69 protein-coding genes, 4 pseudogenes and 3 riboswitches are annotated in these 81,894 nt (G+C 67.7%); of the genes and pseudogenes, 40 read left to right on the top strand and 33 right to left on the bottom strand.

The features are described 5' to 3' along the window. The 3 genes and pseudogenes from P3L18_RS24405 to P3L18_RS24395 form a co-directional block, all read right to left on the bottom strand. Positions 1-358 (bottom strand): annotated as a pseudogene (locus P3L18_RS24405) (sugar ABC transporter permease); the annotation flags it as partial. Continuing rightward, positions 355-1,827 carry an extracellular solute-binding protein gene (locus P3L18_RS24400; RefSeq protein WP_276115523.1) on the bottom strand — a complete coding sequence of 491 codons (1,473 nt, stop codon included), beginning with the start codon at positions 1,825-1,827 and terminating at the stop codon, positions 355-357. The gene P3L18_RS24400 and the pseudogene P3L18_RS24405, both read right to left, overlap by 4 nt. A 205-nt stretch (positions 1,828-2,032) precedes the next feature. Continuing rightward, positions 2,033-2,521, bottom strand: coding sequence for a general stress protein (locus P3L18_RS24395; RefSeq protein WP_006368495.1), 489 nt, complete (start codon positions 2,519-2,521; stop codon positions 2,033-2,035). Positions 2,522-2,623: 102 nt separating this feature from the next. Here P3L18_RS24395 and P3L18_RS24390 point away from each other — a divergent pair, with 102 nt between their 5' ends. The 4 genes from P3L18_RS24390 to P3L18_RS24375 all read left to right on the top strand — a co-directional run bounded on the left by P3L18_RS24390 (position 2,624) and on the right by P3L18_RS24375 (position 7,048). Continuing rightward, a complete protein-coding gene (locus P3L18_RS24390; protein ID WP_079929308.1) occupies positions 2,624-3,913 on the top strand; it encodes a CBS domain-containing protein in 1,290 nt (429 codons plus the stop codon). Continuing rightward, complete coding sequence (locus P3L18_RS24385) at positions 3,910-4,443, top strand: DUF1003 domain-containing protein (protein WP_079929307.1); 534 nt, start codon at positions 3,910-3,912, stop codon at positions 4,441-4,443. Before P3L18_RS24390 ends, P3L18_RS24385 begins: the two co-directional genes overlap by 4 nt. 331 nt (positions 4,444-4,774) lie before the next feature. After that, the gene (locus P3L18_RS24380; protein ID WP_276115520.1) at positions 4,775-5,818 is read left to right on the top strand and encodes a lytic transglycosylase domain-containing protein; all 1,044 of its coding nucleotides are present in this window, start codon (positions 4,775-4,777) and stop codon (positions 5,816-5,818) included. Positions 5,819-5,905: 87 nt separating this feature from the next. Continuing rightward, positions 5,906-7,048 (top strand): Mrp/NBP35 family ATP-binding protein, encoded by a 1,143-nt coding sequence (locus tag P3L18_RS24375; RefSeq protein WP_026920206.1) that lies wholly within the window; start codon positions 5,906-5,908, stop codon positions 7,046-7,048. 33 nt (positions 7,049-7,081) lie between these two features. Here P3L18_RS24375 and tatB read toward each other — a convergent pair whose 3' ends face one another. The 4 genes from tatB to sigE form a co-directional block, all read right to left on the bottom strand. Continuing rightward, a complete protein-coding gene (tatB, locus tag P3L18_RS24370; protein ID WP_014359597.1) occupies positions 7,082-7,555 on the bottom strand; it encodes a Sec-independent protein translocase protein TatB in 474 nt (157 codons plus the stop codon). Positions 7,556-7,597: 42 nt separating this feature from the next. After that, complete coding sequence (locus tag P3L18_RS24365; RefSeq protein WP_276115519.1) at positions 7,598-9,223, bottom strand: trypsin-like peptidase domain-containing protein; 1,626 nt, start codon at positions 9,221-9,223, stop codon at positions 7,598-7,600. Positions 9,224-9,226: 3 nt separating this feature from the next. Next, entirely contained in the window at positions 9,227-9,802 is a 576-nt protein-coding gene (locus P3L18_RS24360) for a hypothetical protein (RefSeq protein WP_276115518.1), read from the bottom strand. Between the two features lie 157 nt (positions 9,803-9,959). Further along, a complete protein-coding gene (sigE, locus tag P3L18_RS24355) occupies positions 9,960-10,565 on the bottom strand; it encodes an RNA polymerase sigma factor SigE (RefSeq protein WP_006367420.1) in 606 nt (201 codons plus the stop codon). Positions 10,566-10,815: 250 nt separating this feature from the next. Between sigE and P3L18_RS24350 the strand changes: the two genes are divergently transcribed. Beyond that, positions 10,816-11,466, top strand: coding sequence for an O-methyltransferase (locus P3L18_RS24350; RefSeq protein WP_014359594.1), 651 nt, complete (start codon positions 10,816-10,818; stop codon positions 11,464-11,466). A gap of 68 nt (positions 11,467-11,534) precedes the next feature. On the opposite strand, the gene P3L18_RS24345 is transcribed toward P3L18_RS24350, so the two are convergent. From P3L18_RS24345 to rfbD, 3 genes are all read right to left on the bottom strand, one after another. Then, the gene (locus P3L18_RS24345) at positions 11,535-12,605 is read right to left on the bottom strand and encodes an NDP-sugar synthase (RefSeq protein ID WP_231387033.1); all 1,071 of its coding nucleotides are present in this window, start codon (positions 12,603-12,605) and stop codon (positions 11,535-11,537) included. A gap of 56 nt (positions 12,606-12,661) precedes the next feature. Then, positions 12,662-13,561: a glycosyltransferase family 2 protein gene (locus P3L18_RS24340; protein WP_172398767.1), complete on the bottom strand. Its 900-nt coding sequence runs from the start codon at positions 13,559-13,561 to the stop codon at positions 12,662-12,664. A 71-nt stretch (positions 13,562-13,632) separates the two neighbouring features. Then, the gene (gene rfbD / locus P3L18_RS24335; RefSeq protein WP_276115516.1) at positions 13,633-14,607 is read right to left on the bottom strand and encodes a dTDP-4-dehydrorhamnose reductase; all 975 of its coding nucleotides are present in this window, start codon (positions 14,605-14,607) and stop codon (positions 13,633-13,635) included. A 253-nt stretch (positions 14,608-14,860) separates the two neighbouring features. Here rfbD and P3L18_RS24330 point away from each other — a divergent pair, with 253 nt between their 5' ends. The 4 genes from P3L18_RS24330 (at position 14,861) to P3L18_RS24315 (ending at position 18,985) form a co-directional block, all read left to right on the top strand. Continuing rightward, on the top strand, positions 14,861-16,921 hold the full coding sequence (locus tag P3L18_RS24330) for an LCP family protein (RefSeq protein ID WP_276115515.1): 2,061 nt from the start codon (positions 14,861-14,863) through the stop codon (positions 16,919-16,921). A 56-nt stretch (positions 16,922-16,977) separates the two neighbouring features. Further along, positions 16,978-17,691 carry a TIGR03089 family protein gene (locus tag P3L18_RS24325; RefSeq protein ID WP_079929301.1) on the top strand — a complete coding sequence of 238 codons (714 nt, stop codon included), beginning with the start codon at positions 16,978-16,980 and terminating at the stop codon, positions 17,689-17,691. A gap of 80 nt (positions 17,692-17,771) precedes the next feature. Continuing rightward, on the top strand, positions 17,772-18,146 hold the full coding sequence (locus P3L18_RS24320) for a nitroreductase family deazaflavin-dependent oxidoreductase (protein ID WP_006367428.1): 375 nt from the start codon (positions 17,772-17,774) through the stop codon (positions 18,144-18,146). After that, entirely contained in the window at positions 18,143-18,985 is an 843-nt protein-coding gene (locus tag P3L18_RS24315) for a dienelactone hydrolase family protein (RefSeq protein ID WP_079929300.1), read from the top strand. Before P3L18_RS24320 ends, P3L18_RS24315 begins: the two co-directional genes overlap by 4 nt. Positions 18,986-19,017: 32 nt before the next feature. Here the strand turns inward: P3L18_RS24315 and purE are convergent, their stop codons facing one another. Both purE and P3L18_RS24305 read right to left on the bottom strand, forming a co-directional pair. After that, a complete protein-coding gene (purE, locus tag P3L18_RS24310; protein ID WP_006367430.1) occupies positions 19,018-19,587 on the bottom strand; it encodes a 5-(carboxyamino)imidazole ribonucleotide mutase in 570 nt (189 codons plus the stop codon). Beyond that, entirely contained in the window at positions 19,587-20,780 is a 1,194-nt protein-coding gene (locus P3L18_RS24305; protein WP_276115522.1) for a 5-(carboxyamino)imidazole ribonucleotide synthase, read from the bottom strand. Before P3L18_RS24305 ends, purE begins: the two co-directional genes overlap by 1 nt. Positions 20,781-20,963: 183 nt before the next feature. Between P3L18_RS24305 and P3L18_RS24300 the strand changes: the two genes are divergently transcribed. Beyond that, positions 20,964-21,524 carry a GtrA family protein gene (locus P3L18_RS24300; protein WP_014359588.1) on the top strand — a complete coding sequence of 187 codons (561 nt, stop codon included), beginning with the start codon at positions 20,964-20,966 and terminating at the stop codon, positions 21,522-21,524. Here P3L18_RS24300 and P3L18_RS24295 read toward each other — a convergent pair. From P3L18_RS24295 to P3L18_RS24285, 3 genes are read right to left on the bottom strand one after another with little or no spacing between them, the layout of a single operon-like run. Further along, the gene (locus P3L18_RS24295) at positions 21,496-22,836 is read right to left on the bottom strand and encodes a HAMP domain-containing sensor histidine kinase (protein ID WP_006367433.1); all 1,341 of its coding nucleotides are present in this window, start codon (positions 22,834-22,836) and stop codon (positions 21,496-21,498) included. The two genes, P3L18_RS24300 and P3L18_RS24295, sit on opposite strands and share 29 nt — an antisense overlap. A gap of 14 nt (positions 22,837-22,850) precedes the next feature. Then, entirely contained in the window at positions 22,851-23,528 is a 678-nt protein-coding gene (locus P3L18_RS24290; protein ID WP_026920209.1) for a response regulator transcription factor, read from the bottom strand. Then, positions 23,525-24,136, bottom strand: a complete 612-nt coding sequence (locus P3L18_RS24285) for a PH domain-containing protein (RefSeq protein WP_249154714.1) — start codon at positions 24,134-24,136, stop codon at positions 23,525-23,527. Before P3L18_RS24285 ends, P3L18_RS24290 begins: the two co-directional genes overlap by 4 nt. Before the next feature lie 158 nt (positions 24,137-24,294). Here P3L18_RS24285 and P3L18_RS24280 point away from each other — a divergent pair, with 158 nt between their 5' ends. Continuing rightward, entirely contained in the window at positions 24,295-24,921 is a 627-nt protein-coding gene (locus tag P3L18_RS24280) for a hypothetical protein (RefSeq protein ID WP_006367436.1), read from the top strand. A gap of 24 nt (positions 24,922-24,945) precedes the next feature. Here the strand turns inward: P3L18_RS24280 and P3L18_RS24275 are convergent, their stop codons facing one another. Next, positions 24,946-25,773, bottom strand: a complete 828-nt coding sequence (locus P3L18_RS24275) for a biotin--[acetyl-CoA-carboxylase] ligase (RefSeq protein ID WP_276115514.1) — start codon at positions 25,771-25,773, stop codon at positions 24,946-24,948. A gap of 121 nt (positions 25,774-25,894) precedes the next feature. Between P3L18_RS24275 and P3L18_RS24270 the strand changes: the two genes are divergently transcribed. The 3 genes from P3L18_RS24270 to P3L18_RS24260 are packed head-to-tail and all read left to right on the top strand — an operon-like array spanning position 25,895 to position 28,450. After that, complete coding sequence (locus P3L18_RS24270) at positions 25,895-27,523, top strand: acyl-CoA carboxylase subunit beta (RefSeq protein WP_276115513.1); 1,629 nt, start codon at positions 25,895-25,897, stop codon at positions 27,521-27,523. Next, entirely contained in the window at positions 27,520-27,765 is a 246-nt protein-coding gene (locus P3L18_RS24265; protein ID WP_006367439.1) for an acyl-CoA carboxylase subunit epsilon, read from the top strand. The genes P3L18_RS24270 and P3L18_RS24265 overlap by 4 nt, the downstream gene beginning before the upstream one ends. Positions 27,766-27,769: 4 nt before the next feature. Then, a complete protein-coding gene (locus P3L18_RS24260) occupies positions 27,770-28,450 on the top strand; it encodes a Maf family protein (protein ID WP_276115512.1) in 681 nt (226 codons plus the stop codon). A gap of 28 nt (positions 28,451-28,478) precedes the next feature. Here the strand turns inward: P3L18_RS24260 and P3L18_RS24255 are convergent, their stop codons facing one another. Beyond that, the gene (locus P3L18_RS24255) at positions 28,479-29,234 is read right to left on the bottom strand and encodes a neutral zinc metallopeptidase (protein ID WP_006367441.1); all 756 of its coding nucleotides are present in this window, start codon (positions 29,232-29,234) and stop codon (positions 28,479-28,481) included. Between P3L18_RS24255 and P3L18_RS24250 the strand changes: the two genes are divergently transcribed. From P3L18_RS24250 to P3L18_RS24225, 6 genes are all read left to right on the top strand, one after another. Then, positions 29,227-29,532 carry a hypothetical protein gene (locus P3L18_RS24250; RefSeq protein ID WP_211541825.1) on the top strand — a complete coding sequence of 102 codons (306 nt, stop codon included), beginning with the start codon at positions 29,227-29,229 and terminating at the stop codon, positions 29,530-29,532. The genes P3L18_RS24255 and P3L18_RS24250 overlap by 8 nt on opposite strands. A gap of 127 nt (positions 29,533-29,659) precedes the next feature. Further along, entirely contained in the window at positions 29,660-30,556 is an 897-nt protein-coding gene (locus P3L18_RS24245; RefSeq protein ID WP_006367443.1) for a sulfurtransferase, read from the top strand. Positions 30,557-30,584: 28 nt separating this feature from the next. Continuing rightward, positions 30,585-31,040: a SufE family protein gene (locus P3L18_RS24240; protein ID WP_276115511.1), complete on the top strand. Its 456-nt coding sequence runs from the start codon at positions 30,585-30,587 to the stop codon at positions 31,038-31,040. Then, the gene (locus P3L18_RS24235) at positions 31,037-32,530 is read left to right on the top strand and encodes a condensation domain-containing protein (RefSeq protein ID WP_079929294.1); all 1,494 of its coding nucleotides are present in this window, start codon (positions 31,037-31,039) and stop codon (positions 32,528-32,530) included. The genes P3L18_RS24240 and P3L18_RS24235 overlap by 4 nt, the downstream gene beginning before the upstream one ends. A gap of 211 nt (positions 32,531-32,741) precedes the next feature. Further along, positions 32,742-34,535 carry an acetyl/propionyl/methylcrotonyl-CoA carboxylase subunit alpha gene (locus P3L18_RS24230; RefSeq protein ID WP_276115510.1) on the top strand — a complete coding sequence of 598 codons (1,794 nt, stop codon included), beginning with the start codon at positions 32,742-32,744 and terminating at the stop codon, positions 34,533-34,535. Positions 34,536-34,548: 13 nt separating this feature from the next. After that, positions 34,549-34,950 carry a hypothetical protein gene (locus P3L18_RS24225; RefSeq protein WP_006367447.1) on the top strand — a complete coding sequence of 134 codons (402 nt, stop codon included), beginning with the start codon at positions 34,549-34,551 and terminating at the stop codon, positions 34,948-34,950. A gap of 5 nt (positions 34,951-34,955) precedes the next feature. Here P3L18_RS24225 and P3L18_RS24220 read toward each other — a convergent pair whose 3' ends face one another. Further along, positions 34,956-35,516, bottom strand: a complete 561-nt coding sequence (locus tag P3L18_RS24220; protein ID WP_014359577.1) for an NTP transferase domain-containing protein — start codon at positions 35,514-35,516, stop codon at positions 34,956-34,958. Positions 35,517-35,729: 213 nt separating this feature from the next. Here P3L18_RS24220 and P3L18_RS24215 point away from each other — a divergent pair, with 213 nt between their 5' ends. The 4 genes from P3L18_RS24215 to metE all read left to right on the top strand — a co-directional run bounded on the left by P3L18_RS24215 (position 35,730) and on the right by metE (position 41,341). Continuing rightward, positions 35,730-37,718, top strand: coding sequence for a solute carrier family 23 protein (locus P3L18_RS24215; RefSeq protein ID WP_079929295.1), 1,989 nt, complete (start codon positions 35,730-35,732; stop codon positions 37,716-37,718). A gap of 10 nt (positions 37,719-37,728) precedes the next feature. Beyond that, entirely contained in the window at positions 37,729-38,250 is a 522-nt protein-coding gene (gene uraD, locus P3L18_RS24210; RefSeq protein ID WP_014359575.1) for a 2-oxo-4-hydroxy-4-carboxy-5-ureidoimidazoline decarboxylase, read from the top strand. A gap of 36 nt (positions 38,251-38,286) precedes the next feature. Then, positions 38,287-38,613 (top strand): hydroxyisourate hydrolase, encoded by a 327-nt coding sequence (gene uraH, locus P3L18_RS24205; RefSeq protein WP_006367451.1) that lies wholly within the window; start codon positions 38,287-38,289, stop codon positions 38,611-38,613. 75 nt (positions 38,614-38,688) lie between these two features. Further along, a riboswitch (cobalamin riboswitch) is annotated at positions 38,689-38,900 on the top strand. A 152-nt stretch (positions 38,901-39,052) separates the two neighbouring features. Beyond that, the gene (gene metE, locus P3L18_RS24200) at positions 39,053-41,341 is read left to right on the top strand and encodes a 5-methyltetrahydropteroyltriglutamate--homocysteine S-methyltransferase (RefSeq protein ID WP_276115509.1); all 2,289 of its coding nucleotides are present in this window, start codon (positions 39,053-39,055) and stop codon (positions 41,339-41,341) included. A gap of 96 nt (positions 41,342-41,437) precedes the next feature. Here the strand turns inward: metE and P3L18_RS24195 are convergent. The 7 genes and pseudogenes from P3L18_RS24195 to P3L18_RS24165 all read right to left on the bottom strand — a co-directional run. Beyond that, positions 41,438-41,530 (bottom strand): annotated as a pseudogene (locus tag P3L18_RS24195) (DJ-1/PfpI family protein); the annotation flags it as partial. Positions 41,531-41,540: 10 nt separating this feature from the next. Next, entirely contained in the window at positions 41,541-42,569 is a 1,029-nt protein-coding gene (locus P3L18_RS24190; protein WP_276115508.1) for a methionine synthase, read from the bottom strand. 26 nt (positions 42,570-42,595) lie between these two features. Further along, the gene (locus P3L18_RS24185) at positions 42,596-43,567 is read right to left on the bottom strand and encodes a putative oxygenase MesX (RefSeq protein WP_026920212.1); all 972 of its coding nucleotides are present in this window, start codon (positions 43,565-43,567) and stop codon (positions 42,596-42,598) included. A gap of 228 nt (positions 43,568-43,795) precedes the next feature. Continuing rightward, a complete protein-coding gene (locus P3L18_RS24180) occupies positions 43,796-44,749 on the bottom strand; it encodes a LysR family transcriptional regulator (protein ID WP_079929289.1) in 954 nt (317 codons plus the stop codon). Between the two features lie 362 nt (positions 44,750-45,111). Further along, positions 45,112-46,626, bottom strand: coding sequence for a SulP family inorganic anion transporter (locus P3L18_RS24175; protein WP_079929292.1), 1,515 nt, complete (start codon positions 46,624-46,626; stop codon positions 45,112-45,114). A gap of 128 nt (positions 46,627-46,754) precedes the next feature. Next, positions 46,755-47,287: pseudogene (locus P3L18_RS24170) on the bottom strand (Uma2 family endonuclease). Between the two features lie 61 nt (positions 47,288-47,348). Continuing rightward, positions 47,349-48,299, bottom strand: a complete 951-nt coding sequence (locus P3L18_RS24165; protein WP_276115506.1) for an AraC family transcriptional regulator — start codon at positions 48,297-48,299, stop codon at positions 47,349-47,351. 122 nt (positions 48,300-48,421) lie between these two features. Here P3L18_RS24165 and P3L18_RS24160 point away from each other — a divergent pair, with 122 nt between their 5' ends. From P3L18_RS24160 to P3L18_RS24150, 3 genes are all read left to right on the top strand, one after another. Beyond that, entirely contained in the window at positions 48,422-49,009 is a 588-nt protein-coding gene (locus tag P3L18_RS24160) for a flavin reductase family protein (RefSeq protein ID WP_276115505.1), read from the top strand. A gap of 44 nt (positions 49,010-49,053) precedes the next feature. Beyond that, entirely contained in the window at positions 49,054-50,679 is a 1,626-nt protein-coding gene (locus P3L18_RS24155) for a 4-hydroxyphenylacetate 3-hydroxylase N-terminal domain-containing protein (RefSeq protein ID WP_276115504.1), read from the top strand. 72 nt (positions 50,680-50,751) lie between these two features. Then, positions 50,752-51,384 (top strand): nucleoside/nucleotide kinase family protein, encoded by a 633-nt coding sequence (locus P3L18_RS24150; protein WP_276115503.1) that lies wholly within the window; start codon positions 50,752-50,754, stop codon positions 51,382-51,384. 30 nt (positions 51,385-51,414) lie between these two features. Here the strand turns inward: P3L18_RS24150 and P3L18_RS24145 are convergent. Beyond that, positions 51,415-52,245 (bottom strand): annotated as a pseudogene (locus P3L18_RS24145) (DMT family transporter); the annotation flags it as partial. Between the two features lie 45 nt (positions 52,246-52,290). Here P3L18_RS24145 and P3L18_RS24140 point away from each other — a divergent pair. Then, positions 52,291-52,848 (top strand): XRE family transcriptional regulator, encoded by a 558-nt coding sequence (locus tag P3L18_RS24140; RefSeq protein WP_276115502.1) that lies wholly within the window; start codon positions 52,291-52,293, stop codon positions 52,846-52,848. 34 nt (positions 52,849-52,882) lie between these two features. Continuing rightward, positions 52,883-54,187 (top strand): threonine/serine exporter family protein, encoded by a 1,305-nt coding sequence (locus P3L18_RS24135; RefSeq protein ID WP_276115501.1) that lies wholly within the window; start codon positions 52,883-52,885, stop codon positions 54,185-54,187. Here P3L18_RS24135 and P3L18_RS24130 read toward each other — a convergent pair. The 4 genes from P3L18_RS24130 to prpD form a co-directional block, all read right to left on the bottom strand. Continuing rightward, a complete protein-coding gene (locus P3L18_RS24130; protein ID WP_276115500.1) occupies positions 54,184-57,573 on the bottom strand; it encodes a pyruvate carboxylase in 3,390 nt (1,129 codons plus the stop codon). The genes P3L18_RS24135 and P3L18_RS24130 overlap by 4 nt on opposite strands. Positions 57,574-57,675: 102 nt before the next feature. Beyond that, positions 57,676-58,902 carry a bifunctional 2-methylcitrate synthase/citrate synthase gene (locus tag P3L18_RS24125; RefSeq protein ID WP_276115499.1) on the bottom strand — a complete coding sequence of 409 codons (1,227 nt, stop codon included), beginning with the start codon at positions 58,900-58,902 and terminating at the stop codon, positions 57,676-57,678. Further along, complete coding sequence (prpB, locus tag P3L18_RS24120; RefSeq protein ID WP_006367467.1) at positions 58,899-59,828, bottom strand: methylisocitrate lyase; 930 nt, start codon at positions 59,826-59,828, stop codon at positions 58,899-58,901. The genes P3L18_RS24125 and prpB overlap by 4 nt, the downstream gene beginning before the upstream one ends. Further along, positions 59,828-61,339, bottom strand: coding sequence for a 2-methylcitrate dehydratase PrpD (prpD, locus tag P3L18_RS24115; protein ID WP_276115498.1), 1,512 nt, complete (start codon positions 61,337-61,339; stop codon positions 59,828-59,830). Before prpD ends, prpB begins: the two co-directional genes overlap by 1 nt. A gap of 119 nt (positions 61,340-61,458) precedes the next feature. On the opposite strand from prpD, the gene P3L18_RS24110 reads away from it, so the two are divergent. From P3L18_RS24110 to P3L18_RS24085, 6 genes are all read left to right on the top strand, one after another. Further along, positions 61,459-62,883: a short-chain fatty acyl-CoA regulator family protein gene (locus P3L18_RS24110; RefSeq protein ID WP_276115497.1), complete on the top strand. Its 1,425-nt coding sequence runs from the start codon at positions 61,459-61,461 to the stop codon at positions 62,881-62,883. 65 nt (positions 62,884-62,948) lie between these two features. Then, positions 62,949-64,586, top strand: a complete 1,638-nt coding sequence (locus P3L18_RS24105; RefSeq protein WP_276115496.1) for an MFS transporter — start codon at positions 62,949-62,951, stop codon at positions 64,584-64,586. A gap of 17 nt (positions 64,587-64,603) precedes the next feature. After that, on the top strand, positions 64,604-65,968 hold the full coding sequence (locus tag P3L18_RS24100; protein WP_276115495.1) for an 8-oxoguanine deaminase: 1,365 nt from the start codon (positions 64,604-64,606) through the stop codon (positions 65,966-65,968). 8 nt (positions 65,969-65,976) lie between these two features. Next, positions 65,977-66,801 (top strand): FAD binding domain-containing protein, encoded by an 825-nt coding sequence (locus tag P3L18_RS24095; RefSeq protein ID WP_276115494.1) that lies wholly within the window; start codon positions 65,977-65,979, stop codon positions 66,799-66,801. A gap of 2 nt (positions 66,802-66,803) precedes the next feature. Beyond that, positions 66,804-69,581 (top strand): molybdopterin cofactor-binding domain-containing protein, encoded by a 2,778-nt coding sequence (locus P3L18_RS24090; RefSeq protein ID WP_276115521.1) that lies wholly within the window; start codon positions 66,804-66,806, stop codon positions 69,579-69,581. A 70-nt stretch (positions 69,582-69,651) separates the two neighbouring features. After that, positions 69,652-70,935, top strand: a complete 1,284-nt coding sequence (locus P3L18_RS24085; RefSeq protein WP_276115493.1) for an Nramp family divalent metal transporter — start codon at positions 69,652-69,654, stop codon at positions 70,933-70,935. Between the two features lie 119 nt (positions 70,936-71,054). On the opposite strand, the gene P3L18_RS24080 is transcribed toward P3L18_RS24085, so the two are convergent. Further along, positions 71,055-72,275 (bottom strand): acyl-CoA dehydrogenase family protein, encoded by a 1,221-nt coding sequence (locus P3L18_RS24080; protein WP_006367475.1) that lies wholly within the window; start codon positions 72,273-72,275, stop codon positions 71,055-71,057. Positions 72,276-72,445: 170 nt separating this feature from the next. Continuing rightward, positions 72,446-72,578, top strand: a riboswitch (cobalamin riboswitch). A 31-nt stretch (positions 72,579-72,609) separates the two neighbouring features. On the opposite strand from P3L18_RS24080, the gene P3L18_RS24075 reads away from it, so the two are divergent. The 3 genes from P3L18_RS24075 to P3L18_RS24065 are packed head-to-tail and all read left to right on the top strand — an operon-like array spanning position 72,610 to position 74,417. Then, a complete protein-coding gene (locus tag P3L18_RS24075) occupies positions 72,610-72,834 on the top strand; it encodes a CbtB-domain containing protein (protein WP_014359555.1) in 225 nt (74 codons plus the stop codon). A gap of 9 nt (positions 72,835-72,843) precedes the next feature. Then, positions 72,844-73,755 carry a CbtA family protein gene (locus P3L18_RS24070; RefSeq protein ID WP_006367477.1) on the top strand — a complete coding sequence of 304 codons (912 nt, stop codon included), beginning with the start codon at positions 72,844-72,846 and terminating at the stop codon, positions 73,753-73,755. After that, positions 73,752-74,417, top strand: a complete 666-nt coding sequence (locus P3L18_RS24065) for a (2Fe-2S)-binding protein (protein ID WP_006367478.1) — start codon at positions 73,752-73,754, stop codon at positions 74,415-74,417. Before P3L18_RS24070 ends, P3L18_RS24065 begins: the two co-directional genes overlap by 4 nt. Before the next feature lie 78 nt (positions 74,418-74,495). Here P3L18_RS24065 and P3L18_RS24060 read toward each other — a convergent pair whose 3' ends face one another. Then, positions 74,496-75,323, bottom strand: coding sequence for a CbtA family protein (locus tag P3L18_RS24060; RefSeq protein ID WP_079929273.1), 828 nt, complete (start codon positions 75,321-75,323; stop codon positions 74,496-74,498). 27 nt (positions 75,324-75,350) lie between these two features. After that, positions 75,351-75,572: a CbtB-domain containing protein gene (locus P3L18_RS24055; RefSeq protein ID WP_014359551.1), complete on the bottom strand. Its 222-nt coding sequence runs from the start codon at positions 75,570-75,572 to the stop codon at positions 75,351-75,353. Between the two features lie 33 nt (positions 75,573-75,605). Then, positions 75,606-75,740, bottom strand: a riboswitch (cobalamin riboswitch). An 84-nt stretch (positions 75,741-75,824) separates the two neighbouring features. Between P3L18_RS24055 and P3L18_RS24050 the strand changes: the two genes are divergently transcribed. Both P3L18_RS24050 and P3L18_RS24045 read left to right on the top strand, forming a co-directional pair. Next, entirely contained in the window at positions 75,825-80,501 is a 4,677-nt protein-coding gene (locus P3L18_RS24050; RefSeq protein WP_276115492.1) for an ATP-dependent helicase, read from the top strand. After that, positions 80,488-81,273: a DNA-formamidopyrimidine glycosylase family protein gene (locus P3L18_RS24045; protein ID WP_079929271.1), complete on the top strand. Its 786-nt coding sequence runs from the start codon at positions 80,488-80,490 to the stop codon at positions 81,271-81,273. Before P3L18_RS24050 ends, P3L18_RS24045 begins: the two co-directional genes overlap by 14 nt. The last annotated feature ends 621 nt before the right edge of the window (positions 81,274-81,894 follow it).

Raw genomic sequence — 81,894 nt, 5'->3', positions numbered from 1 at the left:
TGATCGGATACCCCGTCACCACCGCCATCATCACCACCGCAGGCAACACCAACCAGAACGCCAACCGACGCTCCGCCCGCTTACCCTCACTCCGCTTCGGGGCGGCGGCCGCCGGCGCAGGGCGATCGATCACTGCGGTGGCCGGTGCGGCCCGCGTCGAGCCGGCTGCATCAGCATCCGGAACCCGGCCTACCGCCGGTGATTCCGCAGGCGCTTCCCACACCGGGGAATGCACGGTGGGCCCGAAGGTGTGCGGAGCGGTCACGTCGAGACCGGGTTCGGCTGGGGCCGTGGGCTGTTCGCCCTCCGGCATCGCGTGCCGGCCGCGGCGTGAGGCCTCGTTGTCGTCGTTGGTCATGGGATGATGCCCTCCCCGTTGATCGCCTTCTGTACCGCATCGGCGAGCTGATCGACCAGATTCTGTGGGTCCCACGCCCCGACCGGTGACAGCTTGGCCTGAACCAGCGTCGAGATGGACTGGTATTGCGGCGATTTCGGACGCAGCGCCGCGTGATCGGGTTCGAGCTGCAGCTTGATGTCGTCGGCCATGGGATAGGCCGCCCGGAACTCCGGGTCGGAGTAGAGCGACGAGATCACCGGCGGCGTACCCGCGTTGAGGCTGTAGTACTTCTGCGCGTCGGCGCTCGTCAGGCACATCGCCGCCTTGAACGCGAGATCCTTCTGCTGCGAGGTGCTGGCGACGGCGATGTTCAGTCCACCCAGCGTGCTCTTGGCGGGTAGATCACCCACCCCCGGATACGGCCGGAAGTCGAACTTCTGGCGCACGGCCTTGGTCACCGGCGCCAACTGCGCGTCGGTGGGCGAGTTGTTCGGGTCGGCGAACAGACTCTTGTACTTCTGCAGATCCGTCAGATACGGGACACTGCCCGCCGACGCGTTCTCTCGCATCGAGGCGAGCACGAACGGCCAATTCACCTCGTAGAGCGCCGATCCGTTCTCCATGCCGAGGCGCGAGCTGGTCTCATCACCGTTGGTCAGCGACGGATCGTGGCCCGGCGCGGTGGCAACCGCCTTGAGGATCTGCAGGGCCTTGACCGTCGCGGCACGGTGCGCCGGGGTGTCGTTCAGCGTCACCTTGCTGGGGTTGTCGGGATCGACGATCTGGCCACCGGCACTGGCCAACACGGAGTTGAACCACACCATCAGACCTTCATATTGCTTGCCCTGCACCATTATCTGGCCGGGACCGCCCTTGCCGAGACTGACCTGGGCCTGTTCGAGCATCCGCTCCCAGTTGGTCGCGGCGGACTGGCGGACCGTATCGGCGAGAACATCCTTGCGATACCAGAGCAACTGCGTATTGGTCCAGATCGGGATGGCGTAGAGGCGCTGGGCAACATCACCGGGGGTCTTCCACTGCGCTGTCTCCAGCGGACCCCCGAGCGTGCGCGCGGTGACCTGCGCGACGAGATCATCGGGCACCGGGACCAGCCAACCGGCGTCGGCGAACTCGGCGGTCCACACCACGTCCATGCCCATCAGGTCCAGGCTGTGATCGTTGCCCGACAGGCGTCGGGCCAGTTGTAGACGCTGATCGTCGGCCGCCTTGGGCAGCGCAGTGGTGACGATCCGGTATTCGCCCCCGGACTCCTTGGAGCACTTGTCCGCCTGGACCTTCACCGAATCCGCGCCATCGGCAGGCGGATACAGGTTCAGCACGCCTGCCTCGTACCCGGAGCCGCAGGCCGTCACGATCGGCGCCAGCGTGGCCAGCGCAGCCGCGGCGATGACCACCTTGCCGCGGATCCCCAAAGACGACTTCCGGTTTCGCGACCCGTCACCGGGGTCACGACTCGCACCGCCCATCCTGCGCCGCACGCGGCCTCCTCCATGTCGTGCACATGACGACGCCGACGCGTTGTGCGCGACGCGATCATGGCCGTCTCGGAGGTTACGCTATCCCGACATGTATGTGACGGGCAACACAATGTGTGCGGCCGTGCCAATTCGAGACCGTGTTGATCACGTGGATCACGGCGAGCCGATCAGGCCGGGGATCGCGTGAACCGTCTCAGGGGTTCAGTCGGGCCAGCATGTTCCGCGCCTTCTCCGCGCTCTTGGGATCACACAGCACGTCGTAACGTCCCGCCACCAATTGCATGGTCGAGGCGAAATCTCGCTGACCGCGGGTCGCCGCATAGGGAATGGTCGCCGAGATCAGACCGAAGATGACACCGCCGACGAGACCGAAGAGGATCGGCACCAGCGGATTTCCAGAGACGACGATCGAGACCAGCAAGCCGAAGAACAGACCCAGCCACGCTCCCGACACGATGCCGCCACCGATGACCTTGCCCCAGGTCAGCCGTCCGATGACGCGCTCGACCTGCATCAGGTCGACGCCGACGATGGTGACGTCCTCGACCGTGAAGTGCTCGTCGGACAGGTAGTCCACCGCACGCTGAGCCTCGGCGTAGGTCGAATACGAGCCGATCGGCCAACCCTTGGGCGGCGTCGGCAGTCCCGGCGTCTGCCGCGACGGCTGCATGGGATTGGTCATTCTCACTCCTTGCGGGTCAGTCGGGTCCGCGACCGGCCTCGGGTCCTCGACCCGCCGCCGGCATGCATTCGTCCCCGGTGCGATGCCACTACCCTTACTCCCATGTCGGCGGTGAGCAAGGTGTTCGTGGCCAGGTTAGTCGGATTGGCCGTCCTTGGCCCGGACGGTGAATCGATCGGGCGTGTGCGCGACGCGGTGATCTCGGTGCGGTTGCCCGGCCAACAGCCGCGCGCACTCGGACTCGCGGTGGAACTGACCACGCGGCGACGCATCTTCGTCCCGATGCTCCGGGTGACCTCGATCGAACCCAATGCGGTGACACTCAACACCGGAACGGTCAGCCTGCGCCGACTGCACCTGCGCCCCGGTGAGGCACTGGCGATCGGGCAGATCCTCGACACGCGGGTCCGCGTCGTCGACCCCGATCTGCCCGATCTCGCCGGAATCGATGTGCCCGTGGTCGACCTCGGCATCGAGCGCACCCGTACCCGCGACTGGGTGGTGGCCCGCGTCGCGGTGCGTTCCGGCCGACGGGGGCTGCGCCGCGGCGAGACCCACGTCGTGGAGTGGTCCAACGTGCACGGTATGACGCAGAGCAGCCTCGACCTGCCCGGACAGGGGGTGGCACAAGCCCTCCTGCAGTTCGAGGGCATGCGTGCCGCCGACGTCGCGAATGCGTTGCGCGAGTTGCCCGTCAAGCGTCGCGACGAGATCGCCTCGGCCCTCGACGACGAGCGCCTGGCCGACGTGCTGCAGGAGTTGCCGCCCGACGATCAGAAGGATTTGTTGTCGCATCTGGAACTCGATCGCGCCGTCGACGTGCTCGAGGCCATGGATCCCGACGATGCCGCCGACCTGCTCGGCGAGCTCTCCGACACCGAGGCCGAGTCGTTCCTGGCGCGCATGGACCCGGAGGATTCCGAGCCGGTTCGGCGACTGCTCACCCACTCCCCCGACACCGCCGGCGGACTGATGACCTCCGAGCCGATCATCGTTACCCCGGCGACCACGGTCGCCGAGGCGCTCGCGCGGATCCGCGACCCCGACATCAATCCCGCCGCTGCGAGTCTGGTCTTCGTCGTCCGCCCCCCGACCTCCACGCCCACCGGAAAATACCTCGGCTGCGTGCACGTGCAGGCGCTGCTGCGGGAGCCACCCGCCAACATCGTGGGTGGCATCCTCGACACCGATCTCGCCCACCTACGACCGGAGGACTCCCTGGAGACCGTGACCCGCTACTTTGCAACCTACAACCTGGTGTGCGGGCCGGTCGTCGACGATCAGCACCACCTGCTCGGCGCGGTCAGCGTCGACGACCTCCTCGATCAACTGCTGCCACGTGACTGGCGCGAGACCGAGCCGATCGATCAGCCCGACGAGGTGCGGTCGTGAGCGAACCCCGGGGCCGCAGGCTGGACACCCCCCGCGAGCGTCGACGTCCGGCCTTCAACCTCGACTCCGACGTCGTCGGCGTCTACAGCGAACGCATCGCCCGATTCCTCGGAACCGGCCGCTACCTCGCGATCCAGACCGTGATCGTGGTGGTGTGGATCGCCATCAACCTGTTCGCGGTCTCGCTTCGATGGGATCCCTACCCGTTCATCCTGCTCAATCTCGCCTTCTCCACCCAGGCCGCGTACGCGGCGCCGCTGATCCTGCTCGCGCAGAACCGTCAGGAGAACCGCGACAAGGTTGCGCTCGAGGAGGATCGCACCCGGGCCGCGCAGACCAAGTCCGACACCGAGTTCCTCGCCCGTGAGCTGGCGGCGGTGCGCCTGGCCGTCGGCGACACCGTCACCCGCGACTACCTGCGCAAGGAACTCGACGACCTGCTCGACGACCTCGTCGACCGGCTGGCCAACCGCGACCTCGACCAGCCGTCGGATCACGTCTCCCGACGAGGTGGCCCCGACCGGGCGTAACACCGCACCCGAGACCACCGACTACACGTTCGGGTCGGTCGTTCCCCGTGTCAGGGTGATCCCCGGGCTTCAATCCCTGAGTTCACCGACTGGGACATCCGACCCATATGTATGGTGGACCACAGTGCCGGTCGGCTGCCGCTCGTGTCACCCACGGGACCCGGCCCGACCGCATCCGCTCTCTCGGGGGGCGACGACGGGTGGACGTTGACAACGGAGTGAACGACGTGACAGGGCAGACAGCGCGTACGGGGAGCAGCAGCGCAGCGCGGCGCGGATCGATGGCGCGCACAGTGCGCACGGGACAAACCCACGACCACGGGGACCCGCGATGAGGGTGCCCCATCCCTTCCACCGGTCCCGCGGCCCGCATCGTGGTTCGACGCTGACCCGGCGAACGTTGTCGGTCGGCGCAGGCAGTCTCCTCGTCGGCGCGATGGTCTTGGGTGCGGCCACCTCGAGCGCCCACGACGGCGGTGGCATCCCACTCGCCGCGAACGCCCCGATCGATGTGGCGGGAATCGCTGCCGCACAACCTGTTTCATTGCTGGGCTTCGCCCCTCCGGCTGCCCGTCCGGCCTCTCCCGACGTGGCGCCGCAATTCCGGTTGTCGGCGGATCTGCCATCGGGGCCGCTCGGCATCCCGGGAATCGTGTTGCAGGCATACAAACTCGCCGCCGACCGAGAGGCCTCGGAGAACGCGGCGTGCAAGATCCCGTGGTTCCTGCTCGCCGGCATCGGACGCATCGAGTCCAATCACGCCGACAACGGCGATGTCGACCAGTACGGAACCACCCTCGTCCCCATCGAGGGGCCGGTGCTCGACGGTTCACTGGCGGGCAACGAGGTCATCCGCAACGCGGACGGATCGCATGCGCGGGCGATGGGACCGATGCAGTTCATCCCGAGCACCTGGGCCGCCTGGGGCAGCGACGGCAACGGAGACGGCAAGGCCGATCCCAACAACATCTTCGACGCCACCTACTCGGCGGCGCGCTATCTGTGCGCGGGCGTGTCCGACATCATGGCCGACAGCAACAAGGTCGCCGCGGTCATGCGATACAACCACTCCCTGGCGTACGCGCAGAACGTGCTGGCCTGGGCGGCGGCGTATGCCACCGGAGTGATGCCGACGACCCCGATCCCGGAGATGCGCCCGCCGTCGAGTTCGTCGTCGAGTTCCCCGTCCCGTCCGTCCTCCCCGTCGAGCGGTGCACCCTCATCGGGTCCCTCGGCCCCGACGACGACCACCCCGAGCCAGCAGTGCCTCGGCATGATCTGTCTGCCACCGGGGATCACGTTGCCCGGTCAGCCGCCCGCGCCGGCACCGGCACCGCCCCCGCGAGTGACCCCGCAGACCACCCCGGCTCGCTGATCGGACTGGCGGCGAGAGACTGACCGCGGGTGCGCCGAGGGGTCACTCCGACGGCCACGTCATCACCGGCGGTTAAGCTGGCAGGTGATGACTACAGCAGTGACGCCCAACGAATCCGCGGTCCGCGCCGCCTTGTCCAAGGTGCGGGACCCGGAGATCGGCAAACCCATCACCGATCTCGGCATGGTGAAATCGGTGGCCGTCAACGACGACGCCAGTGTCGACGTCGCGGTGTACCTGACGACCTCGGGCTGCCCGATGCGCGGCGAGATCAGCGGCCGGGTGCAGACCGCGGTCTCCGACGTGCCAGGGGTTGGCGAGGTACGCGTGACCCTCGACGTGATGGACGACGAGCAACGCTCCGAGCTCCGCAAGAAGCTGCGGGGTGACTCCGCCGAACCGGTGATCCCGTTCGCCCAACCGGGATCGCTGACCCGTGTCTATGCCGTCGCCTCGGGCAAGGGCGGCGTCGGCAAGTCGTCGGTCACCGTCAATCTCGCCTGCGCGCTCGCCGAGCGCGGATTGTCTGTCGGGGTGCTCGACGCCGATATCTACGGCCACTCGGTGCCCCGGATGCTCGGCAGCGACGCCAAGCCCACCCAGGTCGAGAAGATGATCATGCCGCCGATCTCCCACGACGTGCGGTTCATCTCGATCGGCCAGTTCACCAGCGGCAACACCCCGGTCACCTGGCGCGGACCGATGCTGCACCGGGCACTGCAGCAGTTCCTGGCCGACGTGTACTGGGGTGACCTCGATGTGCTGCTGCTCGATCTGCCGCCCGGCACCGGCGACGTCGCGATCTCGATCGCCCAGCTGATCCCCGGTGCGGAGATCCTGGTGGTCACCACCCCACAGCAGGCGGCCGCCGAGGTCGCCGAACGTGCCGGCGCGATCGCCCTACAGACCCGGCAGAAGATCCTCGGCGTCGTGGAGAACATGTCGTGGATGGAACTGCCCGACGGCACACGGATGGAGCCCTTCGGTTCCGGTGGCGGCCAGACGGTCGCCGACCGGCTGACCCGGATGGTCGGCGCGCAGGTCGATCTCCTCGGCCAGGTGCCACTCGAACCGGCGTTGCGGGAGGGCGGTGATGCGGGCACACCGGTCGTGCTCGCCGCGCCCGACTCCGCGTCCGGATCGGCACTGCGCGCGATCGCCGACAAACTCGCGGTCCGTCGTCGCGGCCTGGCCGGCATGAGCCTGGGCATCGACACCACTCGGCACTGACGTTCGCTCGCCGATACTTCGTCGATCAGCGAATCACGTTGCGTCCCAATCGGAGACGTCGTGATGACCGCGTGCGGGCCGGTGTTCGGACGAGTCCGCGGCACTCGGCTTCCTCAGCGACGGCCCGGGCTCACCGACGGGGCCGTCGGGCATGGGCTTGGACACCGGCTTGATCGGCGGGGTGTCGGTGGCCGACTTGAGTACCGAACCGGCATCGGTGAAGGTCTTGAAGACCGAGTCGTCGCCGTCGAGCAGATGCTTGGTGATCATCGATTTCGGTGTCATGCCGCGTAGCTCGTTGAGATCGGCGAGCGGTTTGCGGAGGTCGTCGAAGTCCGTACCGAAGTCGTTCTTGAGCTGATCGGTCGCGCCGGTCGCATACTCGCGAACCTTGCGCAGCGACTGCATCGTCCACGAAATCGCTCCGGGTAACCGTTCCGGTCCCAGGATGACGAGTCCGGCGACGATCAGGATGAAGATCTCTCCCCAACCCACACTGTCGAACATGGCACTTCCCCGCTCTCGCGCGTCCGCTGGTGGTGGACGTTCTCAGTCACTCGCGGGCGTCATCGTGCCCTCGAAGGTACGCCCGTCGCGCCAGTAGGTGAACTTGACCGGCTCCCCGATCTTCGCGGTGCGCACGGCGACGGTCAATTCGTCGGCACTTTCGATGGTGCGGCCGTTGAACGAGACGATCACGTCGTTCTCCCGCAGCCCGGCCTGGGCGGCCGGGCCGCCGGCCACCACGTTGCGGATCTGGGCGCCGAGCACCCGGTCGTTGCGGACGTCGCTGGCGTTCACGCCGATCTGCGGGTGGTTGACCTTGCCGTCGCGGATCAGGGCCTGCGCGATGGGCACCGCCTCACCGATCGGGATGGCGAACCCGAGTCCGATCGAGCCACCGCCCGGGACGAGCCCGGCAGTGTTGATACCCACCACCTTGGCCTGCGCGTCGACCAGCGGACCACCGGAGTTGCCGGGGTTGATCGCCGCGTCGGTCTGGATGGCGTCGATGACGGCGTCGGTGTCGGACTCCGAATCCGGGCGCAGCGGCACCGCGCGACGCAGGGCGCTGACGATGCCGCTGGTCACGGTGCGATCCAGGCCCAGCGGGGAGCCGAAGGCCACGACCTCCTCGCCGATCTGGAGGTCGTTGGAATCGCCGAGTTGGGCGACGGTGAGGTTGTCGACGTTGTCGACCTTGAGCACGGCCACATCGGTCTTCGGGTCACGTCCGACGATGCGGGCGGGTACCCGGTTGCGGTCGGAGAAGACGACCTCGAGTTTGGCGGTCCGGTCGGACGCGGCGAGTGAGATGACGTGGTTGTTGGTGAGGATGTAGCCGTTGCGATCGATGACGAAGCCCGACCCGGTGGCCGATCCATTGGACAGTCGCACGTCGACGGCGACGACCGACTTCTCCACGGCCTGCGCCACCCGGGCCACCGACGACCGCGGTGCGTCGCCGTTGTCGTCACCCTGGGTCGACAGTTCGACGGTATTGCTGTTGAGCGGGGCCGCGACCTCCGCGGTGAACCTGCCCATCAGTCCACCGACGACGCCGATCAGCAGCGCGATCACGGCCAGCGCCGCCAGCGCGTGCCACGCGATCCGACGGCCGAGCAGGACCTCGCGGATGCCCAGCTTGGGGCCGGGGGCGCTGGGATTCGCGGGTGCGGATTCGGCGACCGCAGGCCGGGCCAGCGTCGCCGGGCTCTCCGGATCGCGCCACGGGTCGGCCGGCGGTGCGGGTTCGTCGGGAGTGCCGTAGGTGGCCAGCGGGTCGCGCTGCAAGGTCTCGTCACTACCGTCAGGACGTCCGAAGGCCTCGGCGAGAACCGGATCCGGCGGACCGACGGCGGGTGCGGGACGGTCGGGTACCGCCGCGCCGGGCGCGAAGGAGCCTGCTACTCCGGAGGGGCGACCGAAGACCTGGGCCGTCGCCGGTGAGACCGGTGCATGCCGGACAACGCGCGAGACCTTGTCACTCCCGGGGCCGCTACCGGGCGCGCCACCGGCCTCGTCGGCCGCCGGCGCCGACCACTGTGTGGCGGGCGTGCTCGGACGTGCTTCGGTTCTCGGGGCTGCGGGTGTCGGGGATTCGGGTGTCGGGGAGGAGTCGGGCTGGGAGGACTTGGGCTGGGAGGCGTCTGGCTGAGAGGCGTCGGAATCCACGTGTCAGCGGCCCCGCCAGCGCTGCATGCGACCCCGGTTCGAGTCGTGACCGGGCGAGTTGTGGCCGGGCATGGGCGTCGGCTCACCGGTGGGCACGCGGCCGGGGTGAGTGCGGCGGGAAGCGCCGCGCTCGGCGCCGTCGATCGGTCGTGTCGGGTCGCGATGATCGGTCATGTCGAACTCGCGAGTCGGGATCTGACTGAGTTGGCCCAACAAACCGGTCGGGATGGGCATGGTGCCCGAGGAGCGCAAGCGGGTACGGGCTGCGGTCTGGGCCTCGACGGCGGCGACGCATTCCGGGCACAGGGCCAGGTGGTGGGTGGCACGCATGTGGGCGGTCATACCGAGTTCTTCGTCGACGTAGGCGGCGACCGCCTCGGGTGCGAGGTGCTCGGTGGGGGCGAATCGCCGGTCCCGCGGAGCGCTCGGCCGGCGGTTCGGGGTGAAGGAGGATCGCGCGGGCGTCCAGGCCGCCGGATTCCAGGCGCGGCGTCGGCGGAGATTGTCCGGGTGCTCGAGCCGATCGGTCGCGGCACTCGCGTCCGGCCGTCGTTGTGAGCCGTCCATCATCGTGTTCATCACCCCTTCTCCCCCGTCGTGACCCCGGCTTTCGGCGGGGACGACGCCCCAGCCTACCGAAAGTCCCAACGATTGCGCGGTCGGTGGGGTTCCCGGCGGACGTCACGTCGATGTGGGTCCTCGATGGTCCTCGGTGCGGCCGATGTCGACGTTGGACTCAGTGACCGACCGCGACCGAGCGGCGGTCGCTGTGGCCACGGGCGAGGAGGAAGTCGCGGATGGTCTGACGTCCGCGGTGGATGCGACTGCGCACGGTGCCGAGCTTGACCCCGAGGGTCGCGGCGATCTCCTCGTACGACAACCCTTCGATGTCACACAGGACGACGGCGGCACGGAACTCGGGACTCAACGAGTCCAGGGCGGCCTGCAGATCGCCGTCGAGGTTCGCATCGGCGTAGATCTGCTGCGGGTCGGGTGTGTCGGCGGGCACGCGGTCGTATTCCTCGGGCAGTGCCTCCATGCGGATCTTGTTGCGCCGGCGCACCATGTCGAGGAAGAGATTGGTGGTGATGCGGTGCAGCCAGCCCTCGAACGTTCCCGGGCGATAGTTCGACAGCGACCGGAAGACCCGGATGAAGGTCTCCTGGGTGAGGTCCTCGGCGTCGTGCTGATTACCGGACAGCCGGTAGGCGAGCCGGTAGACGCGGTCGGCATGCTCGCGGACCAACTCGTCCCAGGACGGCATGAGCATGTCGTTTCCGGTGGCATCGAATCCCGCGGTTCCGCCGGGGGCAATGTCTGCGGACGCCTCGTGGTCGCTCATCGTGGGTGGCCGGTTCCCTTCTCACAAACCATCATCGCGGTGACGCCGGATGGATTCACCATACTGAACCGGACACCGGGTGGTGGTATTCCCCCCTGTATCCGATTCGATGCCCTCACCCTCTCCCATCGTGGTGTGGTCGCCGTATGAGGGCCCTGAGTGTTGTCTGAGGAAGCAAACCCCGAGGTGCGATACGGCAATCCGGGCGTGCCGTCGGCTCTTTGCACCGGGCATGTCTAACCTTGCGAGCATGACCGATACCCAGCCGAGCGACCCGCGGGTGGCACTGATCGACTACGCCGAGTCGGCGATCGTGGAGGACGACGCTCTGGTCGCCGCGCGTGCCCGCGGGATCGAACTCGGCGCGATTCCGGTGAGTCCGTCGGTCGGCGCATTGCTTGCGGTACTCGCCCGAGCAGTCGATGCGCATGCGGTCGCCGAGATCGGCACCGGTACCGGGGTGAGCGGGCTGTGGTTGTTGGCCGGAATGGCCACCGACGGGGTGCTGACCACGATCGACCCCGAGCTCGAACACCATCAGGCCGCGCGGGCGTCGTTCGCCGGCGCCGACATCGCGCCGGGTCGGACGCGGCTGATCAACGGCACGCCGCGTGATGTGTTGCCGCGACTGTCGGACAGCTCTTACGACCTGGTGTTCATCGACGGACCGCGGCTGGACATGCCCCGGTTCGTGACCGAGTCGGTGCGGATGCTGCGGCCCGGCGGGATGCTGGTCATCCACGACGCGGCAGCCCAGGGTGCGGTCGCCGATCCGGCGCGCACCGACCCGATGACCGCTGCGGCCCGCGAGGCCGCGATGTTGGTGGCCGACGACGACCGGTTGTTGCCGGTGGTGATCCCGTTGGGCCCCGGGGTGCTCGCCGCGGCGAAGTCGCGATGACCTGACCGCGGCGAAGTCGCGATGACCTGACCGCGGCGAAGTCGCGATGAGATGACCGCGGCGGGTTGTCAGACGTCGGTCGAGAAGCGCAGACCGCCGTCGGGGATCTGGACGCCGGGCCATACCCGCGCTCCGCGCAGCAATTCGCAGCGGGCGCCGACCTCGGCGCCGTCGCCGATGACGGTGTCGCGGATGAGGGCGCGGGGGCCGATGCGGGCACCGAAGCCGACGATGCTGCGTTCGACGACCGCGCCGGCCTCGATGACGGCTCCGTCGAAGACGACGGCACCGTCGAGTCGGGCGCGGGGACCGATCTCGGCGCCGCGGCCGACGACCGTTCCGCCGATGAGCACTGCTCCCGGCGCGACGCCGGCACCCTCGTGGACCAGGGATTCGCCGTGGCGATCACCGAGGGCCGGTGACGGCGCGATGCCGCGGACGAGGTCGGCCGAGCCGCGGACGAAGTCCTCGGGGGTGCCCATGTCGCGCCAGTAGGCGTGGTCGACGTAGGCGTGGATGTGCCGGCCCTCGGCGAGCAGGCCGGGAAACACCTCGCGTTCGACCGACACCTCGCGACCGGCGGGGATGTCCTCGATGACCGAGCGGCGGAAAACGTAGGTGCCCGCGTTGATCTGGTCGGTCGGCGGGTCCTGGGTCTTCTCCAGGAAGGCGGTGACGCGGCCGGTCTCGTCGGTGGGCACGGACCCGAAGGCTCGGGGGTCGGAGACCCGCACGAGGTGCAGGGTGACGTCGGCGTCGGACTCGCGGTGGGTGGCCACGACGTGGCGGACGTCGGTGCCGCCGAGGACGTCACCGTTGAACACCACGATCGTCGACGCCGTCAGTTCGGGGAGCACGTTGCGGATACCGCCACCGGTGCCCAGCGGCTCCTCTTCGGTGACGTACCGCATGTTGAGGTCGAGTTTGGAGCCGTCACCGTAGTACTCGGAGAACACGTGGGCCTTGAACGACGTCCCGAGCACGACGTCGCGGATGCCGGCCTTGCGGATGCGCGAGAGGAGGTGGGTGAGGAACGGCAGTCCCGCCGTCGGCAGCATCGGCTTGGGCGCCGAGAGGGTCAGCGGACGGAGTCGGGTGCCCTTGCCGCCGACGAGTACGACAGCCTGCACATCGGACATGTCGATGTCGGGGACATCGTCGGCGCTGACCGCGGGGTTGTTCACCGAGAACTGCATCACGGGGTGTTCCTCTCCGAATGTGGATGATCGTGGGACGACGTGGTACGCGCCGCGGCGCGTACGGCCAGACGTGACCGCACCGCCAGCCCGGCCCGTAATGCCCATCGCAGCGGCGCCTGCAACACCCCTGGATGACGGTCGGCCTGGAAGCGGTAGGCACTGCGATGGTGGGCGGGCAGCATCGCCTCGGGACGTTTGTCGGCGCTGTGACCCTTGGTGTGGACGACCTCGGCCCCGGGCACGTAGACGTTGAGCCAGCCGGCGCGACCGAGTCGGTCGCCGAGGTCGACGTCTTCCATGTACATGAAGTAGCGCTCGTCGAATCCGGAGATCTCGTCGAAAGCGGTGCGGCGCACCAGCAGACACGATCCGGACAGCCAGCCGACCGGACGTTCACTGGGCTCGACGTCGTCGGCGCGGTAGGCCGCGGTCCACGGGTTGGACTTCCAGATGCCACCGAGGAGTGCATGCCCGGTGCCCGAGACGAGGTCGGGGACACGCCGTGCCGACGGGTAGACCGAGCCGTCGGGCTCACGGATGAGGGGACCGAGCGCGCCGGCCCGCGGCCACCGCGCCGCCGCGGCGACGAGCTCGTCGATCGATCCCGGTGACCATTCGACGTCGGGGTTGGCGATCATGACGAATTCGACGTCGTCGTCGAGTTCGGCGACCGCTCGGTTGATGCCGCCCCCGTACCCGACATTGCCGCCGCTGTGGACCAGGGTGACGTTGGCGTGCTCGCGCTCGGCGGCTTCGGGTGCGCCGTCGCCGGACCCGTTGTCGGCGATCACCACGCGCGGCGAGGAGGAGGTGGCGTGCGCCAGACTCCGCAGGAAGGTCTGCAGGTGGTCGCCCGACCAATAGGTCACCGTCACCACGGCCAGCTTCGAGGTCACCGGGTCAGCGTAGCCAACCGTCGGGGTCCGTCCCATTCGTCCGGGCTGTGCGGCGCCCGCTGTGGTCGAGGTCACCGCGCCTGCACAGTGCCGGTTCGAGCGGCGTCGACGTCCAGGGCATCGGCCAGGGCGACCGACCACTCGCGCAGCGGGGTGAGCCCGGCGTGGCGCCACGAGCGCGGTGAGAGCACCGAGTAGGCGGGGCGCGGTGCGGGCCGCGGGAATTCGGCGGTGGTGCACGGCCGGACCCGGTCCGGGTCGGCGCCGACACCTGCGAACACCGCGCGCGCCACCGCGTACCAGGTGACGGCGCCGGCATTGGTGGCGTGCAGGATCGCCCCGGCGACGGGCGTGCGGTGGCCGTGGCGTGTCAGCTCCCAGAGTCCGGCGGCGAGGTCGGGAGCGTAGGTGGGCGAGCCGACCTGATCGTCGACGACGGAGACCGTGTCGCGGCTCTGCTCAAGGCGACGCATCGTGCCGACGAAGTCCGGGCTGTCGGGGCCGCCGGTGTAGACCCACGCGGTCCGCACGATCGTCGACGACGGGTCGGCGGCGAGCGCGGCGCGTTCACCGGCGAGTTTGGTGGCGCCGTACACGCTCGGCGGCGTGGACTCGGGGCCGGTGTCGTCGGGCTCGGTGTCGTCGGGCTCGAGGGGTTGCGCACGCATGCCGGTGCCGGCGAACACGTAGTCGGTGGAGACGTGGATGAGCCACGCAGAGGAGGCCGCGGTGATCTCGGCGAGGATCCCGGGCGCGACGGCATTGACCGCCGCGGCCTTCTCGGGTTCGGATTCGGCCTGATCGACGGCGGTGTAGGCCGCGGTATTGAGGACGACGTCACCCTCGCGAACCCCGGCGAGTGCGGAGCGGATCGAGGGGGCGTCGGCGAGGTCGACGTCGGCGGAGGTGAGCGGCACAAGAGTGTTGTCCGGACCGGCCTGCGCGCGCAGGGCGGTGCCGAGTTGTCCCGCGGCGCCGAGCAGCCACACGGTACCGACGGGGCGGGGTTCGGCCGGCTGCGGATCGATGCCGGAATCGCTGCGCACGCGGTCAGTGTGCCCGGCCCGCGCTCATGCCACCACTCCGGCGCACGCACACCGGCGGTGAGTGTGGCGATCACCACCCGTTCGGTGTCCGGCGAGAACGCGCGACCGTCCGCGATCGCTCGGCGTGTGCGACGCCGAGTTCACCACCACCTTCAGTAGCCTTGGCGGACGTAAACCACATCAGAAACGCCTGACACTCAGGCAACTGCTGCCCCGCACGACGGCAGCCACGACCGTAAAGGACTGCCCACTCGTGGACTCCCGCCCCGATGGTGCGCGTAGACGACCTGCCGGTCACACGCGTGGCGACGAGGTCCGCGCGCGCCGCCCCCGGACCGACGAGTCGGCGTCCGAACGCCCCCGACCTCCGCGTGGCGAGCACGCCGAACGCGCACCACGCGCCGAGGGCACGCGACGCAGGCGCCCGGCGGATCCGGACCGCGTACGGGGCCCCCAACAACGGTCATCCGGCGAGATCCACACGCGCGCAAACGATTCGGTCGATGACGACCACAGCGAGTCCACCGAACGGCCGCGTCGGCGACGTCCGCCGGGACAGCGCCCGGCGCAGGGGCGCCCGGCGGCGAAGCCGAATGCGCAGGCGGCGAAGCCGAACGCGCAACGCGCGGCCGGTGATGCGTCGCCGGCTGCGGCACCCGGGAACCGCGCACCCAAGAAGGACTCCGCTCACAACAAGGGATCCGCACCCAAGCAACCGGTCCGACGCAAGCCCCGCCCGACCGGTGCCGACCGACCCGCCCCCAAGCCGGGCGCGAGGACAACCGCCGCTGCCGCACCCGACGCATTGGTCGAACCGGAGACACCCGGGCCGCCGCCGGCGCCTCCGCGCGGGGGCGGGGTGCTGTCGGGCTGGCGGGGTGGACGCGCGGCGGCCCGCGGGCTGATCGCGGTGCTCTCGGTGATCGTGCTGGTGTGCACCGGATACGCCTGGAGCAGCATCAACAACCTCGAGTCCGACATCACCCGACTCGGCGGCCTCGCGCTCGGTGGCGCCGACGACGGCGCCACCGACATCCTGCTGGTCGGCACCGACTCGCGCACCGACGCCAAGGGCAACCCGCTCTCGGCCCAGGAATTACGGTGGCTGCGCTCGGGCGACGACATCTCCACCAACACCGACACCATCCTGCTGATCCGGGTCCCCAACGACGGGTCGTCGGCAACGGCGATCTCCATTCCCCGCGACTCCTACGTCGACGTCCCGGGAATCGGGATGAGCAAGATCAACGCGGCCTACGGCACCACCCGAGAAGGCGTGCGGCGCAAGGCCGTCGAGGCCGGGCAGAGCGAGGCGCAGGCCGAACGGGAGGGCACCCAGGCCGGCCGTGAGGCACTGATCGACACCGTCGCGAACCTCACCGGCGTGCACGTCGATCACTACGCCGAGGTCGGCCTGCTCGGCTTCGTGCTGCTCACCAACGCCGTCGGCGGCGTGGACGTCTGCCTCAAGAACCCCGTGAACGAACCGTTCTCGGGTGCCCACTTCCCCGCCGGACGCCAAACCCTCAACGGCCCACAAGCATTGAGCTTCGTCCGGCAGCGCCACGACCTCCCGCGCGGCGACCTCGACCGGATCACCCGCCAGCAGGCGTACATGGCCTCGCTGACCCAGAAGATCTTGTCGGCCGGCACCCTGACCGACCCGACCAAGCTCAACCAGTTGCAGGCCGCGGTGTCGCGGTCGGTGGTCATCGACGACGACTGGGACGTCCTGACCTTCGCCGAGCAACTCAAGGATCTCAGCGGCGGCCGCGTGAAGTTCGCGACGATCCCCATCATCGACGACCACGGGTGGAGCGACGACGGGCAGCAGAGTGTGGTCACCGTCGACCCGGCAAAAGTCCGGGCCTACACCAGTTCCCTGCTCGATCCCTCCCGCAACACCGGACGTCCCGAGTACACCGTCGACGTCAACAATGCCGGCACGGTGGACGGACTGGCCAAGAACGTCTCGGGCATCCTGACCGCCAAGGGCTATCAGGCGGGCAAACTCCTCAGCAATCCGGGCAACGAGCGCGATTCGGTGGTCCTCGCGAAGACGGCCGACGATCCCGGTGCGCGCCTGCTCGCCAAGGACCTCGGCGGACTGACCGTCGCAGCCGATCCGACACTCGGCGACCACGAGTTGCGGGCCGTGCTCACCAACACCTACAGCGGTCCCGGCTCGGTCTCGGACATCGGCGGCGGCTCGAGCGGCGACGACTCCGGCGAATCCGCAGGTGGCGGGACCGCGACCCCGGCACTGAGTTCGGCGATCACCGCCGGCTCCGACGGGCCGATGTGTGTCAACTGACCGGCCGTCGGTGACCCGTCGATCTCGTCGTCCGCGCCCGACGAGACAATGAACCGATGACCGCCACCATCACCGCCGCCGTCTTCGGTGGTATCGACGACCACACGCGTCCCGCACTGACCTTCTACGACGACGCCACCGGCGAACGCACCGAGCTCAGCTGGGCGACCCTGGGTAACTGGGCGGCCAAGACCGCCAACCTCCTCGTCGACGAAGTGCTGCTCGAGCCCGGCGATCCCGTCATCGTCGACCTTCCCGAACATTGGCAGACCGCGGGCATCCTGCTCGGCTGCTGGTGGGCCGGCGCCGAGGTGCACACCCGCGCCGAGGCCGACCTGTTCTGCGATGCCACGGTCGGATTCACCGATCGAGACCACGTCGACGCCCATCCCGACATCGAGGACCTGATCGTCGCGCCACTCGACCCGTTCGCCATGCCGGTCCCCGGCCTCCCGCCCGGCGTGTCCGACTACGGCACCCGCGTACGCATCCACGGCGATCAGTTCGCCGGACCGGCTCATGCCGGTGGCGCCCTGGACGGCCGCACCACAACCGAGGTGCTCGACACCGCGCACGCGGCCGCCGCCGGCGCCGGCATCACGCCCGGTGGCCGGGTGCTCTCCACCCTCGAATGGGCAAGCGCCGCAGGCATCGTCGACCATTTCCTGGCACCGCTGTCGGTGGGCGCCGGGCTCGTGTGGGTGGCCAACCCGGACGGCGACCAGTCCGCGCGCGCCACCACCGAACGCGCCGGGGTCGTCCTGACCTGACACACGCGTGCCCGCCATACGGCACAGCGTTCTCACGCCATACGGCACAGCGTTCTCACGCCATACGGCACAGTGGTCTCATGGAGCTGCCCGCCACCCTGGCCCGTGTCAACAAACGCCTCACCAACCCGATCCAGCGCCTGTGGGCGCCGCACCTGGCGCCGTGGGCAATGGTCGAGCACACCGGACGGAGCTCCGGGCGTCGCTATCGAACGCCGGTGCTTGCCTGGGCCGGCGGCGACACCCTCGCCGTCGTGCTGGCCTACGGACGCGATACCGACTGGGTGCGTAACGTCCTCGCCGCCGGCGGCTGCGACATCACCCGGCGCGGGAAGCATTTCCATCTGGTGCGGCCCCGGATCATCCCGGCGGATTCCCCCGACGTCGTCCGTGGTGCGCGTCCGTTCGCGTCGGCGTTCGCGTGGGTCCTCATCGGCACCCTGGAGCCGGCATGACCGACGATTCGCTCGACGACTTCTCGGTAGCCGACGAGACCTACCTCGGCACGACGCGGCGGGTGTATCGCAAGGGCACCGGTCCGGCGGTGATCATCATCGCCGAGATCCCGGGCATCTCCCCGGATGTGGCAGATTTCGCGCGGCGCGTCGCCAACATCGGTGCGACCGCGGTGATGCCGTCGGTGTACGGCGTCGACGGTCGGGACCCCTCCCCCGACGCACGCGGAACCCTCAGGGCCGCAACGGAAATAGTCGGGACCATCGCCAAGGCGTGCATCTCCCGGGAGTTCTCGGTCCTCGCGACCGGAAAGACCTCACCGATCGTCGACTGGCTCCGCGCGCTCGCCGCCGACGAGCACCGGCGCTGCGGCGGCGTCGGGGTCGGCGCGATCGGGATGTGTTTCACCGGCGGCTTCGCCCTCGGCATGGCCACCGACGAGCGGCTGCTCGCCCCGGTGCTGGCCCAACCATCACTGCCGTTTGCGATCACGCCGCGCAGGGCTCGCTCGATCGACGTCTCCGACGCCGACCTCGCCACCGTCGCCACCCGATGCGCGGCCGGACTACAGGTGATGGGGGTGCGTTTCGAGGGCGATCGGATGTCCCCACCGTCGCGATTCGAGAACCTGCGACGCCTACTCGGCGACGCATTCATCTCGATCGAGTTACCGGACTCGGCGGCCAACCCTGATTCGCCGATGCCGACGCCGCACGCGGCACTGACCATCGATCTCGTCGACGAACCCGGAGCGCCGACCCGCGATGCCCTCGACCAGGTTCTCGACTTCCTCACCCGCCGACTGCAACTCGATCGCGGTCCGGAATCCCCGGGCTGAGCGGCCCGGCTGAGGCGCCCGGACCCCGCGTATCAGTCGCCCAGCAGCTTCTGACGCAGGGCGGCGTCCTTGTCGAGGACCATTTGCTCGAGACCGGACTGGAACGCCGACATCCGTGCGCGCAGGGCGGCATCGGCGGCCCCGAGGATGCGGACCGCGAGCAGCCCCGCATTACGGGCGCCGCCGATCGACACCGTCGCCACCGGCACACCCGCCGGCATCTGCACGATCGACAGCAACGAATCGAGTCCGTCGAGATGACGCAGCGGCACCGGCACACCGATCACCGGCAGCGGGGTCGCGGCGGCGACCATGCCCGGCAGGTGCGCGGCACCACCGGCGCCGGCGATGATCACCTCGATGCCGGCGTCGGCGGCACCGGTCGCATAGTCGAGCATCCGCTGCGGGGTGCGGTGCGCCGAGACCACGCCCACCTCGAACGGCACGTCGAACTCGGCGAGCGCTTCGGCAGCGAGTTGCATTGTCGGCCAATCGGAGTCGCTGCCCATGATCAGGCCCACCCGGGCGCGGTGCACATCCGCCCGGGCGTCGTCGGCCCGGGTGTCGTCGACCTGCGCCCCGCTCTCGGTCTGCTCGCTCATCAGTGCCCTTCCCATCCGTCGGTCCACACCGCGTGCGACATCCAGTGCGCCGCCCGCTCGGCACGCTCCCGAACCGTCGCGAGGTCGTCGTCGCGTGCCCCGACGATATTCACATGCCCGATCTTGCGATCCGCCCGCTCCCCCTTGCCGTACAGGTGCACCTTCGCGTCCGGCATCCGCGCCATCAGGTGATGAAGCCGCTCGTCCATCGACATCGACGGCGCATCCGGCGCGCCGAGAATGTTGGCCATCACGGTCAACGGCGCACTCGGGGCGGTGTCGCCGAGCGGATAGTCACACACCGCGCGCAGATGCTGTTCGAACTGCGAGGTGACCGCCCCGTCCATGGTCCAGTGGCCGCTGTTGTGCGGACGCATCGCGAGTTCGTTGACCAGCAGCGTGCCTTCGGTGGTCTCGAACAACTCCATCGCCATCACCCCGACCACCCCGAGTTCGCGTGCCAGCCGCAGCGCCATCTCCTGCGCCGCCGCGGCGAGGTCGGGGTCGAGATCTGGTGCGGGCGCCAGCACCACCGCGCACTGCCCCTTGCGCTGGATGGTCTCCACCACCGGCCACGCAGCGCCCTGGCCGAACGGCGATCGGGCGATCATCGCCGACAACTCGCGACGCATGGCCACCTTCTGCTCGGCGATCAGATCCACCCCGACATCGAACTGCTCGTCGAAGACCGCCAACGCGGCGTCCCGGTCGTCGAGAATCCACACCCCGCGACCGTCGTATCCACCACGGACCGCCTTGAGCACGATCGACCAGTCGTGCCGGTCACCGAAGTCGATGAGACGGCCACGCGCCAACCCGAGATCGCCTGCCAGATCCGCGAAGTCGGGTACCGGCAGTCCCAGCTCCGACAGCCGGACGCGCATCGCCTGCTTGTCCTGGGCGAAATGCAGCGCCTTCGACGGCGGCAGCACCGACACGCCATCGGCCTCGAGCGCCTGCAGGTGTGCCAGCGGGACGCCCTCGTGGTCGAAGGTCAACGCCACCGCACCCGCGGCGGCGCGGCGCAGATCGTCGAGGTCGTCGTGCGATCCCAGCACCACGTCGGCACTGACCTGCGCGGCCGGATCGTCGGGACCGGCCGCGAGGACACGCAGGCACTGACCGAGCGCGATGGCCGCCTGATGGGTCATCCGTGCCAGCTGTCCACCGCCGATCATGGTGACCGTCGGCATACAGGCGAAGGTGCCGCCGGCACGCGCGGAACCAGGAGCGGGAGGGGTCCTCGGCGCGCCGAGATCGTCGGCAGCGCCACCGTCGGATGAGCTCACGCGGTCCATCGTGGCACGCCTGCCATGTCCGATGCATGACCGACCGGGAGAAGTCACCGGCCGCCCCGAGTCCTACACTCGACTCTTGTGCCGTTCATCGATGACGTGGTGGCCCGCCTGCCCGAGCCCGTCCGGCACCAGCTCATGCGACACCACGAACTCATCAAGTTCGCGCTCGTCGGTGGCACCACCTTCGTGTTCGATGCGGCCATCTTCTACACCCTGACGCTCACCATCCTCGAGACCAAGCCCGTCATCGCCAAGATCATCTCGGGCGTACTCGCCACCATCCTCAGCTACATCCTCAACCGTGAATGGGCATTCAAGAACCGCGGCGGGCGTGAGCGCGCGCACGAGGCCTTCCTGTTCTTCGTCATCAGCGGCATCGGCGTCGTCCTGCAGGCCGCGCCACTGTGGGTGGCCAACAACCTCTTCGACATCCGGGCCAATCTGTCGACCACCGAACTCGTCGTCGTCGACTTCGTCCTCGGCTTCCTCATCGGCAACGTGCTGCAGATGGCGTTCCGCTTCTGGGCGCTGCGACGATTCGCCTTTCCCGAGGAGAACCTCCGCGGCGGCGACGCCGGATCCACCGACCTGCATCCGAGCGCCGAGGAACTCAACGATGAGGAACTCGGTCATGCCTGAGGTGACCGCCTGATCCGTCGGCGGTCTCCGACCCCTGTGCCGCCGAGGGCACCACGATCGAGAACACCGGCGGACGGCGATGCGCGAGTTCGAGGCGTCCGCCGTCGGCCTCGACCAACGCCCGCGCCAGCGACAGCCCCACGCCCGTTCCCGCCCGGCCGGTGCCGCTGCCCGCGGAGAAACCGCGTCGGAAGATCGACTGGGCGATGTCGTCGGCGACGCCCTTGCCCTCGTCGGCGACCGTGATGCGCACCATGTCGCCGGCGAGCTCTCCGACGTCGATCCGGCATTGCCCGGCGCCGTGCTGCAGGGCATTGTCGACCAGGACGCTGACCGCCTCACGCAGCCGCCCGGGCTGGGCGCTCAACGCGCACACCGGCCCGCTGAAGGCGACGGTCACCTCGCGGCCCTGGGCGGCGAAGGCATTCTCGAAGTCACCGACGAGCCGCGTCAGCAACTCGGTGACATCGATCGACTGCATCGGGGCCGGGTCGTCACGGGATGCCGCGACCATCTCGTCGAGCTCACCGGAGAGCCGCTCGACCTGATCGAGGGCGGCCTCGGCCTCCCCGACGACCGCCGGATCGTCGTGCAACGACAGCTCGTCGAGACGCAATTGGATCGCGGTGAGCCGGCTGCGCAGCTGATGGGACACGTCGCCGACGATCTCGCCCTCGCGTTCGAGACGCAACGCGATCTCGGTGTTCGCGTCGCCGAGCGCTCGCGAGACCCGGTCGAGTTCGACGATCCCGTACGTCCGCCATTCCGAGCGGAAATCGCCGCGCGCCATCGCCGTGGCCCGATGGGCGAGGTCGATGACCGGGTCGGCGATTCGTCCCGCGGTGACCGCCGCGACGACGGTGCCCGCGGCCAGCGACGAGGCCACCACGATCGTGACGATGCCGACCGCGGCGAGCTGATCACCGCGGACGTCGTTGCGGGGGATCTCCAGGATCAGCGATCCGGCATCACCGAGGCCGATGGAGTCCGAGATCGTCGCACCGTCGATCTCGGCGCCCACGGCGCGCGTGGCCGAGTGCCCGTCGGGAGCCACATAGGTCAGGATCAGACGGCCCTGATCGGGGATCAGCGACCGCAGCGGCGGCGAATCCAGCAGTGCCGGATCGAGCGTCGCATCGCGCCCGTCATCGGTCCGGATGAGTTGATCCGAGATCGACTTGAGCCGGCTGTCGAGGGTCTGGTGGGCGCTGTCGGCGACCCACCACCACGCGATCACCGACAGCGGAATGCCCAGTGCGGCACCGACCGCCAACAACATGGCGATCATCGTGTACAGGATGCGACGGCGCATGGATCGATCGCGGGCTACGGATCGAAACGGAAACCGACACCACGCACGGTGACGATGTGGCGCGGGCGGTCGTGCCGGTCGTCGCCGATCTTGCGACGCAGCCAGGAGATGTGCATGTCGAGGGTCTTCGACGACCGCAGATCCGCCGAACCCCATACCTCCGTGAGGATCTCGTCGCGGCCGACGACCTGACCGGCTCGTTCCATCAGGAACCGAAGCAGATCGAACTCGCGGTTCGCCAACACCAGGTCGGTGCCGTTGAGCGTCGCCCGACGCGCCCGGGCATCCAACCGTAGATCGCCACCCTCGAGGACGACGTCGTCGGGAGTCTGGCTGCGGCGCAACAGTGCTCGCACCCTCGCGAGCAACTCGGCGAGCCGGAAGGGTTTGCCGACGTAGTCGTCGGCGCCGGCGTCGAGCCCCACCACGAAGTCCACCTCGTCGGTCCGGGCGGTCAACATCAGTACCGCGAGTTCGGGCTGTTCGACCCGTACCCGCCGGCACACCTCGAGTCCGTCGATCTCGGGCAGACCGAGATCGAGGATGAGTAGTTCGAACCGGCCGTCGGCGACCCGTTCGAGGGCCTGCGTTCCGGTGCCCACGACCTCGCAGCCGTATCCCTCGCGCGCCAGCGCCCGGGCCAACGGTTCGGCGATGGCCGCATCGTCCTCGGCCAACAACACATCGGTCATCGCCGTCGCCCCCATCTGCCATGTCCGGCCTCGTTGCCGTGGGTCGCGCCCGCATCGGCGGCGCCCACCCGATCGTCGTGATCGAAGCGTTCGTCGTCGGGATCCGGATCGTCGGTCACCTCGAGCACCTCGTGGTAGAGCAGCGCGTGCACACGCTCGACCTGGGGGATGTCGTCGAACGCCAACGGCTCGTCGGAGGCCGATTCGATGAGCAATGTCCCGGTGCGCAACAACCGGTCGATCGGCCCGTGCCGGAACTCGACGGTGTTGACCCGTCGGATCGGGATGTCGATCCCCGATCGTGTGAGGATGCCGTGCCGGAAGATCACCCGGCGGTCGGTCAGCACGAAATGCGTGGTCTTCCAGGAGATCAAGGGCCGCAGGAAGAACCAGATCGTCGCGGCCGCCCAGAGCACCGCCACGGCGACGTAGGCGATCAGGGCACCGGTCCCGGTCAACGACGACGCACTCACCAGCCCGGCGAGCAGGCCGCCGATCGCGGTCGCGAGGATGAACAACAGGAACGGACCGAGCAGACACTTCCAGTGCGGATGTCGGTGCAGGACGATCCGCTCACCGGGTGCGAGGTTCTCCCGCGGATATGCCATGGCAGCAAGCATAGGCCGAGCGGCTGTTGACCCGGCCCGCTCGCCGGCGCTCCCGGCGCCGCCTGTTGACCCGGCCCGCTCGACGCGGTCATGCTCGAGCCCTGTCCGATCTCGGTAGAATGACGCAGACCACAGCGACGAGAGGTTCAGGAGCTTTCATGACCTATCGCGATCCCCGGGATCCCCGCACCGCGAAGTACGAACCCGGATACGCGCCGGAGTCGCGTGCCTACAGCCAACAGGATCCGACGTACTACCAGGACCCGGGCCATGCGGGGCCGGGCTATCAGAACAGCGGCTATCAGGACCCCGGCTACGCGCAGCAGCCCCCGGGCCGGCCCGCGCGTCCGCGCCGCACCATCGGCCCCGACATCAACGTCGGGATGTTCGTCGGCGGCATCGTGATGACCGGCGTCGTCACCGGCCTGGCCGCCTGGCTGGTCGCCTGGATCATTCGGGCGATCGTCGAGCGGGTGAATGCCGCGGGCAAGTTCGGGGTGTGGAATCCGGTCGCGCAGGACGAGTTCTGGTTCGCGATCGTCGGCTTCCTCACCGCTCTGGCCGCCGGCGCCCTGTGGTACGTGCTGCAGGTCATCACGCCGTCGCCGGACCAGTTCTTCCGGTGGGTGGTCGGCCTGCTGATCGCCGCCGCGGTGATCATTCCGCTCGTGCTCTCGGCACAGTTCTCGGTGGGCCTGGGAACCGCGGTGATGCACCTGGTGATCGGGTTGCCGATCTTCTCGCTCGTACCGGCGATGGGCCACAAATCCCGTAGTACCCGCTGACTGCGTGTACGCCGGCGACGCAGCTCAGTCCGCGATGGGCCGCAGATGCACCACGTCGCCCGCCGCCGCGGTGAAGCGTTCTCCCCCATCGCGTTCGATCACGATGCGCCCGTTGTCGTCGACGTCGACGGCCTGACCGACGATCTCGGTGTCGCCGGGTAGCAGAAGCCGCACCCGACGCCCCAGGGTGTCGCAGCGCTGCCGGTAGGTCTCGGCGATCGCGTCGAGTCGGTCGGGCCACCCCTGCTCGTCCAGGGCGCGCAGGTACTCGATGGCCAGACCGGCCAGGTCGTCGGCGGCGAGTTCGCGTCCGGTTTCGATCCGCAGGCTGGTCGCCGTCGGAACGGGCAGGTCATCGGAGGTCAGGTTGGTGTTGAGTCCGGTGCCCACGACGACCACCCCACCGTCGGTGGAGGTCACATACTCGGCGAGGATGCCCGCGATCTTGCGGTCGTCGATCAGGACGTCGTTGGGCCACTTGAGCACCGGTCGCAGACCGCTGTGCCGCTCGATCGCGGTTGCGGTCGCGATCCCGGTCGTCAGCGACAGCCAGCCCAACTGTTCGGTGTGCGCACCCACCGGCACCACCGCCGAGATCGCGAGCTGAGCACCGGCGGGCGCCGACCAGGTCCGCGCCCGACGTCCGCGCCCGGCGGTCTGGTCGGTGGTGATGCGCACCGTGCCCACGAGATCGGACTCGTCGGCGCGCGCGGCGAGGTCGGCATTGGTCGAACCGGTCGAATCGACCACCTCGACCCGTCGCCAGATGGTGTGGGCGAGATCGGGGGTCCGGGCGTCGATGGCCGACTGCAGACCGTGCACGGGAGACGTCGCTGGAGTGTTCATGACCACTGAGCCTACGACTGAGACGCACATCACCGCAGGTAGCCGACCGATCGCTCGGAAACATGAGGAATCTCTCACATTGGGGCAGTTGACGGGGCGCGCCACGATCTGGCTAGCATCGACGTTCATGACCACTGCTTCGTCCGATTCCGGCGCCGCGCCAGACATTCACACGACGGCCGGAAAGCTCGCCGATCTGCGTCAGCGACTCTCCGAGACCCAGCATCCGGTCGGCGAGGCCGCGGTCGAGAAGATCCACTCGCGGGGCAAGCTCACCGCCCGCGAGCGCATCACCCATCTGCTCGACGACGGCTCGTTCGTCGAACTCGACGCACTCGCCCGCCACCGCAGCACCAACTTCGGGCTCGCCGAACGCCGACCGCTCGGCGACGGCGTGGTCACCGGTTACGGCACCATCGACGGCCGCGAGGTCTGCGTGTTCTCCCAGGACGTCACCGTTTTCGGCGGGAGCCTCGGCGAGGTGTACGGCGAGAAGATCGTCAAGGTGATGGATCTCGCGATCAAGACCGGTCGTCCGCTGATCGGCATCAACGAGGGCGCGGGCGCCCGCATCCAGGAGGGCGTGGTCTCACTCGGTCTCTACGGCGAGATCTTCCACCGCAACGTGCGTGCCTCGGGGGTCATCCCGCAGATCTCACTGATCATGGGCGCCGCGGCGGGCGGCCACGTGTACTCCCCGGCGCTGACCGACTTCGTGGTGATGGTCCACCAGACCAGCCAGATGTTCGTCACCGGCCCCGACGTCATCAAGACCGTCACCGGCGAGGACGTCACCATGGAGGATCTCGGTGGCGCCAACACCCACATGACGAAATCCGGTGTGGCCCACTACGTCGCCTCCGACGAGGAGGACGCGCTCGATTACGTCAAGGAGTTGCTGGGCTACCTGCCGAGCAACAACCGGGCCGACGCACCCCGACTGCCGGTCGCCGCGCCGGCCGCCGGGTCCATCGAGGACACCCTCACCGACGAGGACCTCGAACTCGACACGCTGATCCCGGATTCGCCGAATCAGCCCTACGACATGCACGAGGTCATCCGCCGCATCCTCGACGACGACGAGTTCCTCGAGGTCCAGGCCGAGCGCGCGACGAACATCATCATCGGTTTCGGACGCGTCGACGGACGCAGCGTCGGCATCGTGGCCAACCAGCCGACCCAGTTCGCCGGCTGCCTCGACATCAATGCCTCGGAGAAGGCCGCCCGGTTCGTGCGGACCTGCGACGCCTTCAACATCCCGATCGTCACCCTCGTCGACGTTCCGGGCTTCCTGCCCGGCACCGATCAGGAATACAACGGCATCATCCGCCGCGGCGCCAAACTGCTCTACGCCTACGGTGAGGCCACCGTCGGCAAGATCACGATCATCACCCGCAAGGCCTACGGCGGCGCCTACGACGTGATGGGGTCCAAGCACATGGGCGCTGACGTCAATCTCGCCTGGCCCACCGCGCAGATCGCCGTGATGGGTGCCTCCGGCGCCGTCGGCTTCGTCTATCGCGGCCGCCTCAAGGAGGCCGAGGCCAACGGCGAGGACGTCGACGCGTTGCGCCTCGAACTCCAGCAGGAATACGAGGACACCCTGGTGAACCCGTACGTCGCGGCCGAACGCGGCTACGTCGACGCGGTGATCCCGCCGAGCCACACCCGCGGTCAGATCGCCACCGCACTGCGCCTGCTCGAGCGCAAGATGGTCACCCTGCCGCCCAAGAAGCACGGGAACATCCCGCTGTGAGCGGCGCAGAGCAGACCGGAGCACAGAACGCGGGAGCCCCGGCGAAGCCGTTCCTCACCGTCGTGCGCGGCAACCCGACCGACGAGGACGTGGCCGCGTTGGTCGCCGTTCTCGCCGCCGCGGCCTCCGGCAGTGGCGGCGGGGAGCAGACCCCCGCGATCCGCGACGACTGGGGCAGCGCGATCGATCGGCTCCGCCCGCAGTGGGGTGGGCCGGGCAGCTTCACCAACTTGCGATACTGATCGGGTGAACCCCGCCGGTAGCACTCGTCGATTCGACGTCGTCCTCGGTTCGGCCTCTCCTGCCCGCCTGGCGGTCCTGACCCGCGCCGGAGTGCATCCGCGCGTGCTGGTCTCCGACGTCGACGAGGACGCCGTACTCGAGGACCTGGCCGGGGTACCGCCGACCGACGTCGTCGCACGTCTGGCGATGGCCAAGTCCGACGCGGTCGTCGCCACCCTGATCGCCGAACGCGGCGGCCCGGAATCGGCTGCGGCACAGGATGGTTCAATACCCGACACGGTGGTGCTGACCTGCGACTCGATGCTGCTGTTCCGAGGTGCGCTCACCGGCAAACCGCATACGCCCGACGTGGCGATCGACCAGTGGAAGCGGGTCCGCGGCCAATCCGCGCAGTTGCTCACCGGACACCACCTCGCCGTGGTGAGCGGACTCGACGTCGTCGCATCGGCGTCGGAAACCGCCTCGACCACCATCGATTTCGCCGATGTCGACGACGCGGAGATCGACTCCTATGTGGCCACCGGCGAGCCGCTGGAGGTCGCCGGTGGTTTCACCCTCGACGGCCTCGGCGGCTGGTTTGTCGACGCCATCGACGGCGATCCGTCCTCGGTGATCGGAATCGGACTGCCCATGGTGCGCCGACTGTTACGACGGGTCGGGATCGGCGTCGCGGAACTCTGGTGAGTACCGGCGACCGGCTCTCGCCGAGGCCTCAGCCGAACTCCTCCGGCCAGTACTCGGTCAGGCACCCGATCGGTTGTCCCTGACCGCCACCGTTGACCGACCGACCGAAGAACCCTCGCGAGATCGCCGCGATCCGCTGCGTCGAGGTGCCGTGACCCTGTCCCGGTTCCGGATCGCCGATCTTCTGGATCAGGGTCACCGCCTGCACGATGTCGGTGACCGACAGCTCATCTCGCCGCAGTACCGTCGCCGCCCAGTTCCCGGCGAGACAGTCGGCGATGAGTTCGGAGTTCTCCCCCCGCGGCCCCCGCGAGTCCGGCAGGTGACCGGCGCGAACGATCCGATCGACGACCGTATGTCCGTACTCGTGTGCGACCACCGTCGCCGCGGTGAACTCACCCTGGAACCCACCGATCGAATCCAGCGGCCCCTGAACCAGGAACGTGCCGGTCCAGATCCCGACGAACGCCTCGACGGGCAGGATCACCGATCCCTCGACCCGCGTTCCGCCACCGTCACGGGCCTTGTCCACACCACAGAAGAATGCGTTGGGCGTATCGGAGGTCACGACGATCGCGCCGTCGGCGTCCTCGCAGCCGGACCGGTAGGTGTCACCGGCCTCGACCAGCACGCGCCCCGGTGCGGGGTCACCCCACCCGAGTTCGCGGAACCACGGTGTCCACGTGCTGTCGAGATCGTCGAGGACCGAGGTCAGGTAGCCGGAGACCTTCTGTGGCGCGTTGTCGCGGGTGATGGCACCGGTCATCAGCTCAGCCGTGGGCACCGGCAGACCCGGACACCGGCTCGGCGTGCAGCGCCCGGGGACGGCTCCGCTCGCCGACGGGGTACTCGCCGGCGACGAGGCCGTGGGACTGCCGGACCTCGACGACTCCGGGGTCGAGGTCGTCGTGCCCCGCGGACCCCGGTCCCCCGAGCAGGAAGCGAAGGCGACGATCGACGCGGCGACGAGCAACACGGTCACGATGGCGCGCAGCCGGCTCCGTGACACCCCAGGGCGGATCATGGCGACGAACGTAGCAATTCCGGCGTGGGACGCCACGTTCTTGTCACCAGACGAATGACACCCGGCTTGTGCGCACGCGTGTCGTCGCCACTGGGTAGGCTCTCCACGGAGACCGCGCAGGCCTCCGGGATGTGTCTGGTGTGGACACGCCCTGATCAGCCACCACCCTGGGAGGGGTTCTTCAGTTGAGCGTCGAGACCGACCCGAATCCCAAGTTCGCCGGCTACGCCCACCCCGAACGGCTCGTCAGCACGCAGTGGCTGTCGGCCCACCTGGGTACCAAGGGGCTCAAGATCATCGAGAGCGACGAGGACGTCCTGCTCTACGACATCGGCCACATCCCCACCGCGCAGAAGGTCGACTGGCACCTGCATCTCAACGATCCGGTGACCCGCGACTACATCAACGGCGAGCAGTTCGCAGAATTGATGCGCAGCAAGGGAATCGAACGCGATGACACGATCGTCATATACGGCGACAAGAGCAACTGGTGGGCCGCCTACGCGCTGTGGGTGTTCACCCTGTTCGGCCATGAGGACGTGCGGTTGCTCGACGGCGGCCGCGACGCGTGGATGTCGGAGGACCGCGACACCTCCTTCGATGTCCCGGAGTACCCGCGGTCGGACTATCCGGTCGTCGAGCGTGACGACACCCGCATCCGTGCCTTCGCCGACCAGGTGCGCGCGGCGCTGGGCACCGAGCCGCTCATCGACGTGCGGTCGCCGCAGGAGTACACCGGCGAGCGCACCCACATGCCCGACTATCCCGAAGAAGGGGCATTGCGCGGCGGTCACATCCCCACCGCGCGCTCCATTCCGTGGGCCAAGGCCGCCGCTTCGGACGGGCGGTTCCGCAGTCGCGCCGAACTCGACGAGATCTACGGCGGGCTCGACCCGCACACCCCGACGATCGCCTACTGCCGCATCGGCGAGCGCTCCAGCCACACCTGGTTCGTGCTGACCCATCTGCTCGGTTTCGATCACGTCCGCAATTACGACGGCTCGTGGACCGAGTGGGGCAACGCGGTGCGGGTCCCGATCTCTGTCGGCGAGGAACCCGGCGACCCGCCGGCGAGCGCATGACGACTCCCGGCGAGCGGCCCGAACTGTCATGAGCGTGCCCGCGTCCCTCGCCGAGATCGTCGATGACTTTGCCGCACTGGGTGATTCGGACAAAGTCACCTTGCTCCTGGAGTTCGCGGGAGAGTTGCCGGAGCTGCCTGCCGAACTGACGACCGAGGCGATGGAACCGGTACCGGAGTGCCAATCCCCGGTCTTCCTGTCGGTCGATGCCCACGATCCCGACGCCGTCCGACTGTATTTCAGTGCACCCCGCGAGGCGCCGACGACGCGCGGTTTCGCCTCGATCCTGCATCAGGGGCTCGACGGCGAGTCGGCGCAGACGATCCTCGACGTCCCGGGCGACTTCTACTACGACCTCGGCCTCGGTAAAGCGGTGAGTCCGTTGCGATTACGCGGCATGGCCGGAATGCTCGGACGTATCAAGGCCCAGGTCCGCCGCCAGACCGGAACGGGGCCGCAAGCCCGGGCCGGGCCGACGGGATGAAGTTCATCCAAATCCTCGAGGAGCCGATCGAACCAGGTGGCCTCGTGGAGTGGACCCCCTATGTGCCCGGCGGCCTGGGCAGTTGGAGTCGCGACCCACGGCTGACCTCGCACAATCACGAGCAACACCTGCGGGGGGCCTTCGAGTATCGCGTCCGCACCCGGCGGGAGGGCGGGCGTGAGTCGTGGCTGGGCCTGCAGATCCACTTCGACGAGCCCCTGTCGATTCCGGCCTTGCGAACGGCGTTGCGGCGCTGGATCGATCGTCATGAGGTGCTGCGTAGCCACGTGGTCATCAAGCACGACGGGCTGGCCCGCCTGTCGACGCCGCCGGGCACCGTCCAACTCAAGATGGGCCGCATCGGGTGGTACAACGAGTCCGGGCCACTCGTCGAACAGATCGCGGGCTCCTTCGACCGCGCCACCGCGCCACTGCACTGGCCGGCGTACATGTTCGCCACCGTCGGACGGGAGTCCTCGTTCACGCTGCTGTTCGCCGCCGACCATTCGCTCGTCGACGGCTATTCGCTGATCATGGCCCAGCACGAGTTGACCGCGTTCTACCGCTCGGCGCGCGATCACACCGAACTCGCGCTGCCCGAGGTCGGCAGTTACGTCGATTTCAGTGCCGCCGAGCGGCGACAGGCAGATCAGACCGGGGCCGATCATCCGGCGGTGGCCACCTGGCACGGCTTTCTCCAGGCCGGGCCCGGCGACATGCCGCGGGCGCTGCGCATGACCCCGTCGCCCACCCCAGAACCCGGGGAGACGGATGACCAGTCCCCGCTGCTTCCCCAGGAGTCGGTGTCGGGCGTGATCGCCGACGACGCCACCGCCAACAAGTTCACCGCGGTGTGTTCGGAGGCGGGCGGTTCGCTGACCGCAGGGGTGCTGGCGGCCTTCGCGATGGTCCATCACAGCCTGACCGACGATCCCGAGTTCCGGTGCGTCCTGCCGCGACACACCCGCGACGAGGCCCGCTGGCTGACCTCGCTGGGCTGGTATGTCGCGGTCGCCCCCTTCTGGCTCGACATGACGGGCTCACCGACCTTCGATCAGACCGTCGCCCGCGCGACCACCGAGCTCAAGCGCTCGCGGCAGGGCGCGTCGCTGCCCTTCCTTCGGGTGGCCGATCTGATCGGCTACCGTGGCGAACCGCGCTTCGTGATCTCCTTCATCGACACCCGGTACGCGCCGGGTGCCGCCGAGGCCGACGCGGGCCGGGCCACGGTGCTGCGCAGCCATTCCTACTCCGCGGAGGAAGTCCTCATCTGGATCAACCGGACGCCGTCGGGATTGCGGTATTCGGCCCGCTTCCCGGCCGATCCGGCCGATCCGGAACCGGCCGGGCCCGACGACACTCGATTCGACGGCGCCCATTCCGACCGGGACCCCCTCGACCGCAACGGGCCGGTGCCCGAGTTGCTCCGCGGTTTCGCCGGTATCGTGCACGCTCTTGCCGAAGAGAGCACATTCAACGCGCGGATGTGACAACCACCTCCACCGAACGATTGCTCGGTGCGTTAGTGTGAAGCCCGGAGCACGCCCCCTAACCTCCAGGGGGTGCGCGATGTCGCCCGCGGAACCACCGTCGCGAGCGGCAGTTCAATCCCACGGCGCCGCACACGGTCGCCGACGAACACCGTGTGTGCCGCTCCCCGGGGGCGCGGTGCACCTCGATGTATGGCCCAGGAGAACAACAGTGCCCACTATCAGCAAGGTCCTCATCGCCAATCGTGGCGAGATCGCGGTACGTGTCATTCGCGCAGCCCGTGACGCCGGCATCCCCAGTGTCGCCGTCTACGCCGAGCCCGACGCCGACGCGCTGTTCGTGAAGCTCGCCGATGAGGCCTTCGCCCTCGGTGGACAGACCTCCGCCGAGTCCTATCTGGTGTTCGACAAGATCCTCGACGCGGCCGCCAAGTCCGGCGCCAACGCCGTGCACCCCGGCTACGGCTTCCTCTCGGAGAACGCCGACTTCGCCCAGGCCGTCCTCGACGCCGGGCTGATCTGGATCGGCCCGTCGCCGCAGTCCATCCGCGATCTGGGCGACAAGGTCACCGCCCGCCACATCGCACTGAAGGCCGACGCGCCGATGGCACCGGGCACCAAGGACCCGGTCAAGGACGCCGACGAGGTCGTCGCCTTCGCGCAGGAGCACGGTGTGCCGGTCGCGATCAAAGCCGCCTTCGGCGGTGGCGGTCGCGGCATGAAGGTCGCCTACACCATCGAGGAGATCCCGCACCTGTTCGAGTCGGCGACCCGCGAGGCCGTCGCCGCCTTCGGCCGTGGCGAGTGCTTCGTGGAGCGTTACCTCGACAAGGCCCGCCACGTCGAGGCGCAGGTCATTGCCGACACCCATGGCAACGTCGTGGTCGCCGGTACGCGCGACTGCTCGTTGCAGCGCCGCTTCCAGAAGCTGGTCGAGGAGGCCCCCGCGCCGTTCCTGACCGACGAGCAGCGCGCCAAGATCCACGAATCGGCCAAGGCGATCTGCCGCGAGGCCGGCTACTACGGCGCGGGCACCGTGGAGTTCCTCGTCGGCGCCGACGGCCTCGTCTCCTTCCTCGAGGTCAACACCCGACTGCAGGTCGAGCACCCGGTTACCGAGGAGACCGCGGGGATCGATCTCGTGCGTCAGCAGTTCCGCATCGCCAACGGCGAGAAGCTGGAGTTCTCCGAGGACCCCACGCCGCGTGGACACGCCTTCGAGTTCCGGATCAATGGCGAGGATCCGGGCCGCAAGTTCCTGCCCGCACCCGGGCCGATCACCAAGTACCGTGAGCCCTCGGGCCCGGGCGTCCGCGTCGATTCCGGCGTCGTCGAGGGTGACGTGATCGGCGGCCAGTTCGACTCGATGCTCGCCAAGCTGATCGTCGTCGGCGAGAATCGCGAGCAGGCGCTCGAGCGTGCTCGCCGTGCACTCGCCGAATACGAGGTCGAGGGTCTGGCCACGGTGCTGCCGTTCCACCGGCACATCGTGAGCAATCCGGCGTTCATCGGGCACACCGACGACAACGGCGTGGAGACCTTCGATGTCTACACCAAGTGGATCGAAACCGATTGGGAGAACCCGATCGAGCCGTACACCGGTGGCGAGCCGATCGAGGACGACGAGGCCACTCCCCGCCAGAAGGTGGTCGTCGAGGTCGGCGGACGCCGTGTCGAGGTCGCGCTGCCCGGCGATCTGGCCCTCGGCGGCGGTGGTGGTTCGGCCAACGGCGTCATCCGCCGTAAGCCCAAGGCCCGCTCGCGCAAGAAGGGCGGCGGCGCCGCCGTCTCCGGTGACGCCGTGGCCGCGCCGATGCAGGGCACCGTGGTCAAGGTCGCCGTCGAGGAAGGTCAGACGGTCGCCGCGGGCGAACTCGTCGTCGTTCTCGAGGCGATGAAGATGGAGAACCCGGTCACCGCCCACAAGGACGGCGTGGTGACCGGTTTGAGCATCGAGCCGGGTGCCGCCGTCACCCAGGGCACCGTGCTGCTCGAACTGAAGTAGTCACCTCCTCCGAATGGAACCCGTCGAGATCAACGCCGGGGCGTGGTATCTGCGTGGGCTTCGTGCCGACGAGCGGATCACCGACGTCCCGGCGTTGTCCGATCTGGGGATCGCCGATCCCGCGGCCTATGTCGCCGCCACCGATGCCGCGTGGCGCGACGACACCGGTTTCGTGTGGGCGGTATGCGAACCGACCACCGGTGAACTCCTGGCCGTCATCGGCGTCCTCCCGACGGCGGGGTCGGCGTCGATCGTCGGCCGCTGCCGCACCGGTCATCGTGCGGTGTTGGGTGCCGCAGTCGGGCCGGTTGCCCGATTCGCGCGCGGCGCACTGGATCTCGTCGTCGATGATCTCGCCTCCGACGACGATCCGGTCGCCGACGGGGTGATCACCGACGCCATTCCGACCCCCTGAGCCCGCTACGGTTCGTCCCGGTCGACGCCGGAGGCCAGATCACCGCATTCGACCGATTCCACGATCTCGGGATGCGCGCGGAGATAGCGTGCGGCACCGACGTCCCCGTCGAGCGAGGCGAGGACGCCGTCGAGGTGACCGGCGTCGAGATGGACCGGGTGGCCCGGCCGGCCGTGGTAGACCGCGCGCACGATCTTCCCCGGTGCGCCCGCCGCGGTTTTCACGATCCGGGAAACCACTGCCGCGGTGACATCGGGCATGTCAACAACATGTAAAACCACACCGCCCGAATCCTCGCGAACCACCGGCGCGCACAGCACCGCGCGCACGCTTGCCGACAGACCGACGACCCAATCCTCGACGACAATCGCCTTCGCCCCACTCGGCGGCGTGACGATCGCCGCACCCATCGCGACGACCACCTCCCGGCACCCTCCCGCGCTCAGTGCATGCACAGCGTTGTCGAGCCAAAGACCTTGTTCGGCAAGTATTTTCGGCTTTCCGTACCGCCGGCCGGATCCGGCGGCGAGCACCGCTCCCACCACCATCGCATCCACCTCCGCCACTCGGCTCCATACACCCGCCCACCGCTGTCGTCGGCCGGGCGAACCAACGAGGTCCCGGTGTCGGCCATGCCCGATTTACCCCGCCGCAATATACGATCTCGCGGTCGCCGAATCGGTTGTGGGGGTCCACTATTTACCTGCCGGTGGGCCGGACGTGCGCTACGCCGTCGGCTCACCGGCAGCCATGATCTCACCGTCACGAGGAGTATGTCGATGGCCACGGATTCGGCTCCGGCCGCCGCCCCCCAGGGACGCCGCAAGCGCGTCCATCCGGTCGATCAGGTACCACCGTTCGGCAAACTCGTCACCCTCGGGTTCCAGCACGTGGTCGCCTTCTACGCCGGTGCCGTCCTCGTCCCGCTGCTGATCGCGAACGCCATCGGGCTCGACGATCAGGCGCTCACCATGCTCATCACCGCCGACCTGTTCACCTGCGGCATCGCCTCGCTGCTGCAGGCGGTCGGCATCTGGAAGATCGGTGTTCGGCTCCCGCTGCTGCAGGGCATCACCTTCGCGACGCTCGCCCCGGTCATCAAGATCGCCAACGATCACGGTGGTGGTCGGGTCGGCCTGCTGACGGTGTACGGCGCGGTGATCTCGGCCGGCGTGTTCACCTTCCTGATCGCACCGTTCTTCGCCAAGCTGATCCGCTTCTTCCCGCCGGTGGTCACCGGCACCGTCATCACGATCATCGGCATCAGCCTGATCCCGGTCGGTGCGGGCGATGCGGTGACCGACCCCAACAGCGCGACCGGCGCACACGATGCGGGCAACGGCCGGTGGGTCGTCTACTGCATCTGCACCATCGTCCTGATCGTGCTGATGCAGCGATTCTTCCGTGGCTTCTGGGCGACCATTTCGATCCTGCTCGGCCTCGGCGTGATGACCTTCGTCGCATGGTGTTTCGGCGACGCCCACTTCGACCGGGTCGCCGAGGCGAGCTGGGTCGGCTTCACCCCGCCGTTCGCCTTCGGATGGCCCCGATTCGATCTCATCGCGATCGTGTCGCTGATCGTGGTGCTCATGGTGACCGCGGTGGAATCGACGGGCTCGGTCTTCGCGACCGGCGAGATCGTCGGCAAACGCATCCGCAAGGAGGACATCGCCGCCACCGTCCGCGCCGACGGCATCGCCACCATCATCGGCGGCAGCTTCAACTCGTTCCCGTACACGGCGTTCTCCGAGAATGTCGGCCTGGTCCGGATGACCGGGGTCAAGAGCCGGTTCGTCGTCGCCTGCGCCGGCGGCATCATGATCATCCTGGGCGTTCTGCCCAAGACCGCGAACATCGTCGGGTCGATTCCCTCCCCGGTTCTCGGCGGCGCCGCACTCATCATGTTCGCGACGGTCGCCATCGTCGGCATCCAGACGCTGACGACCGTCGACTTCACCGACCACCGCAACCTGTCGATCGCCGCGACCTCCATCGCCGTGGCCCTCTACGTCCAGTTCTCGCAGTCGTCGGCCCCGACGACCATCCTGGACAAGGGCGCGGAGGTGAAGGTCCCGGAACTGCCCGGCGTCGACATCGCCGTGCCGGGCATCCTGCAGATCCCCTTCTCCACCGGCATCACCATGGGCGCGATCACCGCCATCCTGATGAACATCCTGTTCTTCCACATCGGCAGCAAGGGACCGGCCGTCGCCGGAGGCGGTTCGATCACGCTCGACGAGGTGAACACCATGAGCAAGGAGAAGTTCCGCGAGACCTTCGGCGAGGTTGTGCAGGGCGTCGACTGGGTTCTCGACAGAGCTTGGGAGCAGCGGCCTTTCGACGACGTACACGATCTGCGCAGCGCCTTCCAGGAGGCGATGCTGACCGGCAGCGACACCCAGCAGCTCGACCTCATCCAGGCCTTCCCCGACCTCGGCGCCGAGGACGAGGAGACCGGCGAGCTGATCGCGGTCGACCACAAGGGTCTGTCGCACCTCGAGGAGACCGAGCACGAGAACGTCGTGAATCTCGCTGCCGCCTATCGGGAGCACTTCGGGTTCCCGTTGGTGATCTGTGCCCGCGAGACCGAGCGTTACGACCGCGTGCTGCGCAACGGCTGGTCCCGCATGGACAACTCGGAGACCTCCGAGAAGTCGTTCGCGCTCATCGAGATCGCCAAGATCGTCAACTATCGCTTCGACGATCTGGTTGCCGATGCCAACCCGCTGACGTCGGTGCGATTCGGCCGTCAGCCCGAACTCTCCTAGGCTGATCGGCGTGCGACGAGTCGACTGGCGCGGGTTGCCCAGTTTCAACGAGCTGACCGAACGGCAGGCCATCGGCACGCTCTACGAGTGTTGTAGTTCGTCGATCTGGGCGCTGCGTGTGGCCAAGGCCCGACCGTTCTCCGACGACGAGGCACTGCTCTCCTATGCCGACCTCATCCTGGCCGAGCTCACCGACGCCGACCTCGACGAGGCCCTGGCCGGTCATCCCCGCATCGGCGACCGCCCGGACAACGCGTCCTCCACGCGTGAGCAGTCCGGGGTGACCGGCGCCGATCCGGCGGTGTTGGCCGAACTCAAGGAGCTCAACAAGGCCTACGACGAGAAGTTCGGGCACGTGTACCTTGTCTTCGCCAATGGGCGGCCCGCGGCGGAGTTGCTGGCCATCCTCAAGGAGCGGATGCGCAACGACCCGGCGACCGAGCGGCGAGTGCTGCGGATGGAGTTGGCCAAGATCAACCGAAGTCGACTGCAGCGCATGCTCACCCCGGCGATCGAGTATGTTGACGACTGAGCAGCGCAGTCGATCCACGAGGAGCGAACCACCGAGATGACCGGTCTGTCCACCCATGTCCTCGACGCGGTCTCCGGTGCACCCGCGGTGGGCGTCGGGGTCTCCCTGCAGGATGCCGCGGGCGGCGAAGTCGCCTCCGGCGTCACCGATTCCGACGGTCGCATCGCGCAGGTGAACACCGACCCGCTCGTGCCCGGCATCTACCATCTGGTGTTCGACACCGGAGAATGGTTCGCCGACAACGACATCCGGGGTTTCTACCCAGAGGTCGACATCTGCTTCACCGTCGACGATCCCGAACGGCATCACCACGTCCCGCTGCTGCTGAGCCCGTACTCGTACTCCACCTATCGCGGTAGCTGACCGGGCGCGCACACCGATATTCGGGGGCATCCTCTATGCTCGGCGGTGCAGTTGGTTCGCCGCCCCGTCCGTCGTGGCCTCCGATGTCATGAAGGCCCCGCGTCTGGGTCCGGCGTCGTAAGAGGGAATCCGGTGCGAATCCGGAACTGTCCCGCAGCGGTATGTCGGAACGACCGCCGTCATCGAGCACTGGACGCACGCGTCCGGGAAGCGACGGCCACTAGGACCGCGACCTGATGGTCGCCCGCCGACGAGTCCGAAGACCTGCCTGCTGTACCGGCCGCGCCGCGGCCGGTGGCTCGTCGCCTCGTGGAATGGGCGCAGGTCGAAGCGAGTGCCAGGTGATGCGCGGATGCCGTGCACGTTCTCTCCGGCGTCCCTTCGGCACGCCCTGCAACGGCGACGGACCGTCGGAAACCATTGCAGGAGTGCACCACCCATGTCCCAACGGACGACCCCGTTTTCCGCCACCGTGCTCGGCACACCACGCATCGGGCCACACCGTGAGCTCAAGCGCGCGATCGAGAGCTACTGGGCCGGGCGCATCGACGCCGCCGGCCTCGAGACCGTGGCCGCCGGGCTGCGGCGCGACACCATCGCGGCGCTCACGGCGGCCGGCCTCGACTCGATTCCGGTCAACACCTTCTCCTACTACGATCAGATGCTCGACACCGCCGTGCTGCTCGGCGCCCTGCCCGAGCGGGTCGCACACATCACCGATCCCCTCGACCGCTACTTCGCGGCGGCCCGCGGCACCGCCGACGTCACACCGCTGGAGATGACCAAGTGGTTCGACACCAACTACCACTACCTCGTGCCCGAGATCGGTGACGCCACCGCCTTCTCCCTGCACCCGGAGAAGGTTCTCGCCGAGGTGGCCGAGGCGCAGGCCGCCGGCGTGACCGCACGCCCGGTCGTCATCGGGCCGATCACCTTCCTCGCGTTGTCGAAATCCGCCCACGACACCGCAGGCGAGGGCTCTCCGCTCGATCGCGCCAACGAGCTGCTGCCGCTGTATCTCGACCTGCTGGCCCGTCTTGCCGCGGCCGAGGTCGAGTGGGTACAGATCGACGAACCGATCCTGGTCACCGATGCCGCAGAACGCCTCCCCGCGCTGGCCGGATCGGTGTACTCGACCCTCGCGCAAGCGAACTCACGACCGGCACTCTGCGTCGCCACGTACTTCGGCGACGCCCGCGACAGCGTGCGCGCCCTCGCGCGCACCGGTATCGAGGCGGTGGCCGTCGATCTGATCGAGGGCTCCGTCGATACGGTGGCCGACGTTCCCGAACTGGCCGACATGCACGTCGTCGCCGGCGTGGTCAACGGGCGCAACATCTGGCGAACCGATCTCGAGAAAGCGCTGGCCACCCTGGGCACCCTGCTCGGGTCGGCGGGGTCGTTGGCGGTGTCCACCTCGTGCTCGACGCTGCACGTGCCGTATTCCGTCGAACCCGAAACCGAACTCGACGACAACCTGCGCGGTTGGCTGGCCTTTGCGGCCGAGAAGTACCGCGAGGTCGCGATCCTGTCGGGGGCGTTGCGCCACGGTCGGCCGTCTCAGGCCGACGCGTTCGATGCCGCTGCCGCCGCATTGGCCACCCGCGAATCCGATCCGCGCGTGCACGATCCGGCGGTGCGTGAGCGTCTGGCCGCCCTCACCGACGCCGAACGCACGCGCGGCGATGCCTCGGCCCGCGCGGCTGCGCAGACCGAGCGGCTGAATCTCCCGCCGTTGCCCACCACGACGATCGGCTCCTACCCGCAGACCTCGGCGATCCGACTGGCGCGCGCCGCGCTGCGCTCCGGTGCGATCGACGACACCGAGTACATCCGTCGGATGCAGGCGGAGATCGCCGATGTGGTTGCGCTGCAAGAGGAGATCGGGCTCGATGTGCTCGTCCACGGCGAACCCGAACGCAACGACATGGTGCAGTATTTCGCCGAGCAGCTCGACGGCTTCTTCGCCACCGCCCACGCCTGGGTGCAGTCCTACGGGACTCGGTGCGTGCGTCCGCCGATCCTGTTCGGCGACGTGTCCCGCCCGGCGCCGATGACCGTCGACTGGATCGCCTACGCCCAATCGCTGACCGGCAAGCCGGTCAAGGGCATGCTCACCGGGCCCGTCACGATCCTCGCGTGGTCATTCGTGCGTGACGATCAACCCCTGTCCGACTCGGCCGACCAGATCGCCCTCGCGATCCGGGACGAGACGATCGATCTCGAGCGGATCGGTATCGGCATCATCCAGGTCGACGAGCCGGCCCTGCGTGAGCTGCTCCCACTGCGCGACGCCGACAAACCCGCGTACCTCGATTGGGCGGTGCGGGCATTCCGCCTGGCCACCTCGGGCGTCGACGACGCCACGCAGGTCCACACCCATCTGTGCTACTCGGAGTTCGGCGAGGTCATCGGTGCGATCGCCGAGCTCGACGCCGACGTCACCTCGATCGAGGCGGCACGGTCGAGCATGGAGGTCCTCGACGACCTCAACGCCATCGGATTCGCCAACGGCGTCGGGCCGGGTGTGTACGACATCCACTCACCGCGTGTCCCCGACGTCACCGAGATCGAATCGTCGTTGCGCGCGGCGCTCGATGCCGTCGGGCCGCAGCGCCTGTGGGTGAATCCGGACTGCGGTCTGAAGACTCGCGGCACCACCGAGGTGACCGCGGCGCTGACGAATCTGGTCTCTGCGGCCAAAGCGGCACGCGCACTGGCCAACTGAGCCGGACAGTCAGCTGAGCCGATTGCGGAGGCCGGTCGGGAGGACCCGGGTGTGCGACCCCGGGTTCGCTCCGTGGTCGGTCGGCAGATCTCGCACCGACCAGTGTGAGGTCGCTTGTCGGCCGTCGAGGAGTCCCGCGGCGGCGAGTGCGATCGATCCCGTGCAGACGCTGGTCACGTACTGCGCGGAACGCCCGAGGTTAGGAGGAGAGCTCTTTGCGAAGAATGGCGGCGCCCTGGGCGAGCGCGACCATCTTCTGCCGTGCGACACCACGTGCGAGCGGTGCCATGCCGCAGTTCCCGCTGGCGTAGAGCTTGTCCTTGTCGACGAAGGGGAGTGCTTTGCGCAGTGTCGCTGCCACTTCCGCCGGCGTCTCGATGGTGTCGCTGGCCACGTCGATCGCTCCCAGCATGACCGTCTTACCACGGAGTAGTTCGATCACCTCGACAGGAACCCGCGAGTTGTGGCTCTCCAGGGACACGATGTCGATCGATGATTGTTGCAATAGTGGGAACGACTCTTCGTACTGGCGCCATTCGGGCCCCAGCGTTGCCTTCCAGTCGGTGTTGGCCTTGATGCCGTAGCCGTAACAGATGTGGACGGCGGTTCGGCAGCTCAGTCCTTCGGTGGCCCGCTCGAGTGCCGCGATACCCCAGTCCTTGAGTTCGTCGAAGAACACGTTGAATGCGGGCTCGTCGATCTGGATGATGTCGACGCCGGCCGCCTGCAAGTCCTTTGCTTCTTGGTTCAGGATGGTTGCGAACTCCCACGCGAGCTGCTCGCGGCTCCGGTAGTGGTCGTCGTAGAGGGTGTCGATCATTGTCATCGGGCCGGGGAGGGCCCATTTGATCGGCTGATCGGTTTCGACCCGAAGACGCTTCGCATCCTCTGCGAAGACCGACTCTTCGCGACTCACCGCGCCGACAACCGTCGGGACGCTCGCGTCATAGCGGTCACGAATGCGCACGGTTTCACGGCGGTCGAAATCGACGCCACTGAGGTGCTCGATGAACGTGGTCACGAAGTGCTGACGTGTCTGTTCACCATCGCTGATGATGTCGAGCCCGGCTCGACTCTGATCGTGTGCCGCGAGTGTCTGGGCGTCGAGCTTCCCCTGCCGCAGTTCGTCGTCGTGTAACTTCCACGGGGACCAGAGCTTCTCCGGCTCGGAGAGCCACGCGGGTTTGGGCAGGCTGCCGACGATCGTGGCGGGCAGGAGTGCATTCATCTCGGATACCTCAGTTCTCGCGCCGATCAGGCCGATTGCTTTGTCGCCCAACGCGCAAGGACATCGCCGTACGGTTTCATGAGCCTCACCTCGGTAAATTTTCCCTGGGTGGCCGCGAGCTGGGTGCGTTCGACCCGGTCGTAAGTCACCTGCGGGAGTGAGTAGTTGCCGTAGTCGAGACTCGGCCGGTACACCTGTGCCGCCGCTGTGTTCGCGCTGTAGATCTCGGGACGGTAGATCTTCTGGAACGTCTCCATCGTCGCGACCGTTCCCGCAAGCGCGATGAACGAGTAGTCGTTGAGTAGGTCGCCGCGGTGGTAGAAGGCCAGCGGGGCAACGGAACCCGGAGGCATGAAGTAGCGGACCGTGAGCCCCATCTTGCCAAAGTACTCATCGGTGAGCGACAGCGCGTCCGACACATACTCCACCCCCAGAATCGGGTGGTGGTTCGTGAGGCGGGTGTAGGTCCGCGACGTCGAGACGCTGATGCAGATGACCGGCGGCTGAGAGAACCGTTGGCGGTACTCGTCCGATTCGAGGAAGCGCTGAAAGACCTGCCCGTGCAGATCGCCGAAGTCGCTGGGGACACCCGTCGCCTGGTGTCCGGGGAGCCGAACGCTGAAGTCGTAGTCGCGAATGTAGGAGGAGAAGTTGTTTCCGACGATGCCCTTGGTACGGGTCCCCGTGGCGGTCTCGACGATGTCCACGTCGAGCACCTCGATCACCGGAAATGCGGCGTCGTCCCCTACCGAGGCGAGATGTAGGTCCACCGAGACGATGTCGAGTTCGAGTTCGTAGCGGTCACCGCGCGGATTGTCCCAGTGGAGCAGTTCATTGACCCGGGTGTTCATCATCGTCACGGCGTTGCGAAGATTCTGCTCACGGTCGTCGCCGCGTGCGAGATTCGCGAAGTTCGTCGTTCCACGTGAGCTGCTCGACGGGGTGTAGCCCTCGTCGAAGCGCGTCGTACCGATGCTGAAGACACATTCGTTTGTCATGGTGATCAGATGCCCCATTCACTTGCACCGCGCTCAACGACGGTCGCCATCGCATGATTCACTGCCTGAGTTACGCAGCACTTCGATCTGACTTCCCATGGTCGAGGGCCCATCGGCGCGACCGATGGCACTCGGGAGCCGGTGGCCCGAAGCGGCGTTGACAGCAGTGTATGCAGGCGCGTCTCCATAGCCTAATTACACTTCACGATACCTGGGGATAGGAATCAGCTATGCCAGCAGATCGACTCCGAAACTCGAGACCACATCGCGCATCTCCGCCACGAATCGCTCGGCCTGGGCGGTCAACGAGACCGAGGCATGTCCGATCCAGCCGATCTCGATGCGCTCGTCCACCTCGAGCGGAACAGCGACTATCGACGGATCCAGATCGTCGGAGATGATGCCGGTCGAGATGGTGTACCCGCCGAGACCGATCATCAGGTTGAAGATGGTTGCTCGGTCGCTCACTCGGATGTCTTGCTTGGATGAACGCGTGGAGAGGATCTCTTCGGCGAGATAGAACGAGTTGTTCCCGCCCTGGTCGAACGTGAGCCGCGGGAGGTCGTCGAGATCCTTCAGCGTGACACTCTTCTTGCCTGCGAGGTGGTTCGTGCGGGCGATGAAAATGTGCGGTGTCGTGAAGAACAGCGGCGTAAAGGTCAGCCCCGCTTCGCGGAGCAGCTTGTTGATCACGTTTGCATTGAAACCGTTGCGATAGAGCACGCCGACTTCACTTCGCAGAGTGCGGACATCTTCGATGATGTCCCAAGTCCGGGTCTCGCGAAGACTGAACGCGTATTCGGCAGCCTCAGAGGCTTTCACCATACGAGCAAAGGCGTCGACGACGAAGGAGTAGTGCTGAGTGGAAACGGCGAGGAGTCGGCGCGAGGGGCCGCGCCCGAGGTACCGCTGTTCCAGTAGTTCCGCTTGCTCGACGACCTGGCGCGCGTAGCCGAGGAACTCCGCCCCGTCGTCGGTGAGGGTGACTCCCCGGTTCGAGCGGACGAACAGTGAACGTTCGAGCCGGCTTTCGAGGTCCTTGAGCGCGGCGGACATGGTCGGTTGAGCCACATAGAGCATGTCCGCCGCGGCACTGATCGATCCCTCCGCTGCCACCTCCACGAAGTAGCGCAACTGCTGCAGCGTGATTCCACGCAGCGCTCCTGCGGCGTGCCGTGCCATACCAGAAGACTAACGAACCGCCGTGGAGATCCGAAGTCCACACGGTCTCCACCAGACCCAGGACGGTTCACTTCGGCGCCTCAATTCCTCATCTGGTCAGCAGCCCACTCGCCTTCTACGCGCGCACGTCGACCGATGGTGACCGACCGAGGGCCCGAGGCGTCCACCCACACCGGGCGGCTGTCGCGTGTCCTGCAACCTGTACTCGCCACGCTCGCAGCACAATTGGCCTCCGGCGACGCCCGCCCCCACGGGGCGGACACCCCACCCTCGCCCGGTCCCCAGCCCTTCGACGTCCGCCACCCCGGCAGACCACACCACAAGGAGACACCAGTGAGCTCCCCGCGCCCTGCTTGCCTGCCTCAGTGGGCGCCCGCGAGGTGCCCGCTGAGGCGCTCGAGCCGCTCGGCGCTGTCGGGGTTCAGCCCGATAATGGTGGCGCTCTTGCCCTTTGCCGCGTACTTGGTGACGATCGCGTCGAGTGCCGCAACGGTGGACGCATCCCAGATATGCGATTCGCTCATGTCGATGATCACGGTCGTCGGGTCGTCCGCGTAATCGAACTGGTAGACCAGGTCGTTGCTGGACGCGAAGAAGAGTTCTCCGCGCACCTGATAGACGCGCGTGTCGGGATCCGGGTGATCCACCACGACGACCTCGGTGACGTGGGCGACCCGTCGCGCGAAGAGCACCATCGCGGTGAGCACACCGACGACGACGCCGTAGGCCAGGTTGTGCGTGGCCACCGTGACGACGACGGTGACGAGCATGACCGCGGTTTCGCTCTTGGGCATGCGCCGCAACGTCGTCGGGTTGATGCTGTGCCAGTCCATGGTGCCGACCGACACCATGATCATCACGGCGACGAGTGCGGCCATCGGGATCAGCGCGACGATATCGCCGAGACCGACGACCAGGATCAGCAGGAAGACACCGGCGAGAAAGGTCGAGATCCGGGTGCGCGCACCGGAACTCTTGACGTTGATCATGGTCTGTCCGATCATCGCGCAGCCGCCCATGCCGCCGAAGAATCCGGTGACCACGTTCGCCACGCCCTGCCCCATCGCCTCGCGTGACTTGTTGGAGTGGGTGTCGGTGAGGTCGTCGACGAATTTCGCGGTCATCAACGATTCGAGCAACCCGACCAGCGCCATGGTGAACGCGTACGGCGCGATCACCGACAACGTGTGCCAGGTCAGTGGCACGTCCGGCAGGACCAGTGAGGGTAGGTGCTCAGGCAGTTTGCCCTCGTCGCCGACATCGGGCACCGACCAGCCGACCGCGAGCGTCACCGCGGTCAGCGCCACGATCGCGACGAGCGGCGCCGGGATGACGCTCGTCAGTCTCGGCAACCCGACGATGATCAGAACACCCACGGCGACAAGCGGATACACCAGCCACGGCACGCCGATCAGATGGGGCAACTGGGCAGCGAAGATCAAGATGGCCAGCGCGTTGACGAATCCCACCATGACGCTGCGCGGAATGAACCGCATCAGCCGGGCGACGCCGAGGCCGCCGAGGATGAGCTGGAACACCCCGGCCAGGATGACGGCGGCTATGAGGTAGTGCAGCCCATGGCTTTTCACCAGTGGTGCCACGACGAGGGCCACCGCACCGGTGGCCGCGGAGATCATCGCCGGGCGGCCGCCGACGATCGCGATCGTGACCGCCATGGTGAACGAGGCGAACAGACCGACGCGCGGATCGACACCGGCGATGATCGAGAACGAGATCGCCTCCGGGATGAGCGCGAGCGCAACCACCAGCCCGGCCAGAACCTCGGTGCGCAGCCGTCGCGGTGAACGCAAGGCCGCCCATACCGACCGGTCGTGCGCGGGCGAGGTCGTCGTGGACAGTGACACGTGCGGGGACATGTGCTCGGACTCCGTTCCGGCGCGCCGGGACATGGACATCCGGTGTCACCGCGGGATCACCAGGTGGCACGCAACCCGGCACACCTTACCGGAGAGTGTGGAGCGGCTCGCACGCTCGTGATTCGACGTCAGAAGGTGAGCGAGATGGTCAGGGGAAAGGGCGTGGTCGACGTGTGATGCCCGGTCACCGGAACGCCGGAGTAGCCGTGGTCGGTGAGGGTGAGTGGGGTGAGCGTGGTCGGCCGCCCCAGGTCGACGATCCTGTAGTGGGCGATCCCGGCATCGGCGTACTCGCTGCGCTTGGTGACGTGATCAGTCCGTCGGGAGCCTGGCGACACGATTTCGATGGCGATCGCCACGTCCGCCGCGACCAGAGGTTCGGGTGCATCGCTACGACACACGACGATATCGGGGACTCGGACCGTGGCCGGCGTCGCAGGATCGATGACCACCTCGACCTCCGGGAGCGCTTCCCAACCAGTCGGAAGCGCCTCGTCGACCTGGGCACACAGCCGGAAGACGGCGCGCGCGTGCCTTCGTCGGTCGTGGCGACACGATGCGCACGCCCTCCTGGAGTTCGACCCGGTACTCGGGGTTCCTCGGGCAACGCACGCCACTGATCCAGCGACATCAAGCCGAGCTGGGCGTGTGCAGCGGTCATGCCTCACATGGTACGACGATGCGGCGCCCCGGCGTCCTGAACGACCGACCTCGGCTGGTAACTACCGCCCGCGCGTGCGGGCGATATCGGACGGTGCCACGCCGTACCTCTTGCGGAATGCCGCCGCGAACCGGCCGGTGTGGGTGAATCCCCAGCGCATCGCGACGGTGGTCACCGAATCCGCGTCCTCGCAACACAATTCGTCGTGCACACGGTGTAATCGGATGTCGGTGAGGCATTCTCGCGGCGATTTGCCGACGTAGTCACGAAACCCCTCCTGCAGGCGGCGCACGCTGATCCCGGCCACCTCCGCCATGTCGGCGGCCGTCCACGGCCGAGCCGGATCGGCCCGCATCGCATCGAGCACCCGGGTGACGATCCGCGGTTGCGGGCGGGTGTGCTCGGCCGGGTCGTCGGGAACCGCGGCCAACAAGAAGGCGTCGGTCAACGAGCCGGCGAGTTGCTCGGCGATGAGCGGGTTCGCCAGCAGCGGGTCGTCGGCGGGTTGGCCGGCGATCGACCGGACCAGCCGGAACCAGCTCGCCCCCTCCGGCGAGTGCAGGTCGAGCTGTTCGGGGATCGTCGTGTCCGGACGCCCGGTCACCCGGCAGGCCTCGCGCTGCAGGAAGTCACGGTCGATCTTGACCCCGACGATCGTGCAGGTACTCGACCAGCGGGTGATCTCGGCGGGCGTGTCGGGCGGGTTGATCGTGGCGAGACCACTCGTGGAAATCACCGAGGTCCCGGCGACGCTGGTTTCCAGGACTCCCCCGAGCGGCACGTTGATGCCGTAGGCGCCGGGATGGTCGGAGTGGATGGCCACCTCGGCTCCCCACCCGATCCGCGCGATACGCAACGGTCCGAGCACGGTGACCGCGACGTCGACGTCGAGTGCGTTCCCACCCGCGTCCCGTGGACTCAATTCATGCGGGAAATACGCGTCGGACACCGCCGCCGACGCCGCTTCCCACTCGGGATCCCCCGGGATGCGAAGCCGCTCGATCTGGCTCATCGGACACTCCTCACGACTTCGCCGCGCAATGTGGATCGTCATCGCGTTCAGCGGATCGTGGACACCGCGGCCGTCGCCTTATGTTCTACCTCACATCTTGCCTCATCGAAAGGAGAGGTCACGTGGAACGCAAAGCCCTACAGAATGTCTTCGGCCAGTTCGCGAGTGGCGTCACCGTCATCACGTGTGCGAATTCCGACGGCGAGCCGCACGGTGCAACGGTCACGGCCTTCACCGCGGTGTCCCTCGAACCGCGCCTGTGTCAGGTGACGTTGACGCGAAAGTCCAAGGCGTGCAACTACTTGACCGATGCGCCGTTCGCGGTCAACATCATGGCCGCCGACCAGCTCGACATCGCGATGCACTTCGCCGGGCGTCCGGCGCAACCCGGCCCCACCTGGGTCGACGGCCCGACGGCCCCCATCCTGTCCGGCAGCGCCGCGGTACTCAGCTGCGTGCCGTGGCGCAGCTACGACGGCGGCGACCACATCATCTACATCGGCGAGATCGTCGATGTAGATACCTCGGGGAAGCCCCCACTGCTGTACTACCGCAGCACTTTTCACGATCTCGGTGAGCCGAGCGTGAATTCGCTGTGGACGCTGTGCGCCGACGACCCACACTCGGGCTGGTTCGACTCGACGACCACATTCACCCCATTTCACCTGGCCCACAACGACGATCCCGAACACACCACCGCATCCGCCTGATTCATCACGGTTTTCGACCCATCCATCAGAAAGAGGTATCAATCATGACCACGATCGAACGCCCCGCGGGCGACCCGACGGCCACCGGCGCCCCGCAGACCAACCCGGCTGCCGACGCCCCCGCCAACAACACCAAGAATTTCGCGACCCGGCCGATGACCGGTGACGAATACATCGAGTCGCTCAAGGACGGTCGGGAAATCTGGTTGCACGGTGAGCGGGTGCAGGATGTCACCACTCATCCGGCGTTCCGCAACCCCATCCGCATGACCGCGCGGCTCTACGACTCGATGCACGACCCGGCCACCCGCGACAAGGTGACCGCACCGACCGACACCGGCAACGGCGGCGTGACGATGCCGTTTTTCAAGGCCTCCACCAGCTCGGCCGATCTCATCAAGGAACGCGACGCGATCGCCGAGTGGGCGCGCATGACCTACGGCTGGATGGGCCGCTCCCCCGACTACAAGGCCAGCTTCCTCGGCACCCTGCACGCCAACAAGGATCTCTACGCACCGTTCGAGGCCAACGCCGAGCGCTGGTACCGCGAGTCACAGGAGAAGGTCCTCTACTGGAATCACGCGATCATCAACCCGCCGGTCGATCGCCAGTTGCCGCCCGACGAGGTCGGCGACGTGTTCATGAAGGTGGAGAAGGAAACCGACGCCGGGCTCGTGGTGTCCGGCGCGAAGGTGGTCGCGACCGGCTCGGCGATCACCAACTACAACTTCATCGCCCACTACGGCCTGCCGATCAAGAAGAAGGAGTTCGCGCTCATCTGCACGGTGCCGATGGACGCACCCGGCATCAAACTGATCTGCCGCTCGTCCTACACCCAGCAGGCCGCGGTGATGGGCTCGCCGTTCGACTACCCGCTCTCGAGTCGGATGGACGAGAACGACACCATCTTCGTCTTCGACAAGGTGCTGGTGCCGTGGGAGAACGTGTTCATGTACGGCGACGTCGAACGCATCAACGCGTTCTTCCCGCAGTCGGGTTTCCTGCCGCGCTTCACCTTCCAGGGGTGCACCCGTCTCGCGGTGAAGCTCGACTTCATCGCCGGCCTGCTGATGAAGGCCCTCGACTGCACCGGCTCGGGCGGGTTCCGCGGTGTGCAGACCCGCGTCGGCGAGGTGATCGGCTGGCGCAATCTCTTCTGGACGCTGACCGATGCCATGGCCCACAACCCCGAGCCCTGGATCGGCGACACCGTCATCCCACGCCTGGAGTACGGCCTGACCTACCGCATGTTCATGATGCAGGGCTATCCGCGCATCAAGGAGATCATCGAACAGGACGTCGCATCCGGCCTGATCTATCTGCCCTCGAGCGCCGCCGACTTCAAGAGCCCCACCGTTCGGCCCTACCTCGACAAGTATGTCCGCGGCTCCAACGGCATCACCGCCGTGGACCGCGTGAAGGTCATGAAGGCACTGTGGGATTCGATCGGCTCCGAATTCGGTGGCCGCCACGAACTCTACGAGCGCAACTATTCGGGCAACCACGAGAACGTGAAGGCCGAGTTGCTCTTCGCCGCACAGAATCGCGGCGGGGTCGATCAGATGAAGGGTCTCGCGGAGACCTGCCTGGCCGAATACGACCTCGACGGCTGGACCGTGCCCGATCTCATCGGCAACGACGACGTCAGCTTCTTCGGCCCGGGCCACTGATCGCCCCGTGCCCGGTGCCCCCGCGGCCGTCCCGGTGACCACACCGTTCTCGATGGTCTAGAGTCGCGGCACATGACGCCGACGACGGAGATCATCGAGGCGGCCGCCGGGACACCACGGTTCGTGGCCGGATTCACCGGGCCGCCGGGTGCGGGCAAGTCCACCATTGCCCGTCGCGTCGTCGCCGAACTCTCGCAGAGGTTCGGCGACGACGCGGTCGGCTATCTGCCGATGGACGGCTTCCATCTCGCGACGACGGTGCTGGATCATCTGGGCCGCGCCGGGCGTCGCGGCGCACCCGACACCTTCGACATCGACGGATTCGTCTCACTGCTCCGCCGCGCGACCGTCCCCGGAAAAGACATCTACGCACCGGATTTCGATCATCGCGGGGTCGGGGGCAGCACCGCCGAGCCCATCGCGGCGGCGCTGATCATCCCGGCCACCGCGAAGGTGCTTGTCGTCGAGGGCAATTACCTCGCGCTCGACGGCGAGTGGTCGCCGGTACGCGACCACATCGACCGACTCTGGTTCGTCGATGTGCCGGATGGTGTTCGGCGCGAACGGCTATCGGTTCGCCACATCGCAGCCGGCCGAAGCGCCGAGGACGCCGGCCGGTGGATCGAGTCGGTCGACGACCCCAATGCCGACCTCATTCGCAGCTGCCGGCACCGGTGTGACGTCCTTCTCGACGGCACGTCGTGAGCGCGGGCGCCATTCGCTGACCAGCACGCCGAGAACGATCAACACGCCGCCGAACAGAGCCGCCGGTGGGAGCCGGTCGCCCGCGAGACGCCCGAAGATCCCCGCCCACACCGGTTCTCCGGCATAGATCACGGTCGCCCGCGTCGGGCTGACGTGGCGCTGGGCCCAGTTCATGGTCAACTGGATGACGATGCTCGCCGACGCCATCGCCAGCGCGGCACCCAGCCAGACCCAGGAGAACGACGGAACATCTTCGCCGGCGACCGGCATCGCGGCAAAGCAGAAGACGCCGCCGGCGAGCAACTGGATGATGGTGACGCGGGCGATGTCGACCCTGCCCGCGAAGAACCCGATCAGCACGATCTCCCCGGCACAGGCCACCGCACCGATCAGGGTCGCCAGTTCACCTGTGCCGAAGCCGATCCCGCCACCTGTCCCACCGGCGAGCAGCATCAATCCGGCGAAGGCCGCCACCACGCCCACCCAACTCATCACGCCCGGGGCCTTGCGGAAGATCGCCCATTGCGCCACCGGCACCAGCGGGACGTACGACGCGGTGATGAACGCCGAGGCACTCGAGCTGATGGTCTGCAGGCCAAAGGTCTGCAGACTGTAGGCGACGGCCATCATCGCCCCGATGGCCAGCCCCGCACCCATGTCCGCGCGGGTCACCCCGCGCAACTTTCGCCCGAACACCGTCAGCCCGAGGAGCCCGGCGAGCACGAACCGCAGCCCGACGAAAAACAACGGCCCGCTGTGCTGCACTGCGGTGTGGACGACGAGGAAGGTTCCTCCCCACACCGCGGTGACCGCGAGCAGCGCCGACTCCGGCCGGAGCAGCAGCTCCGGCTTGCGCAACATAGTGCACCTAACCATGGTCGACAAGCTATCGGTACTATAGTGCGCATGGCAAATCGGGCGGACGTGTTGGCGCATGTGTCCCACAACCTTCGACACTTCCGTCAGGAGTCCGGCATGAGCCAGGCCGCACTCGCCGACGCATCGGGCATCAGTCGCCGGATGATCGTCAAGGTCGAGGGCGGCGACACCAACATCAGCCTGGCCAGCCTCGACCGCCTCGCCGAGGCACTCGATGTCACCTTCGTCGACATGGTGCGCGACCCCGACACCCTCGGCGACGGGCCGACCGACCTCAACGTCCTCGCCTGGCGCGGCGACCACGAGGCGAGCGTCGGCCGGCTGCTCGCCAGCGTCCCCGCCTCCCAGGAATCACAGTTGTGGGCGTGGACGCTGGGCCCCGGTGATCGGTACGACGCCGAGCCCGATCCACCCGGATGGTGGGAGATCATCGTGGTGGCCACCGGCCGGCTGCGCATCGAATTCGATTCCTCGGCAACCGAACTCGGCCCCGGCGAGAGCATCAGCTTCCCGAGTTCGCAGCCGTACCGTTATCTCAACGCCGCCGACGAGCTCACCCGATTCGCACGCAGCGTCGTGCGCTGAGACCGCACCGCCGACATCAGGAGGCCGATCCCGGGTGACCGACCCACAACCGTCCGAGGAACATCCGCACGAGCCACATCCGTCCGATACCGACGAAGCCGCGGCCGCGCGGCATCTGGGCCATCTCGGGGCACTACTCCTCGACGCGGGCCTGTCGGTCACCGACGTCCGCGCCGCACTCGAGCAGGCGGCCGAGACACACCCCCGCACGGCCCGGGCGTTGACGTTCTCGGTGCTGCCCGAAGCCGTTCTCGTCACCAAGCCCGAGACCGGCACGGTCCGGATGTTCCACTCCGACGCCGCCGAGCTCTCGTTCCGGCAGTCGGCCCACGCGAGCAGACTGGTACACGAGACGACCTCGGCGGCGGTGCCGCTCGAGGGTCTGCCCGAACGAATCGACCGCATTCGTGCGATGCCGCGCCCCCACCCGCAACTGTCCTGGATTCTCGGCAGCGCACTGGTCGCCGGCGGGTTGGCCACGGTGTTCCGCTGCCCGTGGTGGGCGATCCTCATCGCGATGGCCGCGGGCGGACTGGTCGGCATCCTGAAGACGATCCTCGACCGGATCGAGAGTGGCGCGGCGATCGTGCCGTTCGTCGCCGCCTTCGTCTCGACCCTCGTCGTCGCCTCCGTCGCGTCGGCGGTGGGTGCCGGCTCGGTGCCGCTGTTCGGGGTGTGCGCGCCGATCGCGATCCTCGTGCCGGGCGCACTGATCACCAACGCCCTGCTGGAACTGACGGCCACCGACATCGTCACCGGCTCCGCGCGCCTGCTCTACGGACTGATCATGCTCGGCTTCATGGCCGGCGGCATCGCCGCGGGCGCCGCGGTGACCGGCCTACGGATCGATCCGGATTCCGCAGCCCTCGTCGGGCAGATCTCCTCGGTGGCGGGCAGTGACGGATGGCAGGCACTACCACCGCTGTGGCTGTCGTGGATCGGCGTCGTCGCACTCGCCGTCGGCGTCGGCTGCGCCTTCGGCTCCGGGCTCAAGCTCACCGCGCTCAGCGTTGGCGTGATGGTGTGCACCTACGCGGTGCTCACCGCGGCGTCCGCCTGGGTCGGCAATGTGGTGGCCACCGGGGTAAGTGCCGCGGTGCTGTTCGTCGCGGCCCGGATGATCGAACGACTCACCGTCGCCGTACCCGCGACCATCTCCTTCCAGCCCGCATTCCTGCTGCTGGTGCCCGGCACCGTGGGGCTGGTCGCCCTCGCCTCCTTCGACACGCACGCACTTCAGACGACGCCCGCGACCTTCGCGAGCCTGTGCATCGGCATCAAGATCGGCGCGCTGGTCGCCGAGATCGGAACACCCGGCGACCGCGGCCGGCGGGCCTAACCGATCTCGATGAGCAGGTCCCCGGGCGCCACGGAGGTGACCGCGCCCACCGCGACGCGGGTGACCTTGCCGCCGACGGGCGCGGTGATGGTGGCCTCCATCTTCATGGCCTCGATGGTGCCGATTGCCGCACCGGCAGCCACCTCGTCGCCGACCTCCACCGAGATCGACACCACACCCGCGAACGGCGCCCCGACCGAACCCGGATTGGCCCGGTCGGCCTTCTCGGCAGCCTCCACCGCGGAGTCGATCGAACGGTCACGCACCGCGATCGGGCGGAGTTGGCCGTTGATCACACACATCACGGTCCGCATGCCGCGCTCGTCGGCGTCGCTGATCGCCTCGAGTCCGATGAGCAGCACCACACCGGGTTCGAGTTCGACGTGGTGTTCTTCGCCATAACGCAACCCGTAGAAGAACTGGTTCGCCGAGAGCCGTGAGGTGTCGCCGTAGGCCTCCTGGTGTTCGGTGAACTCCTTGGTGGGGCCGGGGAACAGCAAGCGGTTCAACGTCTCCTGTCGGGTTCGTCCCGCGACGTCGAGCGCGGCGGAGTCCTCGGCGGCGAGTTCGACCACCGGCTCGGCGGGGCGGCGACCCTCGAGTGCCTTGGTACGCAACGGTTCCGGCCATCCACCGGGCGGGTCGCCCAACTCGCCGCGCAAGAACCCGATCACCGAATCCGGAATGTCGTAGGCGGCCGGATCGTTCGCGAAGTCACGCGGTTCGATGCCCTGGCCGACCAGCGCCAAGGCGAGGTCACCGACCACCTTCGAGGACGGCGTCACCTTCACCAGACGGCCCAGCATCGCATCGGCCGACGCGTAGGCCTCCTCCACGGCCTCGAAGCGATTACCGAGACCGAGGGCGATCGCCTGCTGCCGCAGGTTGCTGAGCTGGCCGCCCGGGATCTCATGCGAGTACACCCGCCCGGTGGGCCCGGGAATCCCGGACTCAAAGGGCGCGTAGACCTTTCGGATCGCCTCCCAGTAGGGCTCGAGGTCGCACACCGCCGCCAGATCCAGACCGGTGTCGTGCTCGGAATGCGCGAAGGCGGCGACGATCGCCGACAGCGGGGGCTGACTGGTCGTACCGGCCAACGCCGCCGATGCCCCGTCGACCGCGTCGGCACCGGCAGTGACCGCCGCCAGATAGGTCGCGAGCTGACCACCGGGGGTGTCGTGGGTGTGCACGTGGATCGGCAGATCGAATTCCTTGCGCACGGCGGTGATCAGCTTGGTCGCCGCGGGCGCACGCAGCAGGCCCGCCATGTCCTTGATGGCCAGGATGTGCGCACCGGCGTCGACGATCTGCTCGGCCAGCCGCAGATAGTAGTCCAGGGTGTAAAGATCCTCGGCCGGGTTCGCCACGTCACCGGTATAGCTCATCGCCACCTCGGCGACCGCCGTGCCCGTCTCTCGGACCGCCTCGATCGCCGGGCGCATCTGCTCGATGTTGTTGAGCGCGTCGAAGATCCGGAAGATGTCCACACCGGTGGCGGTCGCCTCGGCGACGAAGGCGGTGGTCACCTTCGTCGGATACGGGGTGTAGCCGACGGTGTTCGCACCCCGCAACAGCATCTGCAGGCAGATGTTGGGCATCGCTTCGCGCAGTTGCGCCAACCGATCCCACGGATCCTCCTTCAGAAAGCGCAGCGCCACATCGTAGGTCGCACCACCCCAGCACTCCACCGACAGCAGCTGCGGGGTCAGCGCCGCCACGTACGGGGCCACGGTGATCAGCGCCGAGGTCCGCAACCGTGTCGCCAGCAACGACTGGTGGGCGTCACGGAAGGTCGTGTCGGTGACCCCGACCGCCGGCGAATCACGCAGTGCCCGGGCGAATCCCTCCGGGCCCAGCTCGGTCAGCCGCTGCTTGGAACCAGCAGGCGGCGCACCGAGCACCGAGCGCTCCACGGTGGGCAGCTTGTCCCGCGGATACACCGTCGACGGCCGCTCACCGTGCGGTTTGTTGACGGTCACGTCGGCGAGGTATTCCAGGATGCGGGTACCGCGGTCGGCCGATCCACCGGTGGTCAGCAACCAGGGTCGCTCGTCGATGAACGACGTGGTGACTCGCCCGGCCCGGAAATCCGGGTCGTCGAGAACCGCCTGCAGGAACGGAATATTGGTGGCGACGCCACGAATCCGGAACTCGGCCAGCGCCCGTCGGGCCCGGCGCGCGGCGGTGGCGAAGTCCCGGCCGCGGCAGGTCAATTTGACCAGCATGGAATCGAAGTGGCCGCTGACCTCACCGCCGAGGTTGGCTCCGCCGTCCAGGCGGATACCGGCACCACCCGGCGTGCGGTAGGCGGTGATCCGCCCGACGTCGGGCCGGAAACCGTCGGCCGGGTCCTCGGTGGTGATCCGGCATTGCATCGCCGCGCCGTGCACGGTGATCGCGTCCTGCGTCAGACCGAGGTCGGCCAACGATTCACCCGAGGCCACCCGCAGCTGCGCACCCACCAGATCCACATCGGTGATCTCCTCGGTCACCGTGTGCTCCACCTGAATTCGCGGATTCATCTCGATGAAGACATGCCTGCCCTGCTCGTCGACGAGGAACTCGACCGTACCCGCACACGAGTAACCGATCTGCCGGGCGAAGGCGACCGCGTCGGCGCAGATCCGTTCACGCAGCACCGGATCGAGATTGGGCGCCGGGGCCAGCTCCACCACCTTCTGATGACGCCGCTGCACACTGCAGTCCCGCTCGAACAGATGGATGACGTCGCCGTGGGTGTCGGCGAGGATCTGCACCTCGATATGGCGTGGATTGATGACGGCCTGCTCGAGGAACACCGTCGCATCACCGAAGGCCGCTTCCGCCTCGCGCGAGGCCGCCTCGATCGATTCCCGCAGAGTCGACGGGTCATCGACGCGCCGCATTCCGCGGCCACCGCCACCGGCAACCGCCTTCACGAACACCGGGAACTGCATCTGTTCCGACGCCGTCACCAACTCCTCGACATCCGACGACGGCTCCGAGGAGGACAGCACCGGCAGACCCGCTGCCCGCGCCGCCGCGATCGCCTGCGCCTTGTTGCCGGTCAGGTCGAGCACATCGGCCTTGGGGCCGACGAAGGTGATCCCGGCCTCCGCGCATGCCCGCGCGAGACCGGCGTTCTCCGAGAGGAACCCGTAGCCGGGATACACCGCATCCGCGCCGCATCGCTGCGCCGCGCCCACCACCTCGTCGACCGAGAGATACGCGCGCACCGGATGCCCGGGAACGCCGATCTGGTAGGACTCGTCGGCCTTCAACCGATGCAGGGAGTTGCGATCCTCGTAAGGGAAGATCGCGACCGTCCGGGCACCGAGCTCGTACGCCGCGCGAAACGCCCGGATCGCGATCTCACCGCGGTTGGCCACCAAAACCTTGTCGAACATGCTGCTCATCCGTTTCTGTCGTTGTCCCGCTACAAATGGACCCGATGCACATGCCCCCACGGTGACCTTATCCCGCAGAGCCCAGCAGCAGGGCAACCAGTCCTAAGCAATGAGAACGCGCTGGGCCGGTCCGTCGTAGGACGACAATGGACGGATCAGGGCATTGGCCGCGGTCTGCTCGACGATGTGCGCCGTCCAGCCGGTGATCCGGCTCATCACGAAGATCGGTGTGAACGAAGCGATGTCAAAGCCCATCAGGTGATAGGCCGGACCGGTCGGGAAGTCCAGATTGGGCTTGATGCCGGTGCGACTCGACATCTCGTCGGCGAGCTCGTGATAGATGGAGAGCCACCGGGTATCGCCGAAATGGTGCGAGATCTCCTCGAGCGCGGCGTGCATCGTGGGCACGCGGGAGTCGCCATTCTTGTACACCCGATGACCGAATCCCATGACTTTCTCTTTTCGAGACAGTTTGGCCTCCAACCATTCCCGTGCACGTTCGGGACGATCGATTTCGATCATGTCATACATGACCGCCTCGTTCGCCCCGCCGTGCAGCGACCCCTTCAATGCTCCGATCGCCGCGGTGACCGCACTGTAGATGTCGGATTGCGTGGAGGTGACCACGCGTGCGGCGAACGTGGAGGCATTGAAGCTGTGTTCGGCATAGAGCACCATCGACTTCTCGAATGCCCGAACGATCACGGGATCGGGCACCTCACCGAAGCACATATTCAGGAAGTTCTCCGAATAGCCCAGTCCGTGATGCGGCGCAATCGGATCGAGGCCGCGGCGACGTCGCATGTCGGCGGCGACGATGGTCGGCAGGACCGCGAACATGCGTTGTGCCTTCTCGAGATTCGCCGACGGCGACGCGTTGTCCTCGTCGGGGTCCTCGGTGCCCAGGAAGCTGATCGCGGTGCGCACCACATCCATCGGATGGCAGTTCTCCGGAATGCGGGCCAGCACAGCCTGTGTCGAACGGTCGAGCCGACGGAGCGCTCGCTCCCGCTGGGTGAAGGCCGCCAGTTCGGCGTCGGTCGGCAACTCACCGTGCCAGAGCAGATAAGCGACCTGCTCGAACGAACAGTGCTGTGCGAGCTCCTGGACCGCGTAGCCACGGTAGGTCAGGGAATTGGTCTCGGGCACCACCTTCGAGATGGCGGTGGTGTCGACGACGACGCCGGCGAGGCCCTTGTGGATCGTCGGGGCTGATCGATCGGGGGCGGACCGAGTCGAAGTGGACTGAGTGGACGTGGGCTGGGTGGACGTGGGCTGGGTGGACGTGGACTGGGGAGACGCGGAAGCGGTCTTGCTGGTCGGGCTCACGGCCGGGTTCCTTCCAAGGTGAAGTTGAACAGTTCGGAGTCGAAGGCGTTGTAGTCGGCGTAACGAAGCAACTCGTAGAGTCGGCTGCGATGTTGCATGTCGTCGAGCAGCCCGGATTGCGTTCCCGCGGAGTCGATCTCCCGCAGTCCGCGCTCGACTGCGCCCATCGCGATCCGCAAGGTGGTCACCGGGTAGATCACCGCGTTGTAGCCGACGTCGCGCAACTGCTCGGTGGTGAGCAACCGGGACTTGCCGAACTCGGTCATGTTCGCCAGGAGCGGCACGTCGACGGCGGCACGGAACTTCTCGAATTCAGCGAGATCGGTCAGCGCCTCGGTGAAGATCAGATCGGCGCCGGCGTCGGCGTAGGCCTTGGCCCGCTCGATCGCGGCGTCGAGACCCTCGATGCCCGCGGCGTCGGTGCGGGCACAGATGACGAAGTCGTCGTCGCGACGCGCCGACACCGCCGCGCGCAGCCGACGCAGCATCTCGCCGGTGGGCACCACATCCTTGCCGTCGAGGTGACCGCACCGTTTGGGGTTGACCTGGTCCTCGAGATGGCACCCGGCCAGCCCGGCGTCCTCGAGCGTGGCGATGGTGCGGGCCGCGCTCATGGGCTCACCGAATCCGGTGTCGGCGTCGATCAGACTCGGCAGGTCGGTGGAACGCGCGATCTGCGCACCGCGCCCCGCGACCTCCGTCAGGGTGGTGAGTCCGATGTCGGGGAGACCGAGGTCCGCCGAGAGGACCGCCCCGGAGATGTAGATGCCCTCGAAGCCGATGTCGGCGATCAGTTTCGCCACCAGTGGCGAGAAGGCACCGGGCCAGCGCTGCAACTCGCCGGATGCCAGGGCGGCACGCAGGGCCTTGCGCTTGTCCCCCGCGCACGTGCGGGCCGAGAACAGTCCCGATGTCGACTCGCTCATCAGAAGATCCCCGAACCGATGGTCGGCGCCTTGTCCAGAACGGTCGGCTCGACGCGCACATTCAGCGCGCCGAGCTCGCCCGCCCCGAGGTCGCCGAGCCCGGCAGCAGCCACCAGGAATCGCTGCTGCTCCTCCGCGTCGACCACCCCCTGCGCCATCGCCGCGAACTTCGCCTCGTAGGCAGCTCGCGCGAACGGCGCAGCGCCGAGCGGGTGGGCGTCGGCGACCGCGAGTTCATCGGTGATCACCTCACCGTTGGTCAGAGTGATCACAGCCTTGGCGCCGAACGCCTTCTCGGCCGGATCGGTGGAATGGTATCGGCGAGTCCACTCGGGGTCCTCGACCGTGGAGATCTTGCGCCACAGCGCAACCGTGTCCGGGCGGGCGGCGCGTTCGGGAGCGTAGGACGCCTCGTGATGCCACGTGCCGTCCTGCAATGCGACCGCGAAGATGTACATCACCGAGTGATCGAGGGTCTCCCGGCTGGCAGCCGGATCGAATTTCTGGGGATCCCCCGAGCCCGTACCGATCACGTAGTGCGTGTGATGGCTGGTGTGCAGGACGATCGACTCGATGTCGTCGAGGTTGCCGATGCGCTCACGCATACGCCGCGCCAGGTCGATCGGAGCCTGGCTCTGATATTCCGCGGAATGCTCCTTGGTGTAGCTGTCCAGAATGGCGCGCTTGGGTTCCCCCGGGCCGGGAAGCGGGATCCGGTAGGTCTTCTCGGGACCGCCCAGCAGCCACGCGATGACGCCGTCCTCACCTTCCCAGATCGGCGCCGGTGCACCCTCGCCGCGCATCGCGCGGTCCACCGCCTCGATGGCGATCTTTCCGGCATGTGCCGGTGCATACGCCTTCCAACTGGAGATCAGGCCCTTGCGGGACTGACGCGTCGCGGTGGTGAGATGTAGTGCCTGTCCGATCGCCTGGTAGATCGTCTCCTCGTCGAGCTCGAGCATGGTGCCCAGACCTGCCGCGACGGACGGTCCGAGATGGGCGACGTGGTCGATCTTGTGCTCGTGCAAGCACATTCCGCGGACCAGGTCGATCTGGATCTCGTAGGCCGTGGCCAATCCTCGAATGAGATCGGCACCCGAGGCACCCACGTGTTGGGCCACCGCGACCAGCGCCGGGATGTTGTCACCGGGATGCGAATACTCCGCGGCGAGGAAGGTGTCGTGGAAGTCGAGTTCGCGCACCGCCACACCATTGGCCCAGGCCGCCCACTCCGGCGAATACCGGCCGTCGACGCCGAAGACGGCCGCACCCGCGGCGCCTTCGGCAGGCGGGTGTACCAACGCCTGTGCACGAGCACTGGTGACCGGGCGGCGGATCACCGAGGCCGCGCTGACCGCGGCATTGTCGATGATGCGGTTCACGACCATCTCCGCGGTCTCGGCGGGCACCGCGACCGGGTCGGTGGCGACCTCGGCGATCTTCTGCGCGAGATGCTCGGCTTGCGGGAAGTCCTCGGAGCTGCGGTGGGTCCGCACGTCGTGATTGATCATGTTCGCACCGTACGCAGACGGGACAGGTACGCGAAAGACCTGGCAGATGTGTAATTAGGTGGATATCTCCGTGGGTTCTTGCGAATGTTGTGAACGCCACGGCGGGTACTGTGCCTGCCATGGCGAAGATGTTCGTGGGCGCACGACTGCGCCGACTACGCGACGAGCGCGGCCTCTCGCAGGCCGCGCTGGCCCGGCGCATCGAGATATCGACGAGCTACGTGAACCAACTCGAGAACGACCAGCGCCCCATCACCGTGCCCGTCCTGCTCGCACTCACCCGCGAGTTCGAACTCGACGCCGACTACTTCGCCACCGACACCGATGCGCGGCTCGTCGCCGACCTCGCCGAGGCGCTCGGCGCACACAGCGATTCCGCCGAGGTGACGCGAGCGGAGATCACCGAACTCGTCGGACGCATGCCCGCGGTCGGACGAACACTGGTGGCGCTGCACCGCAGACTCACCGCCGCGACAACCGAACTCGAAACCTACGGCGGCCGGATCACCGACCCGGGAATCGCGAACGAGCCCATGCCGTTCGAGGAGGTGCGCGACTTCTTCTACGACCGCAAGAACTACATCGGCGCACTCGACGAGGCCGCCGAGCGACTCTTCGACGACGAGGACCTGCACATCGGCGGGCTCGATCTGCAACTGGCGCAGGTGATGCGGCGGCGCTTCGACATCCGCGTGTCGATCACCCATGACGCCGACCCGCATTCGGCCGTCACGGTACCCAAACGCCGATTCGACGCGGGCGAGAAGGTGATTCATCTCGCCGGCCGCCTGAGCGCCGGGCAACGCGCATTCCAGCTCGCCACCCAGCTGGCGCTGCTGGATCAGGGCGCCACCATCGACGACATCCTCGCCGGCGCCGAGAACCTCAGTACTGCAACGATTCCGGTCGCACGCATCGGTCTCGCCAACTACTTCGCCGGAGCGCTACTGCTGCCCTACGAGCGCTTCCGCTCCGCCGCGGAGAACGCCCGCTACGACATCGAACTGCTGAGCCTGGGCTTCGAGGTCGGCTTCGAGACGATCTGTCATCGGCTCTCGACCCTGCAGCGCCCCGGCAGCCGCGGCATACCGTTCATCTTCGTCCGTACCGACCGGGCCGGAAACATCTCGAAACGGCAGTCGGCCACGGCGTTTCACTTCTCCCGCGTCGGCGGGAGCTGCCCGCTGTGGGTGGTGCATGACGCCTTCGCCACGCCGGGGCGCATCGTGACCCAGGTGTCGCAGATGCCCGACGGCCGGTCGTACTTCTGGCTCGCCCGCACCACCGGCGACCATCACGGCTTCCTCGCCCCCCGGACCGGCTTCTCGATCGGCCTGGGCTGCGACCTCGCCCACGCCGATCGACTGGTGTACTCGACCGGCGTCGACGTCACCGACGCCCGGATGACCGTGCCGATCGGCGCGGGATGCAAGGTGTGCGACCGCCCGGCCTGCCCGCAGCGGGCCTTTCCCCAGCTCGGCCGGGCCATCCACGTCGATGCCACCATCGGCGATGCCGTCCCCTACCGCCCGGCGCCCATGTGACTCCCTCCGGCAATGCCACCGATCGCTCGTTCGGCGGCGTCGGATAGCGTGATCGGCGGAGGTTGATGCTGGTGTCGGCGACGAATCGCGCTGGGGGTTACGGGTCGGGGGGTTGTGAGTCAGCAAGTGATGGGTCACTGAGTTCAGGGGCAGGGGCTTCCGGGTCAGCTGCGGGTCCTCCGCAAACCCACCCGCGCGCAGCCGTCGCGGTGCTGTGCGCGGCCGGAATCGTGGTGGCCTTGATGCAGACGATCATCGTGCCGCTGATCCCGCAATTGCCCGACCTCCTGCACGCCGCGCCGTCGGACACCACCTGGGCGCTCACCATGACCCTGCTGGCCGGCGCGGTCATCACCCCCATCGGTGGACGACTCGGTGACATGTACGGCAAGCGGCGAATGCTGCTCGCCAGCATGGGATGCGTTGCCGCCGGATCGATCCTGTGCGCACTGTCGAGTGGACTGCTGCCCTTCCTCATCGGACGCGGCCTGCAGGGACTCGGATTCGGCACCATCGCACTGGGTATCAGCGTGATGCGCGACATCGTTCCGGCCCGCCACCTCGGCTCCTCGGTCGGCACGATGAGCGCATCATTGGGCATCGGCGGGGCGCTGGGACTGCCGGTGAGCGCGTTCATCGCCCAGAACATCGGATGGCACGCCCTGTTCTGGTTGTGCGCCGCCGCCGCGGGCATGGCCGCGGTCGGGATAGCCCTGACCGTCCCGGAGAGTCGCGGCCGGGCCGGTGGCCGTTTCGATCTCCTCGGCGCCGTCGGTCTGGCGGCGATGCTCGTGTGTCTGCTCCTTCCGCTCTCCAAGGGCGCGAGCTGGGGCTGGGCCTCCCCGACGACACTCGGCGTGTCGGTCACCTTCCTGATCGTCGCCACCGCCTGGTGGCGCTGGGAGCGGCGCCGCGACACCCCACTGATCGACCTCGGCGTCGCCCTCGACACGCCGGTCCTGCTGACCAATATCGCGTCGGTGGCGACCGGATTCGCGTTCTACTCCATGCAGTTGATGCCCATCCAACTCCTCATGGCACCAGCCGGCGCACCCATCGGTCTGGGCTTCGACATGCTGATGGCCAGCCTCGTCCTCGCGCCCAGCGGCATCCTCATGTTTGTGTTCTCCCATGTCAGCGCCTGGCTGACCGACCGCGCGGGCCCTCGTGTCTCCCTGGCCGTCGGCGGCCTGGTCATCGGCCTCGGCTACGTCCTGTTCCTCGTCCTACTGCTCACCGGCGGATTCACGTGGTGGATCATGCTCATCGTCGCCTGCCTCACCGGAGCGGGGCTCGGCATCGCCTACTCGGCCATGCCCGCACTGATCATGCGCGCGGTGCCGGTCGCGCAGACCGGCGAGGCCAACGGGGTCAACGCACTCATGCGTGTGGTCGGCACGTCCACCTCCGCCGCGGTGGTGGGCATGGTGCTGACCTGGTCAGTGGTGCAGATCCCGGTATCCGGGGGCGCGATCGTCGTCCCAGACGCCAACGGCTACCTCATCGCGTCGATCGTGTCGCTGGTCGCCTGTGTCGTCGCCGCAGCGCTGGCCATGGCGATCCCCACGCCGCGGCGACTCGAGATCGAGGCGGTCGACACGCTCGGTGGTCGCGATCCGTCGAGCCGTGATGACCCGGAAGGCACCATTGGCACCGATGAGACCGACCGTGCCCATGAGATCCGCGGCGAAATATCGCCGTAACGGAATCGTCGTAGCGTGTGGCGGTGGCTGGAATCCTCATTCACGACGCACAGGTCATCACCGTTGACGAGCACCGCCGCGAGCTGTCGTCGGCGTGGGTGCTGATCGACGGCGCCACCATCGCCGCGGTGTCCACCGAACCGATCGACGACCTTCCCACCGAGGTGACCCACGTCGACGGCAGTGACTGTGTGCTGACCCCGGGCCTGGTGAACACCCATCACCACCTCTACCAATGGATCACCCGGGGACTCGCCGCCGATCACACGCTGTTCCAGTGGCTGACGACGCTCTACCCGATCTGGGCCGGGATCGACGAGACCGCAGTCCACACCGCCGCGCTGGGCGGGATCGGCCGGCTGGTGATGTCGGGCTGTACGACCACCACCGACCACCACTACGTCTTTCCCCGTGAGGGCGGCGATCTCCTCGGCGCCGAGATCGGTGCCGCGGCCACCATCGGCGTCCGATTCCATCCGACCCGCGGGTCGATGGACCTCTCGGAGAAGGACGGTGGCCTGCCACCCGATTCGGTGGTGCAGGGCATCGACGAGATCCTCGAAGCCTGCTCCGACGCCGTCGCGCGCTGGCACGACCCGCGCCCCGGTTCCCTGCTGCAGATCGCTCTCGCTCCGTGCTCCCCGTTCTCGGTCACCACCGACCTGCTCCGCGAGTCCGCCTCGCTGGCACGCGAACTCGGCGTGCGGATGCACACCCATCTGGCCGAGTCGCCGGACGAGAACACCTACTGCGACCAGCATTTCGGCTGCACGCCGCTGCAGTACATGGAGTCGGTGGGATGGGTCGGCGACGACGTGTGGTTCGCCCACGGCATCGAATTCGCCGACGACGAGATCGCACGTCTGGCCGCCACCTCGACCGGGGTCGCGCACTGCCCGACCTCCAATGCCCGTCTGGGCAACCGGATCTGCCGCACCCGCGAGCTCGTCGATGCCGGTGTACCCGTCGGACTCGGTGTCGACGGCGCGGCCTCCAACGAGTCGGCACGACTGCTCGAGGAGGCGCATCAAGCGGTCCTGATGGCGCGCGCCCGTGGTGGTCCGACCGCTCTGACCACCCGCACCGCGATCGAGTTGGCCACCCTCGGTGGTGCCCGGGTCCTCGGGCGCGACAAGGAGATCGGGTCGATCGAGGTCGGCAAACTCGCCGATCTCGTGCTGTGGGATCTGAGTGGACCAGCGCACGCGGGCATCGACGATCCGGTCGCCGCCCTGGTACTGGGCGCCATCCCACCGATTCGCGGCACCTGGGTGGGCGGGCGCCGTATCGTCACCGACAACGACCTGGTGACCGCCGACCTCGACGCGGTGGCCGCCGACTGCGCCGCCGAGCATCGTCGCCTGCTGGACAAGGCCGGATAGGAGGAGTCGTGGACCTCAACACCATCAGCTCGTATCGCCACGCGCACACACGCGACGACCTGGCGCTCGCGCCGGGCGAGCGGATCGTCGCGGGCGGAACATGGTTCTTCAGCGAGCCGCAGGTGGACGCGACCGGCGTCGTCGACATCACCGGGATGGGGTGGTCCGACGTCGAGGATCTGCCCGATGGCGGTCTTCGTGTCGCGGCCACCTGTCCGATCGCGACTCTCGCCTCGTTGCCCAAGCGGCCCGAGTGGCGCGCCCACCCCCTGTTCTTCCAGTGTGCGACAGCGTTGTTGGCGTCGTTCAAGATCTGGAACGTGGCCACCGTCGGTGGCAACATCTGCCGCTCGTTCGCGGCCGCGTCGATGGTGTCGTTGGCCGTCGCCCTCGATGCCGAGGCGCTGATCTGGCCCCCCGCCGGGGGTGAGCGCCGCGTGCCGGTGGCCGAACTGGTCACCGGCAACGGCACCAACACCCTGGGACCGGCAGAGGTGCTGCGCGCCATCGACTTTCCGGGTTATGCGCTGCGCGCCCGGACCGGTATGCGCAAAATCGCACTTGCCGAGCTCGGGCGCTCCGGTGCGGTGGTCACCGGGCGCGTCGACGAGGACGGCACCGCGGTGTTCGGCATCACCGCGGCCACCGGGTGGCCGACGGTGCTGCGCTACCCGACGCTGCCCGATGCGGAGGTACTGCGCGCCGACATCGACTCCGCGCCCGGCTATTACACCGATCCGCTCGGCTCTGCGGACTGGCGCCGCGCAGTCAGCGCGGTGCTCGCCGACGAGATCCGGGCAGAACTCGCCGCCGACCCCGGTCGGGGGTGGTGACCGTGCACATGGAGATCAACGGCGAATCCGTCGATACCCAGCCCCGTCCGGGCCAATGCCTACGAACGCTGTTGCGCGACAACGGTCATTTCGAGGTGAAGAAGGGCTGCGACGCCGGCGACTGCGGCGCATGCTCGGTGCTGGTCGACGGCACACCGGTGCACTCGTGCATCTTTCCGGCGGTGCGCGCCGACGGGGCGTCGGTGACGACGGTCTCGGGCCTGGGCACTCCAGGCGATCTGCATCCCATGCAGCAGTCCTTCGTCGACAACTTCGGGTTCCAGTGCGGTTTCTGCACCGCGGGGATGATCGTCACCGCGTCCACCCTCGAGGCCGCCGACCTCGACGACCTACCGCGGCGGATGAAGGGAAACCTGTGCCGCTGCACCGGCTATCGGGCCGTCGACGCCGCCATCCGGGACGGGGTGGCACGAGCCGAGCGCACCCATTGCCCGGACGCCACGACCCGCGCCGACTCCGCCGCGAGCTCGTGCGGCGTCGGAGCGTCCGCCAATCCCCTTGCCGCGCAGCGCGTCGTCACCGGCACCGAGCCCTACACCTTCGACATCGACGTACCCGGTAGCCAGTTCCTGCGCGTGCTCGGCTCCCCGCATCCACACGCCCGGATCACCGCCATCGACACCGCGGCGGCATCGTCGGTGCCCGGCGTCTCGCTCATCCTGACCCACGAGAATGTGAGCACCCGACGGTTCTCCACCGCCCGCCACGAGTCCCGCGACGACGATCCCGACGACACCCTGGTCCTCGACCCGGTCGTGCGATTCGTCGGTCAGCGCGTGGCCGCCGTCGTCGCCGACACCGCGGCGGCCGCCGAGGAGGCGTGTCGCCTCATCGAGGTGACCTACGAGCTGTTGCCCGCCGTGTTCGATCCGGAGGAAGCCCGGCTGCCGGGCGCGGCACTCGTGCACCCCGACCGCACTCCCGAGGATCGTGTCGTCGACGCCGACCGTAATCTGATCGCGGCATTCCACGAGGGATTCGGCGGTGATGTGGTTGCCGCACTGGAGGACTCGGCGGTGCGGGTCGGGGGTACATGGAAAACCGGGCGGGTGTCGCACGCCCAGTTGGAAACCCACGGAACCCTCGGCTGGGTCGATGACGACGGTCGTCTGGTGCTGCGAACCAGCACCCAGGTGCCGTTCCTGGTGCGCGACGAGCTCGCGTTGTTGCTCGAGTTGCCACCGGAGCGGATTCGGGTCTTCGCGGCGCGCGTCGGTGGCGGTTTCGGCGGCAAGCAGGAATTGCTCACCGAGGATATCGTCGCCCTGGCCGTCCTGCGCACCGGCCGACCGGTGGCCTATGAGATGACGCGCACCGAGGAGATGACGCGCACCACCTACCGGCATCCGTTCCGGGTGGGGGTGGAACTCGGCGCGGACGAGATGGGGCGACTGACCGCGATGAAGGTCGACGTCCTGTCCGACACCGGCGCGTACGGCAACCACGCGATCGGGGTGATGTTCCATGCGTGCGCCGAGTCGGTGTCGGTCTACAACTGCCCGGTGAAGCGGATCGATGCCGAGGTCGTCTACACCAACAATCCACCCTCGGGCGCGTTCCGTGGTTACGGGTTGGGACAGGTGATCTTCGCGATCGAGAGTGCAATGGACGAGTTGGCGCTGACGCTCGACATCGATCCGTTCGAGTTGCGCAGACGCAATGCGGTGGCCGACGGTGATCCATTGCTCATCGCCCACTCCGAGCCCGAAGACGACCTGGTGTACGGCAGCTACGGTCTCGACCAGTGCCTCGACCTCGCGCAGGCCGCCCTGGCACGCGGCAACGGTGTGGCCCCGCCGGCCGGCCCGCACTGGCGGGTCGGCGAGGGTATGGCGCTGGCCGCCATCGCGACGATGGCCCCCCGCGGGCATCATGCGACCGTCACGGTGGCCGTCGACGCCGACGGCACCTACCACATCGGCTCGGGCACAGCCGAATTCGGCAACGGCACCACCACCGTACAAGCCCAGATCGTGGCCAGCGCGATGTCGACCGAGTTGTCCCGGGTGTCGTTGCGCCACGGCGACACCGATGCCGCCGCCTACGACACCGGAGCGTTCGCCTCGGCCGGCACCACGGTGGCCGGCAAGGCCGTCCACGGCGCGGCCCTGCGGTTGCGCGAACTGCTGGTCGAGGCGGCCACGACGCTGTCGGGACGCGATGCCGCCGACGTGCGCCTGTGCCCGGACGGAGCACTCGTCGATGCCACGGTGATCGGTTTCGGCGATCTGATCGCTGCTGTCGACGCCGAGCACCGGCAGGAGTCAGCGACCGGACCGCGCGTCGTGGCGACCGGCATCGAACGGGGCGATCTGCGCTCGATCGCGTTCAACGTCCAGGCTTTTCGGGTCGCGGTGAACACCGAGACCGGTGCGGTGGCGATCCTGCAGTCGGTGCACGCCGCCGACGCGGGCACGGTGATGAATCCCCAGCAATGTCTCGGCCAGGTGGAAGGCGGTGTGGCGCAAGGCATCGGCTCGGCGCTGTACGAGGAGATCATGCTCGACGGCAAGGGCGTACCGCTGACACCGGTTCTGCGGACCTATCGGGTACCGCAGATGGCCGACATCCCGGTCACCGAGGTGATGTTCGCCGAGACCTCCGACCGCCTCGGACCCTACGGCGCGAAGTCGATGAGCGAATCGCCGTTCAACCCGGTGGCGGCAGCTCTGGCCAATGCCATTCGGCGCGCCATCGGCACCCGTCCGTACGAGACCCCCATGTCCCGTGACCGGATCTGGCGACTCGGCCGGACATGAGTTTTCGGCTACCCGAACTTTTTGTTTCGCACGACTTGATCACTGGCCGCCGGTGTGCCACATTGAGCTGGTGAGCCAGGTGGACACCCGCGAGAGCGGATCGGAGGCCGGATCGACGCGCGGCCGCATACACGGCCGCCGGATGCGCTCGTTGCGTCACGTGGCGCTGTTCGGCCCGGCCTTCGTCGCAGCCATCGCCTACGTCGATCCCGGCAACGTCGCCGCCAACATCACCGCGGGCGCGCGCTACGGCTTCCTGCTGGTGTGGGTGCTCGTCGTCGCCAATCTCATCGCGATGCTCATCCAGTATCAGTCGGCCAAACTCGGCATCGTCACCGGCCGCAGCCTGCCCGGTCTCCTCGGAGAGCGGCTGAGTCGCCGCAAACGCCAAGCATTCTGGGTTCAGGCCGAGGTGGTGGCGATCGCCACCGACCTCGCCGAGGTCCTCGGCGGCGCGATAGCCCTGCAGTTGCTGTTCGACCTGCCCCTCGTCCTGGGTGGGGTGATCGTGGGCATCATCTCGACGCTGATGTTGTTGCTGCAGAACCCTCGCCGCCAACGCGTCTTCGAGACGGTGATCGTGGGCATGCTGGCCATCATCGTGGTCGGCTTCCTCGCGGGGCTCGTGGTGAACCCGCCGACCGCCGGCGATGTGCTCGGCGGGATGATCCCCCGTCTCGAGGGACCCGAGACGGTGTTACTCGCGGCATCGATGCTGGGTGCGACGGTCATGCCGCACGCCATCTATGTCCATTCGGCGCTGGTCATCGATCGCCACGGGGTCACCGAAAGTCTGCCCCGGCGACGCAAACTCGTCCGCGTGACCCGGTGGGATGTGGTGATCGCCCTGACCGTCGCCGGCGCCGTCAACATCGCCTTGCTGCTCCTGGCCGCGGAGAACCTGCTGGGCAAGCAGGGCACCGACACCATCGAGGGCGCCTACCATGCCGTGGCCGACTCGATGGGGCCGGCGATGGCGACCATCTTCGCGATCGGTCTGCTCGCGAGCGGCCTGGCCGCCACCTCGGTGGGATCGTCGGCGGGTGCGGCGATCATGGCCGGGCTTCTGCACAAGCGGGTGCCGCTGCTGGTTCGCCGACTGGTCACGCTGATCCCCGCCCTGGTCGTTCTCGCTGTCGGGGTCGATCCCACATGGGCACTGGTGCTCTCACAGGTGGTGCTGAGCTTCGGCATCCCGTTCGCGATCATCCCGCTGGGCCGGCTGACGTCCGACCGCTCGATCATGGGCGAGTTCGCCGACGGCTGGCCGCTGCGCATCCTGGCAACCGTTGCGTCGGCAATGATCGTGCTACTCAACATCGCGTTGATCGTGCTGGTGTTCACCGGCGCGTGAGGTGACCGAGAACGACTCGCAGTACCACACGGATCGTCTCGGTCCACCGATCGCCGGGGCGATTCGCGGCCGACGGCGTCGAACCCCCGGAGGTATCCCGGTGGCCCGTCCACCGCCCTTCAGGCCAGGAGCCCCTTGGCGACGTGGGTCACCTGGATCTCGTTGCTGCCGGCATAGATCATCAGCGACTTGGCATCGCGCGCAAGTTGTTCGACGCGGTACTCGGCCATGTAACCGTTGCCGCCGAAGAGCTGCACGGCCTCCATCGCGACATCGGTGGCCGCCTTCGACGAGTAGAGCTTCATCGCCGACGCCTCGGCCAGACTCAGCGGCTTACCGGCCTTGGCCCGCTCGATCGCACTGAAGAGCATGTTCTGCACGTTGATCCGCGCCACCTCCATCTCGGCGAGTTTGAGCTGGATCAGCTGGAAGCGCCCGATCTCCTGGCCCCACAGCTTGCGGTTCTTCGCGTAATCGACACTCAGGCGCAGACATTCGTTGATGATGCCCATCGACAGCGCCGCGATCCCGATACGCTCGGCGGTGAAACCGGATTTCGCCCCCTCGGCGCCGCGCGCGTCGGACCCGGTGTCCTCGGTCTCGCCGAGCAGCCGGTCCCGACCGAGGCGGACGTTGTCGAAGAACAGCTCGCCGGTGGGCGAACTCATCATGCCCATCTTCTTGAACGCCTTGCCCTGGGTGAGTCCGGGCATCCCCTTGTCCAGAACGAACGAGAGCACCTTGCGATCGCGCATGGGGGTATCCGAGCCGTCGTCGAGTTTGGCGAAGACCACGATGGTGTCGGCGTACGGGCCGTTGGTGATGAACGTCTTCTGTCCGTTCAACAGATACTCGTCACCATCGCGGCGCACGGTGGTCTTCATGCCGCCAAGGGCGTCGGAGCCGGAGTCGGGTTCGGTGATCGCCCAGGCCCCGACCTTTTCCATGGTGACCAGCTCGGGCAGCCACCGCTTCTTCTGCGCGAGGGTGCCCTTACCCCGGATCGCCGACGCCGTCAGGCCCATGCTGACGCCCATCGAGCCGACCAGACCGAGACAGACCCCGGCCAGTTCGATGTTGACGATCATGAACATCGACCCGGCCATGCCGGCTCCGCCGCCGCCCGCAGGCTTCTCGCCGGCCGCCTCGGCCTCGAGTTCCTTCTCCAGCGCGTCCTTGGCCATGGCGTCGACACCGAAGGTGGACAACAGTTTTCGGGTGATGTCGTAGGGCGGGAGCTGGCCGGTCTCGAGCTCGTCGATGTGCGGCCGGATCTCCTTGTCGATGAACGCCCGCAAGGCGTCGCGCACCATCAGATCTTCATCGGACCACTCGAACATCGACACCTCGCAGAATCATCGGACAGCGCCCGTCGGCTGCCATGAGAACTTGTTTCAGTCCAACTGTGTCAGTCGTCACGATCAGCGTCAAGACACAGAAAGGCACAATTGTGTCTTCATGGGCCAGACAGTCGGGTAAGGACAATCGGCTCAATACGGACACGCGCTTGACCTGCGCTTTCGCAACTGGTCTGCTTATGACAGACGGCGTATGGAACCCGGTGCGATTCCGGGACGGTTGCGCCACTGTGAACTCGCGCCCGCGGGTCAGTCAGACACGTCGCCGTCGAGCCATAGCCCGACAACCGGGGCGCGTCACCCCGAGGAGGTCCCGATGAGTACCCATGTCGCCACGCCGCAGCCCGGTGTCGCCGTCTCCCCCGAAGCCCTGTCGCGCACGCGCGTAGCGCTGATCTTGGGGATCACCGTCCTGTTGGCCCTGCTCGCCTACTACTTCATCGGTGTCGACGAAGGCATGACCTCGGTATTCGGGCACACCATGGTCGTGCACGAGTGGGTTCATGACGCTCGCCACTTCCTCGGCTTCCCCTGCCACTGAGCCGGATTCATGACCGAACTCCGCGTCATCGGGCGCGGAGCCCTCGCCGGACTGATCGCCGGCATCCTGGGCTTCGTCTTTGCTCGTGTCTTCGCCGAACCCGTCATCAACAAGGCCATCGACTACGAATCAGGCCGCGACGACGTCCTCAACGCACTCAACCAGGCAGCCGGTCGGGCGACCGAACCCGATGGTCCGGAGATCTTCAGCCGGACGATCCAGTCGACCGTCGGCATCGCCACCGGCATCATCGGCTTCTCGGTCGCGATGGGCGCTCTGGTGGCCGTCGCCTACCTGATCCTCATGGGCCGGACCGCACTGCGCGCGCAGTATCTGTCCTGGCTCATCGCAGGCTTCGGCTTTCTCGGTATCTACCTGCTGCCGTTCGTGAAGTACCCGGCCAATCCACCGGCGATCGGGCACACCTTCACGATCGAAACCCGCGGTCAGCTCTACCTCGCAATGGTCGCGATCTCACTCGTCCTACTCGGTCTCGCGGTCTACGTCGTACATCGTCTGCATTCCCGGATCGGTACGCAACGCGCGATCCTCGTGGCCGGAGTCGGCTTCCTCATACTGTTCGGCATCGTTCTGGCCGTGCTGCCGTCTCTCGGTGACCTGTCGGCAAACGTCGACCACACCAGCGAGTTCGGCTTCGCACGCGCCGCCACCGAGACACCGCAACCCATCACCAACATCCTCGATCGCCCACTCACGATCGACGGAAGGGTCTATGCGCCAGGGCAGATCGTCTATCCGGGCTTCGACGCCGACGTCCTCTGGAAGTTCCGGTGGTATTCGATCCTGAACCAGGCTCTGGTGTGGTTGGTCATCGGAATGGTCTTCGGTGCCCTGATGAACCGGATGCATCCGTCGACCCCACAGACCATCGGCGAGCAGGCTACGCTCGTCCGGCAGTGACCTCCTCCCTCGACGACCTCGGCCCCTTTTTCGGAGTCGCCACGCACGCCCGCGGGCAGCGGGGTGATGCACCGTGGCTCACGATGGCCGACCTACTCGAGGACGCGCGCATGCTGGAGTCGCGCGTGGACCGTGTGCGTGCCGCACTCGGGGTGGGCGGCACGTCACGTGTCGAGCAGAGGGTGGCTGCGTCGGTCACCCACCTCGGGCTCGTCGCTCGTCTCATCGCTCCGATGATCGCTGTGGAGGCGCTCGACGAACCGCCGATATCGTTCACGGCCGCGGACCTCTGGTGGCAGGACGAATTGGGTGGGCCCTATCCGCTCTCGGTCACCACCGCGGCGACCGACGCCCGGCCCAACCTGGCCGACGGGATCATCGGCGCACTCACCGACGCCGTCGGCGACGCATTCGGGGTGAGTGGGCGAACGCTGTGGGGCAACGTCGCCTCGGCGACCAACAGCGCCGCCAGACTCATCGCGACGGCGCGCCCCGAACACGGCGATCTCGCCGTCGCCGCGGCCGACCGTGTTCTCGCCGAGCCCCATGTCGAGGACGGGCGGTTACGCGCGGGACCGGGATTCCGCCGGCGCAGTTGCTGTTTGATCTATCGGGTCAGCGGCGATCGGGGCGCCGTCTGCGGCGACTGCGTACTCATCTGACCCACCCACCTTCTCGGCAGACCCCACGAACGCACCACGTCCGCCCCACGATCGTGCAGGGCGGACGTGGAGCAGCGATCAGTTACTGTGTGCCGCGGCCGGTGTCGTCGCCCGGCGCGCAGGATCAGAACGGCTGAGCCAGGTCATGATTCCCGCGAAGGTCGTGGTCAGAACGGTCCAAAGGATCACCTGGTTGGCGATCACATACACCCGGAAGTCGCCGATCACCGCGCCCGGGAATCCGGGGAAGACGATCGCGTCGCCGTTCATGACCGGGTCGGGAACCTCATGGAACTCGGGCAGCAGCGCGATCGCAATGGTCACGACCACCAGGTAACCGACGGCGGCGACCACCGAGGCCGCGAGCCCTCCCCAGCGTTGCCGGAGCCACAGCGCCACAACGACCGCCGCGATCACCGCGACCACCGAGATGACCGTGAGGGTGAGGTACGCCGTCGATCGCGCACCGATGGTGTCGTCGTCGCCGACGGCCGGCGGGTTGGCCGGGTATGCGAAGAACGGCACCCCGAAGACCGCGACGAAGCCGAGGAGCCCGATCAGGGCCGCCGCCCAGCGTGGGTCGGCTCCGGCGCGGTGATGCGCCAGGTAGGTCCACAGAACCGTGAACGCGATTGCGAAGAACGCGCCCATCGACACCGCGAAAACGATGGTCCCCACGCCCGCACCGATGTTCTCCTGCACCGAGCGGGTGAACACCTCGGCGCCGTGCTCGTGGCCGCCGTGCCCATGCGCGGTCATCAGAGCCTCTTCGGCCTCGCTGCGTCCGTCCTCGTAGTCGATGGCCTTGGCCACCTGCGGCTCGATGAAGATCCGAGCGAAGACGTAGGCGACGATCCCGGCGACGAGTCCCGACAGCAGACCGGCGCCGATGAATTTCTTTTCCATGTTCGGTTGTCTCCCGTGCTCGTTCGATCAGTGGCAGGGGAAGCCGAGGAAGTGCCGGGAGTCATGCACGAATTCGTGGATGTGGGTGTCGTTGCCGAACACCGACCAGGCACCTTGGTCGTATCCGATGAAGTAGTAGGCCATTGCGGCGAGGATGAAGGTGGCGGTCAGCCACAGGGCTGCCGACGCGACGGAGAGGTCGGGTACCGCGAGGGCCCGTGCCTTGTTCTGGTGGGTGGTTGCAACCATCGGAGGTCCTTTCGTGGGATGACGCGTCCCAGCGCTTGTCGGATCGATGCTCGGCGGAATCCTGACTCGTCGGGCGGGGTGACTCCCCGGCCCGGCTCACAGTGGCGCGACCGTCCCGGACTCACACCGGGTTTCCGTCAGCATCTGGCGAGAACTCTATACCCGACAAATGTGACCGGCGCGACCCATCGGACAAAACGAGCAGAACAACCGTCGCGGCGTTTTGTCGGAGGCAACATGGATGATGGGTGAATGGCTGCGCCGTCGGTTCTCGATCGCTTCACCGCCCCCACGCGGCGGTGGTTCAGCGGCACCTTCGCCGAGCCGACCGCCGCTCAGACCGGGGCGTGGTCCTCGATCGCCGACGGCAACCACACGCTGGTCATCGCCCCCACCGGTTCGGGCAAGACCCTCTCGGCATTCTTGTGGGCCCTCGACCGGCTCGCGGCGCGCCCGGATCGGGCACGCGGCACCCGAGTCGTCTACATCTCACCGCTCAAGGCCCTCGCCGTCGACGTCGAACGCAACCTGCGTGCACCGCTGACCGGCATCACCCGCGCGGCGCAGGAACTCGGCGATCCCGAGCCGGCGATCACCGTCGGCCTGCGATCCGGGGACACGCCCGCCGCGACCCGCCGCAGCCTGGTCCGCACACCCCCGGACATCCTCATCACCACCCCGGAGTCGCTGTACCTGATGCTGACGTCATCGGCGCGGGAGACACTGACCGGCGTCGAGGCCGTGATCATCGACGAGGTCCACGCGGTGGCCGGCACCAAACGCGGCACCCATCTGGCGCTGTCCCTCGAGCGTCTCGACGAGTTGTTGGAAACACCTGCACAGCGCATCGGATTGTCGGCGACCGTCCGCCCACCCGAGGTGGTCGCGGGCTTCCTGGCCGGTGCCGCGCCGTGCACGATCGTGCGTCCACCCGCGAGCAAGACGTTCGATCTTCGCGTCGACGTGCCCGTGGAAGACATGGCCAACATCCCGCCGCCACCGGACGCACCCGGTTCCGAGGATCTCGACGACGCGTTCTCCCCGACCGCGGGATCGCTGTGGCCCTACGTCGAATCGGCGATCGTCGATCTCATCGATGCCAATCGCACGACCATCGTGTTCGCCAACTCCCGTCGCCTCGCCGAGCGACTGACCGCACGGCTCAACGAGATCGCCGAATCCCGCATCGCGCCCCCCGCGGTGACCGCTGCGGCCAACCCGCGGGTCGCCGGGGGCGCTCCGGCGATGGTGATGGGTAGCGGAGCGTCCTCGGCGGCCACGACCCTACTGGCCCGGGCACACCACGGGTCGGTCAGCAAGGAGCAGCGCGCCGAAATCGAGGACGAACTCAAGACCGGCCGGTTGCGATGTGTGGTGGCCACCAGCTCCCTCGAGCTCGGAATCGACATGGGCGCAGTAGATCTCGTCGTCCAGGTCGAAGCGCCGCCGTCGGTGGCCAGTGGTCTGCAACGCATCGGCCGAGCCGGGCATCAGGTCGGCGAGATCAGTCAGGGCGTACTGTTCCCCAAACACCGCACCGACCTCATTCATTGCACCGTCGCGGTATCGCGCATGCGGGAGGGTGAGATCGAGGAGCTGCGGGTACCCACCAACCCCCTCGACGTCCTGGCCCAACAGACGATCGCCGCAGCCTCCATCGACGAGCTCCACGTCGACGAGTGGTTCGAGGTAGTGCGCCGCAGTGCACCGTATCGGGAGCTCGGCCGCGGCGTGTACGAGGCCACCCTCGATCTCATCTCCGGACGATTCCCGTCCGACGAATTCGCCGAACTGCGTCCGCGCGTCACCTGGGACCGAGAACGCAACGTGCTCATCGGACGCCGCGGCGCCCAGCGGCTCGCCGTCACCTCCGGTGGCACAATTCCGGACCGTGGCCTGTTCGGTGTGTTCATGGTCGGCGAGAAACAGACGCGCGTCGGCGAACTCGACGAGGAGATGGTCTACGAATCACGCGTCGGCGACGTCTTCGCGCTCGGAGCCACCAGCTGGCGGATCGAGGACATCACCCACGATCGGGTGCTGGTCACGCCGGCGTTCGGGCAGCCGGGACGCCTGCCGTTCTGGATCGGTGACGCGGTGGGCCGGCCGGCCGAACTCGGGGCCGCCATCGGCCGGTTCACCGGTGAGATCGCCGACCGCGCCGAACTCGATCGCCGCGCCGACGAGCTCGGCCTGACCACCTACGCCCGCGACAACCTCGGTGCGCTCATCGCCGAACAGCGCGACGCCACCACCCATCTGCCCACCGACCGCACGCTGGTCGTCGAGCGGTTCCGCGACGAACTCGGCGACTGGCGGCTGATCCTGCACTCCCCGTATGGGTTACGAGTTCATGCGCCATGGGCGTCGGCCATCTCAGCGCGCCTGAAGACGACGCTCGGTCTCGACGGCGCCGTCACGGCCTCCGACGACGGCATCATCGTGCGACTCCCCGACACCGACGACAACCCGCCGGGCGCTGCGGTCTTCACCATCGACCCCGACGACATCGAGCAACTCGTCACCGATGCGCTCGCCGAGTCGTCGATGTTCGCCTCGCGATTCCGTGAATGCGCCGCCCGCGCATTGCTGTTACCGCGTCGCGATCCCGGTCGGCGTGCCCCCCTGTGGCAACAGCGTCAGCGCAGTGCCCAATTGCTGGCCGTGGCCTCGCAATTCCCGGACTTTCCGATCGTGCTCGAAGCCGTCCGGGAGTGCCTGCAAGATGTCTACGACCTGCCCGCGCTGATCGATCTGCTGCGCAGTGTGGCCACCCGCCGGGTGCGGGTCGTCGAGACCGAGACGGAGTCACCCTCGCCGTTCGCGGCATCGTTGCTCTTCGGCTACGTCGGTGCCTTCATGTACAACGACGACGCGCCGATCGCCGAAAGGCGGTCCGCGGCACTGTCTCTCGACACCGCTCTGCTCGCCCAACTCCTCGGCCGTGTCGATCTGCGCGAACTCCTCGACCCCGCGGTGATCACGGAGGTGACCAACCGCCTCCAACGATTCGAGCCGTCGAGGCAGGCCCGCGATGCCCAGGACGTGGTCGATCTGTTGCGCTGGCTCGGGCCGCTGACCACCGAGGAGGTCGACGCCCGATACCGCGGCGACGATCCCGATGCCGTATCCGCCGGTGCCCAACCGGTCGATGCGGCAACGGTTCTCGCTGCTCTGCATCGCGACGGGACGATCATCTCGGTGAGTCAGCGGGGGCGCGCGCTCTGGGCCGCGATCGAGGACACCGCGCGGCTCCGTGATGCGTTGGGCGTACCCGCACCGCTCGGGGTGCCCGCAGCGTTCCTCGAACCGGTCGCCGACCCGGTCGGCGACCTCGTACACCGTTACGCCCGTACCCACGGCCCGTTCACCGTCGACGAGGCAGCCGATTCGCTCGGGCTCGGCGTCGCCGTCATCCGCGACGTGCTGGTACGGATGGCCGGCGAACGCAAGGTGATCGAGGGCGACTTCCTGCCCGAGGCAACCGGTACCCAGTGGTGTCACAGCGACGTGCTCGGGCAGATCCGGCGCGGGTCGCTCGCCGCGAGCCGCGCCGAGATCGAGCCGGTCGACGACGCCACCCTGTCACGCTTTCTCATGGGATGGCAGCACGTCACACCCCGCACGGCCGGCCGTGGCGACCACGACGATCGGCTGACGGGGGTGGACGGGGTGTCGGTGGCGATCGATCAGCTTGCCGGACTACCGCTTCCGGCGTCGGCATGGGAATCCTTGATCCTGCCGTCGCGCGTCGCCGACTACAGCCCCGCCATGCTCGACGAGCTCCTCGGTTCCGGTGAGGTGGTCTGGTCGGGCGCGGGGCGGATCGGCGGTGCGGACGGTTGGATCCGGTTGTGCCCGGCCGATCTCACCGAGGTGCTGCTGCCCGAGCCCGACGAGATCGACACGACCGAGGTGCATCGCCGACTGCTGGAGACATTCACCGGTTCCGGCGGCTTGCGCTTCGCGCAGTTCGTGGGCGACTTCGCCGACCTCGACGCACCGGCCACCGCATCGATGACCGCGATCACCGCGGAAGTGGAATCAGGACTGTGGGACCTGGTCTGGTCGGGTCGTCTGTCGAACGACTCGTTCGCGCCGGTCCGGGCCCTGCTCACGCCACGATCGTCCGGCGGATCCCGCACGGCCCCGGCACACCGATCTCGTGCCCGCGCGCCCCGGCTGCGCTCGTCGCGACTCACGACCCGCCATCTGATCTCGACGACTCCGCCGGTATCGACCCCGCCGACCGTGGCGGGGCGCTGGTTCACCCTGCCCGGTCGCGCCACGGACCCGACCGTGTCCACCCAGGTTCTCTGCGATCAACTGCTCACCCGGTACGGCGTGGTGACCCGCGGCGCGGTGGTCGCCGAAGGTGTGGTCGGCGGATTCGCACGGATCTACAAGGCCCTCAACATCTTCGAGGACAACGGATTCGTCCGCCGCGGGTACTACGTCGACGGACTCGGCGGAGCGCAGTTCGCCGCCCCGGCGACCGTCGACGAGTTGCGCCGACACACCCTCGATCATCGGGACACGTCCACGCACACCGCAGTCGTCCTCGCCGCCACCGATCCGGCGAATCCCTACGGTGCCGCTCTGTCGTGGCCCGACCGCCCCGAGAGCGGTCATCGGCCCGGGCGTAAGCCTGGTGCGCTGGTGGTATTGGTGGACGGCGTTCTCACGATCTACGTCGAGCGCGGCGGGAAGACCGTCCTGACCTTCGAGGACAGCGAGAGTGTATTGCGTTCGGCAGCAACGGCTCTGGCCGGAGTCGTGCACGACGGCCGGGTGTCGCGGCTGGCGATCGATCAGATCGACGGCGCCGAATCGTTGCGGTCCGACCTCGCTGCCATCCTCGTCGACGCCGGCTTCTCGACCACACCACGCGGTCTACGCCTACGGTACGGACACCATGCCCGAAGGTGACACCGTCTTTCGTGCCGCCGCGCGTCTGCGCGGCGCCCTCGCCGGAAAGGTACTCACCCACACCGACTTCCGGGTTCCTCGGCTGGCGACCCGGGATCTGTCCGGTGGCGTGGTCACCGGCGTTCGCTCGCGTGGCAAGCACCTGTTGATCGACGTGTCCCGCGACGACCTGGACGTTCCCGTCAGCATCCACTCGCACCTCAAGATGGAGGGGATCTGGGATGTGCACGCCCGTGGCGCGAAATGGCGTCGGCCCGGCCATGAGGCACGGGTCGTGTTGCGCACCGAGACCACCGAAGCAGTCGGCTTCTCGCTCGGCATCCTCGAACTCCTCACCACGCCGGAGTCCGACCTCGCCTACCTCGGCCCCGATCTGCTCGGCGCGGAGTGGGATGCCGCCGAAGCCGTACGCCGCATCGAAGCACACCCCGACACACCCATCGGCCTCGCACTACTGGACCAACACCTGTTGGCCGGCGTCGGCAACGAGTATCGCTGCGAATTGTGTTTCCTCCGAGGCGTTCTCCCCGAACGTCCGGTCGCCGAGGTCGACGTTCCCGCGATGGTCGATCTCGCCCATCGCGTCCTCTGGGCCAACCGGATGCGCACCGCGCGAACCACCACCGGCGCCACCGGTCCACACGCCCGGGTCTACGTCTACGGCCGACGCGGTCGCCCGTGCCGCCGATGCGGAACCCTCATCCGCCGCGGCTTCCTCGGCCCTCCCGGCGAGGACCGGGTCATCTACTGGTGCCCCTACTGCCAGTCCTGACCGTCGTTCCACCGAGGACTCTCGCCACTCAATGACCCGGCTATCCCCCTGACGTCGGTGCGCCGCTCCCGACGTCGGTGCGCCCTCCCCGATGGTCGCGCAATCCGCCCTACCCGACCGTAGAGACCTCTTCCCCCGGTGGTCGAGCAACCAGCCCTACCCGACCGTAGAGACCTCTTCCCTCGGTGGTCGAGGTGCACGGCGCCCCAGGCGCCGGGCCTCGAGACCCGGTGAGACAACACGCCTCCCAACCACATCCACCGTCCCACGACCCGAACGCCACCCGAACTCGCACACGCCCGCGCTGCACCAGCCGCGTCTGCACATTGGAGCCGCGGACGCAGTGCTCCCGACCGTCTAGGCAGGTTCCCCGATCGACGAGCACCCCACCCGATGGCCGAACAACCCACCGCGCCCGATGGCCGGGCCTCGAGACCCGGCGAGAGAACAAGCTCCACAACCACATCGAACGCATGGCAAACGAAAACCGCACCCCTACCACACCCCACCGACAGAAAATCGGCGCCGAAATACATTGTCCACAAGCAGAATTGATCAAAATACCTCTTGCGTCGAACACACTGGGCTCTACTGACTATTGAGTGGGTCAATTTCTTTGCG

The sequence above is a fragment of the Gordonia sp. N1V genome (assembly GCF_029269935.1).
Taxonomy (GTDB): domain Bacteria; phylum Actinomycetota; class Actinomycetes; order Mycobacteriales; family Mycobacteriaceae; genus Gordonia; species Gordonia polyisoprenivorans.
The sequence above is the reverse complement of the archived record's forward strand: the minus strand, read 5'-3'. Positions and strand labels throughout refer to the sequence as shown.

Excerpts from the sequence above, each read along its gene's own strand:
- P3L18_RS24400 (WP_276115523.1), bottom strand. The coding sequence starts at position 1,827 with ATGGGCGGTGCGAGTCGTGACCCCGGTGACGGGTCGCGAAACCGGAAG.
- P3L18_RS24395 (WP_006368495.1), bottom strand. The coding sequence starts at position 2,521 with ATGACCAATCCCATGCAGCCGTCGCGGCAGACGCCGGGACTGCCGACG.
- P3L18_RS24390 (WP_079929308.1), top strand. The coding sequence starts at position 2,624 with ATGTCGGCGGTGAGCAAGGTGTTCGTGGCCAGGTTAGTCGGATTGGCC.
- P3L18_RS24380 (WP_276115520.1), top strand. The coding sequence starts at position 4,775 with ATGAGGGTGCCCCATCCCTTCCACCGGTCCCGCGGCCCGCATCGTGGT.
- P3L18_RS24375 (WP_026920206.1), top strand. The coding sequence starts at position 5,906 with ATGACTACAGCAGTGACGCCCAACGAATCCGCGGTCCGCGCCGCCTTG.
- tatB (WP_014359597.1), bottom strand. The coding sequence starts at position 7,555 with ATGTTCGACAGTGTGGGTTGGGGAGAGATCTTCATCCTGATCGTCGCC.
- P3L18_RS24360 (WP_276115518.1), bottom strand. The coding sequence starts at position 9,802 with ATGAACACGATGATGGACGGCTCACAACGACGGCCGGACGCGAGTGCC.
- sigE (WP_006367420.1), bottom strand. The coding sequence starts at position 10,565 with ATGAGCGACCACGAGGCGTCCGCAGACATTGCCCCCGGCGGAACCGCG.
- P3L18_RS24350 (WP_014359594.1), top strand. The coding sequence starts at position 10,816 with ATGACCGATACCCAGCCGAGCGACCCGCGGGTGGCACTGATCGACTAC.
- P3L18_RS24345 (WP_231387033.1), bottom strand. The coding sequence starts at position 12,605 with ATGTCCGATGTGCAGGCTGTCGTACTCGTCGGCGGCAAGGGCACCCGA.
- P3L18_RS24325 (WP_079929301.1), top strand. The coding sequence starts at position 16,978 with ATGACCGCCACCATCACCGCCGCCGTCTTCGGTGGTATCGACGACCAC.
- P3L18_RS24320 (WP_006367428.1), top strand. The coding sequence starts at position 17,772 with ATGGAGCTGCCCGCCACCCTGGCCCGTGTCAACAAACGCCTCACCAAC.
- P3L18_RS24315 (WP_079929300.1), top strand. The coding sequence starts at position 18,143 with ATGACCGACGATTCGCTCGACGACTTCTCGGTAGCCGACGAGACCTAC.
- purE (WP_006367430.1), bottom strand. The coding sequence starts at position 19,587 with ATGAGCGAGCAGACCGAGAGCGGGGCGCAGGTCGACGACACCCGGGCC.
- P3L18_RS24305 (WP_276115522.1), bottom strand. The coding sequence starts at position 20,780 with ATGCCGACGGTCACCATGATCGGCGGTGGACAGCTGGCACGGATGACC.
- P3L18_RS24295 (WP_006367433.1), bottom strand. The coding sequence starts at position 22,836 with ATGCGCCGTCGCATCCTGTACACGATGATCGCCATGTTGTTGGCGGTC.
- P3L18_RS24290 (WP_026920209.1), bottom strand. The coding sequence starts at position 23,528 with ATGACCGATGTGTTGTTGGCCGAGGACGATGCGGCCATCGCCGAACCG.
- P3L18_RS24285 (WP_249154714.1), bottom strand. The coding sequence starts at position 24,136 with ATGGCATATCCGCGGGAGAACCTCGCACCCGGTGAGCGGATCGTCCTG.
- P3L18_RS24280 (WP_006367436.1), top strand. The coding sequence starts at position 24,295 with ATGACCTATCGCGATCCCCGGGATCCCCGCACCGCGAAGTACGAACCC.
- P3L18_RS24270 (WP_276115513.1), top strand. The coding sequence starts at position 25,895 with ATGACCACTGCTTCGTCCGATTCCGGCGCCGCGCCAGACATTCACACG.
- P3L18_RS24240 (WP_276115511.1), top strand. The coding sequence starts at position 30,585 with ATGAGCGTGCCCGCGTCCCTCGCCGAGATCGTCGATGACTTTGCCGCA.
- P3L18_RS24235 (WP_079929294.1), top strand. The coding sequence starts at position 31,037 with ATGAAGTTCATCCAAATCCTCGAGGAGCCGATCGAACCAGGTGGCCTC.
- P3L18_RS24225 (WP_006367447.1), top strand. The coding sequence starts at position 34,549 with ATGGAACCCGTCGAGATCAACGCCGGGGCGTGGTATCTGCGTGGGCTT.
- P3L18_RS24215 (WP_079929295.1), top strand. The coding sequence starts at position 35,730 with ATGGCCACGGATTCGGCTCCGGCCGCCGCCCCCCAGGGACGCCGCAAG.
- uraH (WP_006367451.1), top strand. The coding sequence starts at position 38,287 with ATGACCGGTCTGTCCACCCATGTCCTCGACGCGGTCTCCGGTGCACCC.
- metE (WP_276115509.1), top strand. The coding sequence starts at position 39,053 with ATGTCCCAACGGACGACCCCGTTTTCCGCCACCGTGCTCGGCACACCA.
- P3L18_RS24190 (WP_276115508.1), bottom strand. The coding sequence starts at position 42,569 with ATGAATGCACTCCTGCCCGCCACGATCGTCGGCAGCCTGCCCAAACCC.
- P3L18_RS24185 (WP_026920212.1), bottom strand. The coding sequence starts at position 43,567 with ATGACAAACGAATGTGTCTTCAGCATCGGTACGACGCGCTTCGACGAG.
- P3L18_RS24180 (WP_079929289.1), bottom strand. The coding sequence starts at position 44,749 with ATGGCACGGCACGCCGCAGGAGCGCTGCGTGGAATCACGCTGCAGCAG.
- P3L18_RS24175 (WP_079929292.1), bottom strand. The coding sequence starts at position 46,626 with ATGTCCCCGCACGTGTCACTGTCCACGACGACCTCGCCCGCGCACGAC.
- P3L18_RS24165 (WP_276115506.1), bottom strand. The coding sequence starts at position 48,299 with ATGAGCCAGATCGAGCGGCTTCGCATCCCGGGGGATCCCGAGTGGGAA.
- P3L18_RS24155 (WP_276115504.1), top strand. The coding sequence starts at position 49,054 with ATGACCACGATCGAACGCCCCGCGGGCGACCCGACGGCCACCGGCGCC.
- P3L18_RS24150 (WP_276115503.1), top strand. The coding sequence starts at position 50,752 with ATGACGCCGACGACGGAGATCATCGAGGCGGCCGCCGGGACACCACGG.
- P3L18_RS24140 (WP_276115502.1), top strand. The coding sequence starts at position 52,291 with ATGGCAAATCGGGCGGACGTGTTGGCGCATGTGTCCCACAACCTTCGA.
- P3L18_RS24130 (WP_276115500.1), bottom strand. The coding sequence starts at position 57,573 with ATGTTCGACAAGGTTTTGGTGGCCAACCGCGGTGAGATCGCGATCCGG.
- prpB (WP_006367467.1), bottom strand. The coding sequence starts at position 59,828 with ATGAGCGAGTCGACATCGGGACTGTTCTCGGCCCGCACGTGCGCGGGG.
- prpD (WP_276115498.1), bottom strand. The coding sequence starts at position 61,339 with ATGATCAATCACGACGTGCGGACCCACCGCAGCTCCGAGGACTTCCCG.
- P3L18_RS24110 (WP_276115497.1), top strand. The coding sequence starts at position 61,459 with ATGGCGAAGATGTTCGTGGGCGCACGACTGCGCCGACTACGCGACGAG.
- P3L18_RS24105 (WP_276115496.1), top strand. The coding sequence starts at position 62,949 with ATGCTGGTGTCGGCGACGAATCGCGCTGGGGGTTACGGGTCGGGGGGT.
- P3L18_RS24080 (WP_006367475.1), bottom strand. The coding sequence starts at position 72,275 with ATGTTCGAGTGGTCCGATGAAGATCTGATGGTGCGCGACGCCTTGCGG.
- P3L18_RS24075 (WP_014359555.1), top strand. The coding sequence starts at position 72,610 with ATGAGTACCCATGTCGCCACGCCGCAGCCCGGTGTCGCCGTCTCCCCC.
- P3L18_RS24070 (WP_006367477.1), top strand. The coding sequence starts at position 72,844 with ATGACCGAACTCCGCGTCATCGGGCGCGGAGCCCTCGCCGGACTGATC.
- P3L18_RS24060 (WP_079929273.1), bottom strand. The coding sequence starts at position 75,323 with ATGGAAAAGAAATTCATCGGCGCCGGTCTGCTGTCGGGACTCGTCGCC.
- P3L18_RS24055 (WP_014359551.1), bottom strand. The coding sequence starts at position 75,572 with ATGGTTGCAACCACCCACCAGAACAAGGCACGGGCCCTCGCGGTACCC.
- P3L18_RS24050 (WP_276115492.1), top strand. The coding sequence starts at position 75,825 with ATGGCTGCGCCGTCGGTTCTCGATCGCTTCACCGCCCCCACGCGGCGG.
- P3L18_RS24045 (WP_079929271.1), top strand. The coding sequence starts at position 80,488 with ATGCCCGAAGGTGACACCGTCTTTCGTGCCGCCGCGCGTCTGCGCGGC.